This is a genomic window from Massilia sp. DD77 (assembly GCF_036961685.1).
GTDB lineage: Bacteria > Pseudomonadota > Gammaproteobacteria > Burkholderiales > Burkholderiaceae_D > Telluria.
The window spans coordinates 1-112,270 of sequence record NZ_JBAMDH010000019.1 but is presented as its reverse complement, the minus strand read 5'-3'; the positions used below and the strand labels follow the sequence as shown (position 1 = coordinate 112,270).

Below are 112,270 nucleotides of genomic sequence, written 5' to 3'. Positions count from 1 at the left end.
GTCGCCTCGCAGGTGACGCCGGAAGACTGGTTCCGCTACACCAAGGCCGGCCTGGTGTTCTTCGAAGAATACTTCGGCATCCCCTACCAGTTCGAGAAGTACGACCAGCTGCTGGTGCCGGACTTCCTGTACGGCGCCATGGAAAACGCCGGCGCCGTTACCTTCGCCGAGGCGGGCTTCATGTACAAGGCCGCCATGACGGCCGAACAGAAGCAGCGCCTGGCCGCGGTGATCATGCACGAGATGGCGCACCAGTGGTTCGGTGACCTGGTCACCATGAAGTGGTGGAACGGCCTGTGGCTGAACGAGAGCTTCGCTTCCTTCATGGGCACCCTTGCCACGGCCGAGGCGACCGAGTTCAAGGACGCCTGGCAGTCCTTCTACCAGACCGGCAAGGGCGCCGCCTACGTGCAGGACCAGAAGGTCACCACCCACCCGATCGAGGTGCCGGTGCCCTCCTCGGCCAACGCCTTCGACAACATCGACGCGATCACCTATTCGAAGGGCGCCTCGACCCTGAAACAGCTGCGTCACCTGCTGGGCGAAGAGACCTTCCGCAAGGGCGTGCACAACTACCTGGTCAAGTACCAGTGGCGCAACGCCACCCTGCAGGACTTTGTCAAGAGTCTGGGTGATGCGGCGGGACGCGACCTGACCGGCTGGACCCAGGAGTGGCTGTACCAGCCGGGCGTGAACACCATCGAAGCGTCCTACACCTGCGGCGGCGGCAAGATAGCCGGTTTCACCCTGGCCCAGAGCGCGCCGAGCAAGGAACTGCCGACCCTGCGCGAACAGCGCGTGCAGGTCGCCGCCTTCAAGCTGGACGGCGGCAAGCTGTCGCTGCTGAAGAACGAAGCCGTCACCTACAAGGGCGCCAGGACCGCCGTGCCGGCGCTGAACGGCACCGCCTGCCCTGACCTGGTCTATCCGAACTACCAGGACTGGGGCTTCGTGAAGGTCCAGCTGGACAAGCGCTCCTTCGAGACCGCGCGCGCCAGCCTGGCCAAGGTCGAGGACCCGCTGCTGCGCTCGATGCTGTGGCAAAGCCTGTGGGACGGCGTGCGCGACGCCAGGCTGCCGCTGGACGAATTCATCAAGGTGGCCCTGAACAACGCGCCGCAGGAGCAGGACTACACCCTGCTGGGCGACGTGATCGGCAAGATCGTCGCATCGAAGGGCTACCTCGACGCCATGAACCTGAACAACGCCTACAGCAAACAGACCGCCAAGGCACTGGAAGACATGGCCTGGAACGGCGTCGTCGCCCACAAGGGCAACGACAACTTCCAGCGCCGCTGGTTCGGCGCCTACCTGAACCTGGCCAGCAGCGAAGCGGCGTTGAACCGCCTGGCGGGTCTCCTGGAGGGCAAGACCCCGAGCGAAGGCCTGCAGATCAACCAGGACCAGCGCTGGGCCATCATCGGCCGCCTGAACCGCTACAACCAACCCGGCGCCGCCGCGCTGGTGGAAGCCGAGAAGGCGCGCGACAAATCGGATACCGGCCTGGGCGCGGCCGTGGCGGCCCTCGCCAGCCGTCCGGACGCCAAGGCCAAGGCCGAGTGGCTGGGCACGATCGAGGACTTGAAGACCAAGCTGCCCTTCTCGCGCGTGCGCACCGCGATGCACACCATCTACCCGGCCGAGCAGGCCAAGCTGAGCGAGCAGACCGCCGCCAAGCGCCTGGCCAGCCTGCCTGCCCTCGACAAGGCGGCCGGCCCGGTCTACATGCGCTCCTACGCGACGAGCATGATCCCCGCCAGCTGCACGCCGCAAAGCGTGCAGCGCCTGCAGCGCGCGGCGAACAGCATGAAGGACCTGTCGGCCTTTACCCGCCGCTCGCTGCTCGACACCCTGCAGGAAGACCAGCGCTGCATCGCGATCAGGAAGGCGATGAACGCGCCGACGTCCTGAGCCCCGCATGCGCGCGCACGACGGCTTGATGGCGCGGCGCGCGCCGGGCTGGCCCCTCGCGGTCACGCTCGGCGCGCACCTGCTGCTGTCCTGGCTCTGGCTGTCGGCGTCGGCGCCCCGGCTGGAGGCCGCCGATCCCTTCGAGCGCGTGTTCAACCTGGTGCCGGTGCTGCGCCCGCCGCAGGCAAGGCCCCCGGCGGCGCGCATTCCGCCACCGTCCGATCCCCTGCGGCGCCCCAGGTCGGAAACGCTTGCGCCCACCGTTCCCCCCGCCGCATCCGTCCCGCTCCGGCAGGCGCCCGCCGCGCCGGACCCGGCCCTCTATGACGATCCCCTGGCGGAACGCCAGCTGGCCCCCGAGGCTGGAGCCCCTGAGACTGGCGCCAGTGTGTCCGGCCGGTCCGTGCGCCAGGCCGGCCCGGTCGACCATGCCCTGCGCGAGGGACAGCTCGCGCCGCTGGCGCCGTCGGACTCGAGATGGCAGCGCTTCAGCGAGCGCCTGGAGATGGCCCACAAGGATACTTCCCGCACCATGACCTCGGAAAGCTACACCACGCCCGACGGCGTCACCATCTACCGCTTCCGCCGCGGCGGCAAAGTGTATTGCCGCACCGGCGGAAGCGTGCGTCCGACGCCGAGCGCCCTCGACTACGTCCGCGACCGCGGCGGTTCGCTGCAGTTCGATACCCAGGGCGGCGAAGGCTCCGCGGGCATGGTGCCCTGTCCCAAATACGCGGCGTTCAAGCGCGACTGAGCGGCCCTATCGGCTCGGCCGGCAGGACTTGCCCTCGTACTGGTGCCGGTGCAGCACATAGGCCTTGCCGTTCCAGCGCTCGACCGGGAAACAGAAGCCGGGGCCGCCGACCTCGATGTCGGGCCAGCCGTCCTTCCCCTTGGTCGGCAGGAAGCCGGCCATGCCCGTCCCTCCCGCGAGCTTTTTCCAGCTGCCGTCCGCCTGTTTCGAGACCAGGGTGTATCCGGCCCCCGTGTGCCCGAAGCAATGGGTGCCGCCCTCGGTGATCAAGGCCTCCGGCCGGCCGTCGCCGTTCAGGTCGCGCACATCCGCAAGTTCTCCTGGGGAATAGCTGGGCGTCGGATCATCGCATTGGCGCCATTGCTTACCCTTCAGTGTGAACCCGGCCGCCTTGAAGGCGGCGGTTTCGTCCGCCGGGCTCAGTCCCGGGGCGGCAGCCTGGCACAGGCCGCAACAGGCAAGCATCGCCGTGGCGGCGATCAAGTGGGAGGTGTTCATGGGAATCTTCCTTTCCGCGCTGGGTGGAAGCCTCTTATTATGCTCCCGTCCGCCATAAACGTCTGGCGTTTCCCGCACCAGGATCGCCGACATGCTGCGCCGCCGCACCTAGGACCACGTGTTTGCCGGCGCCGACCTGGCCGGCAAGGCGAGACGCCTGCGCACCGAGGCCGGCGAGCAGGATGCCGAGCACCAGGCTGTGCTGGTCGAGCTCGATTGGGACACGGCCTGACGCATCCGCCCCGCGGCCCGTACAATAGCCGGATTGCGGCCGCGCGACGGGTTCGTGCGCCGCCAGACGAGGAATGACATTGGACTGGGATTATCCGCACCCCTTCATCTTGCCGGTGGTACCGCAAGCCGGCGACATCGATGGCCTGAACCACACCAACAACGCGGTCTACGTGCGCTGGTGCGAACAGGCCGGCTGGGCCCATTCGGAACAACTCGGCCTCTCGCTGGACGACTACCGGCGCCTGGACCGCGCCATGGCGATCCGGCGCGGCGAGTACGACTACCTGCTGCCGACCCTGCTCGGCGAGGCGCTGCTGCTGGCCACCTGGCTGGTCGGCGGCGACGGCAGGCTGGCCATGGAGCGCCGCTTCCAGCTGGTGCGCGAGCGCGACGGCGTCACCGTGCTGCGCGGGCGCTGGGACCTGGTCTGCATCGAGATCGCGAGCGGCCGCCCGCGACGCATGCCTGCCGAGTTCCTCGACGCCTACATGCCGGTGGTGGTGGCGCGCACCTGAGCGCCAGCCTGCACTGCGCCGCCTCAAGGGCGCGATTGAGCAAACCCGCATTGCGCAAGGGTCGACTGGCCCAGACTGTGGCTTGTCACCGCAACCCCTGCGAGGAAACGATGCGTCATTGCCTGCGACCCGATCTGCGTGCCCTTGGACTCCTGCTGGGCTGGCTGATGCTGGCGAGCGCGCTCGGCGGCTGCGGCCTGCGCGACGGCGTCAGCGAGGAACTGGTGGTGCCGGAGCTGGTGCGCACCCACTTGTACGTGGCTCCGCACGGTTCCGACAGCAATCCGGGCACCGAATCCGAACCCTTCCGCACCCTGGCGCGCGCCTCCCAGGTGGCGTCGCCGGGCACCACCGTGCATGTGGCGCCGGGCAGCTATTCGGGCGGACTGCGTACCGTCGCCAGCGGCACCGCCGAAGCGCGCATCGTCTACCAGTCCACCGAGCGCTGGGGCGCCCGCATCGTGCCGCAGCTCGACGCGCGCCAGAGCGCGGCCTGGGACAACCGCGGCAACTACGTCGATATCACCGGCTTCGAGATCGACGGCAGCCAGTACCAGAGCGGCATGAAATGGCTGACCGGCATCTACAACGGCGGCTCGCACGACAGCATCCGCGACAACCGCATCCACCACATCGCCACCGACGTGCCTTGCGAAAGCCGGGGCGGCGGCGGCATCGGCGTCGACAGCTACTACAAGGGCAAGGATAGCGAGGTCGCCGGCAACCACGTGCACGACATCGGCCCCATGGGCTGCGACACCGTGCACGGCATCTATGTCCACACCACGGCCAGCGTCCGCAACAACGTCGTCTACCGGGTCTCCGGCGCCGGCATCCATCTCTGGCACGACGCCAGCAAGGTCGCGATCCGCGCCAACACGGTCGCCGGCACGGGTGTGGGCATCGCCGTCGGCGGCGGCGAATTCATCCACAGCAAAGGACCGAACGACCACACCCACGTCAGCAACAACATCGTGGTCGACAATGGCGTGGGCATCCTGGAACACGGCCTGACGGGGCCGAACAACAGCTACAGGAACAACCTCGTCCATGGCAACTTCAAGGACGACTGGAAGCTGGCGGCCGGCCGCCACCATGCGGGCACGGTGAATGCGCCGCCGCAGTTCGTTGACTACGTCACGAACGGCACGCCGGATTTCCGGCTGCGTCCCGGCTCGCCCGCGATCGGGCAAGGCCTGAGCCTGGATGCGGCTGCGGGCGGCGCGGCGTCCGGGCAAGCCACCGCGGGCTCGGGCCTGCGGGCCTTGCGCAAAGTCGATATCGGCGCCCTGCCTTTCAGCGAGCCCTGAGGCGGCTCAGGCGCGCCTTGGCGTAGTGCTGCCCGCATCTGCGTCCCGGCGGATGTCTTACAGGATTTCCTGCACCAGTTCGGGCGGACGGCAAAGGCGGGTTCCCTTGGGTGTGACCACGAAAGGTCGGTTGATCAGCGCGGGATGGGCCACCATGGCGTCCAGCAGCGCCTCGTCGTCCAGCTCCGGCTTATCCAGGCCGAGTTCACCGTAGATGGCTTCCTTGCTGCGGATCGCCTCGCGCACTGTCAGGCCGGCGTCGGCGATCACGCGGCGCAAGGCCTCGCGCGAGGGCGGCTGCGACAGATACTCGATCACGGCCGGCGCATGGCCGGCGGCGCGGATCGCTTCCAGGGCGCCACGTGAGTTGCTGCAGCGGGGATTGTGATAAATCGTGATAACCATCTTCGTAACATTGCACCTGAAAAAGCGGCATGATAACCACAGTGCATGGACCGTACCAGCTTTTTTGCTTGTTCCTCCCGCTCGAGCCCGCTAGAATTCCTCGCTTATTTTCTATGACGTAATGATTGCTGCTCCGTATTAATACTTCATTACGCCGCACCGGAGAGTTCATGAGCGATTACCTGCTGCGTCCCGCAGCCTTGCCCACCTGGGGCCAGCGCACCGCGCTGCGCCTGCTGACTCTGCTTGGCTGGAGCGTGCATTTCAAACCCCTGCCGGGCCCGCACGGCATCGCGGTGGTCTATCCGCACACCTCGAACTGGGATTTCCTGATCGGGCTGCTCGGCAAGTGGGCGGTCGGCCTGCAATTCCGCTGGCTGGCCAAGGATTCGCTGTTCCGCGGCGTGATGGGGCGCGTGATGCGCTACTGGGGCGGCATCGCCGTCGACCGCAGCGCGCCGATGGGCGCCACCCGCCACCTGGCGCAGCAGATGCTGGCGTCGAACTGGTGCTGGGTCGCGATCACGCCGGAAGGCACGCGCGGCTACCGTCCGCACTGGAAGAGCGGCTTCTACCACCTGGCCCAGGCCGCCAAGGTGCCGGTGCTGCTGGTCGCCCTCGACTACAAGAAGAAGGAATTGCGCGTGGTCGACACGCTGGAGCTCTCCGGCGACAGCGAGCGCGACATGGCCGTCATCCGCCGCGTCTACGCCGATTGCCAGGCCCTGTATCCGCAGCACGCTGCGCCGGTCCGGCTGGTCGAGCGCGGCAACGGGCAAGGCAATGGGGAAGCCGAGCGCAAGTGCGCCTGAAGGACCTTGCGAGCAGTGAACGAGCGCCGGCATGACCGGCGCTTTTTCTTGCGGGGGCTAAGTACTCGACAAGAAATAAATGTGAGTTTTGGCGAACAGAACCGGAGGTGCGGCTTGCCGATGCGATGCAAGGCGGCGAGTGCGCCGCAGTGCGAGCACTGCAAGCAGGAGCCAACGCAGCAGCGCGCCGGTTATGGCAGCCAAAAACACATTTATTTATTGGCGAGTACTTAAAATCTCACCCCGACCGCGAACGAGGCCGTATCGCGGTCAGCCGCCGGGTTGTAATCCCCTCCCCACACCGGCGCATACCCCAGCTCCGCCAGGTAGCGCTTGCGGTACTCGAAGCGTAAACCGAGGGTCAGCGACTTGCGTCCCTCATTCAGCAGGAAGTCTCCCGACCAGCCCTTCACGTCGTGCACGAACAGGGCGGTGGCGTTGCCGGCCAATTGCGGCAGCAGCGCCGGCAAGCGCAGGTCCAGGCGCGCCCGGTAGCCCCAGGCATTGGCCGTGGCGTAGCCGCGCAGGCTGCACTGGCGCGCCGCATTGCCGGTGTTGACCGCGCAGGCGCCGTTGATCGGCCCCACCCCGAAGATGTCGGCGCGTCCGTAGCGCAGCACGGCCTGGTCCGGCAACCCGGCCGCATGCTTGCCGACCGCCTCCAGCACTACCATCAGGGGCATGCCCGCCAAGGTCCATTCCTGGCGCACGCCGGCCTGGGCCTGCCACATGCCGTACACGTCGTAGCCATGGAAAACGGCGCCCGGCGTCACCGCATTGGCGCGCGCGCGCAGCAGCGAAGGCGCGCTCGCGCTCAGGAAAGGCGGCAGCACGTCGCCGGGCGCCAGCATGAAGGGCGTCTCCGGCCGGTACGAGACCTCGCCCAGCAGGCTGGTGGCGCCGCGCTTGTGATGGAGCGTGAGGGCCGTGATGCGCAGGCCTTCGGGATATTCGGTGAAATACGCCATGTTGCGCCCGTCCGGGTCGCCGGGAATCAGCGCCGGTCCCGTCGGACGGGTGCTGCGCCGCAGGCCGGGCAGCGCGGTGCGCGAGTTGTAGCGCGCGTGATAGAACCCGAGGTCGAGCCCGAGCCGCTCCACGCGCCAGGTCAGGCCGGCGCCGAATTCGTGCGCTTCGGGCTTGGGCGTCGGCAGCCGCTTCTGGTAAGCGCCCAGCGGAATGCGCGCGCGGTCGCTGACGGCCGGCTGTCCGCTCATCACCCGGTCGCAGCCGTCCACCAGGTAGTCGCTCATCGACCACAGGCTGCCGCACATGTCGAGGGCGGCCGGCCGGAAGCGCGTCTGGTAATAGGCTTCCAGGCCCAGGCCCAGGCCCGGTCCCATGCCAAACCCCGGCTCGATGCGCCAGAACAGCATCTGGCGCGGGGCCATCGCCTCGGCCTGCACGGCGCCGGCACGGCGCAGGCCCGGCAGGTCGCGCGGATTCAGCGCCTCCACGCCGCCCGGCGTGATCGAACGTGTGCCCCAACCGAGCGACTGCTGGCCGATGCGCCCCAGCACGGGCATGCCGCCCCACTGTGCGGTGCCCTGCACGTAGGCGTCCAGCAGGGCCACGCCGGAAAAGCGCGACAGCCGCGGCGCCCCGGCGTCGCTCAGGGGCGCGCCGGCGCGGTAGCCGTTGGCGACGTTGCCCCAGGGCCGGGCGTCGCCGCGCAGGCCGAAGTCGCGCCAGGCCTTCACGCGCAGCACGGCCGACAGCGCCCCTTCCTTGGCCGAGAGCTCGAACAGGCCCTTGAGTGCGCGCGAGGCCTCGTCCCAGCGCGCGTAATTGGTATTCGCGTCGTCGGCGTTGCCGCCGCTGCCATCGCCGCTCAGGCCGATGGCGGCGGCGTTCATGCCGGTGAGCAGGTCGGGATCGCGCGCCTGGGTGCGCAGCACTTCTCCGTAGGTGATCCTGCCGCTGACCTGGATGTCGGCGCCCAGGGCGGGCGCGGCGGCCAGGCCGGCAAGGCTGGCGACGGAGGCGGCCAGCGGCGCCAGTGAGAAGGGAATGCGGAATACGGGGGCAATGTGCCGGGTCATTGTCTTACCTTCGTCTTGTTCGGCCCCGTCCGGGCGGCATGGGTAATCTTGATGCCTCGCCGAAACAATCCTAGTAGGCCACTTGCCCTCGGTCAATACAAAACTAGTCGAGCACTTGTCCTTGGTCAATACAAAGCGGGAATCGCCTTTGGGTCATACGCAGCCGCCGGCGCCGGCACCCGGGCGCGCCGGCAAACGATGCCGCCCGACCGCGAGCGTGGCGGGGCTCACGCCGCCAGGCGCTGCCAGGCCGTGGCCGCGCTGAGGAAGACTTCGCCGTTCAAGGCTGCGAGCAATTCGCTCTGCTTCAGCCGGTCCATGACCGGCCCCTTGACCTCGGCCAGGTGCAGCTGCACGCCGCGCCCGCGCAGCGAAGCGTTCAGTTCCACGAGCCCGAACAGCGCCGTGGTGTCGATCGCGTTCACCGCCGACAACACCAGCACCAGGTGGCGCGTGCCGGGACGCTCCGCCAGTTCCTCTTCGATGCGCTCGTTGACCGCCTCGACGTTGCCGAAGAACAGGCCGGCGTCGATGCGCAGCATCAGCAGGCCAGGCGCGGTATCGGTCGAGAAACGGTCCACGTTGCGGAAATGCTCGCTGCCGGGAATCCGGCCCAGCACGGCGATGTGCGGACGGCTGGCGCGCCAGATCAGCGCGCCGATCGATAGCGCCACCCCGATCACCACGCCCGCCTCGACGCCGAACACCAGCACGCCGCCGGCCGTGGCCAGCAGCGCCGCCGCGTCGGCGCGGTCGTAGCGCCACGCCGTGCGCAGGGTCGACAGGTCGAGCATGCCCAGCACCGCCACGATGATGGTGGCGGCCAGGGTCGGCAGCGGCAGCAGCGCCAGCCAGCCGGTCGGCGCCACCAGGGCCACGGCCAGCAAAGCGGCCGTGATGAGGCTGGCCAGCTGGCTGTTGGCGCCGGCCGCGAAGTTGACCGCCGAGCGGGAAATGCTGCCGGTGACCGGGAAGCCGCCCGACAGCGCGCTGCCGAGGTTGGCCGCGCCCAGGCCGATCAGCTCGCGGTTGCTGACCAGCTTTTCAGGGCGCTTGAGGGCGAGCGCCTGGGCGCCCGACATGCTGATCAGGAACACCATGAAGCCGATCAGGAGGGCCGGCTTGAGCAGCTGCTCCCAGTGCGCGCTGGAAGTGGCCAGGTGCAGGCCGGGCAGGCCGGCCGGCACTTCGCCGGTGACCGCGATGCCCAGCTGGTCCGGCCCAAGCGCCGCCATGAGGGCCGTCGCGCCCACCACCACGGCCATGGGCGCCAGCTTGGCGCCGATGTCGGCCGCTACCGGGGGCAGGCCCAGGCGGCGCAGCAGCGGCGCCAGCCAGGAGCGCGCGGCGAACAGCAGCAGCAGCGAAGCGAGGCCCAGCGCCGCACTGGGCGCGTGCAGCGACGGCGGCAAGCCGCCCAGCAGCGGGCGCACCTGGCCCCAGGCGATCACGATCGCGGAACCGATCGTGAAGCCGCTCATCACGGGACGGGAAAAGAAGTTGGCCAGGAAGCCGATGCGCAGCAGGCCGCAGGCCAGCAGCACCGCGCCCGCCAGCAGGGCCAGCTGGGCCGCCAGCACGCCGTGGAGGGCGCTGCCGGGCGCCGCCAGCGGGGCCAGGCTCGAGGCCGTCATGAGGGAGACGATGGCCATCGGGCCGACCGACTGGGTGCTGCTGGTGCCGAACAGGGCGTACAGGACCGGCGGGACGATGCTCGCGTAGATGCCCGCCACCGGCGGCAGGCCCGCCACCAGCGCGTAGGCCATGCCCTGCGGGATCATCATCATCGCCACCACGATGCCGGCGCTGATGTCGCCCGGCAGCATGGCGCGCCGGTACTGCCGCAACCATTGAAGCATGAGAGAACCCGAAAACTTGCTTGGGTGAAAACCGCTAGCCTAGCATACGCATCGCCACATCGCCATTCATTGCATGGCCAGCTCCACGCAGTTGCGCCCCGCCCGCTTGGCGCGCGCCAGCGCGGCGTTCACGCGCACGGCCAGCGAGTCGCCGCTTTCCGATTCGCCCAGCTGGGCCACGCCCAGGCTGACGGTGAGGTGGTCGCAGCCGGGGATCTCGGCCTGCCCGATGGCCGCGCGCAGCTTTTCCGCCATCTTGAGGCCGTCGATCGCGCTGGTGTGCGGCGCGATCACCAGGAATTCCTCGCCGCCCGAGCGCACCAGCACGTCGCTCGAACGCAGCAGGGCCTTGGCGGTGTCGGCCACGGTGCGCAGGGCGATGTCGCCGACCGGATGGCCGTAAGTGTCGTTGATGTTGCTGAAGCGGTCGATGTCGAAGCCGATCAGCGCCAGCGGCAGGCGGTAGCGGCGCGCGCGCTTGATCTCCTGCTCCAGCAGCGCTTCGCCGTGGCGGCGGTTGGCGACATGGGTCAGCGCATCGGTGGTCGCCAGGTGGGTCACCCTCCCCACCAGGGCCTCGTTCTCGCGCGCCATCTCCGCCATGCGCAGCCCGAAGGCCGCCAGCCTGGCCAGGTCGCCGAAGGCGTCCAGCTCGGCCTGAGAGAACATGCGCGCCTGCCCGAACAGCAGGCACAGCGAACCGCGCGGCGCACCGGGCCCCTGGGCCGGAATCGGCAGCCCCACCACCATCTCGACCCCATGGCCGCGCAGGCTCGCGGCCAGCTCCGGCTCACCCGCCTTGTCGAGGGCATCGAGCAGGGTGAATTCGCCGCTGGCCGCCGCCAGCAGTCCGGGGAAGGCGTGGCGCAGCGGCGAGTGCAGCAGCTTGTCGCCGCGCAGCAGCAGCGGCGCCAGCTGCAGCCTGGTTGCGCCCTGCTCCGCTTCCAGGTGCAGGTCGCCGTCGCGCAGGTGGAACATGGCGGCATGCACCACACCCGGCCAGCCCGCCAGCGCCTCGCACAGGCGCTCCGCGAAACGCAGGCTGTCGTCGGATTCCTCGAGCGCGCGCTGGCTCGCGGTGCGCAGCGCCAGCAGGGCATGCAGCCCTGTTTCGCACGGCGTCGGCTCCGCGGGACGCGCGAAACCGCGCGCCAGGCGCTCCGCCAGCACGGCGCGCAATGCGGGCGCATCGAGCGGGCCGATGGCGTAGTCGATCGGGCCGAAGGCCATCAGCGAGGGCAGCCAGCGCGCATTCGTGAAGGGGCAGAGCACGAACACCGGTGCGCCGCCGCGCGCGGCCACCAGCTCGCCCAGGGCCGCCAGGTCCAGTCCCAGTTCGAAGCGTTCCAGGTCCAGCACCAGCAGGCCGGCCGGCTCGCGCGCCAGGTAAGCCGCCGCCTGCTGGGCGCTGTCGGCCACGCGCAGCTGTCCGAACAGGCCGGCGCAGGCCTCCTTGAAAGCGGCGCGGCGCTGGCCGGCCGGGTTGACGTAAAGACCGCTGACGTAAAGACCGCCGACGTATAGACCGCTCGCGTGGTCGGGCGCGCCGTCCTGCTGAGACATCCTGTTCTCTCCCCTGTTCGAAACTGGCCAAGTTTGCCAGAAAGCTTACCCATGGGATAGCGGAAATGTGTCACTGTGTGTGGAAGCGCACCGTCCGCACGCCCCGTGCATTGAATACTTCCCGGGTGATCTACCCAGCGGACAGGAGAAACGCGATGGCACAGCAGGACGATACGGCGAACAAGCAGAAGGCGATCCAGAGCCGGCAAGACCAGCTCGACGGCAACATGCAGAAGGAAGAGAGCAAGGACCCGGTGCAGACCGGCATCCGGCAGCCGGTGCCGCCAATGCCCCAGCAGCACCTGGCCAAGCCGGGCCTGGAAGCCCAGATGGACCTGAAGCCGAAATTCCTGGCCGAGCAGTATAAAGGCAGCGGCAAGCTGCAAGGCATGACCGCGATCGTCACCGGCGGCGACTCCGGCATCGGGCGCGCGGTGGCCGTGCTGTTCGCGCGCGAGGGCGCCGACGTCGCCATCCTCTACCTGAACGAGCACGAGGACGCCGCCGAGACCCAGCGCTACGTCGAGCTCGAAGGCCGGCGCTGCGTGACCGTCGCTGGCGATGTCAAGGACGAAGCCTTCTGCAAGGATGCCGTGGACAAGATCGTGGCCGAATTCGGACGCCTCGACATCCTGGTCAACAACGCGGCCTTCCAGGAACACGCCAACTCGCTGCTCGACATCACCGAGGAGCGCCTGGACGAGACCTTCCGCACCAATATCTACGGCTACTTCCACATGGCCAAGGCGGCCCTGCCCCACCTGAAGCGCGGCGCCTCGATCATCAACACCGGCTCGGTCACCGGCCTGAAGGGCTCGAAAAAGCTGCTCGACTACTCGGCCACCAAGGGCGCGATCCACGCCTTCACCATGTCGCTGGCGGCCAGCCTGATCGAGCAAGGCATCCGCGTCAACGCGGTGGCCCCGGGCCCGGTCTGGACCCCGCTCAACCCGGCCGACCAGACGCCCGAACAGATCAAGGAATTCGGCGCCAGCACCACCTTCAAGCGCCCGGCCCAGCCGGAAGAGCTGTCGCCGGCCTACGTATTCCTGGCCTCGCCGGTGTGCTCAGGCTACATCACCGGCGTGGTGCTGCCGATTACCGGCGTGGTGGGCGAATAAGGAGATCCTATGGCGCGCAGCATGTGGAAAGGGGCGATCAGTTTCGGACTGGTCCACATTCCCGTCGAGATGTATGCGGCAGTCGACAACAAGGGGCTCGACCTGACCATGCTCGACCGGCGCGACTTTTCGCCGGTCGGCTTCAAGCGCTACAACAAGGGCAACAACAAGGAAGTCTCCTGGGACGACATCGTCAAGGGCTACGAGTATTCGTCCGGCGAATACGTGGTGCTGTCCGACGAGGACCTGCGCCGCGCCAACCCGGAAGCCACCCAGACCATCGACATCCTGGCCTTCGTCGACGCCGAGGAAGTCCCGCTGATCTACTACGAGCAGCCCTACTACCTCGCGCCCGGCAAGGGCGGCGACAAGGTCTATGCGCTGCTGCGCGAGACCTTGAAGAAGGCCGGCAAGATCGGCATCGCCAACGTCGTCATCCGCGTCAAGCAGCACCTTGCGGCGCTGGTCTGCGTGGGCGACACCATCGTCCTCAACACCTTGCGCTATGCCGACGAGATCCGCGAGACCGACGCCCTGAAGATTCCGCCCAAGACCGGCAAGGGCGCGGTCAGCGACAAGGAACTCAAGATGGCGATGGCCCTGGTGCAGGGCATGAGCGAGGACTGGGATCCGGAGCAGTACCACGACACCTACCGCGAGGACGTGCTGGCCCTGATCGAGAAGAAGGTCAAGGCCAAGCAGACCAAGACCATCACCATGCCCGAACCCGAAAAGGAAAAGCGCGAGTCCGGCAAGGTGATCGACCTGGTCGCCCTGCTCCAGGCCAGTCTGGGCAAGAAGCCGGGCAAGGCGGCCGCCGACGACGAGGACGACGACGAACCGCCGCCGCGCAAGTCGCGCAAGCCCGAAGCCGGCGAGGACGAGGAAGAGGAAGCGCCGCGTGCGCGCAAGGCGCCGGCGCACAGTACCGAGCGCGTCGCCGCCAAGCGCACGAGCGCCGCCCGGAAGCCCGCCGCCAAGCCCGCTGCCAGGAAGAGCGCGAAATCCGCACCCGCCGCCAAGGCGCCGGCGCGCCGCAGGAAGGCCGCCTGAAGGATGGATGGATTCCTCGACTTTCTTCAATGGCCCGCCATGGCGGTCACCCTGTTCGCCGCCTACCTGATCGGCTCCAAGCGCCCGGAGCGGCGCGTGTTCGGCTTCTCGATGTTCATCCTCAGCAATGTGCTGTGGATCGTCTGGGGCTGGCACGACGAAGCCTGGGCCTTGATTACCCTGCAGGTAGCCTTGATGGCGATGAATGTGCGCGGCATCTTCAAGAACGAAGAATAGCCGCCAGCACAAATCCGGCCCGGAGGATTGTAAAAAACTATCAATTTAATTAAGGCAATTAGCTTTTTCTTTATTGCTGATCCGCCTAGAATCTCCTCCATTGTCCTTCACACAATCGAGGAGTTTCCTGATGACCCCAACCCGCCTGAGCACCGCTTCCGGCATTCCCGTCGACGACAACCAGAACTCGCTGAGCGCCGGCGGCCGCGGTCCGCTGCTGCTGCAGGACTTCCACCTGATCGAGAAGCTCCAGCACTTCAACCGTGAACGCATTCCGGAGCGCGTGGTGCACGCCAAGGGGTCGGGCGCCTACGGGACCTTCACCGTCACCCACGACCTGCGTCCCTTCACCAAGGCCGCGCTGTTCGCGGAAATTGGCAAGCAGACCCCGGTATTCCTGCGCTTCTCGACCGTCGGCGGCGAGAAAGGCAGCGCCGACACCGAGCGCGACCCGCGCGGCTTCGCCCTGCGTTTCTACACCGAGGAAGGCAACTGGGACCTGGTCGGCAACAACACCCCGGTGTTCTTCATCAAGGACCCGATCAACTTCCCGGACTTCATCCACACCCAGAAGCGCGACCCGCAGACCAACCTCAAGTCGGCCAACATGATGTTCGACTTCTGGAGCAAGGCGCCGGAAAGCCTGCACCAGGTGACGATCCTGTTCTCGGACCGGGGCACCCCGGACGGCTACCGTCACATGGACGGTTTCGGCAGCCACACCTACAGCCTGGTCAATGCCGGCGGCGAGCGCCATTACGTGAAGTGGCACTTCAAGACCCGCCAGGGCATCAGGAACCTGAGCGCGGCGGAGGCGGTCCGCATCGCGGGAACGGACCCGGACTACGCGCAGCGCGACCTGTTCGCGGCGATCGCGCGCGGCGAGTTTCCTCAGTGGGACGTCAAGGTGCAGGTGGCGACCGAGGCCCAACTGGCGGACTGGAGCCAGCGTACCGGCTGGAATCCCTTCGACCTGACCAAGGTCTGGCCGCACGCCGACTTCCCGACCCTGCCGGTGGGCGTGCTGGAACTGAACCGCAATCCGCAGAACTACCACGCCGAAGTCGAACAGGCCGCCTTCTCGCCGGCCAATGTGGTGCCGGGCATGGGCTATTCACCCGACAAGATGCTGCAGGGCCGCCTGTTCGCCTACCACGACGCCCAGCTCTACCGCGTCGGCACCAACCACCAGCACCTGCCGGTGAACGCCCCGCGCTGTCCCTTCCACAACCACCAGCGCGACGGCGCGATGGCGGTCGCCAACGGCGGCGCGGCGCGCAACTACCACACCCTGGACGCCGTGGGCCGCGGCGCCACCGGCATGGGGCATGGCGAACCCGAACTCGCGCTCGAGGGCAATGCGGGGCGCTTCGACTTCCGCGGCCAGGAAGACGACTTCACCCAGGCCGGCAAGCTGTTCCGCCTGATGACGGCGCAGGAGCGCCAGAACCTGTGCGACAACCTCGCGGGGCCGCTGAGCCAGGTGGACGCCCAGATCCTGGAGCGCCAGCTGGGGCATTTCGACAAGGCCGATCCCGCGTATGGGCGCGGTGTCAGGGCCGCGCTCGAGGCCCTGGGGCGCAAGGTCGACTGAGGCTTCAGGGCATGCGCCGCCGGACCGACATCGGGATACCGCCGTCCGGTCGGGCCGGGACGCGGTAGCGCAATCCGTCGCCCTGCAGCTCGAAGCTGCGGCGCTGCACCGTGCCTTCCCGGTTGGGGAAGGACGCGGTCACTGAGCCTGACGGCAACGTTCTCTCATTCACCTAGCCCTAGAACCGCCGTCCCGGCGAAGGCCGGGACCCAAGTTCCTTGAGCCGCCCAGGTGCGCGCAAATAGCACGACCCGCATGCAAACCTGGATCCCGGCCTCCGCCGGGATGACGTGCCAGGGGCGCGGGGCGCGATGCGCGATGGGCATCGACAGCGTGCTCATGTGCGCCTACGGCTCGAACCCCATCTTCTTCATCGCCTTCGCCAGGGTCTTGGCCGCCTTCGCATACCCCTCCCACGGCGTGTTCCCCGTATCCAGCCGCGTGTGCACATTCGTGATGTCCCACTGCGTGCTCGATGTCAGCCCTTCCAGCTCGTCCCAGGCCAGCGGCACCGAGATGCCCAGTCCCGGCCGCACCCGCGCCGACCAGGCGCACACGGTGGTCGCGCCCTGGCCGTTGCGCAGGTAGTCGATGAAGATCTTGCCGACCCGGTTCTTCGGTCCGCTCTTGAACGCGAAGCGCTCGGGGAACACGGTGGCCAGGTGCTTCACGATCGCCTGCGAGAAGCCTTTCAAGGTATCCCAGTCGTAGCCGCCCTTGACCGGCACCACGATGTGCAGTCCCTTGCCGCCGCTGGTCTTGAGGAAGGACGGCAAGCCCAGCTCGTCGAGGAAGGCGTGCATCAGCTGGGCCGCCTCCTGCATCGTGTGCCACTCCACGCCCTCGCCGGGGTCGAGGTCGAACACCATGCGGTCCGGCGTGGCGTAGGCCTTGCGCGTGGCGTTCTGGGTATGGATCTCGACCACGTTGAACTGCGCCGCCGAGAGAATGCCCTGGACGCTGGCGATCTCCAGGAAGGGCTGGTGCTCGGGGTCGAGCTCCTCGGGCATGTTCTTCACGCCCGGCAGCTTGCTCACGTCGGCGTGCTTCTGGAAAAACAGCTCTCCGCCCACACCCTCGGGGGCGCGCACCAGTGACACGGGACGCGCCTTCAGGTGCTCCATCATCAGTTCGCCCACCAGCGCGTAGTAGCGAATCAGGTCCAGCTTGGTGGATCCGGTCTGCTTGTCGATCACACGGTCGGGATTGGTCACCTTCATGGTCGCCGGCAGCTTGCTGGTCACGCTCTCCTGCATGTCCTTCTCCCTCTCTTTCGTCGCCTCCGCTTTTGCCCCGGCCTCCGGGCTGATGTGCTTGGGCAGTTCGCGGGTGATGTTCCTGGCCGGCTTGTCCTTGCGCAGGCCCTGGAATACCGGATGCCGGATCGAACCGGTGGCGGTCCATTCCGAGAAGCTCACTTCCGCCACCAGGGTCGGCTTGACCCAATGGTGCTTGCGCCCCGGTACCGAGCGTGGCGGGAAGGGGCTGTCGCCGGTGCGCAGCTTTTCCAGCTGGGCGCTGATCGACTTGAGCGAAGCATGGTTGAAGCCCGAGCCGACATTGCCCACGTAGCGCAAGACGCCGTCCTTGTCATGCACGCCCAGCAGCAGCGAGCCGACGCCGGTGCGCGAACCCTTGGGATCGGTGAAGCCGCCGATCACGAACTCCTGGCGCGAGCCGCATTTGAGCTTGATCCATTCGGGCGAGCGTGCCGACACGTAGCGCGAGCCGCGGCGCTTGCCGATCACGCCCTCCAGCCCGATCTGGCAGGCGGCCGCCACCAGCTCGCCGGGGTCGGTGCCGAATTCGGCGGAGAAGCGCACCCGCCCCGCTTCGTGGCCCACCAGCGCCTTTTCAAGCAGCGCGCGCCGTTCGACCAGGGGCACGTCGCGCAGGTCATGGCCGTCGAAGTAAGGTGCGTCGAACAGGAAGTACAGGATCTCGGCCCCGCGCGTGCCGTCGAAGGCCAGCTGCAGCATCCCGAAGTTGGACTTGCCGGTCTCGTCGTGCACCACGATCTCGCCGTCGTACCAGCCGTCCGGCAGCTGCATGCGCTCGATCTCTTCCTTGAGCGGCAGCAGGCGCTCGGTCCAGTCGTTGGCATTGCGGGTGATCAGGCGCACGACGCCGTCCTCGATACGCGCCAGCATGCGGTAGCCGTCGAACTTCACCTCGAACACCCAGTCCTCCGGGTCGGACGGCGGCGCGTCGACCAGGGTCGCCAGCTCGGGCTGGAATTTCTCCGGCAGCGCGGCCTTTACCGCGCCCTCGGGCATCGCGAGGATGCCGTGCCGCTTGGCGGGGCCGGCTTTTTTCGCCACCGCCTTCTTCGCCGCGGCTTTCGTGCCTACGGTTTTCTTCGCCGCGGCCTCGGTCGCGGCGGCCGTCTTCGCCGCCGCCTTCTTCGCGCTGGCGCGCCTGGCCGGTGGCGCTTCCTCTTCTTCCTCCTGCAATGCCTGGACCTTGCGCTCGGCTGGACGCTCGGGCATGGGCAAGGCCTTGACGCTGTCCGGCATCTCGTCGACCACCGAGAATTCCTCGCTCGAGCGCGCGTAGTCGTCCTTCTCCTTGATCAGGAGCCAGGGCTCCTGGCGCTCGTCCTCGTGGCCCTTGAGGCGCACCAGGGTCCAGCGGCCGTGCATCTTGTGGCCGTGCATCTCGAACTTGATGCTGCCCTTGGCGAAGCCCTTGTGGGGGTCTTCCAGCGGGGTCCAGGTGCCCTTGTCCCAGATGATGACCTTACCGGCGCCATATTGATTCTCTGGAATAACGCCTTCGAAATCGGCATAGGAGATCGGGTGGTCCTCGACATGCACGGCCATGCGCTTGTCGCGCGAATCGTAACTGGGCCCCTTCGGCACGGCCCAGCTTTTCATGGTGCCGTCCAGCTCCAGGCGCAAGTCGTAGTGTAGGCGGCTGGCCCAGTGTTTCTGGATGACGAAGGTCAAGGCATCGGGACTGGCTTCCCCGCCCTCCGCAGGTTCCGATGTAATCGAGAAATTGCGCTTGGCTTTGTAGAGTTTGAGCGCGTCAGGCATGGTGGCAGCTCCGGCAGGTCGATGTCCCGAGTCTAGGCGGGGCAGGCCGGCGCGACTGTTCGGCAGCGAACCATTCCCGCGCCGGCGTTGCCGCGCCGGCCATTTGTAAGCGCTTGTAAATGCGCGCCACCCGCGTCAACCGTGAGCGAAGCGTCCACGTTGATGACGCAGTAACACGGGAATGCCTCCCATCTTTCATCAACGAAAACGAAGGAATGACACTATGAGCAAAATCGTCGCCACCCTGTTCGCCGGCCTGTTCGCTACTTCCGTGTTCGCCCAGACTCCCGCCGCCACCAGCACCGCCGCCACCACCCCCGAAGCCAAGGCCGAAGCCAAGGCGGAAAAGAAAGAGGCGAAGGCCGAGGCCAAGCACGACAAGAAGGTCGCGAAGGCTGATGCCAAGGCCGACAAGGCCGCGGCCAAGGCTGACAAGGCCGCCGACAAGGCCGATGCAAAGGTCGAGAAGGCCGATGCGCAGGCGGAGAAAGCCGTCGACAAGGCGGATGCAAAGGTGGAAAAGACCACCGAGAAAGCTGAAGCAAAGGCGGACAAAGTCGCCGCCAAGGCCGAAGCCCAACACAAATAACAATCCCCGAGAGCTCAAGTCCCCCTCGCTCGGGCTCCACCATATCTTGGCGAAGGCAGGGTCCGCCCTGCCTTCGCACCTGTTTTTTCCGGCTTTTCGGGCTCTCCTTCGCTCTCCCCTTCGCTCTCCCCTCCGCGCCTGTCGCCGTCCTGCGCGCCTGTTCTACAATGGGGTTTTGCCCGCCGCGAAAGGACCCCATGCACCGAATCGTCTTCCTCGACCGCGACAGCCTGATCGCCGACGTGCGCAAGCCCGCCTTCGCCCATGCGTGGGAGGACCACGCCGCCACCGCCGAGCAGGACGTGGTGAAACGCCTGCGCGGGGCCGCCGTGGCCGTCACCAACAAGGTGCCGCTGCGCGCCTCCGCCATCGCGCAGTTGCCGGAGCTGGAGATGGTCGCGATCGCCGCCACCGGCAGCGACAACGTCGACCTGGCCGCCTGCCGCGCACGCGGGATCGTGGTGTCGAACATCCGCAATTATTCGACCGTATCGGTGCCGGAACACTGTTTTGCGCTGCTGCTGGCCTTGCGCCGCAACCTGCGCGCCTACATCGCCGACGTCGAGGCCGGGCAATGGGAACGCTCCACGCGCTTTTGCCTGCTCGACCATCCGATCGGCGACCTGGCCGGCAGCCGCCTCGGCATCGTCGGCTACGGTGCGCTCGGCAAGCAGGTGGCGCACCTGGCGCGCGCCTTCGGCATGGAGGTGTGCGCGAGCTCGCGCTCGCCGATCACCGATCCCGGTGTCCGGCAGCTCGAACTGGACGAACTGCTGCGCACCGCGAGCGTGATCAGCCTGCACCTGCCGCTGACGGAACAGACGCGCCACCTGATCGGGGCGCGCGAGCTGGGACTGATGCGGCGCGACGCCCTGCTCATCAACACCGCGCGGGGCGGCCTGGTCGACGAGGCGGCGCTGGCCGAGGCCCTGCGGGAGGGACGGATCGGCGGCGCCGGTTTCGACGTGTTGAGCAAGGAACCCCCCTTGCCCGACAACCCGCTGCTGCGCCTGCGCTCCCCGAACTTCATTCTCACGCCCCATGTGGCCTGGGCCAGCGGCGGCGCGATGCAGCGGCTGGCCGACATGCTCATCGACAATATCGAAGCCTGGGAAGCGGGCCAGCCGCGCAATGTACTCTAAGAAAGTTCAGGCCATCAGCGGTCGGTCGTCGCATCGATGCTGTAGCCGGTGACGCGCCAGGCGCCGTCCTTGTCGCGGGCGGCGGTGACCGTTTCGCGAACCTGCTTGTCCTTGTCGAACTGCGACGCGTACTCCAGCGCCACCCGGCTGCCCTCGGCCTTGGGGACGGCCGATTTCAAGGTGCGCGCCCTGGCCTCGCCCAGGGGCAGGCGCACGCCCCCGATCAGGGTAGTCCAGAAGAACTTCGAGTTGTTGGCGCGCACGTCGCCGGAACTGCTGTTCCAGGCGCCGGAATAGTCCCCCGCATCGACCAGCTTGAGCCATTTTTCGGCCGCAGCGGCAGCGGGGGCGGTGGCGCTTTCCCTGGCTTCTTGCGCGGCGCAGGCGCCGGAGCTCAGGACGGACAGCGCAAGGACGGCGGACAGGATGGTTTTCACGGCGTTCTCCATTGAATGATGCCGCCAGTGTAGCCAGGCAAGTCCGTCCCCGGGTCCGCCCGGCGACAAGCCGTTCGATTCGCGGGCTGAAGTGTCGAAACCGGGGGGCGGCGCGCCGCCTTCAAGCCTGCACCGCATCCTCCGCGACCCGCGCGTCCGGCGCCCGCAGCGGCAGGTCGAGCACGAAGGCCGTACCCTCGCCCAGCTCGCTCTCCACACGAATCGTTCCGCCGAGCAGCGAGGTCACGATGTTGTAGACGATGTGCAGTCCCAGGCCGGTGCCGCCCTGCCCCATGCGGGTCGTGAAGAAGGGGTCGAAGATGCGCGCCAGGTGTTCCTGCGCCACGCCGCGTCCGTCGTCGCGGAAGACGATCCGCACCGTTCCCTCGCCGAGCTCGCTCACGTCGGCCGACAGGCGCATGCAGCCGCCGGGGCCGTCGAAGGCGTGCAGCATCGCGTTGTTCACGAAATTGATGATGGCCTGGCCCAGCGGTCCGGGAAACCCGTCCATCACGATGCCAGGGGGAACTTCCACGACCAGGCGGTGCCCGGCCAGGCGCACTGTGTTCATCATGGTGGCCGCGATTTCATGGCAGGCCTGGGCCAGGTCGAAGCGGCGGCGCTGGGCGCTGGCCTGGTCGACCGAGACCTGGCGGAAACTGCTGACCAGCTCGGCCGCGTTGTGCAGGCTGCGCACGATCAGGTCCGACGCCTCGGTCGATGCCGCCATGTAGTCGGCCAGGTCGGAGCGTTTCAGCTGGGCCTGGCCGAAGCGGGTGGCCACCGCCAGGGTTTTTTCCTGCAGGGTGCTGGCCATCAGCAGGCTGTTGCCGATCGGCGTGTTCAGCTCGTGCGCGACGCCGGCCACCAGCGAGCCGAGCGAGGCCAGCTTCTCGTGCGACGCCAGCTGGGCCTGGGTTGCCTTGAGCTGATGGTAAGCCTGGGCATTGTCGATCGCCACCCCGACATAGGCGGCCAGGGTCTCGAGCATGTCCAGGTGCACCTGGCCATAGGCGTGCAAGGTGGGGCTCTGCACCGTGACGGCGCCGACCACGCGCTCGCCCACCGATACCGGCACGCACAACAGGGAGCCCGGCTTTTGCCGGTTGGTCTCCATCAGCGCCTGGGTCAGGCTTTGCAACAGCGGCTCGGCCTGCCCGCCGTCCCGGCCCAGGACGGTCGGCAGTTCGGCGGCCAGGTCGCCGACCAGGATCTCGCGCCCGCCCGCCATGCTCCAGGCCACCAGGTGGCGCTGCGGATCGTCCGCGACTTCGAAGGCCGGCACGCGCCGCCCGTCGACCACCGCGAACGGGAAGGCGATCGTCCCGCGCTCCGGTTGGCGCAGCGCCACGGCGAAGCTGCGGGTGTCCATCAGGGCCTGGACGTGCTCGTAGAGCGTGCGCATGATGGCTTCGGTGTCCAGGTTGGCCGTCAGCAGGCGGCCGATGTCGGACAGCAGCGCGATGTCGCGGTGGGCGCGCTCCACCACTTCCTTCTGGCGCTCGACCTCGCGCTTGCGCCGTTCGGCCGCTTCCTTCTGCAGCAGCAGCTCGGCGGTACGGGCGCCGACCTCACGCTCCAGCAAGCCTTTCTGCCGCACCAGCACGCGCACCCGCAGCCGGTACAACAGGTAGGACAGCGCCAGGGCGATGGCCACGGCCAGGGTACGGAACCACCAGGTCTTCCAGAACGGCGGCGTGATGGTGATGGCGAGCGTGGCCGCCTCCTGGCTCCACAGGCCGTCCTTGTTGCTGGCGCGTACCCGGAACACGTAGCGGCCCGGGTCGAGGTTGGTGTAGGTGGCGAAGCGGCGGCGCGCGTCGGTATCGACCCAGTTCTGGTCGAAGCCTTCCAGCTGGTAGGCGTAGCGGTTGCCCTGCGGGTCGGCGAAATGCAGGGCCGCGAACTCGAGCGCGAACACCGAGTCGCGGTAGGACAGCGTGATTTCGCGCTGGCCTTCTCGCTGTTCGCCCAGGCTGGCCGCGCGCGAGCGGTTCAGCACCAGCAGGTCGGTGATCACCGGCACCGGCGGGAAGGGATTGTCGCGCACCGCTTCCGGCTGGAACGAGGTCATGCCGTTGATGCCGCCGAAATGCAGCTGGCCGTCCGGGCTGCGCCAGCCCGCGCCGACGAAGAAGGAGCCGTCGATCAGGCCGTCCTTCGAGGTGTAGTTCTTGATCTGGCCGCTGACCGGATCGAGCCGGGTGATGCCGGCGGTGGTGCTGACCCACAGCACCCCGCCCGCATCCTCCAGCACGGCGCCGACCGGCAGCGCTTCCTGGCCCTGGGCAAAGGGGAAGAAGCGGAAGCGCGGCCGGGCGCCGCCCGTCTCCATCCGGTGCAGGCCGCCGGCGGTGCCGATCCACAGCTCGCCGCGCGCGGATTCCTTCAGGTAGTACACCCGGCTGTGGCGCAGGCTATGCGGGTCCTTCGGGTCGTGGCGGAAACGGGTAAAGGCGCCGGTATGGCGGTCGAAACGTTCGAGCCCGGTCTCGGTGCCGATCCAGATGATGCCCTGGCGGTCTTCCAGCACCGCGAAGCCGTAGTTGTCGCCCAGGCTGGTGGGGTCGTCCGGGTCGTGACGCCAGCTGCGCGAGACGTCCGAACCGGGAGGCAGCGCCGACAGGCCGCCGCGCGTGATCACCCACAAGCTGCCGTCGCGCCCTTCGCGGATCGCGTTCACGTAGTTGGCAGCCGGCCCCGGACCGAGCGCAACCCGGCCGAAGCGCCCTTGCTCGTCGCGCCAGACCAGTCCCATCGGCGTGCCGATCCACAAGCGGCCGCGGGCGCGCGCCAGCGAGGTCACGACTTCGCCCGGCAGGCGCGGATCGGGATCTTGCCGCAGGCGGCCGCTGTCGCGGTCCAGGCGCAGCAGGCCGGAGCCGGTGGTGCCCAGCCACAGCCCGCCGGCGCCGTCGTCGACGATGGCGCGCACCCGGCTCCGGCCCAGGTCCTGGCTGTCGCCATAGCGGGTGAAACCGCCGCTGGCCAGGTCGGTGCGGTTCACGCCGCCGTAATACGTGCCGACCCAGAGCGTGCCGGTGCGGTCGACCAGCACCGCCGGCACCTGGTTGTCCGACAGGCTGTGCCGGTCGTTCTCGGCATGGGTCCAGGAATCGAAGCGGCCGCTGGCCGGATCGTGCCACTTCAGGCCCTCGCTGTCGGTGCCGACCCAGAGCTGGGCGCCGCTGTCGTGGTACAGGCTGATGATGCGCACGTCCGGCATGCCCTGGTCCGCGCCCAGGTGGCGGCGCTGCGGGCTGCCCCCGCCGGCGTCCAGGCGCCAGGCTTCGAGCCCGGCCGCGGTGCCGATCCAGAGCGTGTCGCGCGGCCCCATCGACAGTGAAAGCACGGTGTTGCGCTGGGCGTCGAGCGCCGGTTCCACGGCATGGTGGCTGAAGCGCCCGGTGCGCGGGTCGAGCCGGTCCAGTCCACCTTCGGTGCCGACCCACAACTGGCCCTGGCCATCGACCGCCAGCGCGGTGACGCGGTTGTCGCGCAGGCTGGCCGGATCGTCCGGGTCGTGCCGGTAGGCGCGGAAGCGCCGGGTGGCGGGGTCGAAATGCAGCAGGCCGTCGCTGGTCGCCAGCCACAGGGCGCCCCCGGACGCGGCGGCGATGGCGTAGACGGCGCGGTAGCCGCTGCGCCCGGCTTCGGCGTCGAGGGGCACGTAGCGTTCGAAACGGGCGCTGGCCGGATCGAAGCGCGCCAGGCCGCCCTTGGTGCCGAACCACAGGCGGCCGCCGGCATCCTCGTAGGAGGCGGAGACGAAGTTGTCGGGCAGGCTGGCGGGATCGTTCGGGTCGTTGCGGTAGACCGTCATGCGGTAGCCGTCGAAGCGGTTCAGGCCGGCCTGGGTGCCGAACCACATGAAGCCCTGGCGGTCTTGCAGGATGGTCAGGGCGGACTGCTGCGACAGGCCGTCCTCGATCGAGAGATGCTCGAAGCGCAGGCTGCGCTGGGCCGCCCCGGCCGGCACGGCCAGCAGCGCGCACAGGGCCAGCGCCGACAGCAGGCGATGCAGGCCGCCGCGTGCGGCCCTCGTCAAATACGACATATTCTTCCGTTCCAGAAACCCGTCCGCCTAATCTACCAGAGCGCGCCGCGGCTGCGGAACAAAATGAGACTTCCGGAAATAATGTGTCGCTGCTATAATGCGTGCCTCGGGCGGCTGTAGCTCAGCTGGATAGAGTACTTGGCTACGAACCAAGGGGTCGTGGGTTCGATTCCTGCCAGCCGCACCAGAAGATACGAGGGGCCAGATCGGAAGATCTGGTCCCTTTTTTCGTTGCCCCCTGCCTGCTCCGCAACCGCTTTCCCGCCCGGAGCACGCGGCCGGCAGGGAAAATCGCGATGAGTCTTTGCAAGAAGCGTGCGCGCCGCTATAATGCGTGCATCGGGCGGCTGTAGCTCAGCTGGATAGAGTACTTGGCTACGAACCAAGGGGTCGTGGGTTCGATTCCTGCCAGCCGCACCAGAATATCAGGGACCAGATCGGAAGATCTGGTCCCTTTTTTCATTCCCGTGCCTGCCCAGCGCAAGGGGATGCCGGGGAATGCCGATGAAGATTTGCCAAGAAGCGCGTACGCCGCTATAATGCGTGCATCGGGCGGCTGTAGCTCAGCTGGATAGAGTACTTGGCTACGAACCAAGGGGTCGTGGGTTCGATTCCTGCCAGCCGCACCAGAATTCGAGGGACCAGATTGAAAGATCTGGTCCCTTTTTTCGTTTCCGGACCGTCCGGCCTGCGCGGGCCGGATCGACTGGCACCGGCCGGCCGGAAAAGTCCGGGCCCTGGGGGTTTGCCAATCCGGCACATGCTGCTATAATGCGTGCTTCGGGCGGCTGTAGCTCAGCTGGATAGAGTACTTGGCTACGAACCAAGGGGTCGTGGGTTCGATTCCTGCCAGCCGCACCAGTTATTCCAAAAATGGCTCAGAAGAGATTCTGGGCCATTTTTCTTTTCAGTCGAGAATATTCGTTCTCCGTCACTCTTCCGCACGGCGCGCACTGCGCCAACTCAGCAATATCGCGCATCTACCCCGCATTTCTTAGCGTTCGCTTAATAAGATGCTGTTAACTCTCAGGGGCCCTACGCCGGATACCCTCTTCTCTTTGCGTAGGACTAGCCTGACATCATCTTCGCAACCCAGCGTTTTTTTGCTACTCATCAACCTCCAAAAGACGAGTTCTCCTATGAAGAACGGGTTTCTAGCATATCCCACTGGAAATTTGTTAATTATGGGAATGCAGGGCCCGCCTTGCGCACTGAAGCACGTGCCGGCGTGCTTTTTCATGCTCTTTTGATAGCATGGAGTTCCCCGATTCTTGAAACCCAAGCTGCAGGACGCGGCTGATTCTATGCGAGGAAAGAAATGAAAAAATCTCTGATTGCTGCAATTGTGTTGGCTTCCGCTTCGTTCGGTTCGTCGGCCGTGATGGCCCAAGAGGTCGTCGGCAATTCGCCGCAGGCACTCGACCTGATCGATAACAGCGCCTTCTTCGGTGACACCTTTGAGGCAGGCAACGAAGGCAACACCTTCGCCGACCGCTTCACCTTCACCGTGGACGGTACCGTTGGCATGAACCTCGATGCAATCATCTCGTCGATCAGCCGCACCGCGGACGTGGGCCTGGACATCACCGGCCTGGCTCTGTATGGCGAAGGCGACACCCTGATCACCGACGGCACCTCGATGATGAGCGGTGAAATGGACGTCTGGAGCATCTCCAGCGACAACCTGGCAGCGGGCGACTACTACCTGCAAGTCAGCGGCAACCTGGTCGGCGACACCGGCGCCAGCTTCGGCGGCGCAGTGATGCTGGCTCCGGTTCCGGAACCCGAAACCTACGGCATGATGCTGGGCGGTCTTGGCGTCCTGGGCTTCCTGGCACGTCGCCGCAAGGCTAAACAGGCGTAAAGCAGCCTGGTTTGAAGTTGGGACGGAAGCGCGTGATGCGCTTCCGTTTTTTTTCGTCTGTACGAACCGGGAGTTCACCGACGGGTCGGATGGGGCGCGTGCATCGATCACCGCAGGGTTGGCGCCCCGGCCAGGCCTACCGGGGGCCGTCGCGCGCCCTGCTCCTCAGGTCCGCAGCTTCTTGATGATGCTGCGGTTCCCCAGGATCTCCTCGATCTGCTCGAAGCGCACCGGCTTAACCATGTGGTGGTCGAAGCCCGCCTCGAAGGCCAGCTGGCGGTCCTTCTCCTGGCCCCAGCCGGTCACCGCGATCAGCACCGTCATGGCGCCGCAGGACAGCTTGCGGATGCCGCGCGCCAGGTCGTAGCCCGACATGTGCGGCAGGCCGATGTCCAGGAAGGCGTAATCCGGGCAGAAGCGCGCGGCCGCGGCCAGCGCATCGGGGCCGTTGTGCGTGATCACCACGCTGTGCCCCATCGCCGTCAGCAGCGCGCCGATGCTGTTGACGAAGTCGACGTTGTCGTCCGCCAGCAGGATGCGGTAGGTCTCGGTGCTGATGAAGGCGGCCGGGGTCGGCTTGGTCAGGGGCTCGGGGTCGACCACGATCGGCAGGCGCACCACGAAGCGGCTGCCGTGTCCCAGGCCCTCGCTCTGGGCGCTGATGCTGCCGCCGTGCAACTCGACCAGCTTGCGCGCCAGCGACAGGCCCACGCCCAGGCCGGCATTGCTGCGTTCCAGGGTCGAATCGACCTGCACGAACATCTCGAACACCGAGTCCAGCATATCGGGCGCCAGGCCGATCCCGGTGTCGGCCACTTCCAGCACCAGGGTCTTGTCCTCGACCCAGCCCTTCAGTTCCACGCGCCCGCCGCGGTTGGTGTACTTGGCGGCGTTGTTCAGCAGGTTGGACAGGATCTGCGCCAGGCGCGTCGCGTCGCCGTGCAGGAAGACCGGGCGGTCCGGCAGGTCCAGCACCAGCTCGTGGCCGTGCAGCTCGATGTAGGAGCGCACCACCTCGAGGGCGTCGTTGACCACGGCCTTCAGTTCGACGCGGCCCATCTTGATGGTGAACTTGCCGGTATTGATGCGCGAGACGTCCAGGAGGTCGTCCACCAGGCGCACCATCTGGCGCAGCTGGCGTTCCATGATGTCGGTGGCGCGCTGGGTCGCCTGGGCGTCGCCGCTGCGGATGCGCAGGATATCCAGGCCGGTGCGGATCGGCGCCAGCGGATTGCGCAGCTCGTGCGCCAGGGTGGCCAGGAATTCGTCCTTGCGGCGGTCGGCCACGATCAGGGCCTGCTCGGCGCGCTGGCGCACCTCCATCTCATGCTCGAGCGTGCGGTTGGCCGCCTGCAGGGCTTCCGAGCGCCGTCCGATCTCGGCCAGCATGTCGTTGAAGGCCTCCACCAGCACCCCGATCTCGCCCTTGTCGTGGCCCGGCACGCGCAGGCTGAAATCGCGCCTGTGCATCACCTGGCGCGCCACGTTGGTGACCGCCTCGAGCGGACGCGTGATCGAGGCCTGCAGGCGCGAGGCCACCAGGGCCGCGATCACCAGGGCGCCCAGCAGCACGCCGCCGAGAATGGCGCCGTAGCTCAGCATGCGGTCCAGCAGGCCGACGCGCGAACGCACGTACACGCTGCCGATGATCTCGCCGTTCTCGACGATGTTCCGGAAGATGACCAGCTGGTCCTGCTCGAGGCGGTGGCCGGGCGCCTCCGGGCGCGCCGGGAAGACCGGCTCGGCGCCGGGCTGGGCATAGGTGGCGAAGCGCGCGCCGTTCGAGGTGTACACCGCCGCGGCCACGATCTGCGGGCGCAGGCGCAGCAGGCGCAGGTTCTGGGCGGCGCCCGTGACGTCGTTGAAGGACACCGCCGGCGCGGTCACGGTGGCGACGATGTCGGCCTGGGTGGTCAGGTCGTCGACCCAGTAGCGCTGGAAGGTGCGCAGGTCGAGCAGCAGCATCGCCGCGCCGGCCGACAGCAGGGCCACCACGGTGGTGGCCACGGCCATGAGGATCAGCTTGCTGCGAACGGAGCCGGTATCGTGCAGGGGCATCACGGGGCTCCTTTCTGGACACGGTTCGCCACCGTCAGCAGGCGCGAACTGAGCTTGACGTTGTTGCGTTCGGCCGCGTCGAGCGAGACGTCGAAGCGCACCCGCTCGTCGACGATGCGGAAGTTGATGACGCTGCCGCAGTGCTGCTGGTTGCCGCACTCCGTCACCGTCAGGAAGACGGTTGGCGCGGCGCGCATCATGCGCCCCACCCGCACCGGATCGGAGCCGGCCACGAACAGCAGGTGCACCGGGATCTGGGCATCCTGTTCGCGGAACGGGCGCACCACGATCGTGCGGCCGTTGATCATGCGGCCGGCGGTGATGCGCGCCAGTTCCGCCGCCATCTCGTCCGAACCGGCGACGCCGATCACCAGCGGCGCGGCGCCGTCGGCAAAGGCTTGCGGCGGAAACTCGGCGTAGGCCAGGAATTTATACAGGAAGGCGGCCTTGACGCGGCGCTCGAGCACGCTGGACGGCGGCGTGTCGGCCGAGACCGTGGCGGCCGGGAGCAGCAGCGCCAGCAGCGGTAGTCCGAGGGCCGCGAACGCCCGGCGGCGGCCTGCCGCCCGCGGAGCACGCCGGCGCGTCCCGCACATCACGCTTTGAAAGAAGGAAAGAATCATGAAGCCCATTGTTCTGTGAGACACGCGGCACGCCGCCCGAGCGGCGGCATGCCGGCCGGCGCCTTGCCAGCCCTGCCCTTATCCGGGCCATGATATCCCGGCGCGGGCGCAGATGGCGTCCGCGCGACGTGGCGCATCCCCTGCCACAGTGGCCGGGCGCGGGACAGCGGCGCGACGTCTGCGCGGTGGGGCAGCGCGGAGTTGCGCAGCAATTTGATAGACATAGTTGCCATCGTAGAACATTTTCGGGTGCATACCAAGCGTGCGCTGCTGTCGAGCACGCATATCCGCCACAAGCGTGCGCGCGGCTGTTCCGCAGCTTATTCAAAAAACTGATGACTGTCATTGAAAAGATAAATTGGACTTATTTGCCGCGTTGCAGCATCCTTCTTCCTGTCTCCTCTATTCTCCTCCAAGGAAATAGATTCAGCCCGCTTCCTGGAAGCGGGCTTTTTTTTGGCCGCCCATCCTTGCGGCGCGCACGCTTGGGGCCACCGGGGCTCAAACATTTGGTGTAGGATTCGTGAATGTTTTCGTTCCTACAACACATCGCCCATGTTTGAGACCGACAAGACCGCCCGCAGCGCCGCGTCCTACGACTGGTCCGCAAGCGCCGTGGGCGACAGCGCGCGCTGGCCGCTGCCGCTGCGCGTGGCCGCCGACGTCCTGATGAACGCGCCGCTTCCCGGCCTGCTGGTATGGGGGCGCGAAATGGTCTTGCTGTTCAACGAAAGCTACGGCCTTCTCGCCGGCCCCGGCTACGGACGGGTTCCCGGTGGTTCGGTGCCGCCGGTGATGCCCCCGCCCCTGGCGGCGGCCGGCGCTGCCCTCGAGCGCGCCTGGAGCGGCGAGCCGCTCGTGCTGGCGGACCTGGCGCTGTCCTTCCGCCATCCGCAGGGCCCGCGCGAGGAGCGCTGCGACCTGCGCCTGACGCCCGTGCGCGGCGAGGACGGCCGAGTGGCCGGCGTGCTGCTGCTGCTGGCGCCCGCTTCGCCCGCCGCCGCCGCGCCCGACGAAAGCGGCGGTACGCTGCGTATCCTGGTGGTGGAAGACAATCTCGATTCCCAATACCTGGTGTGCGAAATGCTCAGGGCCTTCGGCCACGAGGCAGACGGCGTCGGCCACCCGGACGACGCCCTGGCCCTGCTCGGGCGCCAGCGCTACGACCTGCTGTTCTCGGATGTCAGCCTGCCCGGCATGTCGGGGGTCGACCTGGCGCGCCGCGCCGTGCACGACCAGCCCGGGCTGCGCGTGATCTTCGCTTCCGGCTATGGCGACACCCTGCTGCGCCACCTGGAATTCCCTTACTTGTCGCTCCAGAAGCCCTACGAGCTGGACCAGTTGCAGGAAGCCCTGGCGACAGTGGCCGGCACGCCGGCGGCGCGGGCGTGACAAGCGTGTGGGCCGGACCGGCTCGGCTGGAATACAATGTCCGGCGGACACTGCGCGGTGCTGCACGCTTCGAGCGGGCCTGGCGCTGCGCAGCCGCTCACGCCTAGGCATTCGACGATGATTCCCACTGAGCCCATCGGTAGCATCCCCCGCCCGCCGGCCCTGATCGCGGCGCTGCGCGAGGCCGCCGGCGGTTCGCGCCTCGCGGGGGCGCACGACGTGCAACCCGGTCTGCTACCCGGTCTGCAAGCCGGCGCGCAATTCCACCTGCAGCCCGAGACTCACCTCGATGCGCACCTCGATGCGCACCGCGACGCGCACCTCGAGGCGCTTCTCGACGCGCTCCTCGACGATGCCGTACGCACCACGATCGCCGAATTCGAGGCGGCCGGCGCGCCCGTGATCAGCGACGGCGAACAGGCCAAGGTCGAGAATTTCTGGAGCTATCCCGTGCACGGCGCCCCCAATACGGCGCCGGACGGCTTCCGCATTCCGCTCGCGCATGGCCACGGCCAGCGCATGCCGCGCCTGGTGCGCGGTCCCTTCCGCTACCAGCGCTACGCCGACGAATTCCTGCGCGCCGCGCGCCGCTACGCCACCCGGCCCGTCAAGCAGGCCGTGATCTCGCCTTCGGCGCTGTCGCTGATGTATCCGGCGGAGGGCATTCCCGGCTACCCGCGCGAGCAGTTCCTCGACGACCTGGTGCGCGAACACGAGACCGAGGTGCGGCGCTGCCTGGAAGCGGGCGCGCACAAGGTGCAAATCGACTTCGCCGAGGCGCGCCTGGCGATGCAGCTCGATCCCGGCGGCGCGCTGCTGGCCAGCTTCATCGACCTGAACAACCTGGCCCTGAGCCGTTTCTCGCCCGCCCAGCGCGCGCTGATCGGCGTGCATGTCTCGGCCACGGGATGGACCGGGACAGCACGGGCGGAGCCGGACGCCGTCGCCAGCTACGCCGAGCTGCTGCCGGCCTTGTTCGAACTGCGCGCCGGGAACTTCTACCTGGCCCTGGCCGGCAGTCGTGAGCCCGAGCACACGCTGCGCACGATCCGCGCGCACGCCAGGCCGGACCAGCGCATCTTCGTCGGCGTTACCGACCCGCACGACCCGCGGGTCGAAAGCGCGGAACTGGTGCGCGACCGCGTGCTGCGCGCCGCCGAGTACATCCCGGTCGAGCGGCTCGGCACCACCGACGACGCCGGCTTCGCGCCTTTCTTCGACGACGCCGGCATCAGCCGCGCCACCGCCTTCGCCAAGATCCGCGCCCGGGTCGAGGGCACGCGCCTGGCCGCCGCCATCCTCGGAGCCGCCGCATGAGCGACGAGCGCGACGAACTCGAGGCGATGCGCGCCGTCGCCCTGGCCAACGCCAGCAGCGTGCTGGCGGCGCGCCAGCGCGCCGAAGAAGAGCTGATCGCGGCCAAGGAAGCCCTGCGCCAGGCCCACGAGCGCATGGAAAACATGCTCGAGAGCCTGACCGACGGCTTTTGCGCGGTCGACCGCGACTGGCGCATCACCTACATCAACGGCCGCGCGCTGGCGATGGTGGCGCCGCTGAACAAGAGCCGCGGCGGCCTGCTGGGCCGCAGCCTGTGGGACGAATTCGACGACCTGCACGGCACCTCGGTCGCCGCCGACTGCCGGCACGCCATGGAACAGCGCCAGACGGTCACCCGCGAGTTCTATTACCGGCGCCTGCAATGCTGGCTCGACATGCGCATCTACCCCTCGCCCGAGGGGCTGACGCTCTATTTCCAGGACATCACCCAGCGCAAGCTGGACCAGCAGGCCCTGGTCGAGAACAACAACCGCCTGCAGGTGGCCCTGGCGGCCGGACGCCTGGGCGACTGGCGCTGGGACGCGGCCCAGGACCGCATCAGCTTCGGGACGCGCGCCGCCGAGATCCTCGGCCTGCCGGCCGAGGTGGCGCTCGACTGGCCCGCGCTGCGCACCCTGCTCGAACGGGACGACCGCGCGCGCCTGCGCCACGCGGTGCTGGAGGCCTTCGCCGCGCGCACCGACCTGGATATCGAATGCCGGGTACTGGGCGCCGAAGGCGGGGCGCGCTGGATCGCCCTGGTCGGGCGCCCGGACTATGGCGACAGTCCCGGCGCCGGTGGCGGGGGCGGCGGCATGCGCGGCATGAACGGCGTGGTGCAGGACATCAGCACCCGCAAGGAAGCCGAGGACAGCCTGCGCCAGAGCGAGGAAATGCTGCGCGCCCTGGCCAATACCATCCCCCAGCTGGCATGGATGGCGGACGCGGACGGCGCCATCGTCTGGTTCAACGAGCGCTGGTACGAGTACACCGGCAGCACGCCCGAGGAAGCGACGGGCTGGGGCTGGCAGCACATGCTCGATCCGGCGGTGCTCGAGGCGATGCTCGAGCACTGGCACGAGTCGGTGCGCACCGGCGCGCCCTTCGAGATGGAATTCCCGATCCGCGGCGCGGACGGCAACTACCGCTGGTTCCTGAGCCGCGTGGAAGCGGTGCGCGACCGCAAGGGCCGCGTGGTGCGCTGGTTCGGCACCAACACCGACGTCGACCAGGTCAAGCGCGCCGAGCAGGCGCTGCGCGAAGAGTCGCACGCCCTCGAGCTGCTCAACAGCACTGGCAGCATCCTGGCCTCCACGCGCGACCTGCGCTCGCTGCTGCGCGCCGCCACCGACGCCGCCAACGGCGTCTGCGGCGCGCGCTTCGGCGCCTTCTACTACCACGGCGACGGCAAGGACAGCGACACGCCGGGGGGCGGCGACGGCATCCTGTTCTCGCTCTCGACCATGGCGGGATCGACCAGCGCCGAGTTCCAGACCCTGGGCGAGCCGCGTGCGACCGCCCTGTTCGGCCCCGGCCTGCGCCAGCAGGGACTGGTGCGGGTGGCCGACGTCGCCGGCGACCCGCGCCACGCCGCCAGCGCGCCCCGGTTCGGCCTGCCGGCCGGCCATCCGGCGGTGCGCAGCTACATGTCGGTGCCGGTGGTGGCGCGCTCGGGCGAGCTGCTGGGGACCATGTTCTTCGGCCATCCGGAGCCCGGCGTGTTCGGCGAGCGCAGCGAGCGCATCGTCAGCGGCATCGCCGCCCAGGCCGCGATCGCCCTCGACAACACCCGCCTGTACGACGCCACCCGCCGCGCCGCCGAGGAGCGCAAGGTGCTGCTCGAGAACGAGCGCGAGGCGCGCGAGGAAGCCGAGCGCACCAGCCAGATGAAGGACGAGTTCCTGGCCACCCTGTCGCACGAGCTGCGCACGCCGCTGTCGGCGATCCTGGGCTGGTCGCAGGTGCTGCGGCGCGGCAGCCGCGACCAGGCCGACCTGCAGCGCGGCTTGACCACCATCGAGCGCAACGCGCGCGCCCAGGCCCAGCTGATCGAAGACCTGCTGGACATGAGCCGCATCACGTCGGGCAAGGTGCTGCTCGACATGCAGACCCTGGCGCCGGCTTCCTTCATCGACGCCGCCATCGAGACCGTGCGCCCCGCCCTCGACGCCAAGCACATTCGCCTGGAGCGGCGCGTCGATCCCGATGCCGGGATGGTCGCGGGCGACCCGGGGCGCCTGCAACAGGTGGTGTGGAACCTGTTGTCCAACGCGATCAAGTTCACCCCGCGCGACGGCCTGGTGACGGTGGAGACCGGGCGCCGCGACGACCATGTGGCGATCGTGGTGCGCGACAACGGCACCGGCATCCGTCCCGAATTCATTACCCACGTGTTCGAGCGCTTCCGCCAGGCCGACGCCTCGATGACGCGGCGCCACGGCGGGCTGGGACTGGGCCTGGCGATCGTCAAGCACCTGGTCGAACAGCACGGCGGCACGGTGCGCGCCGAGAGCGCGGGCGAAGGCATGGGCGCCAGCTTCACCATCGAGCTGCCGCTGGCCAAGGCCCCGCGCACGGCCGCCCGCGGCGCACGCCCGTCCGGCGCGGCAGGCATGGCGGCGCCCGTGCCCTCGGTGGTCCAGCCGCTCGAACCCGAAGCGCCGGAACCGATGACGCGCGACCTGACCGGCATGTCGGTGCTGGTGGTCGACGACGACCGCGATGCGCGCGAACTGATCGCGCGCATCCTGGGCGACTGCCATGCCGGCGTGCGCATCGCCGCCAGCGCGCGCGAAGCCTTCGCCATGCTGCGCGCGCAGCCGCCCGACCTCCTGATCAGCGACCTGGGCATGCCCGAGATCGACGGCCTGGAGCTGCTGGCCTGGGTGCGCCAGCTGCCGCGCGACGCCGGCGGCCTGACCCCGGCCATTGCCCTGACCGCATTTGCCAGGTCGGAAGACCGTTTGAAGGCGCTGGAAGCCGGTTTTTCGGCGCATATTTCGAAGCCCGTGGAGCCCAGCGAGCTGATTGCTGCGATTGGAATCGTTGTCGGTCCGTCAACGCCAATGATGGCTGCGGCGGCCCGTGGACATAGTCGCTGACCTTCCTACCCGAGAACGCGGCGCTGTCCTACAAGAAATTTTGTGGGCTTTGCTACACTAAGTAGAGATGGGTAAAGCCCGATTCCAGCAAGAAAGGGATTCACTCTCCAGTACCGCAAGAAGAGAAAAAAGCATGCCGAGCAGACAAGACATTTTGAACGCCAAGATTCTCGTGGTGGACGACTCGCCCGACAATATCGAACTGATGGAAGAGATATTGCGCGAGGAGGGTTACACCTGCGTGAGTTCGACCATGCTGCCGGAACAGGTATGCCCGCTGCATCGCGAGCACAACTACGACCTCATCCTGCTCGACCTGCAGATGCCTGGGCTGAACGGCTTCCAGGTCATGAAGGGGCTGAAGGAAATCGAGCAAGGCGGCTACCTGCCCGTGCTCGCGCTGACCGCCCAGCCCAGCTTCAAGATCGCCGCCCTCGAAGCGGGCGCGCGCGACTTCATCAGCAAGCCCTTCGACCTGCTCGAAGTGCACAAGCGCATCCACAACATGCTCGAAGTGCGCCTGCTCTACAAGGAGCTGGCCCAGTACAGCCGCGCCCAGCAGGAACTGGCGCTGCACGACGCCCTCACCGGCCTGCCCAACCGCCGCCTGCTCGAGGACCGCATCGAGACGGCCCTGCAGCACGCCAACCGCGGCCACGCCAAGGCCGCCATCATGTACCTGGACCTGGACGGCTTCAAGGCGATCAACGACACCTACGGCCACGCTTACGGCGACGAGATCCTCAAGATGGTGTCGCAGCGCCTGCTGTCCAATTCGCGCAAGGAAGACACCGTGGCACGCCTGGGCGGCGACGAATTCATGGTGGTGCTGGGCGATATCCACAGCCTGGCCGACGCCCAGGGGCCGGCGGGCAAGCTGGTCGAGGCGCTGTCCGAGCCCTTCTTCATCAAGGACCTGACCCTGCGCCTGTCGACCTCGATCGGCATCAGCATCTATCCGGACGACGCCGAATCGGTGGATGCCCTGATCAGCATCGCCGACTACGCGCTGTACGAAGCCAAGCGCGCGGGCAAGAACCGCTTCTGCTCGCCGGCCGCGAACCGCCAGGCCGCCGCCTCCATCAAGGCCCCCGTGCCGGCCGCCGCGCCGGTAGCGGAGACCGCGCACCACCATTCACGTCACGTAAACGCAACAAGGGCCACCGAGGCGATGCCCCGTGGCCCTCTCCCTGAATGAATAGGAAAACCGCCGACTCAGCGATTCCCCTCCCCTTCGCCGCGCTGCAGGTAGCCGGTGCGGATCGCGTTGTTGCCCAGGGCTTCCTGGTTGTGCGCCTCGATCGCGCCGGCGTTCTGGTGGTCGGTGCTGGCCTCGACTTTTTCCGGCGCCACCTCGATGCGGGTAATGCCGGCGTCGACCGAGATCGGGTCGCTGGCCGGGAAGGTCATCTCGACGGCGTCGTCGAGCAGGGTTTCCTCGGCCGCTTCCTTCTTGGTCAGGCCCTCGCAGCCGGCCAGCGCCTTGATCGCGATGGCGTAGTTCACGAGCTTGGAGCCGGCCAGGTCGCCGATGGTCCTGATGCCCAGCGCTTCGAGCGCCGAGGCTTCCTTGTCGCTGATGCCGTGCAGGGCCGTCAGCGGCGCATCCACCAGGTCGCGGAACGATTGACCGTGGAATGCTTGATTGACGATGGTATCGATATTCATGTGTTGTCCTCTCTTATAGGCGCCCCTGTTTCCATCGATGCGGTGGAAAGGCCACGGCTTGACTATCGCACACCACCCCCGGCAAGTATGTGCGGCAGCGTACACGCCCACCCGCGCACGATTGATATTTTTGCTTTTTTGCACTTTATTGCGCGTGATATCATGGCTCGATTCACCATGAGTTTTGCTTTAGCGAAATAAAACTGTCTGTTATTCTTAGCGCATAACCAGACACAATTCGAGACACCGTACCAGGAACCATCGTGGCCACCACCGACAAACCCAAGATTCTGGTCGTAAACGACGACGCCGCCAGCCTGCTTGCGCTGACGAGTTTGCTCGACCAATGGGCTGAAGAAAGCAACTACATGGTGCTCTCCGCGCGTTCCGGCCAGGAAGCCCTGCGCCAGGTGCTGCTGCACGACTTCGCCGTCATCCTGCTGGACGTGAACATGCCGGGGATGGACGGCTTCGAGACCGCCGAGGCGATCCACCAGCGTCCGCGCTCGGCCGACATCCCGATCATCTTCGTCACCGCCTTCCTGGCCGACGAGATCGACCGCCTCAAGGCCTACCAGCGCGGCGCCGCCGACTTCCTGTTCACGCCGGTGATCCCGCAGATCCTGCATGCCAAGGTGTCGGTCTTCGTCACCCTGGCAATGAAGAACGAGCAGCTCAAGCGCCAGGCCGAGAAGCTGTCCCAGCGCACCACCGAACTCACCGCCACCAACCGCCGCCTCGTGCGCGAGATGGAGGAGCGGCGCGACGCCGAGCGCAAGAGCCACGCCAAGGACGAGTTCCTGGCCATGCTCGGCCACGAGCTGCGCAATCCGCTGTCGGCGATCAGCAGCGCCTCGTCGCTGATCGGCCTGCCCGGCGCAAGCAGCGAGACGGTCGGCCGCGCCAAGCAGATCATCCAGCGCCAGAGCCAGCACCTGTCGCGCATCGTCGACGACCTGCTCGACCTGTCGCGCGCCATGTCTGGCAAGATCCTGCTGGCGCGCCAGCCGACCGACCTGGCCCACCTGGTGGGCGGCTGTCTCGAGACCTTCCGCGCCACCGGCCGCACCGCCGGCTACCGCATCAGCGTCGACCTCAGTCCGGGCTGGGTCGACGGCGACCCGACCCGCCTCGAGCAGATCATTTCCAACCTGCTCGACAACGCGCTCAAGTACACCCCGAGCGGCGGCAGCATCGACATCGGCCTGGCGCGCGCCGACGACGACGTGGTCCTGAGCGTACGCGACTCCGGTGTCGGCATTCCCTCCGAACTACTGCCCCATGTGTTCGACGTGTTCGTGCAGGGCGCGATCTCGATCGACCGCTCGCAGGGCGGCCTGGGCATCGGCCTGTCGCTGGTGCGGCGCCTGGTCGAACTGCACGGCGGCAGCGTCAGCGCGGACAGCGGCGGCGCCGGCAACGGCAGCACCTTCGTGATCCGCCTGCCGCATACCGAACCGGTGCTGCAGGGCATGCCCCAGGAAGAGCAGCGCAGCGGCGGCGAGGGCAAGCCCTCGGTGCTGCTGATCGAAGACAATGAAGACGGGCGCGAAATGATGGCCACCATGCTGGCGGCCCATGGCTATCCGGTGTACCAGGCCGGCGACGGCCTGGCCGGCGTGGCCGCGGCCAGCGCCCACTTGCCAGACACGGCCCTGGTCGACATCGGCCTGCCCGGCATCGACGGCTACGAAGTGGCGCGCCGCCTGCGGGCCGACCCGGCCACGCGCGGCGTCAAGCTGATCGCCCTGACCGGCTACGGCCTGGCCGAAGACCAGCGCCGGGTGTTCGAAGCCGGCTTCGACCTGCACCTGGTCAAGCCGGTCAACATCGACCGCCTGCTCGACGCCCTCAGCGTACCGCGCGAGCACTCGGCGGCAGCTTGAAGACACCACCCGGCGCCGCGGCGCCGGGTCTCAGGTGCACCTTCAGGCTCAGGCCGAGGCCATGATCTCGTCGGCGCGGGCGGCCATTTCCTGGCCGATCGCCACCAGGTCGAGGTCCATCTTGCGGACCTTCGGGAACATCTCCTTCTCTTCCTCTTCGACGTGGTGCTCGATCATTTCGCCCAGCACCTTGACCTTGGCGTCGTACAGTTCCGCCTCGGGATCGGCTTCCTGGATCTGGGCGATCAGGTCCTTGGCGGAAGCATGCTCCACGATGGCTTCCTCGACCATCTCCTCCGCTTCCTTGGAACAGTCGCGGATCGCCGGATAAAAGATCTCTTCCTCGATCATGGTGTGCATCACCAGGTTCTGGCAGATCTTGTCGGCGATCTTTTTCTTGCTCGCTTTGGCGCGGTCGCCCAGCTCCTCGAATTCCTTGAACATGGCCGTGACTTCCTTGTGCTGGGAAGTCAGGAGTGCGATCGCGTCTTGCTGTTGTTTGCTCGTCATTGAAGCCCCCGTGTGTTGTTTATTGGCACTATCAGTTTGGTAGGGTGGCGCTGCGGCCACGGGTTCCAGCTTCGCCTACAAATGCTCCACAGACTGTACGGGAGCGCACGCAGCCCCATGCGCACGGGACACGCGGCCCGCGCCGCCGCCCCGCCAACTGTTGTATGATTTGGGAAACATTCAACCGAGCCAACGATGACCGAACCGGCCCATCCGCACTCCGCCCCGGAACTCGAACGCCAGGTCGCGGCGCGCACCGCAGACCTCACCGAGATGCTGGCCTACCTGGCCGCCTGCTGGGACGAGGAAAAGCGCCTGCTGGCGCGCCAGTTGCACGACAGCCTGGGCTCGTCGATGACGGCGCTGACCATGCACCTGTCTCTCCTGAGCCAGCACATTCCTGCCGAAAACAAGGCGATGCGCGACCGCAGCGCCCAGATGAAGCAGCTGCTGGCCACGATCATCGAGACCAACCGCAAGATGCAGCTCGATCTCTGGAACGACAAGCTGGAGTTCCTGGGCCTGCGCGCCGCGCTGGCCGAGCTGGTGCCGGAATTCGGCGCGCGCCAGGGCCTGGCGGCCCGCGCCAGCTTGCCTGACGAGGACGGCCACTATAGCCGCACCCAGGGCGTGGTGCTGCTGCGCTGCGCCGAGGAAGGCCTGCGCAACGCAGCCGTCCATGGCCAGGCGAGCGAAGTCGAGGTGATCCTGGACGACGACGGCGAACAGCTGATGCTCACCGTGCGCGACAACGGCGCCGGCCCGCGCGACTGCACCGCCGCCATGAACGCCTCCGATTGCCACGGCCTGCGCCTGCTGCGCGAGCGCGCCCGCCACCTGGGCGGCGAGCTGGTGCTGCTGCGCGGCGAAGCCGGCGGCGCCGTACTGCGCATGACCCTGCCCCGCGAGACGCCCGCCTGAGGCCTCAAGGCCTTTTCAATGCAGCTTGACCATCGGCGTGCTGCGCCGGATCAGGAAGCGCGCCAGCGCCAGCAATCCCGTGCGCACCGACCCCAGCACGGCCCGGTGGTGCATCAGGTGCAGGCTGGCGTACATCGCGCGCGCCACGGTGCCCTGGACGAACCAGCTGGCCCCGCGCAGCGATCCCATCAGGCTGCCCACGCTCGTGGTCTGCCCCACCGATACCAGCGAACCGTAGTCCTTGTAGACATAGGGCTGCCCGCGCGGTGCGCCGCCCCTGGCCAGGCGCAGGAAGGTGTCCGCCAGGTAGTCGGCCTGCTGGTGCGCGGCCTGGGCGCGCGGCGGCACCGCCTGGCCCTTGCCATCCACGCAGGCGGCGCAGTCGCCCAGCGCGTACACGCCCTGCGCTCCCTTCACCCGGAGCCGGTCGTCGACCTCGAGCTGGCCGCCCTTGGCGGTCGGCAGCCCCAGTGAAGCGAGCAGCTCGGGGGCGCGGATGCCCGCCGCCCACACGCACAGGTCGGCGGGATAGACGTTGCCGTTCTTGTCCGTCACGCGGTCGGCCTCGATGGCGGTGACGCGGCAATCGGTGATCACCTTGATGCCGCGCTGCTGTAGCAGGTCGAGGGCCGCGGTCGATACCTTCTCGGGCAAGGGTGCCAGGATGCGCGGCGCGCCTTCGAGAATGGTGATGCGCACGTCGCGCCTGCCGTCCAGCGAAGAAAAGCCGTAATGGGCATAGGCGCCGGAGGCTTCGCGCAGTTCGGCCGCCAGCTCCACGCCGGTGGCGCCGCCGCCGATGATCACCACGTCCAGGCCCGCGTCCTTGCCCTCCTCGCGCTGCTGCTCGACCGCCAGCATCAGGCGCAGCATGCGCAGGCGGAACTGCTCCGCGTCTTCGGTGGCGTTGAGGGAAATCGTGTGTTCGCGCGCGCCCGGCACGCCGAAGTAGTTGGAGGTGCTGCCGACCGCCATCACCAGCGAACCGTATTCCAGCCGCCGCTCGGGCAGGATTTCCTGGTTGTCGCTGGACGAGCGCACCCCGCCGATCGCAATGGTCCTGGCGCCGGCGTCCATGCCCGTCATGGGGCCGAACACGAAACTGAAGCCGTTGTCGTGCGCCAGCATCGGGTAGGACAGGCCTTCCTGGTGGATGTCGAGGGTGCCCGCCGCCACTTCGTGCAGCGAGGGCTTCCAGATATGATAGAGACGGCTGTCGACCAGCGTTACCTTGGATGGACCGAGTTTGCGGCCCAGTTTGCAGGCCAGCTCGAGTCCGCCGGCCCCGCCTCCTACGATCACGATCTCGCTGCGCAAGCTTGCCTCCGTCATGACGCCCGTTCCGGCCTCGCACCGGACTGTGGGCAATGAGGCAATCTTACTATGCTTGCAAAAACCGGGCCGCCGGGCAGTGTCAGTCGTGGCCGCGTCCGTGGCCGCGACCGTGCTTGTCATGCTTGTCGTGCTTGTCGTGACCCCGGCCGTGGCCATGGCCGCCGCGGCGCGGTTCTTCATAGCGCACCGGCGCCGCGTAGACGTGTGTCTCGCGGTAGCGCGGCACCACGACCTGGTTGTACCACTCGTCGCGCACGAACATCACGCGCTGGCCGCAAGCGCCGTAGCGGCGGCAATGCTTCTTCCAGTTCTTGCGGTGGCCCGGCGGCACGCGCAGGTAGACCGGCTCGGCGCGGTAGTGGCGGCGCTCCTCGATGATCACCGGCTGCGCATACACGACTTGCGGCCGGGCATAGTCGCCGATGTCGATACGGCCGTAGAAGCCGGGCTGGCCGATGCTGACGCTGACGCTGGTCTGGGCCATCGCGGGAAGGGCGGCGGCCAGCATGGCCGCGCCGAAAATCAGGTGTTTCATGGTGGTCTCGCAAGTTCAGGATGTTGTAAGACGAACTTTATCATCTGCAACGTTTTACCCTGTGTTCGCTTGGCCACATTCTTACAAGCTGTAGGGGATGTCACACTTGCTTACATCTCCCTACATGTGGCGGAACAGCGCCATGAAGGGCTGGCTGACGGACAGGGTCTCGGGCCGGTTCTTCAGCCGGATGGTGCCGCGCCCGGTCTCGTCGCGGGTCACCGCCGCCACCGCCCGCAGGTTGACGATGGTCGAGCGGTGCACCTGCTTGAACATGCTCGGGTCCAGCACCTCGAGCAGGTCGCGGATCGGCTTGCGCAGAAGGGCTTCGCCGTCCGCTGTCATCACCACCGTGTACTTGGAATCGGCCTGGAAATAGGCGACGTCGTCGACCAGGATCAGGCGCGTCTCGACGCCGCGGCTGGCGGTCAGCCAGACCAGGGGCTCGGCGCGCGGCGCCGGCGGCACCACGGTCGCCAGGCGCGCCAGCAGCTCGGCCAGCTGCCCGCTGTCCTGGCTGCCGCGCGCCAGCCGTTCGCGCACCCGGCCGACGGTGGCCGCCAGGCGCTCGCGCGCCACCGGCTTGAGCAGGTAGTCGACCGCGCCGCGCTCGAAAGCGTCGATCGCGTACTGGTCGTAGGCGGTGACGAACACCACTTCGGTACGTATCCCGGCGTCCACCAGGCTGGCCGCCACTTCCAGCCCGCTCAGGCCCGGCATGCGGATATCGAGGAAAGCGACCTCGGGCTGGTGGGCGGCGATCGCCTCCAGCGCGCTGCCGCCATCCTCGCAGGCGGCCACGATCTCGAGTTCGGGCCAGACCGTGGCCAGCTGGGCCACCAGGGATTCGCGCAGCAGCGCCTCGTCTTCGGCAATCACACACCTGATACGGGAATTAGCCATGTTGTGCTCCCCCACCCTGCACCGCCAGCGGCACCGTGATGGTGGCCGCGACGCCGCTCGGGAAATTCGAGACGATCGAGAACGCGGCCGCCGTGCCATAGGCCAGGCGCAGGCGCTCGCGCACATTGCGCAGGCCGATGCCGGTTCCGCCGCCTTCGGCCGTGAAGCCGCGGCCGTCGTCGGCCACCGTCACCGCCACCGTGCTGTCGACGGCGCGGGCCAGGACCCAGACCGTGCCGCCGCCCGGCTTCGGCTCGATGCCGTGCTTGATGGCGTTCTCCACCAGGGTCTGCAGCATCATGGTCGGGAACAGCACGTTCTTCAGGGCGTCCGGCACGTCCAGTTGCAGGTTCAGGCGCGGGCCCATGCGGATCTTGAGGATGTCGAGGTAGGCGCGTACCCGCTCCAGTTCCTCGCCCAGGGTCGACGGCACGTCCTCGGTGCGCGGCAGCGAGTGGCGCAGGTAGGAGATCAGGTTGCCCAGCATCTCGTCGGCGCGCGCCGGGTCGCTGCGGGTCAGCACCTGGGCGCTGGCCAGGGTGTTGTACAGGAAGTGGGGCTCGACCTGGGCGTGCAGCAGGTTCAGGCGGGCCACGGTGAGCTCCTTTTCGGTGGCGGTCTGGCGCACCTTGGCTTGCTCGCTGCGGCGGCGCTCGGCCACGCGGCGGGTGATGGCGCGCACGATGGCCTCGGCGTTCTCCAGGTTGGTGCCGTGGTCGACCAGGAACCAGTCGGTCCAGGCCGGACCTTCCGGCTCGCAGATCAGGGTCACGCTGCCGGCGTCGTCGCCGTTCGGGGTGACGGTGGCCAGGATCTGGTTATGGCGGGTCGACAGGTGCTCCAGCGCCCAGGCATAGGGCGACTGGGCGCCGTAGGGATCGATGCGCTGGACCTTGGCCCGCACCTGCAGGCTGTCGCGGGCGCTGTCGGCGATGACCGAGCCGGGCAGTTCGCGGATGGCGGCGTCGATCATGTCGAAGGCTTCGCCGGCCTCGAACGGCACCTCGATCTGGCGCCGCTGGCGGTTCGACAGGGTGCTGCGGTTGAGCTGCCCGGCCACCAGGCGCACCCGGCGCACGTGCGAAAAGGCGACCGACAGCACCCAGGCGCCCAGCAGGAAACCGCACAGGGCGATGTAGCCGCCGATATCGACGCCGAACGGTTCCAGCGCGGATTCGTGCAGGGTGATGACGACGGCCAGATAGGCCGCGACCCAGGCCAGCAGCAGCCGTCCGAGGTGAAATGTACTTGAGAGCATGATTATCCTTCCAACGTGATTGACAGGGCCAGCATAGCCACGCCAACCATTTCCAAGTGACATTATGCGACGGAGACGGGTATGGGCCGACGAAACCGGACCGCCGGAGGACAAAAAAAGCGCCGGACCGGCGGACAGGCGCGGCGGCGCCGTCGCGCGGGCCGGGCGCAGCGGCTACAATGCCGGGCTTCAGACCACGAAAGGCCACCCATGTCGCTCAACAAGACCGTCCGCGCCGTCCTCGGCTGCGCCGCCCTGCTCACCGCTGCCTGCGCCCATGCCCAGGTCGGCGTCACCCTCGATGCCGGCACCACCGGCGCCGGCGTCCACCTGGTGGTGCCGATGGAGACCACCCTCAACGGCCGCTTCGGCATCAACTACTTCAAGCACGACTTCGAGAAGCGCTCGGGCTTGATCGACTACCAGCTCGACGGCAAGCTGCAGACCATCGACGCCCTGTTCGACTGGTACCTGCGTCCGGGCAGCCCGTTCCGCGTGACCGGCGGCGTGATCTATAACGGCACCCGCTTCGACGCCGTCGGCAGCGCCGACCGCGCTGGCAAGTTCCGCATCAACGGCAAGGAATACTCGGCCGCCGACGTCGGCGTCCTGAAGGGCACCGTCAATTTCCGCAAGGCCGCGCCCTATCTCGGCGTCGGCTGGGGCAATGCGCTCAGCCAGGACAAGCGCCTGAACTTCAGCGCCGACCTGGGCGCCATCTACCAGGGCGAGGCCCACGTCAATCTGGTCAGCATCGGCTGCACCACCAGCCGCACCGTCTGCACCGCCCTGGCCAACGACGTCTCGGTGGAAGAGCTGCGCCTGGCCGAGGACGTGTCGGACTACAAGTTCTATCCGGTCCTGCGCGCCAGCATCTCCTACCGCTTCTGAATCGATTTTTTCATGCATACCTGTGGCGAAAGCGTATGATGGAGCCATTCCCCGGAGGGCTCCACCATGCAACCTCGCCATGTCCTGAGCGCCGCGCTGGCCATTGTCTGCCTGACCCTGGCCGGCTGCCGCGAGCATAACGAGCCCGTCAAGCCGATCGCCGACTTGTCGGTCGTGATCGCCCTGCGCTGAATCCCGGCCCGGCAAACGTCGCGTTGCCGGGCGCGGCAGGGTAAACTACGGCTTGTTCATTTTTCAGCCGCAAGGTTTCCCTCCATGTCGTTCGCATCCCTGGGCCTGATCGACCAGATCCTCGCCACCCTCGACACCCTCGCCTACCACACCCCCACCGCCGTCCAGCAGCAGGCCATTCCCGCCGTGCTGGCCGGAAAGGACGTGATGGCGGCCGCCCAGACCGGCACCGGCAAGACCGCCGGCTTCACCCTGCCACTGCTGCAGCGCCTGGTCAAGAGTTCGGGCACCGTGTCCAGCAACGCCGCGCGCGCCCTGATCCTGGTGCCGACCCGCGAACTGGCCGAGCAGGTGCACGAAAGCGTGCGCACCTATGCGCAAGGCCTGGAGCTGCGCTCGCTGGCCGCCTACGGCGGGGTCAGCATCAACCCGCAGATGATGGCGCTGCGCAAGGGCATCGACGTGCTGGTGGCGACCCCGGGCCGCCTGCTCGACCTGCACCGCCAGAACGCGGTGCGCTTCAACGAAGTCAAGGTGCTGGTGCTCGACGAGGCCGACCGCATGCTCGACCTCGGCTTTTCCAAGGAGCTCGACCAGCTGTTCGCGGTCCTGCCCAAGAAGCGCCAGACCCTGCTGTTCTCGGCCACCTTCTCGGATCCGATCCGGGCCATGGCCAACCGCCTGCTGCGCGAGCCGGTGCGCATCGAGGCCACGCCGCGCAACACCACCGTCAGCGCCGTCGCCCAGTGGCTGGTGCCGGTCGACAAGAAGCGCAAGGCCGAACTCTTCATCCACCTGCTCAAGCAGCATGCCTGGCCCCAGGTGCTGGCCTTCGCCAAGACCCGCAAGGGCGTGGACGAGCTGGTCGGCCTGCTGCATGCCAAGCGCATCGACGCCGACGCGATCCACGGCGACAAGCCGCAGCCGGCGCGCCTGCGCGCGCTGGAGCGCTTCAAGGCCGGCGAAGTCAGGGTGCTGGTGGCGACCGACGTCGCCGCGCGCGGCCTCGACATCGACGACTTGCCGGCCGTGGTCAATGTCGACCTGCCGATCGTGGCCGAAGACTATGTCCACCGCACCGGCCGCACCGGCCGCGCCGGCGCCTCGGGCGAAGCGGTGTCGCTGGTGTGCGCCGACGAGGTCGAGCAGCTGGCCGCGATCGAGCTGCTCACGGGACAGCTGATCAAGCGGGTCGAGGAACCAGGCTTCGCGCCCGACCACCGGGTGCCCGAGACGGCCGCCGGCGGCCAGATCGTCAAGAAACCCAAGAAGCCGAAGAAACCCAAGGGCGACGCGCGCGTGGTCAGCGAGGACGTGCGCTTCCGCAGGTGACCCGCGCCGGCTTCACGCCTCAGGCACGTGGATCTTTTCCTTGATGTGCTTGAGGCTGGCCACGATGGTGAAGGTCATGATCACCAGCAGCGACCACGAGCTCCACTTGCTCAGGTGGACCACCGACCAGGCGCCCAGCTGGTTCGGGTAGCGCCACACGCCCCAGAAGGTGCCGATATTCTCGGCCAGCCAGATGAAGAAGCCGATCAGCACGAAGGCCAGCAGCAGCGGCATCTGGCGGTTGCGGTCCAGGGGCCGGAAGGTGACCATGGTGCGCGAGTACAGGCCCAGGGCGCAGGCGGCCAGGTACCAGCGGTAGTCGCCGATATAGTGGTGGGTGAAGAAGTTGGCGTAGATCAGGATCGCGATGGTCGCCGCCATCCAGTACGGCGGGTGGTGGCGCACGCGCAGGTCGAGCAGGCGCCAGGACTGGATCATGTAGCTGCCGATGGTCGCGTACATGAAGCCGGAGAACAGCGGCACGCCGAAGATCTTGGTGTAGGCGAAGTCGGGATAGCTCCAGGACTGGATGCTGGACGAGACCTTGAAGGCTTCCAGCGCGAAGCCGACCAGGTGGAACAGGCAGACGGCCTTGAGCTCGTCCCAGGTTTCCAGCTTGGCCCAGACCATCCACAGCTGCAGACCGATGGCCACGATCAGGAGCACGTCGTAGCGCGGGATGCCGAGCACGCCGGCGCGCGGCGTGAGCAGCATGGCGAACAGGAACAGGCCGACGAACAGGCAGGCGCGCGCTTCCTTGATGCCGAAATAGAGGAACTCGACGGCCCAGCGGCGCAGGCTTTCGATCCGCCGCGGGCGGCTGTCCATCAGGTAGTTGTCGATCGCGGTGAGCATGGGGCATCCTGTTGTCGTACGGGAGCTAGGATAGCATCCAAACCATAGGCGCTGAAACAACCGCAGGCCGCAAAACCGTCGTCCCGGCGAAAGCCGGGGCGACGGTCTCACTGCTGGTGGGCGAACGCACTCTGAGCCTTCCTAACGCAGCACCAGCCGCATCTGCCTGATCCCCTCCTCCCCGATCTTCACCTCGAACCCCAGCTTCTTCACCATCCCGACGATGCGCGCGTTCTGCGGCAGCGCCTCGCCCACGATCTCGCGGGTGCCGCGCGCGCGGCAGTAGGCGATCAGCTTTTCCATCATGATGCGGCCCAGCCCCATGCCCTTCAGGTCCGAGCGGACGGTCACCGCGAACTCGGCGCTGACGTTGTCCGGATCGGCCACCACCCGCCCCACCGCCAGGGTCTCGGCCACGCCCTCGGCGTTCGGCCGCGTGGCGATAAAGGCCATCTCGCGGTCGTAGTCGATCTGGGTGAAGCGCGCCAGCTGCGACGGCTGGAGCTCGCGGATGCGCACGAACATGCGGTAGCGGATGTCGTCGGGGGTCAAGGCGTCGAAGAAGGCCAGGTGGGCGGGACCGTCCTCCGGGCGGATCGGCCGCAGCAGCAGGCGCCCGCCCTGCCACTCTATCGTCTCCTCCAGCTCGCGCGGATAAGGCCGGATCGCCAGCCGGTCCAGGGTGCTGCCGGAGCGGTCGGCCATGGCCAGGCGCATGCGCGCGTCCAGCACCACCGCGCCCTTGCTGTCGGCCACCAGGGGATTGATGTCCAGCTCGACGATCTCGGGAATGTCCGAGACCAGGCGCGAGACCTGGATCAGGGCCGCCAGGATGGCGTCCAGGTTGGCCGGCGGGCGGTTGCGGTAGCCGGCCAGCAGGCGCGCCACCCGCGTGCGGTCGACCAGGTCGCGCGCCAGCACCAGGTTCAGGGGCGGCAGGCCGACCGAATGGTCGTCGGTCACTTCCACCGCCACACCGCCCTGCCCGAACACGATCACCGGGCCGAACACGGGGTCGAGGGCCGCGCCCACGATCAGTTCGTGCGCGTGCGAGCGGCGGCACATGGCCTGTACCGCATAGCCTTCGAAGCGCGCCCGCGGGAAGACCTCGCCCAGCCGGCGCCGCATGCGCTGGGCGGCGGCGCGCACGGCGTCCTCCGAGTCGAGGTCGAGCACCACGCCGCCGAAATCGGACTTGTGCATCACGTCGGGGGTGAGGATCTTGAGCGCCACCGGAAAACCGAGGGCGCGCGCCGAAGCGGCCGCCTCGTCGGCGTCGCGCGCGGAGCGGGTCTCGACCAGCGCCATGCCGTAGGCCCGCAGGATGGCCTTGGTCTCGGGGTCGGACAGCAGGTAGCGCCCGGCGGCGATGGCCTCGCGCACCAGGGCGCGCGCCGCGCCCCGGTCCGGCGCCACGGTGCCGGTCATCGAAGGCGGCACCTGCATCAGGAGGTTCTGGTTGCGGCGGTAGTTCACCAGCTGCAGGAAGCCGCCGACGGCGTCCTCGGGGGTGCGGTAGGCCGGCATGCGGGCGCCGGCCGCGATGGCGCGCGCCTCCGCCACCGAGGCCCCGCCCAGCCAGCACGAGAGCACCGTGCGCGAGGCGCCGCGCGCCACCGAGGCGATGGCTTCGGCCACGTCGCGGCTGTCGGCGGTCGCGGTGGGCGAATGGATCACCAGTACCGCATCGGCCTGCGGGTCCTGCAGCAGGATCTCGAGGGCTTGCCGGTAGCGCTCGGGCGGCGCGCCGCCTGACAGGTTCACCGGATTGCCGCCGCCCCAGCCCGGGGGCAGCAGCGCATCGAGCCGCGCCAGCGTCTCCGGCGCCAGGCTGGCGGCCACGCCTTCGCCGTAGTCCAGCGCGTCCAGCGCCAGCACGCCCGGGCCTTCGCCGTTGCTGAGGATGGCCAGGCGCTCCCCATGCAGGGGCCGGGCATAGGCCAGGGTCTCGACCGCCGCGAACAGCTGTTCGGTGGTGTACACGCGCAGCATGCCCGCGCGGCGGATGGCGGCGCCGAACACCTCGTCCGCATTGGCCAGCGCCGCGCTTTCGCTGGCTGCGGGGATGGCCGCAGGGATGGCCGCCCGCGGGGCCGCACGCGCATTCTCGCGGCGCGCCTTCAGCACCAGCACCGGCTTGCTGCGCGCCGCCGCCCGCGCGGCCGACATGAACTTGCGCGCATAGCGCAGGTCCTCGACATACAGCAGGATGGCGGAGGTCGCGCCGTCGCTGGCCAGGTAGTCGAGCGTGTCGCCCAGGTCGACGTCGCTCGAGTCGCCCAGGGACACGAAGCTCGAGAACCCGATGCCGCGCGTACGCGCCCAGTCCAGCACCCCGGTCATGAGCGAACCGGATTGCGACACGAAGGCGATGCGCCCGGGCAGCGCGCCGCTGTGGGCCACGCTGGCATTCAGGCCGAGACCCGGAATCAGGAGGCCGGCGCTGTCCGGTCCCAGCAGGCGCAGCAGATAGGGATGCGCGGCGTCGAGGCTGGCCTGGCGCAGGCTGCGGCCGCGCGCCTCCTTGCGCCCGGCCGCCGGCGGCGTGCTGAGGACCACGGCGGCGCGCGTGCCCAGCTCGCCGAGCTGGCGCACCAGCTGGGGAATGGTACCCGGCGGCGTGCAGATCACGGCCAGGTCCGGCGCCTCGGGCAGCTCGCCGACCGTGGCGTAGCAGCGCCGCCCGGCCAGTTGCTCGTACTTGGGGTTGACCGCGTAGAGCTGGCCGCGAAAGCCGCCTTCCTGCAGGTTGCGCAGCAGGGTCGCGCCCAGGCTGCCGGGGCGCTCCGAGGCCCCCACCAGCACGACCGAGCGCGGCGCGAACAGGCGGCCCAGGTTGCGGACGCTCATCTGGCAGGAGCGCCCGGGATGGCGGGGCAAGGCGGGGCCGGCGGCATGGACGCTCCTTTTCTGGATGGCGAGAACTGCAGCAAGCATAGCGCCCCTGCGCGCGGCGGCGCGCACACGATCGGCGGATGCGTGGCGGATGAGTGGCGGATGGGCGGCGGCAGGCCGGCTCAGCGGACCGACAGGCGGCGGTCGCGCAGGGCGTCGGTGAGCGGCAGCTCGCGCAGCGCGGGCGCCCGTGCCAGCAATTCGCGCATCAGGCCATCGGCCAGCAAGGGCGCGTGGAGGCGCACGGTGGCCGCGTCGAGGCCGGCGTCCTCGACATAGGCGCGCAGGATCAGGGCTTCGGGCAAGTCGCGCACGGCGATCGTGGCGAGGGCGCTCCCGGAGGAAGGCGGCGCGGCGGAAAAGAAGCGTAGGCGGAACTGGCGGTCGAGCAGGATCGTCCCGTTCAGGAAGCGGTCGATGCCGATGTCGGACAAGACCTGCTGGGACACTTCCGCGGCGCGTCCGGCCACCTCTTGCCGGGTCTTGCGGCGGCGCGGCGCGAACAGGCGGGTCAGCAATTCCACGGCGGGCTTCCTGGAGGTTGGTCTGCTGGGGATGCTAGCAGCAGCTTGGCAAACATGCAATCATCCGGCCCGCATGCCGCACGCCGTGTTGCGGGCGCGCCGCACTCCTCCCGCCTTCGCTCCTGAGCCGCCATCCCTCAGTTGCCATCGGTGCGGGCATGGGCGCATGCATGGCGCAGCAGCCCGAGCAGTTCCTGCGGCGCCACCGGCTTGGTCAGGTGCTCGTTGAAACCCGCCTCGAACGAGGCCAGGCGGTCTTCCTGGCGCCCGCGGCCGGTGACCGCCAGCAGGAAGGGACGCGGGACGCGGCGCGACAGCACCTGGGCCACTTCCAGCCCGCTCATCTCGGGCATGCCCAGGTCCAGCACCACGATCGCGGCAGGGCGTGCGTTGAACAGGCGCAGGGCCTGGGCGCCGTCGTGCGCCACCTCGACACTCGCGCCTTCCGAGCGCAGCAGCCAGGCCAGCGATTCGGCGGCGTCGACGTTGTCGTCGGCGATCAGGATGTCACAGGCCATGGTCCCCTCCCCATCCGCGTCCTGCTGCTCGCTGGCGGGGGCTTGCGCGCTGGTGTCGAGCGGCAGCAGCACGGTGAAGCGCGAACCTTTCCCCGCGCCCTCGCTGGCGGCGGCAATGCTGCCGCCATGCAGCTCGACCAGGCCCTTGGCCAGCGACAGGCCGATTCCCAGGCCGCCCTGGGCCAGGTGGCTGGCGCTGGCGACCTGCACGAAGGGGTCGAACACGCGCTCGATCACGTCCGGCTCCAGCCCCACGCCGTTGTCGCGTACCGTCACCTGGGCCATGCCGTCCACCGCCTTGAGCCCGAGCTCGATCCAGCCGCAGGGCGGCGTGTACTTCGCCGCGTTGTTGATCAGGTTGGCCAGCACCTGGGTCAGGCGCAGCGCATCGGCGTCGACCCATTGCGGCTCCGCGCACAGGTCGAGCAGCACCTGGTGGCGCCCGGCCTCGATCAGGGGCATGCTGGTCTGCAGGGTATCGCGGATCAGGCGTCCGAGCTCCACCCGTGCGCGCCGCAGCTCGATCTTGCCGCGGCCGATGCGCGACACGTCCAGCAGGTCGTCCAGCAGGCGCGACATCTGCTCCGTCTGGCGGCTGACCATGGCCGCGATCCATTCGATGCGGTCGGGCGGCAGCTGCTTGCTGCGCAGGAGCGACGCGGCGTTGGCGATCGGCGCCAGCGGATTGCGCAGTTCGTGCGCCAGGGTCGCGATGTAGACGTCCTTGCGCTTGTCGGCGTCCTTGAGCGCGTCCATCGCCTGTTCGCGCTCGCTCACGTCGAGCACCAGCGAGAAGCCGGTGACGATCTCGCCGTGCTCATCGTGCAGGACCGAGTTGTACCATTCGCAGCACAGGGTGCGGCCGTCGCGGGTCCGGTTGCGGTTGTTCGACTTGACGTACTTGGTGGCCGAGTCGCACAGGCGCCGCACCACCGCCGAGACACGCTCGGCGTCGTCCGCGTGCACGATGGGCAGCGCGTCGATGCGCTTGCCGAGGGCTTCCTCGGCGCTCCAGCCGAACAGCTCCTCGGCGCGCCGGTTCCACAGCGTGATGGCGAACTCGCGGTTCCACTCGATCACGGCGAGCGGCGTGTTCTCGATCAGGTAGCGGGTCTGGTCGAGGGCCCGGCCCAGGGCCGCACTGGCCTCGGTACGCTCGGTGATGTCGTCCAGTACCACCACCGCCGCCGCCAGTTCGGCCGCGCCGTCGCGCAGCGGCGCTCCGCTCACCGCGTATACCCGGCGCCCGGCCTGGTGCGTGGTCTCCAGCACCGCGTCGTGGAAACCCTGGCCCGCGATGGCGCGCCGCACCGGCTCGCCGATCAGCGCCAGCATGGTGGCCGGCCCTTGGCTCTCGTCGGCGCCGGCCGGCAGGAAATGCCGGACCATGCCCAGCGCCCGGTCGTTGGCCATCACGCAGCCGCCGTCCCGGTCGACGATCAGGACCCCGTCCGGCAGCTGGCGCAGCACCGTGCCGAGCAGGCTTTGCCACTGGGCGCGGGCGCGGGTGTCGACCATTTCGTGGAAAGTGGCGTGCAGGCGCGCATGCAGCGCGATGTTGTCGATCGCCAGCGCGCCCAGCACGAACAGCGAAGCCGCCAGGCCGTACAGCCGGCCCGCGTAGAAACCCAGGTCGTAGCGCGCGCCGTTGAGCAGGCAGGACATCGCCACTTCGAACACCCAGGCCGCCATCGCGACCGTCAGCCAGACGTCGAGCACGCTGCGCGGCCGCTTGCGCGCCGTGGTCCACAGGGTCCACAGCGACAGCCCCAGGATGGCGGCGCTGAGCCAGCGGTAGAGCGGCAGGTAGCGCGGGCCGTCCATCAGGGGCGGCAGGTAGGACGCGCCCGAGGTCGACACCAGCAGCAGGAAGGCGACGAACAGCGCCGTCAGCAAGCCGCCCAGGCGCATGAAGTGGCCCGGCAGCGGACTGCGGTAGGGAATGGTGTAGCCGAGCACGAACAGCGGATACAGCAGGTGCCAGGCAATCGTGAGCCAGGGCGCGGTCTGGCTGTTCGCTCCCAGCACGCCCTCGTCGGAGAACAGGCCGGGGAAGGTCAGCATGTGGGCCACCGCGATCAGCGCGGTGAACAGGTAGCCCAGGGTCAGGATCCCGAGCGCCAGCGAGCGCCCGGTATGCAGGTGGCCGAGCAGCAGGATGCCGGTGATCAGGTTGCTGGCCACCAGCACCGACTGGTACATCGGGATGAACTCGGGCGCCACCGGCAGGGCCACGCGGGCCGCCGGAGCCAGCACGGCGAACAGCAAGGCCAGGACGACGAGCACGCCGACGACGTTGCGCAACTGGGAAGCGGTAGGCGGGTGTTTCGCCAGGTCGGTCGGTTCTGCCAGCACACCGTGTCCCATTGGTCGTCCCATGAAGCCGCCGGGGGCAAGTCGGAGAAATCCGGCGGAAAACGTGTCGGTTCAGCGCATCATACGGTCCTGCCTTGTCCAATTTCCAACAAAATATAACGTAATAGATACCAACGGTACAGGTTTTTTAACCTGGTATCGCTATCGCATCAGGCGCTCGAACGCGCGCTGACGGGATAGCCGGCGGCGTCGATGGCGGCGGCGATGCGTTCGAGCTCGGCCCGGCTGTCGATGCGTACCCTCTTGCTTGGCAGGTCGATGGCGACCTTCGCGTCCCCGTCGACCTCCTGCACCGACTTGGTGACCCGTCCCACGCAATGCCCGCAGCTCATGCCCTCCACGGTCAGTTCATACATCGTGCTTCCTCCTGGTTGATGGGGCGCGGTGGCCCCGTTGACGATCATCGGATTGGCCGGCGCGGCCGGCGCCCAGCGCCGCAGCAGCAGCGCGTTGGCGACCACGCTGACCGAGCTGAGGGCCATGGCGGCGCCGGCCAATACGGGATTGAGCAGGCCGAGGGCGGCCAGCGGCACCCCGACCAGGTTGTACACAAAGGCCCAGCCCAGGTTCTGGCGGATCTTGCGGTAGGTGCGCTGCGACACCGCGATGGCATCCGGCACCAGGCCGGGATCGCCGCGCATCAGGGTCAGGCCGGCCGTCTGCATGGCCACCTCGGTGCCGCCGGCCATGGCCATGCCGACGTCGGCGGCGGCCAGCGCCGGCGCATCGTTGATGCCGTCGCCCACCATGGCGACCTTGCGGCCTTCCCGGCGCAGCTGCTCCACCACGCGCGCCTTGTCCTCCGGCAGGACCTCGGCATGGAAGCGCGCGATGCCCAGCTGCGCCGCCACCGCCCGCGCCGCGCCGTGGTTATCGCCGGTCAGCATCACCGGCTCCACGCCCATGGCCCGCAGGCGCGCCACCGCCGCCTGTGCGCCCGGCTTGAGGCGGTCGCCGAAGGCCAGCAGCCCCTTGACCCGCACCGTCCCGGCGCGCCGCACCACGAGCCAGGACACGGTGCGGCCGGCGCTTTCGTGCGCCTGCCCCGCCGCCGTATCGGCAGCCACGCCCAGTTCCTCCAGCATGCGGCGGTTGCCCAGGAAGACGGTCGCGCCATCGACCTCGGCGCGCACGCCCCGTCCCGGCAACGCCGCCGCCTCGAAGGCCGGCGCGGGCGCCAGCCCACGCGCCTGCCCCGCTTCGGCCACGGCGCGCGCCAGCGGGTGGGCGCTGTACTGCTGCACGGCCCAGGCCAGGCGCAGCAACCCGGGCTCGTCGTCGCCGTCGAGGGCGACCAGGGCGGGCTTGCCCTCGGTCAGGGTGCCGGTCTTGTCGAATACCACCACGTCCACCCCGTGGGCCGTCTCCAGCGCTTCGGCGTCCTTGATCAGGATGCCGTGGCGCGCCGCGGCGCCGGTGCCGACCATGATCGCGGTCGGCGTGGCCAGGCCCAGGGCGCAGGGGCAGGCGATCACCAGCACCGCCACCGCGTTCAGCAGCGCCGTTTGCCAGTCGCCGGCGGCCAGGCCCCAGCCGAGGAGGGTCAGCAGCGAAACCAGCAGCACGACCGGCACGAACACTGCGCTGACCCGGTCGACCAGGCGCTGGATCGGCGCCTTCACGGCCTGCGCATCCTCGACCATGCGGATGATCCGCGACAGCGTCGATGCCGCGCCCACGGCCGTGGCGCGCACCAGCAGCAGGCCTTCGCCATTGACGGCGCCGCCGGTCGCCTTGTCGCCCGCCCGCTTGGCGACCGGCAGGCTTTCCCCGGTCAGGAGCGATTCGTCCAGGTGGCTGGCGCCTTCGATCACGTCGCCGTCGGCCGGCACCCGTTCGCCCGGCAGCACCACCATCAGCTCGCCCGCGGCCAGTTCCGCCAGCGGCACCCGCACGTCGCGGCCGCCGCGGCGCACCAGGGCGTCGCTGCTGCGCAGGGCTTCCAGGGCCTCGATCGCCTGCACCGTCTGGCGCTTGGCCCGGCCTTCCAGCCACTTGCCCAGCAAGACCAGGGTGATCACCACCGCCGAGGATTCGAAATACAGATGGGCATGGCCGCCATGCGCCAGCAGCAGGTAGAGCGAAAGACCGTAGGCCGCGCTGGTGCCGAGCGCCACCAGCAGGTCCATGTTGCCGCTGGAGGCGCGCAAGGCTTTCCAGCCGGCGCGGTAGAAACGCGCGCCGAGCCAGAACTGCACCGGGGTCGCCAGCAGCAGCTGCAGCCAGCCGGGCAGCATCCATTCGAGGCCGAAGGGCTGGGCCAGCATCGGCGCCGCCAGCGGCGCGCTCAGCAGCGCGGCGGCCGCCGCCGGCCACCAGGACGGCGCTGCGCCCCGCGGTGCCGGAGCGGGCGCGCCGGCCGCTTCCTCCAGCGCTTCGTAGCCGGCCGCCCGCACGGCCCGGGACAGGTCGGCGGGCGAGGCCGCGCCGCGCACGCTGGCCTTCTCGGTTGCCAGGTTGACGCTGGCCCGCTCGACGCCCGGCACCGCCAGCAGCGCCTTTTCGACGCGGGCGACGCAGGAGGCGCAGGTCATGCCGCCGATGCGCAGGGTGGTCTCACGGCTGGAATGGGTGCTGTCCATATGCTTGCTCCTCGATCACATAGGGACAGCATAATCCTTCCCACGATGGGAAGGTCAAGCGCTGCCGGAAGCCGGGAGCTCGGGCCGGATGCACCCGCGCCCTGCCCGCTTGGCCTCGTACATGCGCTGGTCGGCCTCGCGGATCAGCGCATCGGGACTCAGGCCGGCGCCGGGCGGACACAGGGCGATGCCGATGCTGGCGCCCACCTGCACCTGCGTGCTCCACAGGGCCGCCGGCTGCGCGATCGACGCGATCAGCTTGGCGCCGACGCGGTGGGCGTCGCCCCAGGTGTCGCCCAGGTCTTCCAGCAGCACGGTGAATTCGTCGCCCGCCAGGCGGAACACGCTGTCGGTCTTGCGCACCGCGGCGCGCAGGCGGTCGGCCAGGATGCGCAGCAGCGCATCGCCGGCGTCGTGCCCGAACTCGTCGTTGACGGCCTTGAAGCCGTCCAGGTCGACGAACAGCAGGCCCATGGTGCGTCCGCTGCGTCCCGCGCGCGACTGCACCACGGGCAGCGCTTCCATCAGGGCGCGCCGGTTCGGCAAACCGGTCAGCGCATCGTGCCGGCTTTCGTATTCGCGCCGCGCCTCGGCTTCCTTGCGCTCGGTGATATCGTGCAAGAAGGCGCTGAACAGCGGCTCGCCGTCGATGTCGAGCGCGCGGATGCGCAGTTCGATCATCAGGCGGCTGCCGTCGCGCCGCATGGCGGGCAGCTCCAGGCGCCGGTCGACCACGCTCGCCACCCCGGTCTTCAGGTAGCGCCGCATGCCGGCCTGGTGCGCTCCCGCCAGTTCGGGTGGAATGATCAGGCATTCGAGGGTGGTCCCGAGCGCCTCTTCCGCGCTCCAGCCGAAGGTTTCCTCGGCCTGGCGGTTCCAGGCCGTCACCAGGCCGTGCCGGTCGAGGCTGATGTAGGCGTCGTTGGCGTTCTCGATCACGGTGCGCAGCTGCACTTCGCGTGCGCGCAACTCCTGCTCGGCCTGGCGCTGGCGGCCGATCGCTTCCTGCAGCTCGCGCGTGCGCTCCTCGACCCGCCGCTCGAGGCCGGCGTTCAGCTCGGCCAGCTCTTCCTCGGCGCGCTTCTGCGCATCGATGTCCTTGACCACGGCCACGTTGTACTCGTGCTCGCCGTCGGGCCCGAGCTTGCGCGAGACGTCGACCTGGACCCAGACCAGACTGCCGTCCTTGCGCACATAGCGCTTCTGGCGGGTGAAACGCTCGATCTCGCCGGCATGCAGGCGGCGGATCAGCTCGGCGTCTTCGGCGCGGTCGGGCGGATAGGTCACTTCCGGGAAGCGGATGCCCAGCAGCTCCTGTTCGCCGTAGCCCAGGATCTGGCACAGTGCCGGGTTGACGCTGACCCAGGTGCCGTCAGGCAGCACCAGGGCGATGCCGACCACGGCGGCGTCGAACACCGAGCGGAAGCGCGCCTCGCTGGCGCCCAGCACCGCCCCGGTGCGTTCCAGCTGGGCGCGCGCCACCGCCAGCCGCTCGCGGTAGCGGATTTCCTCGGTGATGATCGCGGCCAGGTCGCTGAGTACGGCCTGGTCTTGCTCGCTCAGCTCGCGCGGACGGGTATCGATCGCGCACAGGGTGCCGATCGCCAGGCCGGCGCTGGTGCGGATCGGTACGCCCGCATAGAAGCGGATGTTGGGCGCACCCGTGACCAGGGGATTGCTGCGGAAGCGCTCGTCCTCGGTGGCGTCCTTCACCACCATCGGCGGCCCCTGGCAGATCGCGTGGGCGCAGAAGGCGTGTTCGCGTGGGGTTTCGGCCACGTCCAGCCCGGCCCGCGACTTGAACCACTGGCGCTCGGCGTCGACCAGCGAGAACAGCGCGATCGGCACCTCCAGCAGCTGGCTGGCGAGGCGGGTGACGCGGTCGAACAGGGGTTCGGACGGCGTGTCGAGCAGGGACAGCGCATGCAGCAGCGCCAGGCGTTCGGCTTCATCGGAAGGCAAAGGAGCTGCGGGCATGTCCTCGTCTCGCTGGATGGTTCGAAGGGGGCCGGACGGAGCGCGGCCACTGCACGAGTCAAACTGTAGCAGATGTTCCCGGCACGTCCAGACACTGGATGGCGCCCAATTGTGACGCAGGATGCAATTTTTCGTTACAATCTTACCCTAAAGAATTTATATACTAGAGGAACAAGGACTATTTCCGACCCCATGCGCCATCTCCCGCTGTTCATCCTCGCCGCCACCCTCTTCTCCAGCCCCGCTGGCGCGTACGACGCTGCCCAGGCCGGCACCGGCGCCACCGCCGTTCCGGCGGAAAGCGCCGTGCGCGAGGCCGAGCGCCGGCGCGCGGCGGCGGTGGCCAGCCGCGACATCGGCATCCTGCGCACCCTGATCGGCGGCGAGTACTACCACGTCGAGAGCAACGGCCGGGCGCGTACCAAGACCGAATTCCTGCAAGCGCTCGCGCGCGACGAGTTCAAGCTGTCGGCCTATGGCATCGACGACATGGAGATCACGGTGATCGGCAGCGGCCGGGCCGCGCTCGTGACCGGGCGCTTCCACGCCAGGATGCAGACGACCGACGCCGTGCGCCAGTTCCGCGGGCGCTACGTGCGGGTCTGGACCCTGCATTCCGAAGGCTGGCGCAACACCCTGCACCAGAGCACCGAGATCCGGCCGGCCGGAACGCCCGCGCCGGGTGCGCGCCCGCTGCCTCTGCAGTAAGACGCGACGCTCAGGTACCGGGCCGGCGGCGCGCCTGCAGGTCGAGCCAGGCCACCAGGAGGAAGGCGCCAGCCAGGCCGAGGTGTTCGAAGAAGCCGTTCTCCGCCATCCTGCGCGCCGGACCCGCGAGCTCCCACCAGCGGTTGGCGACGCCGTTCGCGGCCAGGGTGAACAGCGCCAGCCAGGCCGCCCCGGCCCAGCGCCACCATCCACCCACCACCAGCACCGAGGCTCCCAGTTCGCCCGCGATAGCCAGCAGCGCCAGCGGCGCCGGCGGACGCAGCCCGAACTGCGCCATCTCCGCCACTGCGGCCGGAAAATCGAGCGCCTTCTCGAGGCCGCCCTGCAGGTAGGCTGCGCACAGCAGCAGCAGGCATAGCCGGACGACCAGCGTGGTGCCGGCCGGTCGGGCTTGCAGGAAAATCCGTTGCGGGACCGTCATGGTGTCATCCATTGTGAAGTGAGCCGCGCACATGATAGGGGCTTGCGCGCGCACCGGAAAGACACGAAGGTGGGAGTCTCGCCCACCCGAAAGCCTATCCCGCCGTAAATATAACTTGCCAATATGCATACGTATGTACAAAATCCACGGTACATACTTATCACTGGCAGGGACTTATGCAGACGGCGGACATCAAGGAGATCGCGGCGCTCGAACAGCAGGCGCTGCAGGCGGACGCGCGCGGCGACACGCGGCGCGCCGTGCAATGCTGGGAGGCGTTGCTGGCGCGCGCGCCGGACCATCCGCGCGCCCTGCGTTCGCTCTCGCACGAGGCCTTCAGCGCCGGACGCCTGGACCGGGCGCGCGCGCTGCTGCAGCGCCTGGTCGACGTCGACGGCCGCGACAAACAGCAATGGCTCAACCTGTCCGTGGTCTGCCTGGCGCAGAAGGACGAGGACGGCGAGGAAGCGGCCCTGCGCGGCGCGCTCACGGTCGATCCCTACGACCTGGTGGCGCTGGTGCTGCGCAGCCGCCTGTACATCCGCCAGGGCAGGCGCCAGGCGGCGGCCGGCGCCTGCGCTGCGGTGGCGGCGGTGGCGCCGCCCCTGCACACCCTGCCGCCGGACCTGCAGCCGGTGGTGCGCGAAGCGCTCGACTGGCACGAGGCCTACAACCGCGAATTCGGCGCCCACCTGGACAGCTTCCTGGCGCCCTACCTGCGCGAGCTGCAAGGAGAAAACCTCGCGCGCTTCCGCGAGTCGGTCGACATCATGACCGGCCGCAAGCGGCGCTATGATTCCCAGCCCGCCCTGTTCCACTACCAGGGCCTGCTTCCGACCAGCTTTTTCGCGCGCAGCGAGTTTCCCTGGCTGGATGCGCTGGAGGCGTCGACCGGCGACATCCGCGAGGAATTCCTCGCCGTGCTGGCGGCGGAGCAAGGCTTCACGCCCTACATCGACTATTCCGAAGACCAGCCGCTCAACCAGTGGGCCGAGCTGAACAAGTCGCTGAGCTGGAGCGCCTTCCGCCTGATCGACAACGGCGCGCCGGTCGAAGACAATGCCGCCCGTTGCCCGCGCACCATGGCCGCCCTGCGTGGCGCGCCCCAGCCGGACCAGCCGGGACGCACGCCGAGCGCCATGTTCTCGGTACTCAAGCCGAAGACCCGGATTCCGCCGCATACGGGCGTGAGCAATGTCCGCCTGGTGACCCACCTGCCCCTGATCGTGCCGCCGGGCTGCGGCTTCCGTGTCGGCAACGACACGCGCGAATGGGAGGTGGGCAAGGCCTGGGTCTTCGACGACACCATCGAACACGAGGCGTGGAACGACAGCGAGCAGCTGCGCGTGGTGCTGATCTTCGACGTCTGGCACCCGCAACTGTCGCAGGCGGAGCGCGCGATGATCACGGCGATGACGGCCGGGATCAACCAGTTCACCCAGGCCGCGGGCGGGTTCGCACTCTAGCCCGGCGCACCGGCCAGGGCGCCGTGACGGCCAGCCGCGCTTGGCTGCGCCGAGGCGCTCGTCGCATTGTTAGTAATCAAGGTCTCCCCTACACCTTTTCCTAGAATGGCCCAAGCCGGCTTCGACTCCGGCCCAGCCGACAGGACGAGGAGGGAAGCAAGAATGCGGGTTGATGCAAGGTGGAGCGCGCCCTCCGGACAGCGCGCACGGCCAATGCTCCCGCCGCGCAGGCGGGAGCGGGGGGTGTTCGCGATCATGGCCGTGCCCGCCGTTATCGTGATGCTGGGGGTGTGCGGCCTGGCGATCGACCTGGGCCTGGTCTACAACAGGAAGGCCGAACTGCACGGCCTGGCCAAAACCGTGGCGCTGGCCGCGGCCCGCGAATTGAACGGAACGCCGGCCGGCATCACCGCCGCGCTTGCCAAGGGCGGCGACGCCGCGCGCCGCATCAAGTTCAAGTACGGGGTCGCGGTGCCCTGGACCGACGAAGCGATCAAGTTCGGCAGCTCGCCGTCCGCCGACGGCGGCTGGGTGGACGCGGCCAGCGCAAGGGGTAACCCCGCGGCCCGTTTCTATGTGAAGGTCGACACCTCGGTGCTGAACGTGGATCTCGGCGCCATCCAGGCCATCTTCATGCCCATCGTGACCGGCTCCGACGCGCCGCTCGTCATCAGCGAGGTCGCGATCGCAGGCCGCTCGGCCATCAACGTGGATCCGCTCGCCATTTGCGCGATGTCCCCGCTGCCGGGCGCGGCCCGCGCCAACACCACCAGCTCGGACGAACTGGTGGAATACGGATTCCGGCGCGGCGTCACCTACGACCTGATGCAGTTGAACCCGAACGGCATCTCGCCCGTGCATTACGTGGTCGATCCGGTCGCGCCACCAGGGGGGCTGGGCGCGGCCGGCAATACCAGCGCCACCACGGTGTCGCCCTTCGTGTGCGCCGGTCGCATGTGGATCCCGCGGGTCACCGGCGGCCCGATCCGGGTAAGCTCGCCTTTCCCGATCGGCTCGCTGTACCGCCAGCTCAACGCGCGCTTCGACCAGTACGAAGGCGGCGTGTGCGATCCTGGCGGCGCGCCCCCGGACTTCAACGTCAAGGCCTATACCCATGATGCGGGTAACGGGGTTACGTGGATGACTCCACGGCCGGCCGTCAACAGCGCAGCGGGCCACGCGGACGGCAACCGCCTGCGGACGATCGCCGACCCGGCCTCGCCCCCATCGGGCGTCGACGCCACCATGTACGGGCCGCTGTGGGCCTATGCGCGCGCCGTCAAGTTCTCGGGCTTTACGGAAGGCGTGCCCGAACCGGCCGACGGCTATCCAAGGTTCGCGCCGTCGGACTGGCCCAAGCTCTACCCTTCCGGCCCTGCCGCGACGAGTTTCCCGACCAAGACGCCTTACTTCTCGACGGTCGGCAATCACTACCGGGCACCCTCGGGCGAGCACCTTCCCACCGCCCGCATCAACCGGCGCCTGCTGCACGTGCCCCTGCTCAGCTGCCCGGTCGCCCCGGGCACCAACGTGGGCGCCACCGCCGTGGCGATCGGCAAATTCTTCATGACCGCGCCGGCGACTTCGACCAGTGTGTTCGCGGAGTTCGCCGGCATCGCGCACGAATCCACGGTTCCCGGCCAAGTCGTCCTCTACCCATGAACATCTCCCATTCCAGGGCGCCCCGGCAACGGGGCGCCGCCGCTGCCGGTTCGGCCGGCGCCGGCCGCTACGGCATTCCGACCAACATGAGCGACGAGGTGCACGATGCCCGGGGCTGACAGGAAAGCGCGGGCCTGGCGGCCCAGGAACCGCGAGTCGGGCGTGGCCGCGATCGAGGTCGCCCTGCTCGCGGGGGTCTTCCTGCTGTTCGTGTTTGGCGTGATCGAGATCGCACGCATGATGTACATCGTGAATACCCTCCAGGAGTCGACCCGCCGGGCCGCCGCCGCCGCGTCCCTGGTCAGCCACCGCGACACGGGCGCCCTCGACCGCATTCGCCAACAGGCCGTGTTCCGCGATTCGCCCGGCAACCTGATCTTCGGCGCGCCTGTCACCGACCGCAATATCCGCATCGATTATCTGGCGCTGGCCTCGCGTGGCGGCTCGGCGCCGGTGCTCAGCCCGATTCCCACCGCCTCGCTGCCCACCTGCCCGCGCGAGAACCGCAGGATATGCCTGTTGAATCCGCATGCCGCCAACTGCATCCGCTTCGTGCGGGTGCGGGTGTGCGAGAACAATGAGGAGGACGCATGCCACCCGGTCGAGTACCTGTCGATGATGCCCTTCCTCGCACTGCCGGTCGGCCTGCCCAGGGCAACCACGATCACCATGGTGGAGTCGCTGGGTTCGCAACCTGAAGGGACGCCCTGCCTGTAGAAGTGGATTGCGCTCCCGGGGAAGTCTATGCTGCGAACCGCCCCGGCTTTCGTGAAGGCCGGTGAGTGCGGGTCAGGCCGGATAGTCCGACTGCTCGGACGGGCGTTTCGGCAGGCGCGCGGCTCGACCTGGCCGGATTCGTGCTCGCCGATTCAGTCCGCCGGCCCGCCGGGGCCAATGCCGCCATGCAGGCCGGGCCCACGCGCAAGGTCGAGCTCGGCGAACCGGTCCCGGTGCTGCCGTTCTACGCCACGGCGGCCAGCGACCGCGAGGAGCGCCCCCGGTTTCGCGCGACACCTATGGGCAGGATCAGCGGCTCGTGGAGGTGCCACAGGCACGCTGAGAGCTCCGTACACTCCCTCAAGGACGGCGGCGTGCGGTGCCCAGCAGCGCTCGCAGGTCCCGGTTCAGCCGGCGCAACAAGCCCGGCATCGCGCTACACAGGGCAGCGTCCGGCGCGGTCCCCGGCGCAACGAGTGGCGCCTCCACGCCATACAGCAGCAGGACTGGAGGCAGCAGGCCGAGTACCCGGCCAAGGGCCAGGGCCTGCGCCACGTCCATCCCGTGGCTCGACAGGCCGCCCTGGTCCGCCGCCAGTTCGTGCACGGCCAGCTTGCGCACCGTCCCGGCCGCCGCTCCGCTCCGCATCGCGTCGACCAGGACGACGGCCGGCAGGCCGCGCACCAGCGCCAGCAGGTCACCGGGCTGCTCGCAGCGGCAGGTTTCCACCATCCCGTCCGGAAAACGCCGTGGCAATCCACTCGACGCGAGCGCCTCGACGGCATCCCAGCCGATGCGATCGTCGCCGCACCATGAACCGATGCCGATGATGCGCACCCGGGCGAGCCGCGCTACAGGCGCCGGAGGGCGAGTTTCAGGAAGTGGGTGGCGCATGAGATGCAGGGGTCGTAGTTGCGGATCACGGTCTCGCCCAAATGGCGCAGTTCGTCTTCGCCGCGCTCGAGACCGAACTCCTCCAGCGCCTGGCGCAGGTCCTGCTCGATGCGCGCCTGGTTCTGGCTCGTCGGCGGAACGATGCGCGCCGCCTCGATCAGCCCTCCGGCGCCGGCCTGGTAGCGGTGCCAGAGGATGCCGCGCGGCGCCTCCGTGCAGGCGATTCCGACGCCCGCATGCGGCACGATGTCGGCATGGGGCGTCGGTGGGACGGTGTAGGCGTCGAGCAGGCGCACCGCCTCCAGCAGCGCGCAGTACACTTCCGCGGCGCGCGCCACGATGCCGTGAAACAGGTTGGCGCTGGGGAAGCTTACGCCGGCCGCCGCCAGGGCCGCGCGCACTGGCGCCGGCAGCAGGTCGTGGTTCAGGTTGAGGCGGGCCAGCGGACCGACCAGGTAGGCCTGGCCATGCAGCAGGCTGTACAGGGCGGTCGAGTGCGGCACCTGGTGTTCCGCGAAATGGGCCTCGAACTCCGTCGCCGCGATGTCGAGCCCCTGGTCGGACACGATGCGGCCTTCATTCATGGGGTACTCCCGCCCTGAGCGCAGCGCCACGCTGGCGAACTGCTGGCGGCCGGCCGGCAGCGGCAGCGACGCGGTCCAGGCCAGCAGCGCCTCGGCGTCGGGCAGCGCGGCGCGCAGGCGCAGGCACAGGGCCGCGACGGTTTCCTCGGCCGGCGCATGGTGGAAGCCGCCGACGCGCACGCCCACCGGATGCACCGAGCGCGCGCCGAACAGCCGGATCAGGTCGTTGCCCAGGGCCTGCAGCGCCAGTCCGCGCCTGACCTCGGCCGGATGGCGTTGCGCCAGCTCGATCACGCTGCCGCAGCCCAGGAAATCCGGCGCCGCCAGCAGGTGAATGTGCAGGCAGTGACTTTCGATCCATTCTCCACAATACATGACGCGCCGCATCGCCCTCACCCACGGGCCCGGATCGATCCCGAACAGGCTTTCGAGGGCATGGACCGCGCTCATCTGGTAGGCGACGGGACAGATGCCGCAAATGCGCGCCACCATGTCCGGTACCTCGTGATAGGCGCGCCCTTCCAGGAATTTCTCGAACAGGCGCGGCGGCTCGTAGATGCGCAGCCGCAGGCCGGCAATGCGGCCGTCGGCGATATCCACCTCCAGCGCCCCTTCGCCTTCGACCCGGGCCAGGACCGGCACCCGGATGCGGATCTCGCGCGCTTCACTCATTTTCTCCTCCGCTCGCCTCGATCCCCGCCTTGCGGAAGGCCGGCGCGCCATTGTTGATGAACAGGTAGCGCCGCGCCACTTCTTCCCTGACCAACCCGAGTCCTTCCAGCCAGTGCGACAGCGAGCGGGTGTTGAGGTTCTCGGCCGGACCATAGCAGCCGTAGCAATCGCGCCCGAAGGACGGACACAGGGCGCCGCAACCGGTGCGGGTGACCGGTCCCATGCAGGGCATCCCCTTGGCCACCATCACGCAGACGTTCTGGCGCCGCTTGCATTCGAGGCAGACCTTGTCCTCTTCTTCCGGCGGCAGCACGCCGGACAGCAGGGCGCGCAGGGCGCCCAGCACCTGCCTGCCGTTCACCGGGCAGCCCCACAGTTCGAGGTCGACTTGGACATGGCGCGCGATCGGGGTCGAGGTGGCAAGCGAATCGATGTATTCAGGACTGGCGTACACCGCCTTGAGCCAGGCCTTGGCGTCGGCCATGCCGCGCAGCGCCTGCACGCCGCCTGCCGTGGCGCAGGCCCCGATCGTGACCAGCCAGGTGGCGCCGGCGCGGACCCGGCGGATGCGCTCCAGGTCGTGGGCGGTGCCGATGCTGCCCTCCACGAAGGCGACGTCGACATGCTCGTCCCCGGCCAACGGGCCCGCTTCCGCGAAATGCACGATGTCGACCAGCTGCGCGAGCTCGAGCAGGGTCTCGCCCAGGTTGAGGAAGGCCAGCTGGCAGCCGTCGCAGGAGCTGAACTTGTGCACCGCGATGCGTGGTTTCATCAGAATCCCCTGACGTCGAACAAGGCCTTCACCTCGGGGTAGGCGTAGACGGGCCCCTGGCGGCAGACGAAGGAGGCGCCGTACTGGCAATGGCCGCAGTGCCCCACGGCGCACTGCATGTTGCGCTCCATGCTGAGGTAGATGCCGTCCTCCCGGATGCCGCGCCGCCGCAGTTCCGGAATGCTCGCGCGCATCATGCCTTCCGGTCCGCACATCATGACCAGGGTGCGTCCGGGATCGATGCACGCATCGTCGAAGACCTCGGTGACCAGGCCCACGTGCCAAGGCCAGAGCGGACCGCCGCGGTCGGCCGACAGCAGGACCTGGGTGTCCGGCTGGCCGGCCCAGCGGGCGTAGCGCTCGCGCCAGAGCAGGTCCTCGGCGTGCTTGACGCCCTGGATGACGACCAGCCTGCCGAAGGCGGACCGGCGCAGGAGGATGTACTCGATCACCGACACCACCGGCGCGCAACCCAGCCCCCCGGTCAGCACCAGGACGTCGCGGCCGGCGGCCTGGTCCAGTGGCCAGCCCCGTCCGTAGGGCCCGCGCAGGCCGATGCGCTGGCCGGCCTGCAGCCGGGCCATGCCGTCCGTCACCCGCCCGACGCCGCGGATGGTATGCATCAGGTGTTCCGGGTCATCGGGGTCGGAGACGATGGAAATGGGCACCTCGCCCACGCCGTACAGGTAGAGCATGTTGAATTGCCCGGGCGCGAAACGGTAGGCGCTGCGCGTTGCCGGGTCGCACAGGCGCAGCCGCAGGGTGAACACGGAGGGGGATTCCTGGATCCGCTCGACGATGTCGGCTTCGGCCGGCAGATAGGGATTCATGGCCCGTCTCCGCAAATCGCACCCGCCTCCTCGGTGATGTCGATCCCGACCGGGCACCAGGCAATGCAGCGCCCGCAGCCGACACAGCCGCTGCGTCCGAACTGGTCGTGCCAGCTGCCGAGCTTATGGGTCAGCCACTGGCGGTAGCGGGTGCGGGTATCGGGCCGCACCGTCAGGCCGTGCAGGTAGCTGTGGCCGCGGGTAAAGCAGGAGTCCCACTCGCGCGCATGCTCGGACTCGCCGCCGTCGATGCGCTGCCGTTCCGGTTCGCTGTGGCAGAAGCAGGTTGGGCAGACCGAGGTGCAGTTCCCGCAGGACAGGCAACGGTCCGCGACCTCGTCCCAGCGCGGGTGCTCCAGATTCGCGAACAGGGCGTCGCGCAAGTTGCGCCCCGGAAGACGGCGCGTCATCGCGCTTGCGGCATCGGCGCTCTGGCGCCGCGCCTCGGCGGCTTGTGCCGAAGTGGCCGTGTCCAGCGCCAGCGCCGCCAGGACGGCCTCGCCGCGCTCTCCGCCGGCCTGGGCCAGGAAGCCGTCGTCCCTTTCGTCCAGCACGATATCGTAGCCCTGCTCCGCCCGCGGGCCGTCGCCGGTCGACGCGCAGAAGCAGGTGGCGGCGGGATGGCTGCAGTTGACCGCCACCAGGAACAGGCCCTCGCGGCGCCTGGCATAGAAAGGATCGGGGACTGCCCCGTGCGCGCCCTGCAGGAAATGCTGGTCCTGGATCGCCAGCGCCGCCAGGTCGCAGGCGCGCACGCCGAATACCGCCAGCGGCCGGGTGGCCGGCAGCGCGCTGTCGAAGTCGATGCCGCCGTCGGGCCGGCGCCGCGCACGCCACAAGACTTCGGTGGGTGCGAACAGGAGCGGCTTCAGGGCCTGCGGGCCATTGGCCCAGGCAAAGGCGCGCGGGCTGGCGGTCCGCGTCAGGCGGTAGCTGCCCGCCTCCTGCGTGTCGCGCACGCCTGCCGGCAGCTCCGCAGCCTGTGTCAAGGGACCATACACGATGGCGCCTTCTCTTTCCCTGGGGCCGATGCAGCGGAAACCGGCGCCGGCCAGGGCATCGATCAGGTCCTGCAGCCGCGCGCGCGGCAGGAAGCGTTGCAGGGGCATGTCCATGCGGTCCTCCTTCAGCAGATCCGCGGCAGCGGATCATCTTCCAGTTCTTGCAGCAAACGCTCCCCGCCAAGCACCGTACGCAGCGCCACGCCGGGCCGCCCTGCCCTCACGGCGCCGACGATGGCGGCTTCGCGTCCCTCGGGAAGTGCGCGCCATGCGGCGAGGGCCGCCGGGGCATCGTCCTCGCTCACGGCGGCCAGGATCCGTCCCTCGCACGCCAGGTACAACGGGTCGTAGCCGAGCATGTCGCAGACCGACTGCACGGCGGGACGGATCGGGATGGCCGCCTGGTCGAGCGCGACCGCGCGTCCGCTCGCGCGGGACAGTTCGTGCGCGACGGTCGCCAGCCCGCCCCTGGTCGGGTCGCGCATGAAGCGCAGGCCGGGCAGCGGCAACAGGGCCTGCGCCAGCCCGAGCACATTGGCGCAGTCGGACGCCAGCTCGCCCGACAGGCCAAATTCCTCCCTCGCCAGCAGGACGGCGATGCCATGGTCCCCCACCGGTCCGCTGACGAGCAGCCGGTCTCCTTCCTTCACCCCAGCCGGTCCGGGCGGAGCGCGATGGCTGCGCAGGCCGACGCCGGTGGTGGCGAGATACAGGCCGCCGCCTTCCCCGCGCCGCACCACCTTGGTATCGCCGGCCACCACCACCACGCCCGCCGCGGCGCGCGCGGCGCCGGCCATGCTGGCGACGATCCGCTCCAGTTGCGCGACCTCGAGACCCTCCTCGATGATCGCGTTCAAGGTCAGGTAGAGCGGAACGGCGCCGGCGACCGCCAGGTCGTTCACCGTGCCGTTCACCGCCAGGCTCCCGATGTCGCCGCCGGGGAACTCCAGCGGTTGCACGGTGAAGGCGTCGGTGCTCAGCAGCAACTCCGTGCCGCCCAGCGGCACTGCCGCCGCATCCGCATCCGCGTCCAGCCAGGGGTTGCCGAGATGGCGCACGAACACGGCGTCGATCAGCTCGCGCATCAGGCGTCCGCCATTGCCGTGGGCAAGCAGGATGTGCCGGTCCTGCATCATCGCCGCGCTCCCGCCTCCACCAGCTGGCCGAAAGCCAGGGCGGCGTCGTTGCAAGGCAGCCGCTGCGCCAGGCGCACTTCGAAGCCGTCCGTCGCCAGCAGGCCACACGCCTCCTCGGTGAGCCGGCGGTTCTGGAACACGCCGCCGGCGAAGCCGACATGGCATATGCCCTGCTCCTCGCGCAGGGCGCGCGCCTGCGTCAGCAGCCCGCGCGCCAGGCTGGCGTGGAACATCGCGGCCCGCTCGCCCGCCGGCCGGCGCCGGTCGGCCAGCGGGGCGACCAGCGGGCGCCAGTCCAGTTCCCATAAGCCTCCGCCGTTCCTGGCCAGCGGCAGCGCGACCGGCGCGGCATCCCATCCTTCGGCGCTCGCTTCCAGCCACATCGGCCCCTGCCCTTCGTAGCTGGCCTCGTCGAGCAGCCCCACCAGGGCCGCCGCGCCGTCGAACAGCCGGCCCGCCGCCGTGGTCGTGCTGCAGTTGATGCCCTTGCGCCAGGCCTGGAACAGCAAGGCGGCGTGTGGGCCGCGCCACGCCCGGCCGCTCTCCCAGCACAGTGCGGCCGCGCTGCGCCAGGGCGCGCGCGCGGCCTGCCCGGCTGCCGCCAGGCGGAACGGACGCAGGCTTGCCACCCGGCGCCAGGCGCCGGGGACGCCGAGCAAGGCTTCGCCTCCCCACAGGCTGCCATCGTCACCCAGGCCGACGCCATCCCAGGTAAAGACCAGCCAGCGCGCGACCTCGGGATATTCGGCGGCCAGCGCCGAAGCGTGGGCGCGGTGGTGCTGCACCCGAATGGCCGGCAGGCCCGATGCCATGGCCCAGCGCGTGCCCGCATAATCCGGATGCGCATCGCAGACGACGCCTTGCGGCGTCACCCCGTGCAGGGCGGCAAGCTCGGCCAGCGCCGCCTCGAACACGGCAAGCGCGCGCGGGCTATCCAGGCCACCGATATGCGGCCCAAGCACCGCCCGGCTGCCCCAACCCAGCGCGATCGCGTTCTTCATGTGACCGCCGGTCGCGAGCAGGGGCCGGGCCAGGGCGCGCGGCAGGGCCATCTCCACAGGGGCCGCGCCGCGCCCGAGCCGGATCGGCCTGGGCCTGCCAGCGATCACGCGAAACACCGAGTCGTCGGCCGGACGGGCGATGGGCCGGTCGTGATGCAGGCAGGCGTCGGCGACATCGCCCAGGCGTCCCTCGACGTCCGCCGCCTCGGTCAGGACCGGTTCGCCGCTGATATTGGCGGAGGTGGCCACCAGGGGCCGGCCGAAGGACTGCATCAGGAGATGATGCAGCGGGCTGCAAGGCAGCATCGCGCCCACTTCCGTCAGGCCCGGATGGACGCAACGCGCCAGCGCCGCGCCGGGTTTCGGCCGCACCAGCACGATCGGGCGCGGCGGACTCCATAGTGCCGCCTGCGCGGGCGGCTCCAGGTCCAGCGTGCGGTCCAGGCAGGCGGCGTCGGCGGGAAACAGCAGGGCCAGGGGCTTATGGGGCCGGCGCTTGCGCACCCGCAGGCGCTCCACGGCGGCCTCGTTCCCGGCGTCGGCCAGCAGATGGTAGCCGCCGATGCCCTTCGCCGCGACGATGCGTCCCGCCTTCAGCTGCGCAACGCACTCCGCCAGCGCGGCCTCGCCATGCAGCGGCGGCCTGCCGGGGGCATGGAAGGCTAGCTGCGGCCCACAGTCGGGACAGGCGACCGGTTCGGCGTGGAAGCGCCGGCTGCCGGGGTCCTCGTATTCGCTCCGGCAGCGTGCGCACAGGCGGAATGCCTTCATCGTCGTATTCGCCCGGTCGTAGGGCAGCGCCGCGATCAGCGTGTAGCGCGGGCCGCATTGGGTGCAGTTGATGAAGGGATAGCGGTAGCGCGGGTCGGCAGGATCGCCGAGTTCGCGCACGCAGTCGTCGCAGCAGAACAGGTCGGGCGGCAGGAACACTTCCCCGTCCGCATCGGCGTCGCTCGCGAGAATACGAAAGTCCGGGAAACCGGATGGAGGCTGTGCCTCGCAGGAAGCGAGGCGCGCGCGGGCCAGCGGCGGCGCCTCCGCCAGCAGGGCCTGGCCGAAGCGTTCCAGCGCGGCGGCCTCGCCTTCGCCGACGACCAGGACCTGGCCCGCGACATTCTGCACGAAGCCCCGGATGCCGCGGGCGCCGGCAAGACGGTGCACGAAAGGCCGGAATCCGACGCCCTGGACCCGCCCCGACAGCAGCCAGCGGCAGGCCGCCGCCGCGCCCTCCGCCCGTTCCCCAGTCGCGTTCACCGTATCCATGGCATCAAGCTTCGCTCCCCGCCAGCCCGGCCGGACGTTTCCCGGCCGCCCACCAGATGCGGCAGGCTCCCTCGTCGGACACCATGCAAGGGCCGACCGGCCCACGCGGCGTGCAGGCGCGGCCGTAAAGACGGCACTGGTCGGGGTAGATCTGCCCCAGCACCACTTTCGCGCAGTCGCAGCCCGGCGGCATCCGGCCCGCACGCTTGCGGCCGGCCTGCGGATCGGCGGGGAAGCGCAGGCGTGCGTCGTGCCCGGCGAAAGCGGACGTCAAGCGGTAGCCCGAGCGCGGAATCACGCCGATGCCGCGCCAGGGCGCATCGACGATGTCGAGGACCCGCGCCATCTGCTGTTGCGCCAGCGGATTGCCGCCAGGGCGCGCCACCCGCGGATAACAGTTATCGAGAAAGCAGCGCCCCTCGACGACTTGCCTCAGCACGGAATAAGTGGCCGCCAGCAGGCTGTCGGGCGTGAACCCGGCGACCGCCGCCGGCATGGCATGCCGTTCGGGCACGAAACGCCACTCGTCGGTCCCCATGACGGTGGCCACATGGCCGGGCGCCAGCAATGCGTCGAACGACGCCTGCCCGGAGTCGAGCAGCATGGCGACGGCCGGCCAGGTGCGGCGTGCCGACAGCAACACGAACAGATTGGCCGGCGCCGCGGCGAGCAGCATGGCCGCCACCGGCGCGGTCGTGGTCTCGAAGCCGGCGGCGAAGAACACCACCGCCCGCTCCGGATGCGCCCGCGCGATCCGGACCGCCTCGAGCGGCGTGGCGATCGGCCGCACATCGGCGCCCGCGCCGCGCGCCTGCTCCAGCGAGGCCGGCTCGCCCTTCGGCACATTGGCCGGCACCCGCAGCATGTCGCCGAACGCGAGCACGATCGCCTCCCCGTCGAGCGCGATCCGGACCGCGTCGTGGATGTCTTCCTCGGGACACACGCAGACGGGGCAACCGGGTCCGGGTATGAGTTCGACCTCGGGCGGCAGGACGCTGCGCAGTCCCGCCATGCTCACCGTGCGCTCGTGGCCGCCGCAGACATTCATGATCCTGAGCCGGGGCGGCAGGCGCAAGGCCCGGATGCGCGCCAGCCACTGGATGGCGTCGGCGCTCATCGGGCGTGTTCCACGGCCGCCGGCAAGGCGGCATGCATGCGGCGCAGCCAGGCGAGCCAGGCCTCCATGCCGACCCTCCTGCGGGAAGACAGCGGCAGCACGGGGGCTGGATTGGCGATCCGGCGCAGGGAGCGCGTGGCCTTGTCCTGATCGAAGTCGTCCAGGAAGGGCAGCAGGTCCACCTTGCTGATCAGGAGCAGGTCGGCGGCCCGGAACATGACCGGATACTTGGCCGGCTTGTCGTCGCCTTCGGTGACCGACAGCAGGACGACGTCATGGTGCTGGCCGAGGTCGAAGCTGGCGGGACAGACCAGGTTGCCCACGTTCTCGATGAACAGGATGTCGACCCGGTCCTGCGCCAGGCGGTGCCACGCGTCGTGCACCATCGCCGCGTCCAGGTGGCAGGCGCTGCCGGTCGTGATCTGTACCACGGGGACGCCCTTGGCGCGGATGCGGCGAGCGTCGTTGTCCGTCTCCAGGTCGCCGACGATCACGGCGATGGCGTATTCCGCGGCAAGCGCCTCGATGCTCGCCTCCAGCAGGGATGTCTTCCCCGCCCCCGGCGACGACATCAGGTTGACTGCCAGGACGCGAGCGGCGTCGAAATGGCGGCGATTGTGCGCCGCCGTCCTGTCGTTGGCGGCCAGCAGGCCGCGCAGCACCTCTATCCGTGTGCCGCGCGCTTCCACCGGTGCATAGTTCGGCCCGGAATGGCCGGCGCTCATGCCGCAACCACAGTCCTCGCACATCGTTTCCCCCCAAGGCGCTAAGTTGACTGGCCAGGGAAGACCAGGTCGACGCTGTCGAGCAGCATTTCGTCGCCGCTCAGGAGCCGGGTCAGCCCGCTGCCGCAGATGGCGCAGCTCAGCCTGTCGAGCGCGGCGTCGCCTGCTGCCCCGCAGCGCAGGCAGGCGATCCTGAGCGGAACCTCCACGATGGCCAGTTCCGCGTCCTGCGCGGGCGTACCGCGGCGCGCCTCCCGATAGGCTGCCCGCAGCAGCGCCGGCTCGATACCGGACAAGGGTCCCAGCCGCAAGCTCACCATGCTCACGCCGCTTGCCCCGTGCCGCGCCGCCAGCCGGGCCACCTGGTCCAGCAGCGCGCTGCAGACAGACAGCTCATGCATCATGTCCCGCCCTGCGCGCGTGTAGCGCGATCCAGCAGTTCCCAGGTGCCCAGCGCTTCGTCCGCTGCCACTGTCTGGATCGCATAACCCACGTGCACGATGACGAAGTCGCCGGCATCAACCGAACCGGGAGGCAAGAGGTAGAGGCTGACTTCACGACGGACGCCGCCCGCCTCGCAGCACGCCGTTTGTCCGTCGAGCGCGACAACCTGCATGGGAATGGCAAGGCACATGAGAGAGCCGTCCGATCGCGATCAATGAAGGCTTTTCCATCTTCGACTCAGTGCCGTATTAAATGTTTGATCTCGATCAAAATTGCCTGAGATGCCATTTGGCAGTTCCTTGACGCCGGTCAAACACAGCACGAGCAAGTATGGTAATCCTGAACGCATTCCACCTTCCCGGACCCTCCATCATGTTCATCGAAAGAGTTTGCGTGGCGACAGACGGCTCCGACATCGCAGTCCAGGCAGCCCAGATGGGCGCCCTGCTCGCGCGAGCAGGCGCCGGACGCATGGTGGCGGTATCGGTCGCGCAACCGCACTTTTCCATGCCGGACAGCGGCGCCGCCGTGCCGGACACCCGGGCCGAGTTCCTCCGCGCACACGAGGCTGCCCGCGCTCACGTCGAGACCGTCCGGCGCATCGCCGACGCTGCCGGGGTGAGTTGCGAGTGGGCAACACCGCTCTCCTCGGTACCGGGCCCGGAGATCGTGCGGATCGCGGAAGAACAGGGTTGCGACCTGATCGTAATGGGAACGCACGGACCGAACGACGCCAACCGGTTGTTCGCCGGCAGCGTCGCGCAATACGTGCTCGCGAACTCGACCGTCCCGGTACTGTTGCTGCGGGTACCGCGCGAAGCGTCGCGGCCGGAGTTCGGCGAATTCCCGTAAGCGCGGGGGGTCGGTTCCGGCTCAGCGCGCGAGCAACAGGGGAATCGTGCTGTCCTGGAGCACGGTCCTGCTCACGCCGCCGAGAAAGAGTTCACGGAACTGGGTATGGCCGTAGCACCCCATGACCACGAGATCGTAGCCGTCCTGTGCCGCCAGCGTCAGCAGGTGATGGCCATTGTCGATATTGCGCCGGATCGCCAGCATCTCCACCCGGATCGCGTGGCGGGAAAGGAAGGCGATCAAGTCTGCATCCTCGCCGGCATCGGACAGGCCGGCGCCGCCGGGGATCTGGAATGACACGACAGTCACGCGCGTGGCGCGCTGCATCAGGGGCACGGCGGCGCGCAGGGCGGCCGAGGCCTCCTTGCTGCCGTTCCATGCCACCAGGATGTGCTCGCCCGGCGACCGGCGCCCCGGTGCGCAGGGGACGACCAGAACCGGGCGGGCGCAGGTAAACACGACATATTCCGGAACGCGCCCGATCGTGTCGGTCAGGGCTTCGGCAAGATCGTCCTGGTTGACGACCACCAGGTCGCTGAAGCGTCCCAGCCTGGCAAGCGCATCGCTGACCAGGTCGCACACCAGGCGGCCCTCCGACGGCACCCCTGCCTCGTCGGCGATGGCGGCGAACTGTTCGAGGGCGCGCGCCGCCGTGTCGTGCAATGGCTGGAAATAGCTTGCCTCAAGGCTGTCCGGCGCCGCATGGTAGCCATGTGGAAAAATGTCACGCGACACGCCGGTGGCGGCAACGCCGATCAGGTGTGCACCATGCGCCTTGGCCAGCTCGGCGGCGATCCGGATCCGCCCTGGAGCATGGCGCGACAGGTCCGCATGTACGACGATGGTCTTGTAGCTCATCAGCCCTGCTCCTCGTCCCGACCAAGAATGTCAAGCCAGTCTCGCCATATCGCCCGGCCTTGTGTTTGATGGAGATCAAATCCACGAGCATTCGTACTGACTGGCGCAGCGAACCTCGCACTGCGGGCGCTACCATCGATTTCTATTCCAATTTTGATGTCCGTCAAATAATTTACTCTCGGGCTTCGCTAGGCTGTCGATATTTGGCTGAGGCCAGGGAGAGCTCATGAGTATTCGCAACCTCGGTCACTTCTTTGCGCCCCGCTCGGTCGCCGTGATCGGCGCCTCCGACCGGCCCGGCAGCGTGGGCGCGACCGTGTGGCGAAACATCCTTGCGGGCGGCTTCCGCGGACCGCTGTGGCCGGTCAACCGGCGCCATGCCCAGGTTGGCGGCCGCCCTGCCTACAGCCGCGTCGGCGAGCTGCCCGGCGTCCCCGACCTGGCCGTGATCTGCACGCCGGCGTCCACGGTGCCGACGCTGATCGGGGAACTCGGCGCCGCCGGCTGCCGCGCAGCCATCGTCATCAGCGCCGGTCTGGACGCCGACGCCGGCGGCGGCCGCAGCCTGCGCCAAGCCATGCTGGACGCGGCGCAACCCTGGCTGCTGCGCATCCTCGGCCCAAACTGCGTCGGCATGCTGGTGCCGGGCATTGGCCTGAACGCCAGCTTCGCGCCGGGCGCGGCGCTCCCCGGCCGCCTGGCCTTCGTGGCGCAGTCGGGGGCGCTCGTCACCGCCGTGCTCGACTGGGCCGCCGCGCGGCGTATCGGCTTTTCCTGTTTCATCTCCCTGGGCGACGGCAGCGACGTCGATTTCGGCGACCTGCTCGATTACCTGGCCGCCGATCCCGGCACCGACGCCATCCTGCTGTATGCCGAAAGCCTGCGCCAGGCGCGCAAGTTCATGAGCGCGGCGCGCGGCGCGGCGCGCGGCAAGCCGACCCTGATCGTCAAGGCCGGGCGCGGCAAGGACGCGGCGCGCGCGGCCTTCAGCCATACCGGCGCGCTGGCCGGATCGGACCTGGTCTACGACGCGGCGCTGCGCCGCGCCGGCATGCTGCGGGTGCGCACCACGGACGACCTGTTCGACGCGGTGGCGATGCTGGCGCGCGCCCGCCTTCCGCGCGGCGAGCGCCTGGCGATCCTCACCAACGGCGGCGGGCCGGGCGTCATGGCGACCGACGCCCTGGCGGACGCGGGCGGCGTGCTGGCCCAGCTGGCGCCCGCCACGCTGGCGCGCCTGGGCGACGGCTTGCCGCCCTTGTGGTCGCACGCCAATCCGATCGACATCGTGGGCGATGCGCCCGCGGAGCGCTACCGCCATGCGCTGGCCGCGTTGCTGGACGCACCCGAGCTGGATGCCGTGCTGATGATCCACGCGCCGACGGCGATCGTGCCGAGCGCCGAGATCGCCCGCACCCTGCTGCCGCTGATCGCGGACGCCGCGCGGCCCGTCCTGTGCTGCTGGCTGGGCGGTCCCAGCGTGGCCGAGGCCCGCCGCCTGTGCATCGAGGCCGGGGTGCCGGTCTTCGACACTCCCGAGGAAGCGGTCAAGGGCTTCCAGCAGCTGGTGGATTACCGGCGCAACCAGGCCGTCCTGATGCAGGCCCCCGGGCCGTCCGAGCTCGGCGCGCCCGACCGCCATGCCGCCCGCGTCCAGGTCGACGCCCTCATCGCCGGGGGCATGGACGCCGGCGGCGCCGTGGGCGAGCATGCCGCCAAGGCCCTGCTGGCCGCATACGGCATCCCCGTGGTGGCGACCGAGATCGTCGCTGATCGCCGGGACGCGCTGGCCGCCGCCGGGCGCCTCGGCTATCCGGTGGCCCTGAAGATCGTGTCGCCGGACATCGTCCACAAGTCCGACATCGGCGGGGTGGCGCTCGACCTGGCCGGCCCGGAGGGGCTCGGCGCGGCGCTCGATGCGATGCTGGAGCGGGTGCGCACCCGGCTGCCCCACGCGCGCGTGGACGGCTTCACGGTCCAGGCGATGGCGCGCCGGCCGCAGGCGCTGGAATTGATCGTCGGCGTCAGTGTCGACCCGGTATTCGGGCCGGTCGTGCTGTTCGGTCATGGCGGCGTCAGCGTCGAAGTCACGGCCGACCAGGCGGTGGGGTTGCCCCCGCTGAACCGGGTGCTGGCCGCCGATCTCGTCAGCCGCACCCGCGTGGCGCGCCTGCTGGCGGGCTACCGCGGCCGGCCGCCGGCCGACATGGACGCCCTGTGCGACGTTCTGGTGCGCGTGGGCCAGCTGGCGGCCGACCTGCCCGAGCTGGCCGAACTGGATATCAATCCGCTGCTGGCTGACGCCGGCGGCGTGATCGCCCTCGACGCGCGCATGCGGCTGCAGCCGGTTCCCGCAGGGTGCGACGGCCATGCGCGGCTGGCGATCCTGCCGTATCCGGAACAACTGGAACGCCAGGTGGACAGCGCGATAGGCAGGCTGACGCTGCGTCCCATTCGTCCCGAAGACGCCGCCGCGCACGTGGCCTTCTTCCATGCGCTCACGCCGCAGGACGTCCACATGCGCATGTTCGGCCTGATGCGCGAGCTCTCGCCCCAGCAGCTGGCGCGCTTCACCCAGATCGACTATGCGCGCGAGATGGCCTTCATCGCCACCCGCCCGGGATCGGGCGGCGCGGACGAGACCCTGGGGGTGGCGCGGGTCGTCCTCGACCCGGACGAGGTGCGCGGCGAGTTCGCGGTCGCCATCCGCTCGGACCTGAAGGGGCGAGGACTGGGACGTCTGCTGATGACCCGCCTGCTCGACTACTGCGCCGCGCGCGGCGTGGCCGTGGTCGAAGGGGTCGCGCTGCCGGAGAATGCCGGCATGCACGCGCTGGCGCGCGCCCTCGGCTTCGACCTGCACGCCGGCGCCGACGGCATGGTGACGATGCGCCGCATCCTCGACGCCGACCGGGCGGCCTGAATGAGCAAGCATATCCTGATCATCCAGGGGCATCCGGACAGCGCCCGCCAGCACCTGTGCCATGCGCTGGCCGAGGCCTACGCCGACGGCGCACGCGCGGCCGGAAACAGTGTCGAGACCGTCGAGCCGGCGCGGATCGGGTTCGCCCTGCTGACCGATGCGGCGCAATGGCAGCACGGCGACGTGCCGCCCCCGCTGCGGCCGGCCCAGGAAGCCATCGCGCGCGCCGCCCACATCGTTCTGATCTATCCCCTGTGGCTGGGCGACATGCCGGCCCTGCTGAAGGGCTTTCTCGAACAGGTCCTGCGGCCTGGCTTCGCGATCGCCCGCACGCCGGCGAACCCGCTGAAGGCCGGGCTGCTGGGCGGACGCAGCGCCCGTGTGATCGTCACGATGGGCATGCCGTCTCTGGTGTACCGCGCGTTCTACCGCGCCCACAGCCTGCGCTCCCTGCGCCGGAATATCCTGCACTTCGTCGGTATCGCACCGGTATCCACGACCATCGTCGGCGGTGCCGGCGCGATGCCGCCCGAGCGGGCCGCGCGCTGGTGCGCGCGCCTGCGGCGCCTGGGCGAGCGCGGCGCCTAGGGGCTTTTCCCGCGCGCGGGGCATTGCCGTGCAATGAAAGCCGCGCGCGGACCGCCGGAGTGCGGCCGGGGAAATCAGCCTGCTGGTCGCCTGGGGGGCGTGCCTGGACGCCCCCCGGGGCCCTGCCGCCGCTTCCTGGCAGGGATCGCCCCTGCCTTACCGACGCGTGCTCTACCACGAGGCCTCGGCCCGCATGCCGGTGCGGCAGAAACCCAGGACCGGCTTTCGGCGCTCGGCCATAGAAGGCGGCGAAGGCGTCAAGGGCGGCTGGATGATCCTGCTGGGCGTGACATGCAGATGCAGCGCCTGCATGCCGTGCTTCCTTGCCTCCGCTTCGATCTCGGGGAAAACCGCTTGGCCGGCGCCTTCGCCGCCGGGCCGGTCGCAGACCAGGGTGGCAAAAACCTGCTGCTTCAGCCACCCGAGATCCTCCGGCGTGAATCGCGGCGCCACCGCGTAGTGCGCGCCGAGACAGCAGATGCTCAGAAGGGAATCTTGTGCGTGGATTCGGACTACAGTATACTAGAACATATATTGTAACTTTATAGAATGTCTCCAGATAGAGTGAACGAGAATCCCATGTCCGATACACAACAACTGGATTTGCAACAGATGCGCGCCGCCGCCGCGCAGGCCTGCGCCCTGCTCAAGGTCCTGGGCAACCCCGACCGGCTGATGCTGCTCTGCCAGCTGAGCCAGGGCGAATACGCGGTCGGCGAGCTGGAAACCCTGCTGGGAATCGGCCAGCCGACGCTGTCGCAGCAGCTCGGCGTGCTGCGCGACGAGCAACTGGTCAGCACGCGGCGTGAAGGCAAGCAGATCTTCTACCGTATCGACAGCAGTGAAGCACTGGCGCTCATGCAAGTGCTGTACCAGCAATTCTGCCTGCCTTCCGAAGGAGTCACCTCATGAACATCGACTGGATCCACTTCACCCCCGGCAGCTCGCTCGCCGGCGGGCTGATCATCGGCGCGGCCGCCGCCGGCTTCGTGCTGCTCAACGGCAGGATCGCCGGCATCAGCGGCATCCTGGGCGGCCTGCTGCGCCCGGCGCGCGGCGATATCGGCTGGCGCCTGGCTTTCCTGCTGGGCCTGGTGGGCGCACCGCTCGCCTACGCACTGGCGGCGGCGCCGCCCGCCGCCATCGTCGAGGCCGATGGGCTGACGCTGGTGGCCGCCGGCCTGCTGGTCGGCGTGGGCACCCGCTACGGCGCCGGCTGCACCAGCGGCCATGGCGTGTGCGGCATCTCGCGCCTGTCGCCGCGCTCGCTGGTGGCCACCGCGGCCTTCATGCTGGCCGGCTTCGCCACCGTGTTCCTCGCGCGCCACCTGTTCACCTGAGACTGGAGTCACCACCATGCACATCCTTAGCGCATTCATCGTCGGCCTGGCGTTCGGCATCGGCCTGATCGTCTCGGGCATGACCGATCCGTCCAAGGTAATCGGCTTCCTCGACCTGGCCGGCAACTGGGACCCGTCGCTGGCCTTCGTCATGGGCGGGGCGATCCTGGTCGGGCTATTCGCATTCCGCATCGCCGGCCGGCGCGAGCGCTCGCTGCTGGGCGAGGCCATGCGCCTGCCGACCGCGACCCGGATCGACCGCCGGCTCGTGCTCGGCTCGCTCGCCTTCGGCGCCGGCTGGGGCCTGGCGGGCTACTGCCCCGGCCCGGCGCTGTCCTCGCTGGCGACCGGCGGCGCCAAGCCCCTCCTGTTCACGGCCGCCATGCTGGCCGGCATGGGCCTGTTCGAGTTGTTCGAGCGTTTGGGCTCCACCCGCGCCGCCGGCAAGGCCTGAGGCGGGCATGCCATGCTGATCCCCATCCTGCTCGGCCTCCTGGTCGGCCTGATCCTGGCGCTGACCGGCGCGGGCGGCGGCATCCTCGCCGTCCCCCTGCTGGTGTTCGGCACCGGGATCGGCGTCGCCCAGGCCGGACCGATCGGCCTGCTGGCGGTCGGGATGGCGGCCACGCTCGGCGCCCTCCTCGGGCTGCGCGCCGGGCAGGTGCGCTACCGCGCCGCCCTCCTGATCGCGGCGTCCGGCATGCTGCTGGCGCCGGCCGGCCTGTGGGCGGCGCGCCTGGCGGACGCCCGCTGGCTGGGCCTGCTGTTCGGCCTCACGCTGCTGGTCGTGGCGTACAGGACCTGGCGCCAGGCCGCCCTTCCGGCATCCAGCCAGTCCACGGATGCGCCGGTCTGCCTGCGCGGCGAGCGCAGCGGCCGCTTCGTCTGGACCCGTCCCTGCGCCCGGGCGCTGGGCCTGTCCGGCGCGCTGGCGGGTTTCCTGTCCGGCCTGCTCGGGGTCGGCGGCGGTTTCGTCATGGTTCCGGCCCTGCGGCGCCATACCGACCTGCCGATGACATCGGCGGTGGCGACGTCGCTGGCCGTGATCGCCATCATATCCGCCGCCGGGGTGGCGACGTCGGCGGCCCAGGGAGGCGTCGCCTGGTCCATGGCGCTCCCGTTTGCCGGAGGCGCCCTGGCCGGCATGCTCGGCGGCCGCTCGCTCGCCGCCAGGGTGGCGGGGCCGGCCTTGCAGAAAGCCTTCGCCGTGGTCTCGGCCCTGGTGGCCGCCGGCATGGTCGCGAAGGCCCTGCTCGCCTGAAGCGCAGGTAACCTCTTCTTTGGAGAACGACATGAACCTCAACCCGATCCAGCTGTTCGACACCGAATCCTCGACTTTCACCTACATCCTGGCTGCGCCCGGCGAGGCCGATGCCGTCATCGTCGATCCCGTGGAGCGCCACTGGGAGCGCGACCTCCGCCATCTCGAGCGCCTTGGCCTGAAGCTGCGCTACGTGCTCGAGACCCACGCGCACGCCGACCACGTGACCTCGGCCGGCAGGCTGCGCGAACAGACCGGCGCCGCCGCCGCGGTGCCGGGCGGCTGCGGCATCGCGCCCGCCGAGCTGCAATTGAAGGATGGCGATGTGATCCGCTTCGGCGCCGCCGAGGAGATCGCCGTGCTGCACACGCCGGGCCACACCGCCGGCAGCATGAGCTATGTCTGGCGCGGAAACGTCTTCACCGGCGACACCCTTCTGATCGACGGCTGCGGCCGCACCGACTTCCAGAGCGGCAGTGCCGACGCCCTGTACGACAGCGTCAACGCCAAGCTGTTCACCCTGCCGGACGACACGCGCATGTGGCCCGGCCACGACTACAAGGGCCAGGCGGTGTCGACGATCGGATGGGAGAAGCGCCACAACGCGCGCCTGGCCGGCCGCAGCCGCGCGGATTTCGTCAAGCTCATGGGCGAGCTGAACCTGCCGAAACCGAAGCTGATCGACGTGGCCGTGCCGGCAAACCAGAACCTGGGCTTGCCGCACGGCGGCTGAGCACCCAAAAGCGCGTGGCCAGCGTCTATCCTCCCGCGATCCTGGCCGGCTGTTGCCTTCGCGCAGAAAAAGCCTTGCGCAGCTCCAGCCCGGCCAGCGCAAGGAGGGCGGCCAGCCCGGCGCCGGCCAGGATCGCAGGCGGAGGGGGCGCAAGGCGGAGCATGGAGGCCGCCGCCGGAACGAACACCGCAAGCGCCAGCAGCAGCAGCGCGATCCCGGTGATCGTCCAGAACACCGGATTGGCGATTCGCAGCGTCCCGCCAACCCCGCCGCGCTGGCGGTTGGACAGCAGCAGGGCCAGGTTGCACAAGACAAGCCCGGCGAAGGCGACCGTGCGCGCCTGGGACTCGGGCAGCTGCGATAGCGCCCAGCCGTACAGCACGGCCAGCACCGCCAGCACCCACAGCCCCTGCACGAGCGCGCCGAGGATGGCTTCGCGGCCAAACAGGGCGTCATCGCGCGCCCGCGGCGGCCTGCGCATGAGGTCGGCTTCAGGTGGCTCGTTCTCGAACGCAAGCGAACACGCAGGATCGATCACCAGTTCGAGGAAGACAATATGCAGCGGATACAGCAGCACCGGCCAGCCCAGCAGGACCGGCAGCAGGGCCATGCCCGCTATTGGCACGTGCATCGCCATCACGTAGCACATCGATTTGCGCATGTTGCCGAAGATCCTGCGCCCGGAAGCGATCGCCTCCACCAGCGAGGCGAAGCGGTCGTCGAGCAGGGTGAGTTCCGCCGCCTCGCGCGCGACGTCGGTGCCGCGCCGTCCCATGGCCACACCCACGTTGGCCGCGCGCAGGGCCGGGGCGTCGTTCACGCCGTCGCCCGTCATGGCCACCACGGCGCCCTCCTGCTGCAAGGCGCGCACGATCCTCAGCTTCTGCTGCGGCGCGATGCGCGCACAGACCGCTGCCTCGGCGAGCCGGGCGGCCAGCGCCGCATCGTCGAGCGCCTCGATCTGGGCCCCAGTCAGTACTTCACCTTCCCCCAGCCCGGCCTGGCGCGCGATCGCGCGTGCCGTTTCCGGGTGGTCGCCGGTGATCATCACGACGCGAAGGCCGGCCTCCCGGCACGATGCGATTGCCGCCGGTATATCCTCGCGCAGGGGATCGGCCAAGGCAGCCAGGCCCAGCAACTCGAACCCGAAGGCGGCCGGGTCGGCCGGCCATGGGCCCGTGCGCACATCGGCGCGCGCCACCGCCAACACGCGCAGGCCTGCGCCCGCCATGCGCGCCGCCGCCTCCAGCGCCGCCGCGAGGCGCGGCGGGTCCGCGCGGCACATGGCGGCGATCGTCTCCGGCGCCCCCTTTGCGGCGACCAGCGCGCTGCCGTCCCCGCGGTCCCAGACCTGCACCAGCGCCGGGCGCTGGGGTGTCAGGCCGTACTCATGAACCTGGACCCAGCCGTGCGGCACCGCGCCGCCGTCCGCAAGCGCATCGCCCGCCAGGCGCCAGAAGGCCGCTTCCATCGGGTCGCTGCCGAGTTCGCGGCTGGCGCGCAGCGCGTGCGCCAGCAGTTCCCCGTGCGCCTCCGGCATCGGAGCCCCGCCGCCCGGCTCGTGCTTGACCCCTTCGCGCCACAGAGCCGCCACCGCCATCCGGTTCTCCGTGAGCGTGCCCGTCTTGTCGACACATAACACCGAGGTCGAACCGAGGATCTCGATGGCCGCCAGGCGCCGGGTCAGAACCTGGCGCCGCGCCAGGCGCCAGGCGCCGAGTGCGGGAAACACGGTCAGGATGACGGGAAACTCTTCCGGCAGCATCGACATCGACAAGGCGATGCCTGCCAGCAGGGCCTGCAGCCAGTCGCTGCCGCGCGCGACCAGCAACAGCACCAGGGACACGCTGACGACGCCTCCCAGCAGGGCGAAGCGGCGCGCCAGCTGCGTGGTCTCGCGCTGCAGGCGGCTGCGTGGCGGCTCGATCTGTCCGAGCGCGGCTCCGATGCGACCGATCTCGCTGCGCGGGCCGGTGGCGCTGACCCGCGCCAGGCCATGGCCCTGCACCACCAGGGTCCCGGAGAACACCCATGGCAGGTCGGCGCCGCCCGGGGGCGCCGGCGCGCTGCCCTTCGGCGCCGCGAGCTTGCCGACCGGGACCGATTCGCCGGTCAGCAGCGACTCATCCACCAGCAAGCCGGCAGCGGCGAGCAGCAGGCCGTCGGCCGGCACCCGGTCGCCCTCGCCCAGCTCCACCAGGTCGCCTTCTACCAGTGCGCTCGCCGGAATACGCTGCGCCTGGCCGTCGCGCCAAGCAAGAGCGGTCGGGGAACTCAGGTCGCGCAGTGCCTGGAGCGCGCGTTCGGTGCGCCCTTCCTGAAACAGGGTCATGCACATCATGAGGACCACCATGCCCAGCAGGAACACACCTTCGCGCGGCTCGCCCAGCAGAAGGTAGAGTACTGCGGCGCCGGCGAGCAGCAGATACATCGGCTCGCGGGCCGCGTCCGCGGCGATGCGCCGCCAGCGCCGTCGGCTTGCATCGGGCAGGCTGTTGGGACCGTCGCGCGCCAGGCGCCGAGCCGCCTCTTCGCTGTCCAGTCCCGCGGGAGCGCCGGGAGCGTCAGCTTCCATGGCTGTCCGGACGGGACGTGAAGGCCGCGTGCTCGCCGCGCAGGCCGTCGGGTATTACCGGGACGGGGTCCGCCATCGATTCCTCGCTGTCTCGTTCGATCGACATGGTCGGACCGACTGTAATTCTTCCAAGCCGATATGTCATGCGGCTCAGTTGACCGACATCAAAATTTGACCGAATAATGAAGGCGCCTGCTCGAACAGATCCACGATGCCTTACAGAAATGAAGCCATCGTCGCCCTTGCCCGCCCCTCCACTTTACCGGATACTGGTCTGCGCGGCGTCTTCGCGCGCCGGGGGAGACCGTATGAATCACATGAGCGTTCAACCTGAGCTGGGTGCTCCCATGCGCGCACCGCTGGTACCCAAGTGCCGTCGGTGCGTCGCCCGCGACCTGTACCTGCCCTCCGGCGTCGATGCACGCGAATTCGCCACGTTCAACAACCTGATCGTGCACCGCCGCCGCCTCGCGCGCGACGACATCCTGGTTCGCCGGGCCCAGCCCTTCGTCATGCTCTACGCGGTGCGGTTCGGACACCTGAAGGGTTCGCGCCCCGACCACCACGGTCATCCTCGCGTCACCGCGTTCTACATGACCGCCGACCTGATCGGCCTGGACGCGATCTCCACCGGACGCCACACATGCACCCTGGTAGCGCTCGAGGACAGCGAGGTCTGTGAAATTCCCTATACTAAGTTCTTGGAAACCCTCCAGGTATCGCCACGATTGCTGCAGCGCTTCCATTGTGCGATGAGCCAGGAGATTGTCCGCGAGCAGGCTGCGCTCCTGCATGCGAACAGGTCCGCGGCAGAAAGGCTGGCCGGATTCCTGCTGAGCCTGTCGGCAAGGTATGCCCAGCGCGGGTTGTCGGCGCGCCGCTTCCGCCTGCACATGTCGCGCGCCGATATCGGCGACCACCTCGGACTGGCGCTCGAAAGCGTCAGCCGTCTGCTGACCCGCTTCCGCGACGAGGGCTGGATCGCCCTCGACAAGCGCGAGATCGAGCTTCTCGAACCCGGGCGACTCGCGGCGCTGTTGACGGCCGCTCCCGGCTAGCCAACCATCCTCAGGGGTGTTCGTGCGGCGCCAGCTCGATGCGATCACGTCCGCCTGCCTTGGCCCGGTACAGAGCGGCATCGGCTGCAGCCAGTAAAGCGTTGAAATCCGAGTGGCGGGGTTCAAGACCTGCGATCCCGATGCTGATGGTACATCGCACCACGCCCTCCGGGAAATCCAGCCGAATGGCTGCTACGGCATTGCGCATCCTCTCGGCGCAGGCGATCGCCTCTTCTTCCTGCGTCTCCGGCATGACACAGACAAACTCCTCGCCCCCGATGCGCCCGAAATAGTCGCTGGCGCGCAGCTCGGCCGAGCACACCTTGCCAAGCTCGCGAATCAGGGCGTCGCCCGCAGGATGGCCAAAGGTATCGTTGATACGCTTGAAGTAGTCGATGTCGATCATGCTGATGGCCAACGGCCGGTTGTAGCGCCGCGCGAGCGAAAAGTCGTGACCTGCAAGCTCGATCAGGTAGCCCCGCGCCAGGAGGCCGCTGAGGCTGTCGTGATGCGCCTCATAGGCAAGCGCTCGTTGTGCCACAAACGCGGCGCGCCGCAAGTGGCCCTGCTTGATAGCGATCGCTGCGGCCAAGCCAAGCGTGATCAGGTAGACCAGGGCACTCCTGGCAAAGACCTGCTGTGGGAGAACAGCGGCGCCCAACAGGGCGAACAATAGCGTCGGGAACAGGAATATTAGCAATAAGCGGTGCAGCCGAGGCTCCATCAGCGCGACTGGAAACATGACTCCGGTGATCGCCGGGAGCGCGAGCACCAGGCCGTCGGGCAGCAGTGCCGAACTGAGGATCATGGCGCCCGTATGCGTGCCGTAGACGAAGCCGCAACGCCAGCCCACCGGGATCGCCGGGAGCCATGCGGCATACCCCACGGCGCCGATCAGCACGAGCGCCAGGCGCAACATGCTTGTGGTCGCTGCCCGCTCCGGATCGATCCAGTAATCCCATGCACTGAACAAGACCACGGCAATCCCGAATGCCGCTCCCAGCGCGGGCAGCATGTCGCCCAGGCTGCGGTCGAGTTCCTTCCCGAATTCGCGCTCGACGGCTTCCTCGAGCTTACCGGAGACGCGGGTAGTCCAGGCGCGCAAGCCCGCTTTCAGGCGACGAGGGCCCGCCTCTCCCTGCCCGGCCTGGAGTGCCTGCTTCACCGGCTCCGCAAGCGTGCGCCATGGTGGCCGCTGCGGACGCGAGCGCACCTGGAGTCCCGGTCACGCATGGCGCTCTGCTGGACAGTGCCGCGCCAGCGCCTGCGCACGCTCGTCCTTCGACACCGGCCGCAACACCATGACCGGCATCGGGGCATAGGCGAGCACCGCCTGTGTCACACTGCCTGCGAGTAGCCGGCTCAGGCCACGCCGTCCGTGCGAACCCATGAAGATCAGGTCGCAGGCCTGCTCGCATGCGGTATCGACGATCACTTTCCCTGGATCCAGGGACAGCTCGACCCGTTGCGTGCATGTCACCCCCGCATCCTGAGCGCGTGCGCAGATCGCGGCAACCAGCTTTTGCGCATTTTCGAGCAGCACGTCAACTTCGAGTCCCGCGTCGATCACCATCGCCGCCTCGGCGGACTGGATTGCAGGCTCGGGCATGGCGATGGACAGCGCAAGGATCTCGCTGCCGCAGACGCGGGCGAAATCGATCGCGGCGTCCACGGCATTCTCGGATACGGGCGAACCGTCGGTTGGGACGAGGAGGCGCTTGTACATAGCTTTGCGTTCCTTTCCGGCGCCGCGGCGCCTAGCGGTGCACCATGACGGGGATCGCGCTGTGGACCAGCACCTTGTGGGTCTCGCTACCCAGCAGCAGACCTTTGATTCCCCGGCGGCCGTGGGAGGCCATCATGATCAGGTCGCAGCCTTGTTCGCGGGCGCTTGCGATGATCGCCTCGTAAGGACTATCGGAAACGACTTGGAGGCAAGTACATGGCACGCCACGCTCGCGTGCGAGGGCGGCGATCTCGTCCAGCAGGCGTCCCGCCCGCGCCGTGCTGGCCTCCTTGTACTCGGACGCCGTCTGCTCCAGCATCTCGGCATCGGTGGTGAAGGTGTGGAACTCCGGGACCGCCGTCATGGCGACCACCGTGGCACCGGTGCTTTTGGCGAAGTCGAGGGCGGCGTAAGCAGCTCGCCCCGATGCTTCCGAACCATCGGTCGGAAAAAGTATTCGCTTGTACATTTCCACCTCCTCAATGAAGTAAGACCGTGACCGCTCGCGGGACGTGCTCATGCGGGCATGACGCTCCCGCGGTACAGCATGACCGGCAAGGGAGAATAGGCGAGCACCAGTTGCGGCACCCTGCCCGCGATCAGCCTGGTCAGTCCGCCTTGACCATGGGTCGCCATGAAGATGAGGTCGCAGTTCGACTCCTCGGCGACCCGGATGATCTCCTCATGCTCCGGCGACGCGGCCGAGGTGACGACGCTGTGCTGCACCCCGGCTGCCCCAGCCATGTCCGCAATCCTCCCGGCGCGCTGCGCGGCCAGGTCCAACGCCCGGCCGCGCTCGGCCGCCGCGGGCCCGGCCGGGTCGTCCGCGCTGACGGCCGACAGCGGAAGCATCTGCGCGATCGACAAGGCGACGATTTCGGCGCCGCACCCGCGCGCGAGGGTCACTGCCGCCCTGCCGGCGGTGTCGGACAAGGGCGATCCATCGGTGGGTACCAGGATCTTGCGGAACATCTCGGCCTCTTCCGTTCGTTCGTATTCAAGAACACCAGTCCCCAGTCTGTTCCGATCAGTCAAAAAAATGTTTGATGCAGGTCAAAATGTGCCGTAATTGCCCAGTTACGTTACCGAGATTCAGGCGCCGCCGCAGGGCGAGGGTCAACAGCCCGGCCGACAGCAGGAGGAAAGGTGCGGGCTCCGGCACCACTCCCACCTGGACGGACAGCATGGCGTCGGTGGTTGACGACATCTGCCAGTGGAGAGGGACATCCGGGTAGCTTGGGAAGGCATCGATGGTGTAGTGCCCATACACGCCGTCGCGCGCGTCGGCATAAAGCGGGCTCAGCGGCCCAGCCGCGCCCGGGTTGTCCGGCAGGTAGTACAGCGTATGGGAGAAACGGATGATATAACTCGAGTCCGGCGGGCCAGGCGTATTGAACGAAATGACATGGCCGTAGGCGTCGAAGCTGGTGGACTGGTCGTAGAGATTGACAGAGCTGTCGGCGCGGCCGCCATAGTGGAATTCCTGGTCTCCGATGCGAAAGTCGATCGCCACTTCACCGCCATCGTTGTAAGCCCAGTTGGAGGGAATGGCGTCCGGCTCGAATGTCGACCTGAGAGTCAGTTCGAAGGGAAGGAAGGGCGCCGTCGTGACACTGTCCAGCCCGAGTGCGAACAGGATGGTGCTGTCGACATTGCTCGTCCCGGTCGAATGCGTGGTGACGGACACCGGTTCGGCCAGGACAAGCGCCGGCAACCCAAGCACGAACATGCAGGCACGCCTGCTCAGGAAGGACATGCTGGTCTCCAAGGATTCGTCATGCAAGAAGGCGTACGGGACACTGTCCTGCGCCAGCCGGTTGCCCGGAACCTTCAGCGGGAGCGGCAGCGGCCGCCACCGGCCGCATCCCCGTCAGGGCTGCCATCAACGCGGGTACGCATCCCGACAGGTAGCGCGTGACGAGCAGGCGCAACCGACGGCCGGAACAGCGTCGGTCCCGTCTCGCAGGTAGTAAAGCCTCAGGCTCCTTCGCAAGACGTATCAACATCGCAGCCCCCGAAACAGCCTGTGTCACCTCACCTTAGTCGCTGGACACCCCGCAATCAAGGACATTGTTGGCAGCGTGGGGGCGTACAGCTCGTTGGACTGTCTTGTCCCAGTCTAGGACCTTATTTTTCAGTGCGATTTTGACGCGCGTCAAACGCGTGGCCATTACCGATCGCCACTATCAGAGCTCATAAGCTTGTCCGGGCGTTTTCTATTCGCTCGACGGGAGGCATGCATGTCACAGCTTTTCTGGCCGGTGCATCGGGTGTGCTGGCCAGCCGCGGCACCTTGGCTGCGCCGAGCTGCCGTTGGACCGGTCACGGGCAAGCACGGAACGACAATCGCCCTGAACGAGGCAGGCCAGGCCGTCCTCAACAAGCGCGAGCCGGGCTTTCCCTTGTCGCTGATGGAAGCTGTCAGTCATCGAGCGCGTAGACGGATACAAATCCCGCAATGGGATCCGTATTGACACGTTCTTGAAGTTCCAAAACAAAAAACCCGCAGCGCAAACAATCGTCTTGCCGAAGGCGGTGGGATTCGCCTACATCCTGCCGGCCGCGCTTGCGCGAGTACGCGCAAGCCTTCGCATCCCACGCGTAGAGCGCGCAGGCGCTCTACTCGCCTGATCCGCTGCGGAAAAGAAAAAAGCGACCTTGCGGTCGCTCTTTTCTTTGAAACTTGGCGGAGGCGGTGGGATTCGCCTACATCCTGCAGGCCGCGCTTGCGCGAGTACGCGCAAGCCTTCGAATCCCACGCGTAGAGCGCGCAGGCGCTCTACTCGCCTGATCCGCCGCGGAAAAGAAAAAAGCGACCTTGCGGTCGCTCTTTTCTTTGAAACTTGGCGGAGGCGGTGGGATTCGAACCCACGATACAGGTTTAAGCCCATATGCTTCCTTAGCAGGGAAGTGCCTTCGGCCACTCGGCCACGCCTCCAATCAGTTCCGACTTGTCAGTCAGCGCTGAGTGCACGCATCTTAAGGTCTGGTGCGTCTTGCGTCAAGGACGCACACCCTAAAATTTTGAAAATTGTTAAGCTTGCTCCAGGTTAAAAGCCTTGTGGAGGGCGCGGACCGCCAGTTCCATATACTTTTCGTCGATCAGCACCGAAATCTTGATCTCCGAGGTCGAGATCATGAGGATGTTGATGCCCTCTTCCGACAGGGTGCGGAACATCTGCGAGGCCACGCCGACGTGGCTGCGCATGCCCACGCCCACGGCCGAGACCTTCGACACCTTGGCGTCGCCGATGACCTTGGTCGCGCCCAGCGCTTCCTGCTGTCCTTCCAGCACGTTCATCGCCTTGACGTAATCGTTGCGCGAGACCGTGAAGGTGAAGTCGGTCTTACCATCGACCGACTGGTTCTGTATGATCATGTCGACTTCGATGTTGGCGTCGGCGATCGGTCCCAGGATGTGGAAGGCGACGCCCGGTTTGTCCGGCACGCCCAGGACGGTGATCTTGGCTTCATCGCGATTGAAGGCGATGCCGGAGATGACGGCTTGTTCCATGTTGCTCTCTTCCTCAAACGAAATCAGGGTACCGGAGCTGGCTTCCTCGGCCAGGTCCATCAGGGGATCGGTCAGCGACGACAGCACGCGCGTCGGCACCTGGTAGTTGCCGGCGAATTCGACCGAGCGGGTTTGCAGCACTTTCGAGCCCAGCGAGGCCAGCTCGAGCATTTCTTCGAAGGTGATCTTCTGCAAGCGGCGCGCTTCGTGCACCACGCGCGGGTCGGTCGTGTAGACGCCGTCCACGTCGGTGTAGATCAGGCATTCGTCCGCCTTCAGCGCGGCGGCGATCGCCACCGCCGAAGTGTCCGAGCCGCCGCGGCCGAGGGTCGAGATATTGCCGTCCTCGTCCATGCCCTGGAAACCCGTGATGATGACGATCTTGCCCGCCGCCAGGTCCGCACGCACGCGGGTGTCGTCGATCGACTGGATGCGCGCCTTGGTGAACGAAGAGTCGGTGCGGATGCCCGCCTGCCAGCCGGTGTACGAGACCGCATCCTTGCCGATCGCCAGCAGCGCCATCGCCAGCAGGCCGACCGAGACCTGCTCGCCGGTCGAGGCTATCATGTCCAGTTCGCGCGGATCCGGCTGCGCCATGATTTCCTTGGCCAGGCCGATCAGGCGGTTGGTTTCGCCCGACATGGCGGACGGAACGACAACGATTTGGTGACCTGCGTCATGCCACTTGGCCACGCGGGCCGCGACATTCTTGATGCGTTCCGTCGAGCCCATCGACGTTCCGCCATATTTGTGGACAATTAAAGCCATATCGGGAAGGGTTCCAGCTTGTAGAAAGATCAAAGGGGACCTTTACTCTAGCATGCTGCAATGCGTCATCACAAGGCTCTGAAAGCCAAAAGCTATACGAAAAGAAAATAAAGTAATACCTTTTCCGCATAGAGCTTGCATAGACAATTTACGCCGGACTGGGCTCCCAGCGCAGGGCGACCAGCTGCGCCCCTTCCCTGCCGAAGTGCCTGCTGTCCATGCCGATCCCGGCGGCGAACAGCAGGTCGAGTCCGCGCTTGATCACGGGCAGGCGCTCGCGCTCCCAGGCCGGCACACCCAGGTGCTGGAAGTGGGCCTTCAGGCTGCGGGTCGGGCGGTTCGCGGCCGGTTTGAGGCGCTCGCCTCCCTGGCGGAAGTCGATCGTCAATGCCTGGGTACGCAGCCAGGCCGCGTCGAAGCCTTGCGCGGCCGGCTCGATGTGAAGCACGCCGCCGTAGGCCGGGAAGGCGATCGCCGCCTGGCCCTCCCAGCGGAACGATTCGCCTGCGCGGTGCAGCACGCCGATGTCGTCCGGATCGCGCATGCCGTCAAGATCCGGCAGGCGCGGCGTGATGTGGAGCTTGCCCCGGTGGCGGCGGATGTGGCAGCCCGGATGGGTTACCTTGAGCTGGGCGTCCTCGCGCGCCGTCAGCAGCTGGGCCACCATCTCGCCCAGCCAGGCGGTCGAGGGCATGGCCAGGCCGCGCACCGTGAACAGGCGGCGCAGCAGGTTGTGGATGCGGTCCCGGCTCAGCCCTTTGATGCGCGCCAGGTCGAGCGCGTCGCCGTCGAGGCTGGCCGCCAGGTCCTGTTCGGCCAGTTCGTCGAGCAGGCGCTGGGCCGAGGCCGCATGCGCGGCGCTGCGGGCGATGCGCTCCTGGAAGCCCGGAAAGCTCGATGCCAGTGCCGGCATCACGCCGTGGCGCAAGGCATTGCGGGCGTAGCGAGGATCGAGGTTCGATTCGTCCTCGACCCAGGTGACGCCTTGCGCGGCCGCCCAGGCTTCGAGGGCCGCGCGCGATTGCCCCAGCAGCGGGCGCGCCATGACCAGCTCTTCGCTGCCCAGCAGGCCGGGCGCGCGGTTGGCGGCGTCCATGCCGGACAGGCCGGCCGGCCCCGAGCCGCGCAGCAATTGCAGCAGCACGGTCTCGGCCTGGTCGTCGAGGTGGTGGGCGGTCAAGAGCACACCGGCGCCGTGCGCACGGCACATCTCGCCCAGCGCCGCATAGCGCAGGCGGCGCGCGGCCGCTTCGGTGCCGGATTTATCCTTGGGGATGCTGACGCGGCGGACATCGAAAGCAATGCCGAGCTCGCCGCAAGCACGCTCGCAATGGGCGAGCCAGGCGTCGGCGTGGGGGCTGAGCCCGTGATGGACGTGGAAGGCGTGGACGGCGCTGCCCTCTTCCTTCGCCCAAGCATGGGCAAGGCGCAGCAGGACCATGGAATCGAGTCCGCCGCTGAGGGCAACAGCCAGGGAAGCAAAGGGATACTGCGCGCGCAGGCCGTGCATGGCCCGCATGAAAGTCGATGAAAGCGCTACCGGCAAGGCGCCGGCAGCGGTCTTCGAACGGCTCACTCTTCGCGCGGCAGCGTTTCCTTGAACTTGCCGTAGGCCATCAGCTTTTCGTGGCGCGCTTCGAGCAGGTCCTTGGTCTTCATGCCCTGGAACTGGCGCAGGGTGTCGGCCAGGGCGCGCTTGAGCAGCTGGGCCATCTGGGCCGGATCGCGGTGGGCGCCGCCCAGCGGTTCGTTGACGATCTTGTCGATCAGGCCGATGGCCTTGAGGCGGTGCGCGGTCAGGCCCAGGGCGTCGGCCGCGTCCGAGGCGCGTTCCGAGGTCTTCCACAGGATCGAGGCGCAGCCTTCCGGCGAGATCACCGAATAGGTCGAGTATTGCAGCATCAGCACCGCGTCGCCGACGGCGATCGCCAGCGCGCCGCCCGAGCCGCCTTCGCCGATGATGGTGGCGATCAGCGGCACTTTCAGCTCGGCCATGACGTACAGGTTGTGGCCGATCGCTTCCGACTGGCCGCGCTCTTCGGCGTCGATGCCGGGGAAGGCGCCCGGGGTGTCGACGAAGGTGAAGATCGGCAGGCCGAATTTCTCGGCCAGCTTCATCAGGCGCATGGCCTTGCGGTAGCCTTCCGGACGCGGCATGCCGAAGTTGCGCATCGCGCGCTCCTTGGTGTCGCGGCCTTTCTGGTGGCCGATCACCATGCAGGGCTGGCCGTTGAAGCGGGCCAGGCCGCCGACGATCGACTGGTCGTCGGCGAAGGTGCGGTCGCCATGCAGTTCATGGAAGTCGGTGAAGATCGCGTTCACATAGTCCATGGTGTACGGACGCTGCGGGTGGCGCGCGATCTGGGAAACCTGCCAGGGAGTCAGCTTGGCGTAGATGTCTTTGGTCAGTTGCTGGCTCTTCTTGGCCAGGCGGTCGATCTCTTCGGAGATGTCGACGGCGGAATCGTCCTGCACGAACCGCAGCTCTTCAATCTTGGAGTCCAGCTCGGCAATCGGCTGCTCAAAATTGAGGAAAGTTGTTTTAGTCATTGTACCTCCGGATTATTTCGTGGCCGCTGCGTTTCCGTGCGCCGCGGCGTTCAGGGCATTATTTTACCGTACCGGACGCCGCTATCGGGTCCAGGCTGCGCCATAAATACCAGGTGGCAACTGTCCGCCAGGGCTCCCAATTGGCCGATACCTCGCGCGCATCGCTGCGCGACACCGGTTCGCCCGAGAAGTAATTCTGGCTGATGCCCTGGATCAGGCCGGGGTCGTCCAGGGGCAGGACGTTCGGCCGGAGCAGATTAAATATCAAAAACATCTCCGCTGTCCAGCGCGTAATGCCGCGGATCTGGACCAGCTCGGCAATGACGGCCTCGTCATCCATCTGCGACCACAGGTCGGCATGGACGCGCCTGGCCTTGAAATGGTCGGCCAGGTCGAGGATGTATTCGGTCTTGCGCTTGGACAGGCCGCAGCTGGCCAGCTCGGCCGCGCCCACCTTGATCACCTGGCTCGGGGCCAGTTTCGGGCACAGGGCGAGCAGCTTGTCCCAGGCCGCGTCGGCCGCCTTGGGCGTCACCTGCTGGCCCACGATCGAGCGCGCCAGGGTGGTGAAGGGATCGGGATGGCCGCGCAGGTGCAGGTCGCCGAACTGGGGGATCAGCTTGTTCATGATGCGGTCGCGCTGCATCAGTTCCAGCTTGGCCTCGGCCCAGTAGGCGGGCACCGACAGCATGTCAGAATTTGCCGACCCCTGGTCGGCAACGCCTGCCCCTGGCGTCGTCGCGCCCGCCTTGTCCTTGTTGGCTGCCATTACGCGCGGCGCCAGCCCGTTCCGTCCGGCTTGTCTTCCAGGATGATCCCGGCAGCAGTCAGTTCGGCGCGGATCTTGTCCGCCTCGGCGAAATTGCGCGCCTTCTTGGCGTCGGCGCGGCGGGCGATGGCGTCCAGGATCGCGGCTTCATCCATGCCGCCCTCTTCCTGGCCGCCGGATTGCAGGAATGCCTGCGGCGAGCGCTCGAGCAGGCCCAGCACGCCGGCCAGGGCTTTCAGCTGGCGCGCAGCATCGAGTCGACCCGCCACGGACTTGGTGCGGTTGACTTCGCCCGCCAGGTCGAACAGCTCGGCCACGGCCAGCGGGGTATTGAAGTCGTCGTCCATGGCTTCGCGGAAGCGCAGGGCGTGTTCCTCGTCCCAGTTCACGGCCACGGCTTCCGTGCCCAGGTCGACGTCGGACAGCGCCGTGTACAGGCGGCTCAGCGCACCCTTGGCGTCGTCGATGTGGACGTCGGAATAGTTCAGCGGGCTGCGGTAGTGGGCGCGCAGGATGAAGAAGCGCACCACTTCGGCATCGTACTTCTTGAGCACGTCGCGGATGGTGAAGAAGTTGCCCAGCGATTTGGACATCTTCTCGTTATCGACGCGCACGAAGCCGTTGTGGATCCAGTAGTTGACCATCGGCCCACCGAAGGCGCCTTCGGACTGGGCGATCTCGTTCTCGTGGTGCGGGAACTGCAGGTCGGCGCCGCCGCCGTGGATGTCGAAGTGTTCGCCCAGGGTCGCGCAGGACATGGCGGAGCACTCGATGTGCCAGCCCGGACGGCCCTTGCCCCATTTCGAATCCCACTTGGCTTCCTCGGGTTCGGATTCCTTGGCGGCCTTCCACAGCACGAAGTCGAGCGGGTCGCGCTTGGTGCTGCTCACATCCACGCGCTCGCCGGCGCGCAGGTCGTCGAGCGACTTGCCGGACAGCTTGCCGTAGCCGTCGAAGCCGCGCACGGCGTAATTGACGTCGCCGTCCTCGCTCTTGTACGCCAGGCCTTTTTGCTCGAGCTTGTCGATGATGTCCAGCATCTGCGGCACGTAGGCGGTGGCGTGCGGCACCACGGTCGGCGGCAGGATGCCCAGCGCGGCCGTGTCCTCGTCCATGTAGCGCTCGAAGCGCGCGGTCAGGGAACCGATGGTTTCCTTGTTCTCGACGGCGCGCTTGATGATCTTGTCATCGATGTCAGTGATGTTACGAACATAGTTGACGTCGTAGCCGGAAGCCCGCAGCCAGCGGTATACGACGTCGAAAGCCATCATCATCCGCGCGTGGCCCACATGGCAGTAATCGTAGATGGTCATGCCGCACACATACATGCCGACCTTGCCTGCGACCTTGGGCACGAACACCTGCTTGTCACGCGCGAGCGTGTTGTAAATCTTGAGTTGGCTCATTGAATACCGTATCGGAGAGGTGGACGGACCGGCAATGCAAAAGCCGGGCGGAAGCGCTCAATGCGCGGTGCCGCCGGGCGGAGCCTGCGTCGGGTGCGTCCGTGTCCTCGGTGTTGTTCTTATTTGATAGAATGGGTCGTTCCGCGCAAAGTATAGCATTGATAAAATCCTGTCTGGCCGCATATGGTCCAGCTTTATTTTCAGCGAAACCCTTGACAGCGCCTTGTGCCACGTCCACCAGAGGAGGCCTGATGCCCATGCCCAGCTTGTCCCGCCGTTCCCTCCTGACCCAGCTCGCGACCGCCGCCGCTGCCGTTACCGCTTCGCTGCTCCTGAGCGGCGCGGCCCTGGCCGCCGACCTGCCCCAGGTCTCGATCAAGACCAGCATGGGCGAGATCGTCGTCGAACTGGACCGGGAAAAAGCGCCCAAGAACGTGGCCAATTTCCTGGCCTATGTGAAATCCGGATTCTACAAGGGTACGATCTTCCACCGCGTGATCGACGGCTTCATGATCCAGGGCGGCGGCATGAACGAGAAATTCGAGGGCCGCAAGACCCTCAAGCCGGTCAAGAACGAGTCAAGCAATGGCTTGTCGAACCAGCCGTACACGATTTCGATGGCGCGCGAGAACCATCCCGACAGCGCCACCTCGCAGTTCTTCATCAACGTGGCCGACAATTCCGGCATCGATTTCCCGAACGTGAACGGCTCGGGCTATACCGTATTCGGCAAGGTCGTGAAAGGCCAGGAAGTGGTCGACAAGATCAAGGCGGTCGTCGTGGACGACGTGCGCGGCATGGAAAACGTGCCGGTCACGCCGATCTTCATTAAATCCGCCACCCTCCTCAAGGGCGACAAGCTTGTAAAATAGCGCCCGCTGAACACTTCAACGATAACCAACTCACAGGACAATCCCATGACCACCTTACTCATGACCACGAACAAGGGCAACATCACCATCGAACTGGACGCCGAGAAAGCGCCGAAGACGGTTGCCAACTTCCTGGACTACGTGAACAAGGGCCACTTCACCAACACCATCTTCCACCGCGTGATCAAGGACTTCATGATCCAGGGCGGCGGCTTCGAGCCGGGCATGAAGCAGAAGAGCACCGACGCAACCGTCGAGAACGAAGCCAAGAACGGCCTGAAGAACGACAAGTACACCCTCGCCATGGCCCGCACCTCGGCGCCGCACTCGGCATCGGCCCAGTTCTTCATCAACACCAAGGACAACGCCTTCCTGAACTACCCGGGCCAGGATGGCTGGGGCTATGCCGTGTTCGGCAAGGTCACCGAAGGCCAGGACGTCGTCGACGCGATCAACAACGTCAAGACCACCCGCAGCGGCATGCACTCGGACGTGCCGGTCGATCCGGTCGTCATCGAAAAAGTCGAAGTCGTCTAAGCACGGGAGCGCGCCGGCACATGCTGCACCCGTCGATCCAATGACAATGCCTGCGCGCCCGCGCGCGCTGTTCATCTCCGACCTGCACCTGCAGGAATCGCACCCGCGCACGGCCGAAGCCTTCTACCGCTTCATGGCCGGCCCGGCGCTGCGCGCCGAGCGGCTCTACCTGCTCGGCGACATCTTCGAATACTGGGCCGGCGACGACGATCTCGCGACGCCTTTCCATCGGCAAGTGATTGCCGCGATCCGCAGCGTCGCCGATGCGGGCGTGGACATCTATTGGCTGGCCGGCAACCGGGACTTCCTGGTCGGCAGCGGCTTCGCGCAGGCGGCCGGCCTGACGCTGGCGCAGGAGCCCCACCTGATCGAGGCCGGCGGACGCCGCATCGCCCTGGTGCACGGCGATGCCCAGTGCACCCTCGATACCAAATACATGGCCTTCCGCGCCCAGGTGCGCGATCCCGCCTGGCAGCGCCAGTTCCTGGGCATGCCGCTGGCGCAGCGCAAGGCCATCATCGCCGGCCTGCGCGAAGGCAGCCGCGAGGCCCATATGGGCAAGTCCAGCGAGATCATGGATGTGACGCCGGAAGCGGTACAGGACTTGTTCGCGCAGGCCGATGCGGCGGTCATTATCCATGGCCATACCCACCGCCCCGCCGTCCACGAGACCGACGGCAAGCTGCGCTACGTGCTGCCGGACTGGGAGCTGGACGCCGAGCCGGCGCGCGGCGGCTGGATCGCGCTCGGCGCGGACGGCGCCATCACGCGCCATGCACTCTCCGAGCTGTAGGCTTTCTTCCTAACGCACCTCGTCCAGCAGGTGCGGATGCCGGCCCACCAGCCGCAGCAGCTTGAGCAGCGCGGCCGGCGCATCCGCCTGCCCGCTTTCCAGGCGGGAGAACTCGCCCGGCCCGTCGGCGAACAGTTCGTCGGCCTTTTGCTGGGTCAGGCCCAGCTTCTTGCGCAGGTTGCGGATGTCCTGCCCCGCCTCCAGGTCGACCTGCTTGCGGAAGGCGCGGACCAATTCGCCATAGTGCTCTTCCTCGCCGCGGGTGCAGACCACCTCGCGGCATCCCGAGCAGTAATCTGCGATCACGTCGGGGATCGTGGTGCTTCTACCCTTGTAGGTGTAGACCATGTCCCGGGTCGCGTGCACCAGGGGCGATATGCCGCAGTTCGGGCATTTCAGCATGTCGGGTTCTCCTTCGAAGTTCTAGCCGAATCCTACCAAAGCCGCCGAATCCGGCGCGGACCGTAGGGTCGGCGGGGTCATTCAGGCCAGGGCCTGAATGACAGACGCCGACGCGGTGACAGTTGGCAGCAAGATCATCGGGTGCGAAAGCGGAGCCGGCATCGATCACCGCATCGGCGGCAAAGCCGCCAACCCTGCCAATTTCGCGCATGTAGGTTGACACTTACAAAACCGCTGTTATACTTCACTACAACACCACTTCATCACATCACCAATAAGGAGGCAGGGATGATCACCACGCTGCGCCGCAACCCCAGGGAGGCCCACGATGTCAGTCGGCTGGAACGATAACACCCCGATCTACCGCCAGCTCAAGGAGCGGGTGGTGGGCATGATGCTCGACGGCGTGCTGAAGGCCGGCGATGCCCTGCCCTCGGTCCGCTCGATCGCGGCCGAATATCAATTAAATCCGATCACCGTATCGAAGGCTTACCAGGAACTGGTCGACGAGAACTTAGTGGAAAAGCGAAGGGGAATTGGCATGTATGTCACCGAAGGAGCAAGCGAGAAGCTGTTGTCCACGGAACGCGAACGTTTCATCCGCGAGGAATGGCCGGCGATGGTGGAGCGCATCCGCCGCCTGGGCTTGAACCTGGAACAGCTGCTGCGCGCCGCCTCGGTGTCGCCGGATGCGTCGCCGAGTCCGGGAGGTGCGGCATGAGCACCGTGCTTTCCGCGCGCGGCCTGACCAAGCGCTATGGCAAGCGGATCGCGGTCGACAGCGTCGACTTCGACATCCCGGCCGGGCGCATCGTCGGCCTTATCGGCCCCAACGGTTCCGGCAAGACCACCACCCTGAAGGCGGCCCTCGGCCTGGTGCCCTTCGAAGGCGAGCTGTCGGTGCTGGGCTTCGATCCGCGCACCCAGCGCGACGAGCTGATGAAGGACGTGTGCTTCATCGCCGACGTCGCCATCCTGCCGCGCTGGCTGCGCGTGAAGGATGCGGTCGACTTCGTGGCCGGCGTGCACCCGCGCTTCGACCGCGCCAAGGCCGAGCGCTACATCGCCCATACCAAGCTGCGCCCCACCATGAAGGTCAAGGAAATGTCGAAAGGCATGATCGTCCAGCTGCACCTGGCGCTGGTGATGGCCATCGACGCACGCCTCCTCGTGCTGGACGAGCCGACGCTCGGATTGGACATCATCTACCGCAAGCAGTTCTATCAGAATTTGCTGGAAGACTACTTCGACGAGAAGAAGACCATCGTCATCACCACCCACCAGGTGGAAGAAGTCGAGCACATCCTGACCGACCTGCTGTTCATTCGCGACGGCAAGATCGTACTCTCGGCCACCATGGACGAGATCGGCGAGCGCTACATGGAAGTGATGGTGCCGGCCGAGAAGATCCCGGCCGCCAACGCCCTCCAGCCGCTGGACCAGCGCACCGTGTTCGGCAAGTCCGTGATGCTGTTCGACGCCAACCGCGCCGGCGTCTCGCGCGACCAGCTGGCCGCGCTCGGCGAAACCCGCAACCCCAGCGTGGCCGACCTGTTCGTCGCCACCATGAAAGGAACCTACGCATGAAAACGATGAAGTGGATGCTCCAGCGCGAGATCTGGGAGCACAAGGGTGCGTTCTTCTGGGCGCCGATCGTGGTGGCGGCCGCGCTCGTCCTGCTCATCGGCGGCGGTTTCGTCTACGGCATGATCACCACCAACATGGCCAACATCCAGGTCGACGGCGCCCACGTGGTATCGATCCAGGGCATTCCGCACGAGATGCGCAGCAAGCTGGCCGACGTGATCGCTTCCAGCTACCTGGGCGCGGCCCTGCCGCTGTTCATCATGCTGCCGGTGGTGGTGTTCTTCTACTGCCTGGCCGCCCTCTACGACGACCGCCGCGACCGCAGCATCCTGTTCTGGAAGTCGCTGCCGGTCTCGGACCAGGATACCGTGCTGTCCAAGGTCATCACCGCCCTGGTGGTCGCCCCCATGATCACGATCGCGGTCGGCGTCGCCGCCTCGCTCACCCTCCTGATCATCGGCCTGGTCGGCAGTGCGGCCAAGGGCCTGAACCTGGTGGCGCCGGTGCTCTCCGACATCAACCTCTACCTGTCGCCGCTCTACCTGCTGGCCTTCCTGCCGCTCTACATCCTGTTCGCGCTGCCGACCGTCGGCTGGCTGCTGATGGTCTCGGCCTGGGCCCGCTCCAAGGTCTTCCTGTGGGCGGTGGGCACGCCGCTGGTGGCGATCGTGGTGCTGAAATGGGTGGACTTCATCATCGGCCGCTTCGCCAACCTGACCCTGAACGTCGACTGGTTCGTGCAGGAAGTCGTGTTGCGCGGCCTGATGGGCCTGCTGCCAGGCATCTGGCTGGCCGAGCTCGACAACTCGTCCCTGGCCGAGGTCGGCGAAGGACTGAACGGCGGCATCCTGCTGGCGCACTCCTACGGCGCGCTGGCGACCCCGGGTGTGTGGCTGGGCGCCCTGGCCGGCGCGGCGATGATCTTCGCGGCGATGCGCCTGCGCCGCTGGCGCGACGAAGGTTGAGGGGCTGAGCGGATGCGCGCCCTTCCCGCCTTCTTCCTCGGCAGCGTACTGCTCTGCGGCGCAGGTCCTGCCAGCGCCGTGGACACCGCGCCGGCCCGCGAGCTCGATCCCGTGCACGTGAATGCAATGCGCGATCCGGAAATCCGCAAGTACAAGGCGATCCTGGCCGGGCTGGATGCCTTCGACCGGCACCACAAGATGGCGCCGGCGGTCGAGCGGCTGACGTTCCGCGCCACGGCGCGCAAGCCGGACGAGTCGCCGGCCCGGCTGGCGGCGCGCCTGGTGGGCGACGACGGCTTTTCGCTCGCGCTTCCCATCGGCGCCGACGGCCGCTTCGTGGTGCCGCGCAGCGATGCCGCGGCGAGCGCCGAGAGCGAACTCGAGCTGAACCGCAAACGCCGCGCCTACCGCGTCAACCCCGACATCAGGACGCCGGGCCTGCCGGCCAACCAGCGCCGGCTGGGCGACCTGCGGCTGGAATGCAAGGTGACGGTGGCGATCGCCAAGGAAGAAATCCCGCTATTCTGGGTGCTGGCCATCAACACCGTCATGCTCACCAGCGACTGGTGCAGCTTCTTCGACGAGAAGCGCCAGGCGCGCTTCGGCTTCCACGCCGACGGCCCGGTCACCGGCGCGGTCCTGCGCGAAGGCGAGCGCAGCCTGGATCTGACAGCCAAGGACACGTCCTTCGAGGTCCCGCTGGGCTCGCCGGAATGGAGCGACGAGGCGGTGGTGGAACTGCGCTTCGCGGACGCGGCTACTGGAACTGCTGGCGAAACGCCTCGAACTGCGCCTTGAGGTCTTCCAGCTCGCCGCGCAAGGCGGCGACTTCCTGCTCGAGCTGACCGATGCGGCCGCCCTGGGTCATCCCGGCAGCCGCGCTATTTACCTGCTCGGCGCCGGCCACGATGGTGATCTCGCCACCCAGCAGCTGCCCGTAGCGCGATTCCTTGGTACCGGGCGCGCGCTCCAGGCGCGCCACCAGCGGCGGATATTTATCGATCAGGAACTGCAGCGCCGCCTCGACGTCCGCCACGCTCTTGAACTCGTGCAGGCGCCCGGTGCGGGTGCGGATCTCGCCCGCGGTCTGCAGGCCGCGCAGCATCAGCACGGTGAGCACCGCCAGCTTGTCCTGCTCCAGGGTCCACTTGATGCGCATGCGGTGCTCATACTTGACCACGCGCGCGCCGGCCTGGGAGATACCGTTGACCAGCTTGCGTTCGGTGAGGCGCTGCAGGGTGTCGAGCACCACCTCGTCGGTCAGCTGCATCACCGGATCGCGGCTCGACAGCTGGTTGCAGCCGTTGACGATGGCGTTGAGCGACATCGGGTAGTTGTCGGGGGTGAGCGCTTCTTTTTCGGCCAGCACCGCGAGCACGCGGAGTTCGATCGGGTCGAGCACGGCTGCGGCCGCGGTGTCTCCGCCGCCAGTCGTTTCATTCGTCATGCGGTTCCTTAGTCAACCAGGCGGTTCAGTTGTTCCGAATCGAGTTTATCACCCTCCTTCATGTTCGGACAGCACAGGCCGGCGGCTTTCATGGACGCGGCCATGCGCTCGATCTGCTCGTCCTGGCGGGCGACATGGTCGATCAGGTTGCGCAGGGCCTTGGACAGCGGGTCGTCGCCGTTGGGCGTGACGCCATAGGCCGCGAACAGGTGCGCGCTGCGCGACTGGGCTTCCTTGCGGATGATGTGGGCCGGGTTGCCGACCGCGGTGGCGCCGGAAGGCACCGGCTTCACGACCACGGCATTGGAGCCGACCTTGGCGTATTCGCCCACGGTGAAGGCGCCCAGCACCTGCGCACCGGCGCCGACGATGACGCCGCGCTCCAGGGTCGGGTGGCGCTTGGTGCCGGCCACCAGGGTGGTGCCGCCCAGGGTGACGCCCTGGTAGATGGTGCAGTCGTCGCCCACCACGGCGGTTTCGCCGATTACCACGCCGAAGCCGTGGTCGATGAAGACCCGGCGGCCGATGACGGCGCCGGGGTGGATCTCGATGCCGGTGATGACGCGGGCGATGTAGGAAATGAAGCGGCCGAGCCACTTCAGGTTCATCTTCCAGCAGGCATGCGCCCAGCTGTGCATGATGACCGCGTGCAGGCCCGGATAGCAGGTGAGCACCTCCCAGCCGTTGCGGGCGGCGGGATCGCGTTCGATGATGCTCTTGATATCTTCGCGCAGCTTGAAAAACATAGTGGGATTCAGTGCAAGTCCTCGCCCATGGTAGCGTATGTTGGGTGGACTTGCTTATGTGGGGTCAATGTGGGGGGGGCGGTCTCGGGCTGCTCAACGGACTTGGATCCCCGCCTTCGCGGGGATGACGTTTACGCGGAGCGTGTGAAAGTTGCTATATCGACTTTCGGACGTATCGTATGAACGTCATCCCCGCGAAGGCGGGGACCCAAGTTTGCCGGCAGACCGCAAACGGCTCAGCCTTCGCGCGCCATCCTCTGGCGCCTTGCCTCATACAGGCACACGCCCGACGCCACCGACACGTTCAGGCTCTCGACCGAGCCCAGCATCGGAATGTTCACCAGCACATCGCAGGTCTCGCGCGTCAGGCGGCGCATGCCCTCGCCTTCCGAACCCATGACCAGGGCGGCCGGACCGGTGAAGTCGGCCTGGTACAGGCCGCGGTCGGCGTCGTCCGAGGTGCCGATCAGGAGGATGTCGCGTTCCTTCAGTTCGCGCATGGTGCGCGCCAGGTTGGTGACGGTGATATACGGCACGGTCTCGGCCGCCCCGCTGGCCACCTTGGCGGCGGTCGCGTTCAGGCCCACCGCGCGGTCCTTCGGCACGATCACCGCGTGCGCGCCGACGCCGTCGGCCACGCGCAGGCAGGCGCCCAGGTTGTGCGGGTCGGTGATGCCGTCCAGGATCAGGAGCAGCGGCGGCCCCTCGATCGCATCCAGCAGCTCGTCCAGGTTGCGCGCCAGGGCCAGCTGGCTGGCGAAGGCGATCACGCCCTGGTGGCGGCGGGTGCCGACGATCTTGTCGAGGCGCGAGGACTCGACCGGCATCACGCGCACGCCGGCCGCCTTGGCGCCGGCGACCAGGTCCTGCATGCGGCGGTCGTTGCGCTCGGCGTCGACGAAGATCTCTTCCACCGACGAAGCCTCATGGCGCAGCCGCGAAGTCACCGCGTGGAACCCGAAAATCATTTTGTTTTTCATGCTTTACTTCTTTTTGCTAGTTTTGGATGCGGTCTTGGCAGCCGCTTTGGTCGCACCTTGTTTGCTGGTGCTCTTGGATGCTGCGGTTTTCTTGGCCGGGCTCTTGGGCACGCCCTTGGCTGCCGGCTTTGCGGCCGGCTTGGCTGCGGTCTTCGCTGCAGGCTTGGATGCGGTCCTGGCCGCGCCGCGCGCGCCGCGCGGCGGCGGCACGAAGACCACGTCCTGTTCCGCTTCCGACTCGTCCTCGTCCTCGGCCGAAGGCGCCGGGGTGGCCGTTGGCGAGCCCAGCAGTTCGCCGGCCTGGGCCTTGGCGCGCGCCTTGCGCGACTTGGGCGGCTTCGGCTCCAGCGCTTCCTGGGCCGCCTGGCGGGCGCGCTCGAGCGGCGTGGGGACGGGCGTGCCTGCCTGCGCCTGAGCGGAATCAGGCGTGCCCGTGCCCAGCACCAGGTCGATCTTGCGCGCCTCCAGGTCGACACGGGCCACCTTCACGCTCACGCGGTCGGTCAGCTGGTAGCGCTTGCCGGTGCGGTCGCCGCGCAGCTCGTGGCGCGCGTCGTCGTACTGGAAATAGTCCTGACCCAGTTCGGTCACGTGCACCAGGCCTTCGACGTAGAGCTCGTCGAGTGTGACGAAGATGCCGAACGGGGTGACGCCGGACACCGTGCCGGTGAATTCCTCGCCCAGCTTGTTCTGCATGAAGTAGCACTTCAGCCAGTTCTCGACGTCGCGCGACGCTTCATCGGCGCGGCGCTCGTTGGCCGAGCAGTGTACGCCGAGGGCGTCCCAGATCGTCAGGTCCTTCTCGGCTTTCTGCTTGCCTTCGGCCTTGTTCTTGGCCGCCTGCTTGCGCGCCGAATTCGACAGGGTCGTGTTCAGCTTGCCCAGCTCGATGCCCTTCGGCTCGTAGCGCTTGCCCAGCAGCAGGGCCTTGATGGCGCGGTGGGTGAGCAGGTCCGGGTAGCGGCGGATCGGGCTGGTGAAGTGGGCATAGGCCTCGTAGGCCAGGCCGAAGTGGCCGACGTTGTCCGGGCTGTAGACCGCTTGCTGCATCGAGCGCAGCAGCATGGTCTGCAGGAGGGCCGCGTCCGGGCGCTCCTTGATCTGCTGCATGACTTCGGCGTAGTCGCGCGCCGTCGGCTTGGCGCCGCCGCCCAGGTTCAGGCCCACCTGCTTGAGGAAGGTGCGCAGCTGGTTCAGTTTTTCCTCGGTCGGGATCGCGTGGATGCGGAAGGTGCCCGGGTGCTTGTGGCGGATCAGGAAGTCCGCCGCGCACACGTTGGCGGCCAGCATGCATTCTTCGATCAGGCGGTGCGCGTCGTTGCGGGTGCGCGGGATGATCTTCTCGATCTTGCCCAGCGGGTTGCAGACGATATAGGTTTCGGTGGTCTCGAAATCGATCGCGCCGCGTTCCTGGCGCGCCTTGAGCAGCGCGCGGAAGGCCTCGTTGAGGTTCAGCAGGTGCGGCACGATGCCTGGACGGCGCTGGGCTTCCGGTCCCTTGGTGTTGCCGAGGATGTCGGCGACTTCGTTATAGGTCAGGCGCGCGGCCGAGTGCATCACGGCCGGGTAGAACTGGTAGGCGGTGACTTCGCCCTCGAGCGTGACGACCATGTCGCACACCAGGGTGCAGCGGTCCACGGCCGGGTTCAGAGAGCACAGGCCGTTCGACAGTTTCTCGGGCAGCATCGGGATCACGCGGCGCGGGAAATACACCGAGGTGCTGCGCTCGATCGCGTCCACGTCGAGCGCGTCGTTCGGCTTCACGTAGTGGCTGACGTCGGCGATCGCCACCAGCAGGCGGTAGCCCTTGGCGCGGCCGATCTTGATCGGTTCGCAGTACACGGCATCGTCGAAGTCGCGCGCGTCTTCGCCGTCGATGGTCACCAGGGGCACGTCGCGCAGGTCGACGCGGTCCGCCAGGTCGGCATCGATGACTTCGTTCGGCAGCTTGTTGGCCTGCTTGAGCGCGGCGGGCGAGAACACGTGCGGCACGCCGAACTTGCGCACGGCGATCTCGATTTCCATGCCCGGGTCGTCCAGTTCGCCGAGCACTTCGACGATCTTGCCGGTGGGTTTCTGGAAGCGGCCCGGCTGCTCGATCAGCTCGACGCTCACCACCTGCCCCGCCTTGGCCTTGCCGGGCGGGCCGGCCACCAGGATGTCCTGGCTCATGCGCTGGTCTTCGGGCGACACGATCCACACGCCGCCCTCGTTGAGCAGGCGGCCGATCACGTGGGTGTTGGCGCGTTCGACCACTTCGACGATCGAGCCTTCGGGGCGGCCGCGGCGGTCGGTGCCGGTCACGCGCGCCATCACCTTGTCGCCGTGCAGCACCTTCTGCATTTCGCGATCGGACAGGAACAGATCGTCGCCGCCGTTATCCGGAATCACGAACCCAAATCCGTCGCGGTGCGCGCTGACACGTCCGGCCACGAAGCCGGTGTGATCGGTCAGCATATAGGTGCCGGTCTGGCGGTCGGCGCGGATCTGGCCGTCACGCTCCATGGCGTTCAGGCGGCGTCCGAGGACTTCCTGGGCTGCTGGCTTGACTTTCAGGGCGCGCGCTACCGCGGCCGCGTCGAGCGGCTCGGTGGCGTCGCGAAACACTGCGAGGATTTCCTCGCGGCTTGGAATGGTATGAGTAGGTTGCTTCAAATCGGTTTCTTTTTCTTAGTAGTGACGGCGCCGTATCGGCAACGCTGGCAGCGCCTTGGTTTCGTTGACAGCTTGACAGGCGTAGTGTAACGGAGGTCCGCGCGATTCGCCTAACACGATTCGTCTGCGGGAATGCCCGCAATCCTCTCAGCGGGGTCTTTGACTTTTGAAATTCATCCGCTATAATCTCGGTCTCTTCAGCAACGACGGCAAGGTCGAAGCGAAGAACGCAGCAGTAGCAGGAGTGCGTCTGGCGCAGCGAACAACGAAAGTTGATCTAGCGAAAAATGACAAAGCCTGATATTGTAGCAGAGTTAGCAGGTGCAGTGCCCACGTGGCGGAATTGGTAGACGCGCATGGTTCAGGTCCATGTGCCGCGAGGTGTGGGGGTTCGAGTCCCTCCGTGGGCACCAAAAGCTAACTCAGGTAGTTGATGTTTGTATGCCCACGTGGCGGAATTGGTAGACGCGCATGGTTCAGGTCCATGTGCCGCGAGGTGTGGGGGTTCGAGTCCCTCCGTGGGCACCAAAAGCTACCTGGTTGTCAGTAGTAAGAGTTGATGTTGTATCAGTGCCCACGTGGCGGAATTGGTAGACGCGCATGGTTCAGGTCCATGTGCCGCGAGGTGTGGGGGTTCGAGTCCCTCCGTGGGCACCAAACTCTACCGAATTGAACGTGTTTTGTTCCGCAAAACGCCGTAGCCTTTACCAAAGGGTTACGGCGTTTTGCGTTGTCCTGCCCTTCTTTCAGTGCGCGGCCAGGTCGTCCAGGATCGGGCACTCCGAACGCGCGTCGCCATGGCAGGAAGCGGCCAGCGATTCCAGGGTGCGGCGCATTGCTTCCATCTCCGCGATCTTGCGGTTCAGCTCATCGATATGGCTGCGGGCCAGCGCGCGCACGTCGGCGCTGGCGCGTCCCTTGTCCTGCCACAGCGCCAGCAAGTCGCGGATCTGGTCGAGCGAAAAGCCGAGGGCGCGGCCGCGGTGCACGAACTGCAGCACCCGCACGTCCTGGCCGGTGTAGACGCGGTAGCCGGCATCGGTGCGGCGCGCGGCGCCGATCAGCCCGATCGATTCGTAGTGGCGGATCATCTTGGCCGAGACGCCCGAGGCGCGCGCGGCCTCGCCGATATTCAAGGTGGAAGCCTGGGAGTCGTGCATCATGCCCTCCTGTTGTAATCCCGGCGAAGAATACACCTTCCCACGATAGGAAGGTCAAGCGGTGCTTGACTTGCCGCATGGTAGGGTTAAGCTGGACGGACCATGATCTTCCATCGGATTGCCGCCTCACTGGCTACCCTGTTGACTGCCTCTGCCCTGATCGGGCATAGCGCTGTCGCCGCTCCGGCGCCCTATTACCAATGGCGTAGCACGCTCAACGGCGCCCTCGCCTGTTCCCAGACGCCGCTCGGCGAAGGCTGGGTCAAGGCGCGCGGCCCGTATCGGGACGCGCATTGCGAAAAACTTATTGTTGTTAAATAATGCAGTGAGAACACCCCACGCGTCTGTTATGCGCATTTACTGAGCATCCACTGAGGAGACACAATGTTTACCAGCCCGGAACAGTTTGCCAACGCCACCAAGACCTTGTTCGATCTCCAGATGCAGACCTTCAACGCCCTGGCCAGCAAGACGGTCAAGGGCGTGGAACAGGTCGTGGCGCTGAACATGAACGCCGCCAAGGACACGATGGCCGGATCGCTGCAAACGGGGCGCGACATGAGCCAGGCAACCGATCCCAAGGCGGCCATGGATGCCCTCAAGGCCCGCATGCAGCCCGGCCTGATGAACGCCACCGAATACCGGGCCCAGCTCAAGGCCATCATCGACGAAATGCATGACGAGTTCCGCCACGCCGCCGATTCGCACGTGGCCGAGGCCAAGAGCACCCTGTCGGCCCTGATCTACGACGTGACCGAGCACGTCAAGCCGGGGCAGGAAAACGCCGTCGAGATCATCAAGGCCGCGATCGACAACGCCTTCAAGGGCTACGAGCAGGTCACCCAGGCAACCCGCCAGGCGGTGCAGACGGTCGAGGCGCAGTTCGAGCGCGCCACGCAGATGGTCAACCCGGGCACGAACAAGACGGCCGACCAGGCAAGCGCAGGATAAAACGCCGGGTGGACGGCAGAGCCGTCCACCCGCAGCGACTTACGCTTTCATTCCACCGCTTCAATCCCCAGCAAGTCCTCCAGCCGCGCCAGCGAGGCATCGTCCTTGATGACGGAGCGCAGCCACGCGTGCAGCGGCTGCTCGCCCCAGCGCGCCGCCTTCTCCGCCAGGTAGGCCACCGGGCTGTGCGGCTCGGTGCGCCGGAAGAATTCAGCCACCTGGCGCAACTGGGCAAGCGCCTGTTCACGGTGCTGCAAGGGCCCTTCGGCCAGCACGACTGGCGCTGCGGCGCGTACGACCGCTGTGCTCACCGGTGCGCCGGGCGCGGCCTGGACCGCCACCGCGCCCGGCGCCGGCGTCACGAAATCCTTCACGTCGCGCAGCACCGCGTGCGCCACGCTGAAGCTGGGCCCCTCCGCGCCCAGGCGCGCATCCGCTGCCCGCTCCAGCTCGTCGAGCGCGGTGAGGCAGGCGTCGGCGTCCGCCGCCACGCACGCGAAGAAGGCGGCCGAGCTGCGTGCGCGCGCCGCTTCCAGTTCGGCCGCCTCGCCCTCGCCGCCCTGCGCATGCCTGGTCTCCCACCGCATCATGCTGGCCCCGTTCTCCAGCACCGGCACGTCCTTGGCCAGCGGCGAGATGCGCGCCGCGATCCAGGCCAGGTTGCCGATGCGGCGCTCGAAGCCGTCCTCGTCCGCCAGCGGATGCAACCCGTCCCAATAGCGTTCGCACAGCGCCGCCACCAGGCGCAGGCCGTCGGCCAGGCCGCGCAGGCCGCCGGTCCTGGCGCTGGCCTCGGCCAGCCACACGGCCAGTTGCAGGTCCTTGCTGCGCGTCTCGATCAGCAGGGCGCAGCGCTTGCCGACGAACTTCCAGTCGGCTTCCTTGAGCGTGGTGACCCAGGCGCCCTGCTCCAGCGACGGGTCGTCGGCCTGGCGGGCGCGCGCGATCTCGTCGACCTCGGGCGAGAACGCCAGGTCTTCGCCGCAGGGGTTGTCCGGGGCGATGGGCGCCAGGAGCGCATCGATGGTGAACATGGGAACTCCTCCTAATGCTGCCGCTTTTGCCGCTCATGTCGCTTGTGCGGCTTCCACCGTATACTTGAACTTGCCCGCCTTGGTCGCGCTGACCTTCACGCGGGCGATGCCGCCGCCTTCGGCCATGCGCGCCAGCACTCTGTCCGCGATCTCGGGCAGCAAGCTGCCGTTCAAGACATTGTCGACGTTACGCGCGCCGGAATCGACCTCGGTGCAGCGGTTCAGGACCGCCGCCACCAGGGCATCGTCGTACTCGAAACGCGCGCGGTGGTTGTCCTGGACCCGCGCGCCGATGCGGTCCAGCTTGAGCCGGATGATATCGGACAGCACCTCGTCGCGGATCGGGTAGAAGGGCACCACCGTCAGGCGGCCCAGGAAGGCCGGCTTGAAATGCTTCATGAGCGCGGGCCGCAGCAGCTCGGACAGCTGGTCCGGCGCTGGAATTTCATCGACCGGCTTGTTCAGGCAGGCCTGCATCAGCTGGCTCGATCCCAGGTTCGAGGTCAGGATGATGATGGTGTTGCGGAAGTCGATCTGGCGTCCTTCGGCATCGTCCATCACGCCCTTGTCGAAGACCTGAAAAATCAGCATCGGGGCTCCCTAAATTGTTTCTAATCAGAACCAGGAAAGCCCATCTTAGGAGTCCTGCCGTGCGTCCTTCAGACGAAAATCAAGCCACCTCCACGCGCCCCAACCTGATGTCGGCGTCCCGGCCCAGCCATGGGCGTCCGGGCGAGGACAGCATCCTCGCCAAGCTCGAGCGCGATCCCGCGCGCCGCCGGGCCCCTCGCTCGCCGCTGCGGCTGTTCGGCTACGGCGCGGCCGCCGCGGTGGCGGTGGCGCTGACGGCGACCCTGGCCTGGCTGGCCGCCGACAGCGGCGGACCGCCGGCCATGCTGGCCCAGGCGGCCGTGCCCGCCGAGTCCCGGCCGTCCGCGGCGCCGGCGCTGATCATGGTGGCCGACAGCGCGCCCAGGGACGCCGGCGCGGCCCTGATCGAGGATCCGCCCCCGCCTCCTCCGCCACTGCGCCTGCTCCAGGGCCCGACCATGGCGCCTCCGCCTCCTCCGCCGGCCATCGCGCCGGAACGCCGCCAGCCCGC

General features: G+C 68.0%; 100 protein-coding genes, 8 tRNA genes and 2 pseudogenes (1 of these 110 cut by a window edge). 53 read left to right on the top strand and 57 right to left on the bottom strand.

The window, feature by feature from the left end; all coding sequences use genetic code 11:
- Together pepN and V7778_RS13430 are read left to right on the top strand one after the other, a co-directional pair.
- Window positions 1-1,911, top strand: the 3' portion of a protein-coding gene (gene pepN / locus V7778_RS13435) for an aminopeptidase N (RefSeq protein WP_335555963.1). Its footprint begins 738 nt before the window's first position; the window shows 1,911 of its 2,649 coding nt (coding positions 739-2,649); its start codon lies off the left edge, out of view; its stop codon occupies window positions 1,909-1,911.
- Window positions 1,912-1,918: 7 nt separating this feature from the next.
- On the top strand, window positions 1,919-2,665 hold the full coding sequence (locus tag V7778_RS13430; RefSeq protein ID WP_335555961.1) for a hypothetical protein: 747 nt from the start codon (window positions 1,919-1,921) through the stop codon (window positions 2,663-2,665).
- 6 nt (window positions 2,666-2,671) lie between these two features.
- Here the strand turns inward: V7778_RS13430 and V7778_RS13425 are convergent, their stop codons facing one another.
- Entirely contained in the window at window positions 2,672-3,163 is a 492-nt protein-coding gene (locus V7778_RS13425; RefSeq protein WP_335555959.1) for a hypothetical protein, read from the bottom strand.
- A gap of 305 nt (window positions 3,164-3,468) precedes the next feature.
- Here V7778_RS13425 and V7778_RS13420 point away from each other — a divergent pair, with 305 nt between their 5' ends.
- Together V7778_RS13420 and V7778_RS13415 are read left to right on the top strand one after the other, a co-directional pair.
- A complete protein-coding gene (locus tag V7778_RS13420; RefSeq protein WP_335555957.1) occupies window positions 3,469-3,912 on the top strand; it encodes an acyl-CoA thioesterase in 444 nt (147 codons plus the stop codon).
- Between the two features lie 110 nt (window positions 3,913-4,022).
- Window positions 4,023-5,222: a DUF1565 domain-containing protein gene (locus V7778_RS13415; RefSeq protein ID WP_335555955.1), complete on the top strand. Its 1,200-nt coding sequence runs from the start codon at window positions 4,023-4,025 to the stop codon at window positions 5,220-5,222.
- A gap of 57 nt (window positions 5,223-5,279) precedes the next feature.
- On the opposite strand, the gene arsC is transcribed toward V7778_RS13415, so the two are convergent.
- Window positions 5,280-5,627, bottom strand: a complete 348-nt coding sequence (gene arsC, locus V7778_RS13410) for an arsenate reductase (glutaredoxin) (protein WP_335555954.1) — start codon at window positions 5,625-5,627, stop codon at window positions 5,280-5,282.
- A 170-nt stretch (window positions 5,628-5,797) separates the two neighbouring features.
- On the opposite strand from arsC, the gene V7778_RS13405 reads away from it, so the two are divergent.
- A complete protein-coding gene (locus V7778_RS13405) occupies window positions 5,798-6,439 on the top strand; it encodes a 1-acyl-sn-glycerol-3-phosphate acyltransferase (RefSeq protein WP_335555953.1) in 642 nt (213 codons plus the stop codon).
- A gap of 230 nt (window positions 6,440-6,669) precedes the next feature.
- On the opposite strand, the gene V7778_RS13400 is transcribed toward V7778_RS13405, so the two are convergent.
- The 3 genes from V7778_RS13400 to V7778_RS13390 form a co-directional block, all read right to left on the bottom strand.
- Complete coding sequence (locus V7778_RS13400) at window positions 6,670-8,481, bottom strand: DUF1302 domain-containing protein (RefSeq protein WP_335555951.1); 1,812 nt, start codon at window positions 8,479-8,481, stop codon at window positions 6,670-6,672.
- A 227-nt stretch (window positions 8,482-8,708) separates the two neighbouring features.
- Complete coding sequence (locus tag V7778_RS13395; protein ID WP_335555949.1) at window positions 8,709-10,340, bottom strand: SulP family inorganic anion transporter; 1,632 nt, start codon at window positions 10,338-10,340, stop codon at window positions 8,709-8,711.
- Window positions 10,341-10,406: 66 nt separating this feature from the next.
- Entirely contained in the window at window positions 10,407-11,903 is a 1,497-nt protein-coding gene (locus tag V7778_RS13390) for a diguanylate cyclase (protein WP_335555947.1), read from the bottom strand.
- A gap of 155 nt (window positions 11,904-12,058) precedes the next feature.
- Between V7778_RS13390 and V7778_RS13385 the strand changes: the two genes are divergently transcribed.
- From V7778_RS13385 to V7778_RS13370, 4 genes are all read left to right on the top strand, one after another.
- The gene (locus V7778_RS13385) at window positions 12,059-13,024 is read left to right on the top strand and encodes an SDR family oxidoreductase (RefSeq protein ID WP_335555946.1); all 966 of its coding nucleotides are present in this window, start codon (window positions 12,059-12,061) and stop codon (window positions 13,022-13,024) included.
- Between the two features lie 9 nt (window positions 13,025-13,033).
- Complete coding sequence (ku, locus tag V7778_RS13380) at window positions 13,034-14,077, top strand: non-homologous end joining protein Ku (RefSeq protein ID WP_335555944.1); 1,044 nt, start codon at window positions 13,034-13,036, stop codon at window positions 14,075-14,077.
- A 3-nt stretch (window positions 14,078-14,080) separates the two neighbouring features.
- Window positions 14,081-14,314, top strand: a complete 234-nt coding sequence (locus tag V7778_RS13375; RefSeq protein ID WP_335555942.1) for a hypothetical protein — start codon at window positions 14,081-14,083, stop codon at window positions 14,312-14,314.
- Window positions 14,315-14,444: 130 nt separating this feature from the next.
- Window positions 14,445-15,908 (top strand): catalase, encoded by a 1,464-nt coding sequence (locus V7778_RS13370; protein WP_335555941.1) that lies wholly within the window; start codon window positions 14,445-14,447, stop codon window positions 15,906-15,908.
- A gap of 4 nt (window positions 15,909-15,912) precedes the next feature.
- On the opposite strand, the gene V7778_RS13365 is transcribed toward V7778_RS13370, so the two are convergent.
- Entirely contained in the window at window positions 15,913-16,065 is a 153-nt protein-coding gene (locus V7778_RS13365) for a hypothetical protein (protein ID WP_335555939.1), read from the bottom strand.
- Between the two features lie 190 nt (window positions 16,066-16,255).
- Entirely contained in the window at window positions 16,256-18,946 is a 2,691-nt protein-coding gene (gene ligD, locus V7778_RS13360) for a DNA ligase D (protein ID WP_335555937.1), read from the bottom strand.
- A 223-nt stretch (window positions 18,947-19,169) separates the two neighbouring features.
- Here ligD and V7778_RS13355 point away from each other — a divergent pair, with 223 nt between their 5' ends.
- Complete coding sequence (locus tag V7778_RS13355) at window positions 19,170-19,535, top strand: hypothetical protein (RefSeq protein ID WP_335555936.1); 366 nt, start codon at window positions 19,170-19,172, stop codon at window positions 19,533-19,535.
- Window positions 19,536-19,732: 197 nt separating this feature from the next.
- A complete protein-coding gene (locus V7778_RS13350; protein ID WP_335555934.1) occupies window positions 19,733-20,677 on the top strand; it encodes a D-2-hydroxyacid dehydrogenase in 945 nt (314 codons plus the stop codon).
- 14 nt (window positions 20,678-20,691) lie between these two features.
- On the opposite strand, the gene V7778_RS13345 is transcribed toward V7778_RS13350, so the two are convergent.
- Together V7778_RS13345 and V7778_RS13340 are read right to left on the bottom strand one after the other, a co-directional pair.
- Window positions 20,692-21,114: a DUF4019 domain-containing protein gene (locus tag V7778_RS13345; protein ID WP_335555932.1), complete on the bottom strand. Its 423-nt coding sequence runs from the start codon at window positions 21,112-21,114 to the stop codon at window positions 20,692-20,694.
- Window positions 21,115-21,235: 121 nt separating this feature from the next.
- Window positions 21,236-25,171, bottom strand: a complete 3,936-nt coding sequence (locus tag V7778_RS13340) for a two-component regulator propeller domain-containing protein (protein ID WP_335555930.1) — start codon at window positions 25,169-25,171, stop codon at window positions 21,236-21,238.
- A 110-nt stretch (window positions 25,172-25,281) separates the two neighbouring features.
- Here V7778_RS13340 and V7778_RS13335 point away from each other — a divergent pair.
- From V7778_RS13335 to V7778_RS13315, 5 genes are all read left to right on the top strand, one after another.
- Window positions 25,282-25,358 (top strand) — tRNA-Arg (locus V7778_RS13335).
- A gap of 156 nt (window positions 25,359-25,514) precedes the next feature.
- Window positions 25,515-25,591, top strand: a tRNA-Arg gene (locus tag V7778_RS13330).
- Window positions 25,592-25,723: 132 nt separating this feature from the next.
- Window positions 25,724-25,800, top strand: a tRNA-Arg gene (locus V7778_RS13325).
- Between the two features lie 155 nt (window positions 25,801-25,955).
- A tRNA-Arg gene (locus V7778_RS13320) sits at window positions 25,956-26,032 on the top strand.
- Window positions 26,033-26,489: 457 nt separating this feature from the next.
- Window positions 26,490-27,035 (top strand): FxDxF family PEP-CTERM protein, encoded by a 546-nt coding sequence (locus V7778_RS13315; RefSeq protein WP_335555928.1) that lies wholly within the window; start codon window positions 26,490-26,492, stop codon window positions 27,033-27,035.
- A gap of 165 nt (window positions 27,036-27,200) precedes the next feature.
- On the opposite strand, the gene V7778_RS13310 is transcribed toward V7778_RS13315, so the two are convergent.
- Both V7778_RS13310 and V7778_RS13305 read right to left on the bottom strand, forming a co-directional pair.
- On the bottom strand, window positions 27,201-29,093 hold the full coding sequence (locus tag V7778_RS13310; RefSeq protein WP_335555927.1) for a hybrid sensor histidine kinase/response regulator: 1,893 nt from the start codon (window positions 29,091-29,093) through the stop codon (window positions 27,201-27,203).
- Window positions 29,093-29,716 carry a YfiR family protein gene (locus tag V7778_RS13305; protein ID WP_335555925.1) on the bottom strand — a complete coding sequence of 208 codons (624 nt, stop codon included), beginning with the start codon at window positions 29,714-29,716 and terminating at the stop codon, window positions 29,093-29,095. Before V7778_RS13305 ends, V7778_RS13310 begins: the two co-directional genes overlap by 1 nt.
- A 555-nt stretch (window positions 29,717-30,271) precedes the next feature.
- Between V7778_RS13305 and V7778_RS13300 the strand changes: the two genes are divergently transcribed.
- The 4 genes from V7778_RS13300 to V7778_RS13285 all read left to right on the top strand — a co-directional run bounded on the left by V7778_RS13300 (window position 30,272) and on the right by V7778_RS13285 (window position 36,724).
- Window positions 30,272-31,108, top strand: coding sequence for a response regulator (locus tag V7778_RS13300; protein ID WP_335555924.1), 837 nt, complete (start codon window positions 30,272-30,274; stop codon window positions 31,106-31,108).
- 117 nt (window positions 31,109-31,225) lie between these two features.
- Window positions 31,226-32,425, top strand: a complete 1,200-nt coding sequence (locus tag V7778_RS13295) for a 5-methyltetrahydropteroyltriglutamate--homocysteine methyltransferase (RefSeq protein WP_335555922.1) — start codon at window positions 31,226-31,228, stop codon at window positions 32,423-32,425.
- Window positions 32,422-35,526, top strand: a complete 3,105-nt coding sequence (locus tag V7778_RS13290) for a PAS domain-containing hybrid sensor histidine kinase/response regulator (RefSeq protein WP_335555920.1) — start codon at window positions 32,422-32,424, stop codon at window positions 35,524-35,526. The genes V7778_RS13295 and V7778_RS13290 overlap by 4 nt, the downstream gene beginning before the upstream one ends.
- A gap of 133 nt (window positions 35,527-35,659) precedes the next feature.
- Window positions 35,660-36,724: a GGDEF domain-containing response regulator gene (locus tag V7778_RS13285; protein ID WP_335555918.1), complete on the top strand. Its 1,065-nt coding sequence runs from the start codon at window positions 35,660-35,662 to the stop codon at window positions 36,722-36,724.
- Between the two features lie 17 nt (window positions 36,725-36,741).
- Here the strand turns inward: V7778_RS13285 and V7778_RS13280 are convergent, their stop codons facing one another.
- Window positions 36,742-37,194: a hypothetical protein gene (locus V7778_RS13280; protein ID WP_335555917.1), complete on the bottom strand. Its 453-nt coding sequence runs from the start codon at window positions 37,192-37,194 to the stop codon at window positions 36,742-36,744.
- Between the two features lie 263 nt (window positions 37,195-37,457).
- Here V7778_RS13280 and V7778_RS13275 point away from each other — a divergent pair, with 263 nt between their 5' ends.
- On the top strand, window positions 37,458-39,080 hold the full coding sequence (locus tag V7778_RS13275; protein ID WP_335555915.1) for a response regulator: 1,623 nt from the start codon (window positions 37,458-37,460) through the stop codon (window positions 39,078-39,080).
- Between the two features lie 48 nt (window positions 39,081-39,128).
- Here V7778_RS13275 and V7778_RS13270 read toward each other — a convergent pair whose 3' ends face one another.
- Window positions 39,129-39,590 (bottom strand): hemerythrin domain-containing protein, encoded by a 462-nt coding sequence (locus V7778_RS13270; RefSeq protein WP_335555913.1) that lies wholly within the window; start codon window positions 39,588-39,590, stop codon window positions 39,129-39,131.
- A gap of 195 nt (window positions 39,591-39,785) precedes the next feature.
- On the opposite strand from V7778_RS13270, the gene V7778_RS13265 reads away from it, so the two are divergent.
- Window positions 39,786-40,511: a sensor histidine kinase gene (locus V7778_RS13265; protein WP_335555912.1), complete on the top strand. Its 726-nt coding sequence runs from the start codon at window positions 39,786-39,788 to the stop codon at window positions 40,509-40,511.
- 15 nt (window positions 40,512-40,526) lie between these two features.
- Here the strand turns inward: V7778_RS13265 and V7778_RS13260 are convergent, their stop codons facing one another.
- The 4 genes from V7778_RS13260 to V7778_RS13245 all read right to left on the bottom strand — a co-directional run bounded on the left by V7778_RS13260 (window position 40,527) and on the right by V7778_RS13245 (window position 44,542).
- The gene (locus tag V7778_RS13260; protein WP_335555910.1) at window positions 40,527-41,843 is read right to left on the bottom strand and encodes an NAD(P)/FAD-dependent oxidoreductase; all 1,317 of its coding nucleotides are present in this window, start codon (window positions 41,841-41,843) and stop codon (window positions 40,527-40,529) included.
- Window positions 41,844-41,925: 82 nt separating this feature from the next.
- Window positions 41,926-42,381: a hypothetical protein gene (locus tag V7778_RS13255; RefSeq protein WP_335555908.1), complete on the bottom strand. Its 456-nt coding sequence runs from the start codon at window positions 42,379-42,381 to the stop codon at window positions 41,926-41,928.
- A 120-nt stretch (window positions 42,382-42,501) separates the two neighbouring features.
- A complete protein-coding gene (locus tag V7778_RS13250; RefSeq protein WP_335555906.1) occupies window positions 42,502-43,284 on the bottom strand; it encodes a LytR/AlgR family response regulator transcription factor in 783 nt (260 codons plus the stop codon).
- The gene (locus tag V7778_RS13245) at window positions 43,277-44,542 is read right to left on the bottom strand and encodes a sensor histidine kinase (RefSeq protein ID WP_335555904.1); all 1,266 of its coding nucleotides are present in this window, start codon (window positions 44,540-44,542) and stop codon (window positions 43,277-43,279) included. The genes V7778_RS13250 and V7778_RS13245 overlap by 8 nt, the downstream gene beginning before the upstream one ends.
- 210 nt (window positions 44,543-44,752) lie before the next feature.
- On the opposite strand from V7778_RS13245, the gene V7778_RS13240 reads away from it, so the two are divergent.
- From V7778_RS13240 to V7778_RS13230, 3 genes are all read left to right on the top strand, one after another.
- Window positions 44,753-45,433, top strand: a complete 681-nt coding sequence (locus V7778_RS13240) for a hypothetical protein (RefSeq protein ID WP_335555902.1) — start codon at window positions 44,753-44,755, stop codon at window positions 45,431-45,433.
- A gap of 66 nt (window positions 45,434-45,499) precedes the next feature.
- A complete protein-coding gene (locus tag V7778_RS13235) occupies window positions 45,500-45,625 on the top strand; it encodes a hypothetical protein (RefSeq protein ID WP_335555901.1) in 126 nt (41 codons plus the stop codon).
- A gap of 84 nt (window positions 45,626-45,709) precedes the next feature.
- A complete protein-coding gene (locus V7778_RS13230; protein ID WP_335555899.1) occupies window positions 45,710-46,957 on the top strand; it encodes a DEAD/DEAH box helicase in 1,248 nt (415 codons plus the stop codon).
- Between the two features lie 12 nt (window positions 46,958-46,969).
- On the opposite strand, the gene V7778_RS13225 is transcribed toward V7778_RS13230, so the two are convergent.
- The 6 genes from V7778_RS13225 to V7778_RS13200 form a co-directional block, all read right to left on the bottom strand.
- Window positions 46,970-47,785, bottom strand: coding sequence for a DUF817 domain-containing protein (locus V7778_RS13225; RefSeq protein ID WP_442920723.1), 816 nt, complete (start codon window positions 47,783-47,785; stop codon window positions 46,970-46,972).
- Between the two features lie 168 nt (window positions 47,786-47,953).
- Window positions 47,954-50,749, bottom strand: coding sequence for a bifunctional acetate--CoA ligase family protein/GNAT family N-acetyltransferase (locus tag V7778_RS13220; RefSeq protein ID WP_335555896.1), 2,796 nt, complete (start codon window positions 50,747-50,749; stop codon window positions 47,954-47,956).
- Between the two features lie 80 nt (window positions 50,750-50,829).
- Window positions 50,830-51,231 carry a hypothetical protein gene (locus V7778_RS13215; RefSeq protein WP_335555895.1) on the bottom strand — a complete coding sequence of 134 codons (402 nt, stop codon included), beginning with the start codon at window positions 51,229-51,231 and terminating at the stop codon, window positions 50,830-50,832.
- Between the two features lie 137 nt (window positions 51,232-51,368).
- Entirely contained in the window at window positions 51,369-54,128 is a 2,760-nt protein-coding gene (locus V7778_RS13210) for an ATP-binding protein (RefSeq protein WP_335555893.1), read from the bottom strand.
- A gap of 146 nt (window positions 54,129-54,274) precedes the next feature.
- Window positions 54,275-56,707: a heavy metal translocating P-type ATPase gene (locus V7778_RS13205; RefSeq protein WP_335555892.1), complete on the bottom strand. Its 2,433-nt coding sequence runs from the start codon at window positions 56,705-56,707 to the stop codon at window positions 54,275-54,277.
- 54 nt (window positions 56,708-56,761) lie between these two features.
- Window positions 56,762-58,684 carry a sensor domain-containing diguanylate cyclase gene (locus tag V7778_RS13200; protein ID WP_335555890.1) on the bottom strand — a complete coding sequence of 641 codons (1,923 nt, stop codon included), beginning with the start codon at window positions 58,682-58,684 and terminating at the stop codon, window positions 56,762-56,764.
- 192 nt (window positions 58,685-58,876) lie between these two features.
- Here V7778_RS13200 and V7778_RS13195 point away from each other — a divergent pair, with 192 nt between their 5' ends.
- Complete coding sequence (locus tag V7778_RS13195) at window positions 58,877-59,392, top strand: nuclear transport factor 2 family protein (protein ID WP_335555888.1); 516 nt, start codon at window positions 58,877-58,879, stop codon at window positions 59,390-59,392.
- A gap of 10 nt (window positions 59,393-59,402) precedes the next feature.
- Here V7778_RS13195 and V7778_RS13190 read toward each other — a convergent pair whose 3' ends face one another.
- On the bottom strand, window positions 59,403-59,834 hold the full coding sequence (locus V7778_RS13190; RefSeq protein WP_335555886.1) for a DoxX family protein: 432 nt from the start codon (window positions 59,832-59,834) through the stop codon (window positions 59,403-59,405).
- A gap of 176 nt (window positions 59,835-60,010) precedes the next feature.
- Here V7778_RS13190 and V7778_RS13185 point away from each other — a divergent pair, with 176 nt between their 5' ends.
- The 4 genes from V7778_RS13185 (at window position 60,011) to V7778_RS13170 (ending at window position 63,679) form a co-directional block, all read left to right on the top strand.
- Window positions 60,011-61,300 carry an aspartyl/asparaginyl beta-hydroxylase domain-containing protein gene (locus V7778_RS13185; RefSeq protein ID WP_335555884.1) on the top strand — a complete coding sequence of 430 codons (1,290 nt, stop codon included), beginning with the start codon at window positions 60,011-60,013 and terminating at the stop codon, window positions 61,298-61,300.
- 243 nt (window positions 61,301-61,543) lie between these two features.
- Window positions 61,544-62,962, top strand: coding sequence for a pilus assembly protein TadE (locus tag V7778_RS13180; protein ID WP_335555883.1), 1,419 nt, complete (start codon window positions 61,544-61,546; stop codon window positions 62,960-62,962).
- Window positions 62,959-63,081, top strand: a complete 123-nt coding sequence (locus V7778_RS13175; protein ID WP_335555881.1) for a hypothetical protein — start codon at window positions 62,959-62,961, stop codon at window positions 63,079-63,081. The genes V7778_RS13180 and V7778_RS13175 overlap by 4 nt, the downstream gene beginning before the upstream one ends.
- On the top strand, window positions 63,068-63,679 hold the full coding sequence (locus V7778_RS13170; RefSeq protein WP_335555879.1) for a TadE/TadG family type IV pilus assembly protein: 612 nt from the start codon (window positions 63,068-63,070) through the stop codon (window positions 63,677-63,679). Before V7778_RS13175 ends, V7778_RS13170 begins: the two co-directional genes overlap by 14 nt.
- Window positions 63,680-64,039: 360 nt before the next feature.
- On the opposite strand, the gene V7778_RS13165 is transcribed toward V7778_RS13170, so the two are convergent.
- Genes V7778_RS13165 through V7778_RS13115 form a run of 11 tightly spaced genes read right to left on the bottom strand, consistent with a single transcriptional unit; the run spans window position 64,040 to window position 74,308 of the window.
- Window positions 64,040-64,573 (bottom strand): hydrogenase maturation protease, encoded by a 534-nt coding sequence (locus V7778_RS13165; RefSeq protein ID WP_335555878.1) that lies wholly within the window; start codon window positions 64,571-64,573, stop codon window positions 64,040-64,042.
- Window positions 64,531-65,829, bottom strand: a complete 1,299-nt coding sequence (locus V7778_RS13160) for a Ni/Fe hydrogenase subunit alpha (protein WP_335555876.1) — start codon at window positions 65,827-65,829, stop codon at window positions 64,531-64,533. The genes V7778_RS13165 and V7778_RS13160 overlap by 43 nt, the downstream gene beginning before the upstream one ends.
- Window positions 65,822-66,601 carry a sulfhydrogenase subunit delta gene (locus V7778_RS13155; protein ID WP_335555874.1) on the bottom strand — a complete coding sequence of 260 codons (780 nt, stop codon included), beginning with the start codon at window positions 66,599-66,601 and terminating at the stop codon, window positions 65,822-65,824. Before V7778_RS13155 ends, V7778_RS13160 begins: the two co-directional genes overlap by 8 nt.
- Window positions 66,601-67,431 carry an FAD/NAD(P)-binding protein gene (locus V7778_RS13150; RefSeq protein ID WP_335555873.1) on the bottom strand — a complete coding sequence of 277 codons (831 nt, stop codon included), beginning with the start codon at window positions 67,429-67,431 and terminating at the stop codon, window positions 66,601-66,603. The genes V7778_RS13155 and V7778_RS13150 overlap by 1 nt, the downstream gene beginning before the upstream one ends.
- On the bottom strand, window positions 67,428-68,546 hold the full coding sequence (locus tag V7778_RS13145; RefSeq protein WP_335555871.1) for a 4Fe-4S dicluster domain-containing protein: 1,119 nt from the start codon (window positions 68,544-68,546) through the stop codon (window positions 67,428-67,430). The genes V7778_RS13150 and V7778_RS13145 overlap by 4 nt, the downstream gene beginning before the upstream one ends.
- Before the next feature lie 11 nt (window positions 68,547-68,557).
- Complete coding sequence (gene hypE, locus V7778_RS13140; protein WP_335555869.1) at window positions 68,558-69,568, bottom strand: hydrogenase expression/formation protein HypE; 1,011 nt, start codon at window positions 69,566-69,568, stop codon at window positions 68,558-68,560.
- Window positions 69,565-71,832, bottom strand: a complete 2,268-nt coding sequence (hypF, locus tag V7778_RS13135) for a carbamoyltransferase HypF (protein WP_335555867.1) — start codon at window positions 71,830-71,832, stop codon at window positions 69,565-69,567. The genes hypE and hypF overlap by 4 nt, the downstream gene beginning before the upstream one ends.
- 4 nt (window positions 71,833-71,836) lie before the next feature.
- Window positions 71,837-72,949 carry a hydrogenase formation protein HypD gene (gene hypD / locus V7778_RS13130; RefSeq protein WP_335555865.1) on the bottom strand — a complete coding sequence of 371 codons (1,113 nt, stop codon included), beginning with the start codon at window positions 72,947-72,949 and terminating at the stop codon, window positions 71,837-71,839.
- A complete protein-coding gene (gene hypB / locus V7778_RS13125; RefSeq protein ID WP_335555863.1) occupies window positions 72,946-73,674 on the bottom strand; it encodes a hydrogenase nickel incorporation protein HypB in 729 nt (242 codons plus the stop codon). Before hypB ends, hypD begins: the two co-directional genes overlap by 4 nt.
- A gap of 41 nt (window positions 73,675-73,715) precedes the next feature.
- Window positions 73,716-74,075: a hydrogenase maturation nickel metallochaperone HypA/HybF gene (locus V7778_RS13120; protein ID WP_335555861.1), complete on the bottom strand. Its 360-nt coding sequence runs from the start codon at window positions 74,073-74,075 to the stop codon at window positions 73,716-73,718.
- The gene (locus tag V7778_RS13115; protein WP_335555860.1) at window positions 74,075-74,308 is read right to left on the bottom strand and encodes a HypC/HybG/HupF family hydrogenase formation chaperone; all 234 of its coding nucleotides are present in this window, start codon (window positions 74,306-74,308) and stop codon (window positions 74,075-74,077) included. Before V7778_RS13115 ends, V7778_RS13120 begins: the two co-directional genes overlap by 1 nt.
- A 140-nt stretch (window positions 74,309-74,448) precedes the next feature.
- Here V7778_RS13115 and V7778_RS13110 point away from each other — a divergent pair, with 140 nt between their 5' ends.
- On the top strand, window positions 74,449-74,970 hold the full coding sequence (locus V7778_RS13110) for a universal stress protein (RefSeq protein ID WP_335555858.1): 522 nt from the start codon (window positions 74,449-74,451) through the stop codon (window positions 74,968-74,970).
- Between the two features lie 21 nt (window positions 74,971-74,991).
- On the opposite strand, the gene V7778_RS13105 is transcribed toward V7778_RS13110, so the two are convergent.
- Window positions 74,992-75,828, bottom strand: coding sequence for a universal stress protein (locus V7778_RS13105; RefSeq protein WP_335555856.1), 837 nt, complete (start codon window positions 75,826-75,828; stop codon window positions 74,992-74,994).
- A gap of 226 nt (window positions 75,829-76,054) precedes the next feature.
- On the opposite strand from V7778_RS13105, the gene V7778_RS13100 reads away from it, so the two are divergent.
- Together V7778_RS13100 and V7778_RS13095 are read left to right on the top strand one after the other, a co-directional pair.
- Window positions 76,055-78,751, top strand: a complete 2,697-nt coding sequence (locus tag V7778_RS13100; RefSeq protein WP_335555855.1) for a bifunctional acetate--CoA ligase family protein/GNAT family N-acetyltransferase — start codon at window positions 76,055-76,057, stop codon at window positions 78,749-78,751.
- Window positions 78,752-79,339, top strand: coding sequence for an NAD(P)H-dependent oxidoreductase (locus tag V7778_RS13095; RefSeq protein WP_335555853.1), 588 nt, complete (start codon window positions 78,752-78,754; stop codon window positions 79,337-79,339).
- Window positions 79,340-79,510: 171 nt separating this feature from the next.
- Here the strand turns inward: V7778_RS13095 and V7778_RS13090 are convergent, their stop codons facing one another.
- Complete coding sequence (locus V7778_RS13090) at window positions 79,511-79,819, bottom strand: beta-lactamase hydrolase domain-containing protein (protein ID WP_335555991.1); 309 nt, start codon at window positions 79,817-79,819, stop codon at window positions 79,511-79,513.
- Between the two features lie 99 nt (window positions 79,820-79,918).
- Here V7778_RS13090 and V7778_RS13085 point away from each other — a divergent pair, with 99 nt between their 5' ends.
- From V7778_RS13085 to V7778_RS13065, 5 genes are read left to right on the top strand one after another with little or no spacing between them, the layout of a single operon-like run.
- The gene (locus V7778_RS13085) at window positions 79,919-80,251 is read left to right on the top strand and encodes a metalloregulator ArsR/SmtB family transcription factor (RefSeq protein WP_335555851.1); all 333 of its coding nucleotides are present in this window, start codon (window positions 79,919-79,921) and stop codon (window positions 80,249-80,251) included.
- Entirely contained in the window at window positions 80,248-80,679 is a 432-nt protein-coding gene (locus V7778_RS13080; protein WP_335555848.1) for a YeeE/YedE family protein, read from the top strand. Before V7778_RS13085 ends, V7778_RS13080 begins: the two co-directional genes overlap by 4 nt.
- 16 nt (window positions 80,680-80,695) lie before the next feature.
- Window positions 80,696-81,133: a YeeE/YedE family protein gene (locus tag V7778_RS13075; RefSeq protein ID WP_335555847.1), complete on the top strand. Its 438-nt coding sequence runs from the start codon at window positions 80,696-80,698 to the stop codon at window positions 81,131-81,133.
- 12 nt (window positions 81,134-81,145) lie between these two features.
- Window positions 81,146-81,940: a sulfite exporter TauE/SafE family protein gene (locus V7778_RS13070; protein ID WP_335555845.1), complete on the top strand. Its 795-nt coding sequence runs from the start codon at window positions 81,146-81,148 to the stop codon at window positions 81,938-81,940.
- Window positions 81,941-81,971: 31 nt separating this feature from the next.
- Window positions 81,972-82,673, top strand: a complete 702-nt coding sequence (locus tag V7778_RS13065; RefSeq protein WP_335555843.1) for an MBL fold metallo-hydrolase — start codon at window positions 81,972-81,974, stop codon at window positions 82,671-82,673.
- Window positions 82,674-82,698: 25 nt separating this feature from the next.
- Here the strand turns inward: V7778_RS13065 and V7778_RS13060 are convergent, their stop codons facing one another.
- Window positions 82,699-85,248: a cation-translocating P-type ATPase gene (locus V7778_RS13060; protein ID WP_335555841.1), complete on the bottom strand. Its 2,550-nt coding sequence runs from the start codon at window positions 85,246-85,248 to the stop codon at window positions 82,699-82,701.
- Window positions 85,249-85,556: 308 nt separating this feature from the next.
- Between V7778_RS13060 and V7778_RS13055 the strand changes: the two genes are divergently transcribed.
- Window positions 85,557-86,306, top strand: coding sequence for a helix-turn-helix domain-containing protein (locus V7778_RS13055; protein ID WP_335555839.1), 750 nt, complete (start codon window positions 85,557-85,559; stop codon window positions 86,304-86,306).
- 10 nt (window positions 86,307-86,316) lie between these two features.
- Here V7778_RS13055 and V7778_RS13050 read toward each other — a convergent pair whose 3' ends face one another.
- From V7778_RS13050 to cysS, 11 genes are all read right to left on the bottom strand, one after another.
- Entirely contained in the window at window positions 86,317-87,471 is a 1,155-nt protein-coding gene (locus tag V7778_RS13050; RefSeq protein ID WP_335555836.1) for a GGDEF domain-containing protein, read from the bottom strand.
- Window positions 87,472-87,531: 60 nt separating this feature from the next.
- Window positions 87,532-88,032: a universal stress protein gene (locus V7778_RS13045; protein WP_335555835.1), complete on the bottom strand. Its 501-nt coding sequence runs from the start codon at window positions 88,030-88,032 to the stop codon at window positions 87,532-87,534.
- Between the two features lie 31 nt (window positions 88,033-88,063).
- A complete protein-coding gene (locus V7778_RS13040; RefSeq protein ID WP_335555833.1) occupies window positions 88,064-88,501 on the bottom strand; it encodes a universal stress protein in 438 nt (145 codons plus the stop codon).
- A gap of 47 nt (window positions 88,502-88,548) precedes the next feature.
- The gene (locus V7778_RS13035; protein ID WP_335555831.1) at window positions 88,549-89,004 is read right to left on the bottom strand and encodes a universal stress protein; all 456 of its coding nucleotides are present in this window, start codon (window positions 89,002-89,004) and stop codon (window positions 88,549-88,551) included.
- A 55-nt stretch (window positions 89,005-89,059) separates the two neighbouring features.
- On the bottom strand, window positions 89,060-89,788 hold the full coding sequence (locus tag V7778_RS13030) for a PEP-CTERM sorting domain-containing protein (protein WP_335555829.1): 729 nt from the start codon (window positions 89,786-89,788) through the stop codon (window positions 89,060-89,062).
- A gap of 1,088 nt (window positions 89,789-90,876) precedes the next feature.
- Window positions 90,877-90,970 (bottom strand) — tRNA-Ser (locus V7778_RS13025).
- Between the two features lie 96 nt (window positions 90,971-91,066).
- On the bottom strand, window positions 91,067-92,314 hold the full coding sequence (locus tag V7778_RS13020; protein WP_335555827.1) for an aspartate kinase: 1,248 nt from the start codon (window positions 92,312-92,314) through the stop codon (window positions 91,067-91,069).
- 148 nt (window positions 92,315-92,462) lie between these two features.
- Window positions 92,463-93,833 (bottom strand): tRNA lysidine(34) synthetase TilS, encoded by a 1,371-nt coding sequence (tilS, locus tag V7778_RS13015; protein ID WP_335555825.1) that lies wholly within the window; start codon window positions 93,831-93,833, stop codon window positions 92,463-92,465.
- Between the two features lie 53 nt (window positions 93,834-93,886).
- Window positions 93,887-94,864, bottom strand: a complete 978-nt coding sequence (locus V7778_RS13010) for an acetyl-CoA carboxylase carboxyltransferase subunit alpha (protein WP_211519196.1) — start codon at window positions 94,862-94,864, stop codon at window positions 93,887-93,889.
- Between the two features lie 58 nt (window positions 94,865-94,922).
- Window positions 94,923-95,633 carry a DNA-3-methyladenine glycosylase family protein gene (locus V7778_RS13005; protein WP_335555823.1) on the bottom strand — a complete coding sequence of 237 codons (711 nt, stop codon included), beginning with the start codon at window positions 95,631-95,633 and terminating at the stop codon, window positions 94,923-94,925.
- Window positions 95,633-97,039 (bottom strand): cysteine--tRNA ligase, encoded by a 1,407-nt coding sequence (gene cysS, locus V7778_RS13000; RefSeq protein WP_335555822.1) that lies wholly within the window; start codon window positions 97,037-97,039, stop codon window positions 95,633-95,635. Before cysS ends, V7778_RS13005 begins: the two co-directional genes overlap by 1 nt.
- A 251-nt stretch (window positions 97,040-97,290) precedes the next feature.
- Here cysS and V7778_RS12995 point away from each other — a divergent pair, with 251 nt between their 5' ends.
- From V7778_RS12995 to V7778_RS12985, 3 genes are read left to right on the top strand one after another with little or no spacing between them, the layout of a single operon-like run.
- The gene (locus V7778_RS12995; RefSeq protein ID WP_335555820.1) at window positions 97,291-97,911 is read left to right on the top strand and encodes a peptidylprolyl isomerase; all 621 of its coding nucleotides are present in this window, start codon (window positions 97,291-97,293) and stop codon (window positions 97,909-97,911) included.
- Between the two features lie 45 nt (window positions 97,912-97,956).
- Entirely contained in the window at window positions 97,957-98,448 is a 492-nt protein-coding gene (locus tag V7778_RS12990) for a peptidylprolyl isomerase (protein ID WP_335555818.1), read from the top strand.
- Window positions 98,449-98,488: 40 nt separating this feature from the next.
- Window positions 98,489-99,241 (top strand): UDP-2,3-diacylglucosamine diphosphatase, encoded by a 753-nt coding sequence (locus V7778_RS12985; protein WP_335555816.1) that lies wholly within the window; start codon window positions 98,489-98,491, stop codon window positions 99,239-99,241.
- Between the two features lie 9 nt (window positions 99,242-99,250).
- On the opposite strand, the gene V7778_RS12980 is transcribed toward V7778_RS12985, so the two are convergent.
- Entirely contained in the window at window positions 99,251-99,643 is a 393-nt protein-coding gene (locus V7778_RS12980) for a type II TA system antitoxin MqsA family protein (protein WP_335555813.1), read from the bottom strand.
- A 97-nt stretch (window positions 99,644-99,740) separates the two neighbouring features.
- Between V7778_RS12980 and V7778_RS12975 the strand changes: the two genes are divergently transcribed.
- The 5 genes from V7778_RS12975 to V7778_RS12955 all read left to right on the top strand — a co-directional run bounded on the left by V7778_RS12975 (window position 99,741) and on the right by V7778_RS12955 (window position 102,993).
- A complete protein-coding gene (locus tag V7778_RS12975; protein WP_335555811.1) occupies window positions 99,741-99,863 on the top strand; it encodes a hypothetical protein in 123 nt (40 codons plus the stop codon).
- A gap of 108 nt (window positions 99,864-99,971) precedes the next feature.
- Window positions 99,972-100,364: a GntR family transcriptional regulator gene (locus tag V7778_RS12970; protein WP_335555810.1), complete on the top strand. Its 393-nt coding sequence runs from the start codon at window positions 99,972-99,974 to the stop codon at window positions 100,362-100,364.
- On the top strand, window positions 100,361-101,230 hold the full coding sequence (locus V7778_RS12965) for an ABC transporter ATP-binding protein (protein WP_211521792.1): 870 nt from the start codon (window positions 100,361-100,363) through the stop codon (window positions 101,228-101,230). Before V7778_RS12970 ends, V7778_RS12965 begins: the two co-directional genes overlap by 4 nt.
- A complete protein-coding gene (locus V7778_RS12960; protein ID WP_335555807.1) occupies window positions 101,227-102,195 on the top strand; it encodes a hypothetical protein in 969 nt (322 codons plus the stop codon). The genes V7778_RS12965 and V7778_RS12960 overlap by 4 nt, the downstream gene beginning before the upstream one ends.
- 12 nt (window positions 102,196-102,207) lie before the next feature.
- The gene (locus V7778_RS12955; protein ID WP_335555805.1) at window positions 102,208-102,993 is read left to right on the top strand and encodes a hypothetical protein; all 786 of its coding nucleotides are present in this window, start codon (window positions 102,208-102,210) and stop codon (window positions 102,991-102,993) included.
- Here the strand turns inward: V7778_RS12955 and V7778_RS12950 are convergent.
- The 4 genes from V7778_RS12950 to rnr form a co-directional block, all read right to left on the bottom strand.
- The gene (locus V7778_RS12950; protein WP_335555803.1) at window positions 102,953-103,642 is read right to left on the bottom strand and encodes a YceH family protein; all 690 of its coding nucleotides are present in this window, start codon (window positions 103,640-103,642) and stop codon (window positions 102,953-102,955) included. The genes V7778_RS12955 and V7778_RS12950 overlap by 41 nt on opposite strands.
- A gap of 8 nt (window positions 103,643-103,650) precedes the next feature.
- Window positions 103,651-104,388: a serine O-acetyltransferase gene (gene cysE / locus V7778_RS12945; protein ID WP_335555800.1), complete on the bottom strand. Its 738-nt coding sequence runs from the start codon at window positions 104,386-104,388 to the stop codon at window positions 103,651-103,653.
- A 236-nt stretch (window positions 104,389-104,624) separates the two neighbouring features.
- A complete protein-coding gene (gene rlmB, locus V7778_RS12940; protein ID WP_335555798.1) occupies window positions 104,625-105,368 on the bottom strand; it encodes a 23S rRNA (guanosine(2251)-2'-O)-methyltransferase RlmB in 744 nt (247 codons plus the stop codon).
- Between the two features lie 3 nt (window positions 105,369-105,371).
- The gene (gene rnr, locus V7778_RS12935; RefSeq protein WP_335555797.1) at window positions 105,372-108,023 is read right to left on the bottom strand and encodes a ribonuclease R; all 2,652 of its coding nucleotides are present in this window, start codon (window positions 108,021-108,023) and stop codon (window positions 105,372-105,374) included.
- A gap of 328 nt (window positions 108,024-108,351) precedes the next feature.
- Here rnr and V7778_RS12930 point away from each other — a divergent pair.
- The 3 genes from V7778_RS12930 to V7778_RS12920 all read left to right on the top strand — a co-directional run bounded on the left by V7778_RS12930 (window position 108,352) and on the right by V7778_RS12920 (window position 108,680).
- Window positions 108,352-108,436, top strand: a tRNA-Leu gene (locus V7778_RS12930).
- Window positions 108,437-108,466: 30 nt separating this feature from the next.
- Window positions 108,467-108,551 (top strand) — tRNA-Leu (locus V7778_RS12925).
- Between the two features lie 44 nt (window positions 108,552-108,595).
- Window positions 108,596-108,680: transfer RNA gene (locus V7778_RS12920), tRNA-Leu, on the top strand.
- A gap of 89 nt (window positions 108,681-108,769) precedes the next feature.
- Here the strand turns inward: V7778_RS12920 and cueR are convergent.
- On the bottom strand, window positions 108,770-109,186 hold the full coding sequence (gene cueR / locus V7778_RS12915) for a Cu(I)-responsive transcriptional regulator (protein WP_335555796.1): 417 nt from the start codon (window positions 109,184-109,186) through the stop codon (window positions 108,770-108,772).
- A 99-nt stretch (window positions 109,187-109,285) separates the two neighbouring features.
- On the opposite strand from cueR, the gene V7778_RS12910 reads away from it, so the two are divergent.
- Entirely contained in the window at window positions 109,286-109,504 is a 219-nt protein-coding gene (locus V7778_RS12910; RefSeq protein WP_335555795.1) for a hypothetical protein, read from the top strand.
- A 63-nt stretch (window positions 109,505-109,567) separates the two neighbouring features.
- Window positions 109,568-110,134, top strand: coding sequence for a TIGR01841 family phasin (gene phaP / locus V7778_RS12905; RefSeq protein ID WP_335555793.1), 567 nt, complete (start codon window positions 109,568-109,570; stop codon window positions 110,132-110,134).
- A gap of 47 nt (window positions 110,135-110,181) precedes the next feature.
- Here the strand turns inward: phaP and tssA are convergent, their stop codons facing one another.
- Together tssA and V7778_RS12895 are read right to left on the bottom strand one after the other, a co-directional pair.
- Window positions 110,182-111,168: a type VI secretion system protein TssA gene (gene tssA / locus V7778_RS12900; protein WP_335555791.1), complete on the bottom strand. Its 987-nt coding sequence runs from the start codon at window positions 111,166-111,168 to the stop codon at window positions 110,182-110,184.
- 33 nt (window positions 111,169-111,201) lie between these two features.
- Window positions 111,202-111,756, bottom strand: a pseudogene (locus V7778_RS12895) (AAA family ATPase); the annotation flags it as partial.
- A gap of 62 nt (window positions 111,757-111,818) precedes the next feature.
- Between V7778_RS12895 and V7778_RS12890 the strand changes: the two are divergent.
- Window positions 111,819-112,270 (top strand): annotated as a pseudogene (locus V7778_RS12890) (hypothetical protein); the annotation flags it as partial.

Coding starts and splice junctions, on each gene's coding strand:
- V7778_RS13430 (WP_335555961.1), top strand. CDS start 1,919: ATGCGCGCGCACGACGGCTTGATGGCGCGGCGCGCGCCGGGCTGGCCC.
- V7778_RS13425 (WP_335555959.1), bottom strand. CDS start 3,163: ATGAACACCTCCCACTTGATCGCCGCCACGGCGATGCTTGCCTGTTGC.
- V7778_RS13420 (WP_335555957.1), top strand. CDS start 3,469: ATGACATTGGACTGGGATTATCCGCACCCCTTCATCTTGCCGGTGGTA.
- V7778_RS13415 (WP_335555955.1), top strand. CDS start 4,023: ATGCGTCATTGCCTGCGACCCGATCTGCGTGCCCTTGGACTCCTGCTG.
- arsC (WP_335555954.1), bottom strand. CDS start 5,627: ATGGTTATCACGATTTATCACAATCCCCGCTGCAGCAACTCACGTGGC.
- V7778_RS13405 (WP_335555953.1), top strand. CDS start 5,798: ATGAGCGATTACCTGCTGCGTCCCGCAGCCTTGCCCACCTGGGGCCAG.
- V7778_RS13400 (WP_335555951.1), bottom strand. CDS start 8,481: ATGACCCGGCACATTGCCCCCGTATTCCGCATTCCCTTCTCACTGGCG.
- V7778_RS13395 (WP_335555949.1), bottom strand. CDS start 10,340: ATGCTTCAATGGTTGCGGCAGTACCGGCGCGCCATGCTGCCGGGCGAC.
- V7778_RS13390 (WP_335555947.1), bottom strand. CDS start 11,903: ATGTCTCAGCAGGACGGCGCGCCCGACCACGCGAGCGGTCTATACGTC.
- V7778_RS13385 (WP_335555946.1), top strand. CDS start 12,059: ATGGCACAGCAGGACGATACGGCGAACAAGCAGAAGGCGATCCAGAGC.
- ku (WP_335555944.1), top strand. CDS start 13,034: ATGGCGCGCAGCATGTGGAAAGGGGCGATCAGTTTCGGACTGGTCCAC.
- V7778_RS13375 (WP_335555942.1), top strand. CDS start 14,081: ATGGATGGATTCCTCGACTTTCTTCAATGGCCCGCCATGGCGGTCACC.
- V7778_RS13370 (WP_335555941.1), top strand. CDS start 14,445: ATGACCCCAACCCGCCTGAGCACCGCTTCCGGCATTCCCGTCGACGAC.
- ligD (WP_335555937.1), bottom strand. CDS start 18,946: ATGCCTGACGCGCTCAAACTCTACAAAGCCAAGCGCAATTTCTCGATT.
- V7778_RS13355 (WP_335555936.1), top strand. CDS start 19,170: ATGAGCAAAATCGTCGCCACCCTGTTCGCCGGCCTGTTCGCTACTTCC.
- V7778_RS13350 (WP_335555934.1), top strand. CDS start 19,733: ATGCACCGAATCGTCTTCCTCGACCGCGACAGCCTGATCGCCGACGTG.
- V7778_RS13340 (WP_335555930.1), bottom strand. CDS start 25,171: ATGTCGTATTTGACGAGGGCCGCACGCGGCGGCCTGCATCGCCTGCTG.
- V7778_RS13315 (WP_335555928.1), top strand. CDS start 26,490: ATGAAAAAATCTCTGATTGCTGCAATTGTGTTGGCTTCCGCTTCGTTC.
- V7778_RS13310 (WP_335555927.1), bottom strand. CDS start 29,093: ATGCCCCTGCACGATACCGGCTCCGTTCGCAGCAAGCTGATCCTCATG.
- V7778_RS13305 (WP_335555925.1), bottom strand. CDS start 29,716: ATGATTCTTTCCTTCTTTCAAAGCGTGATGTGCGGGACGCGCCGGCGT.
- V7778_RS13300 (WP_335555924.1), top strand. CDS start 30,272: ATGTTTGAGACCGACAAGACCGCCCGCAGCGCCGCGTCCTACGACTGG.
- V7778_RS13295 (WP_335555922.1), top strand. CDS start 31,226: ATGATTCCCACTGAGCCCATCGGTAGCATCCCCCGCCCGCCGGCCCTG.
- V7778_RS13290 (WP_335555920.1), top strand. CDS start 32,422: ATGAGCGACGAGCGCGACGAACTCGAGGCGATGCGCGCCGTCGCCCTG.
- V7778_RS13285 (WP_335555918.1), top strand. CDS start 35,660: ATGCCGAGCAGACAAGACATTTTGAACGCCAAGATTCTCGTGGTGGAC.
- V7778_RS13280 (WP_335555917.1), bottom strand. CDS start 37,194: ATGAATATCGATACCATCGTCAATCAAGCATTCCACGGTCAATCGTTC.
- V7778_RS13270 (WP_335555913.1), bottom strand. CDS start 39,590: ATGACGAGCAAACAACAGCAAGACGCGATCGCACTCCTGACTTCCCAG.
- V7778_RS13265 (WP_335555912.1), top strand. CDS start 39,786: ATGACCGAACCGGCCCATCCGCACTCCGCCCCGGAACTCGAACGCCAG.
- V7778_RS13260 (WP_335555910.1), bottom strand. CDS start 41,843: ATGACGGAGGCAAGCTTGCGCAGCGAGATCGTGATCGTAGGAGGCGGG.
- V7778_RS13255 (WP_335555908.1), bottom strand. CDS start 42,381: ATGAAACACCTGATTTTCGGCGCGGCCATGCTGGCCGCCGCCCTTCCC.
- V7778_RS13250 (WP_335555906.1), bottom strand. CDS start 43,284: ATGGCTAATTCCCGTATCAGGTGTGTGATTGCCGAAGACGAGGCGCTG.
- V7778_RS13245 (WP_335555904.1), bottom strand. CDS start 44,542: ATGCTCTCAAGTACATTTCACCTCGGACGGCTGCTGCTGGCCTGGGTC.
- V7778_RS13240 (WP_335555902.1), top strand. CDS start 44,753: ATGTCGCTCAACAAGACCGTCCGCGCCGTCCTCGGCTGCGCCGCCCTG.
- V7778_RS13235 (WP_335555901.1), top strand. CDS start 45,500: ATGCAACCTCGCCATGTCCTGAGCGCCGCGCTGGCCATTGTCTGCCTG.
- V7778_RS13230 (WP_335555899.1), top strand. CDS start 45,710: ATGTCGTTCGCATCCCTGGGCCTGATCGACCAGATCCTCGCCACCCTC.
- V7778_RS13225 (WP_442920723.1), bottom strand. CDS start 47,785: ATGGACAGCCGCCCGCGGCGGATCGAAAGCCTGCGCCGCTGGGCCGTC.
- V7778_RS13220 (WP_335555896.1), bottom strand. CDS start 50,749: ATGCTTGCTGCAGTTCTCGCCATCCAGAAAAGGAGCGTCCATGCCGCC.
- V7778_RS13210 (WP_335555893.1), bottom strand. CDS start 54,128: ATGGGACGACCAATGGGACACGGTGTGCTGGCAGAACCGACCGACCTG.
- V7778_RS13205 (WP_335555892.1), bottom strand. CDS start 56,707: ATGGACAGCACCCATTCCAGCCGTGAGACCACCCTGCGCATCGGCGGC.
- V7778_RS13200 (WP_335555890.1), bottom strand. CDS start 58,684: ATGCCCGCAGCTCCTTTGCCTTCCGATGAAGCCGAACGCCTGGCGCTG.
- V7778_RS13195 (WP_335555888.1), top strand. CDS start 58,877: ATGCGCCATCTCCCGCTGTTCATCCTCGCCGCCACCCTCTTCTCCAGC.
- V7778_RS13190 (WP_335555886.1), bottom strand. CDS start 59,834: ATGACGGTCCCGCAACGGATTTTCCTGCAAGCCCGACCGGCCGGCACC.
- V7778_RS13185 (WP_335555884.1), top strand. CDS start 60,011: ATGCAGACGGCGGACATCAAGGAGATCGCGGCGCTCGAACAGCAGGCG.
- V7778_RS13175 (WP_335555881.1), top strand. CDS start 62,959: ATGAACATCTCCCATTCCAGGGCGCCCCGGCAACGGGGCGCCGCCGCT.
- V7778_RS13170 (WP_335555879.1), top strand. CDS start 63,068: ATGCCCGGGGCTGACAGGAAAGCGCGGGCCTGGCGGCCCAGGAACCGC.
- V7778_RS13165 (WP_335555878.1), bottom strand. CDS start 64,573: ATGCGCCACCCACTTCCTGAAACTCGCCCTCCGGCGCCTGTAGCGCGG.
- V7778_RS13160 (WP_335555876.1), bottom strand. CDS start 65,829: ATGAGTGAAGCGCGCGAGATCCGCATCCGGGTGCCGGTCCTGGCCCGG.
- V7778_RS13155 (WP_335555874.1), bottom strand. CDS start 66,601: ATGAAACCACGCATCGCGGTGCACAAGTTCAGCTCCTGCGACGGCTGC.
- V7778_RS13150 (WP_335555873.1), bottom strand. CDS start 67,431: ATGAATCCCTATCTGCCGGCCGAAGCCGACATCGTCGAGCGGATCCAG.
- V7778_RS13145 (WP_335555871.1), bottom strand. CDS start 68,546: ATGGACATGCCCCTGCAACGCTTCCTGCCGCGCGCGCGGCTGCAGGAC.
- hypE (WP_335555869.1), bottom strand. CDS start 69,568: ATGATGCAGGACCGGCACATCCTGCTTGCCCACGGCAATGGCGGACGC.
- hypF (WP_335555867.1), bottom strand. CDS start 71,832: ATGGATACGGTGAACGCGACTGGGGAACGGGCGGAGGGCGCGGCGGCG.
- hypD (WP_335555865.1), bottom strand. CDS start 72,949: ATGAGCGCCGACGCCATCCAGTGGCTGGCGCGCATCCGGGCCTTGCGC.
- hypB (WP_335555863.1), bottom strand. CDS start 73,674: ATGAGCGCCGGCCATTCCGGGCCGAACTATGCACCGGTGGAAGCGCGC.
- V7778_RS13120 (WP_335555861.1), bottom strand. CDS start 74,075: ATGCATGAGCTGTCTGTCTGCAGCGCGCTGCTGGACCAGGTGGCCCGG.
- V7778_RS13115 (WP_335555860.1), bottom strand. CDS start 74,308: ATGTGCCTTGCCATTCCCATGCAGGTTGTCGCGCTCGACGGACAAACG.
- V7778_RS13110 (WP_335555858.1), top strand. CDS start 74,449: ATGGTAATCCTGAACGCATTCCACCTTCCCGGACCCTCCATCATGTTC.
- V7778_RS13105 (WP_335555856.1), bottom strand. CDS start 75,828: ATGAGCTACAAGACCATCGTCGTACATGCGGACCTGTCGCGCCATGCT.
- V7778_RS13100 (WP_335555855.1), top strand. CDS start 76,055: ATGAGTATTCGCAACCTCGGTCACTTCTTTGCGCCCCGCTCGGTCGCC.
- V7778_RS13095 (WP_335555853.1), top strand. CDS start 78,752: ATGAGCAAGCATATCCTGATCATCCAGGGGCATCCGGACAGCGCCCGC.
- V7778_RS13085 (WP_335555851.1), top strand. CDS start 79,919: ATGTCCGATACACAACAACTGGATTTGCAACAGATGCGCGCCGCCGCC.
- V7778_RS13080 (WP_335555848.1), top strand. CDS start 80,248: ATGAACATCGACTGGATCCACTTCACCCCCGGCAGCTCGCTCGCCGGC.
- V7778_RS13075 (WP_335555847.1), top strand. CDS start 80,696: ATGCACATCCTTAGCGCATTCATCGTCGGCCTGGCGTTCGGCATCGGC.
- V7778_RS13070 (WP_335555845.1), top strand. CDS start 81,146: ATGCTGATCCCCATCCTGCTCGGCCTCCTGGTCGGCCTGATCCTGGCG.
- V7778_RS13065 (WP_335555843.1), top strand. CDS start 81,972: ATGAACCTCAACCCGATCCAGCTGTTCGACACCGAATCCTCGACTTTC.
- V7778_RS13060 (WP_335555841.1), bottom strand. CDS start 85,248: ATGGAAGCTGACGCTCCCGGCGCTCCCGCGGGACTGGACAGCGAAGAG.
- V7778_RS13055 (WP_335555839.1), top strand. CDS start 85,557: ATGAATCACATGAGCGTTCAACCTGAGCTGGGTGCTCCCATGCGCGCA.
- V7778_RS13045 (WP_335555835.1), bottom strand. CDS start 88,032: ATGTACAAGCGCCTCCTCGTCCCAACCGACGGTTCGCCCGTATCCGAG.
- V7778_RS13040 (WP_335555833.1), bottom strand. CDS start 88,501: ATGTACAAGCGAATACTTTTTCCGACCGATGGTTCGGAAGCATCGGGG.
- V7778_RS13035 (WP_335555831.1), bottom strand. CDS start 89,004: ATGTTCCGCAAGATCCTGGTACCCACCGATGGATCGCCCTTGTCCGAC.
- V7778_RS13030 (WP_335555829.1), bottom strand. CDS start 89,788: ATGTCCTTCCTGAGCAGGCGTGCCTGCATGTTCGTGCTTGGGTTGCCG.
- V7778_RS13020 (WP_335555827.1), bottom strand. CDS start 92,314: ATGGCTTTAATTGTCCACAAATATGGCGGAACGTCGATGGGCTCGACG.
- tilS (WP_335555825.1), bottom strand. CDS start 93,833: ATGCGGGCCATGCACGGCCTGCGCGCGCAGTATCCCTTTGCTTCCCTG.
- V7778_RS13010 (WP_211519196.1), bottom strand. CDS start 94,864: ATGACTAAAACAACTTTCCTCAATTTTGAGCAGCCGATTGCCGAGCTG.
- V7778_RS13005 (WP_335555823.1), bottom strand. CDS start 95,633: ATGGCAGCCAACAAGGACAAGGCGGGCGCGACGACGCCAGGGGCAGGC.
- cysS (WP_335555822.1), bottom strand. CDS start 97,039: ATGAGCCAACTCAAGATTTACAACACGCTCGCGCGTGACAAGCAGGTG.
- V7778_RS12995 (WP_335555820.1), top strand. CDS start 97,291: ATGCCCATGCCCAGCTTGTCCCGCCGTTCCCTCCTGACCCAGCTCGCG.
- V7778_RS12990 (WP_335555818.1), top strand. CDS start 97,957: ATGACCACCTTACTCATGACCACGAACAAGGGCAACATCACCATCGAA.
- V7778_RS12985 (WP_335555816.1), top strand. CDS start 98,489: ATGACAATGCCTGCGCGCCCGCGCGCGCTGTTCATCTCCGACCTGCAC.
- V7778_RS12980 (WP_335555813.1), bottom strand. CDS start 99,643: ATGCTGAAATGCCCGAACTGCGGCATATCGCCCCTGGTGCACGCGACC.
- V7778_RS12975 (WP_335555811.1), top strand. CDS start 99,741: ATGACAGACGCCGACGCGGTGACAGTTGGCAGCAAGATCATCGGGTGC.
- V7778_RS12970 (WP_335555810.1), top strand. CDS start 99,972: ATGTCAGTCGGCTGGAACGATAACACCCCGATCTACCGCCAGCTCAAG.
- V7778_RS12965 (WP_211521792.1), top strand. CDS start 100,361: ATGAGCACCGTGCTTTCCGCGCGCGGCCTGACCAAGCGCTATGGCAAG.
- V7778_RS12960 (WP_335555807.1), top strand. CDS start 101,227: ATGAAAACGATGAAGTGGATGCTCCAGCGCGAGATCTGGGAGCACAAG.
- V7778_RS12955 (WP_335555805.1), top strand. CDS start 102,208: ATGCGCGCCCTTCCCGCCTTCTTCCTCGGCAGCGTACTGCTCTGCGGC.
- V7778_RS12950 (WP_335555803.1), bottom strand. CDS start 103,642: ATGACGAATGAAACGACTGGCGGCGGAGACACCGCGGCCGCAGCCGTG.
- cysE (WP_335555800.1), bottom strand. CDS start 104,388: ATGTTTTTCAAGCTGCGCGAAGATATCAAGAGCATCATCGAACGCGAT.
- rlmB (WP_335555798.1), bottom strand. CDS start 105,368: ATGAAAAACAAAATGATTTTCGGGTTCCACGCGGTGACTTCGCGGCTG.
- cueR (WP_335555796.1), bottom strand. CDS start 109,186: ATGATGCACGACTCCCAGGCTTCCACCTTGAATATCGGCGAGGCCGCG.
- V7778_RS12910 (WP_335555795.1), top strand. CDS start 109,286: ATGATCTTCCATCGGATTGCCGCCTCACTGGCTACCCTGTTGACTGCC.
- phaP (WP_335555793.1), top strand. CDS start 109,568: ATGTTTACCAGCCCGGAACAGTTTGCCAACGCCACCAAGACCTTGTTC.
- tssA (WP_335555791.1), bottom strand. CDS start 111,168: ATGTTCACCATCGATGCGCTCCTGGCGCCCATCGCCCCGGACAACCCC.